Origin of the sequence: Paramicrobacterium agarici, assembly GCF_002563955.1 — a bacterium.
GTDB lineage: Bacteria > Actinomycetota > Actinomycetes > Actinomycetales > Microbacteriaceae > Paramicrobacterium > Paramicrobacterium agarici.
Map to the genome: position 1 here is coordinate 2726292 of NZ_PDJE01000001.1, position 112464 is coordinate 2838755.

The 112464-nt window shown below is 65.4% G+C and carries 112 protein-coding genes, 2 tRNA genes, 1 pseudogene and 1 riboswitch (2 of these 116 running past the window's edge); of the genes and pseudogenes, 40 read left to right on the top strand and 75 right to left on the bottom strand.

Features of this window, described 5'->3' with window-relative positions:
* Nucleotides 1-636, top strand: partial view of a thiamine phosphate synthase gene (gene thiE / locus ATJ78_RS13350; RefSeq protein WP_211288469.1) — the 3' portion only. The gene continues 48 nt to the left of window position 1, outside the view; 636 of the gene's 684 nt are visible here — the last part of the coding sequence; the start codon falls outside the window, past its left edge; the stop codon is at nt 634-636.
* Nucleotides 637-655: 19 nt separating this feature from the next.
* Here thiE and ATJ78_RS13355 read toward each other — a convergent pair whose 3' ends face one another.
* The 4 genes from ATJ78_RS13355 to ATJ78_RS13370 form a co-directional block, all read right to left on the bottom strand.
* Nucleotides 656-1198, bottom strand: coding sequence for an MOSC domain-containing protein (locus ATJ78_RS13355; RefSeq protein WP_434061515.1), 543 nt, complete (start codon nt 1196-1198; stop codon nt 656-658).
* A gap of 80 nt (nt 1199-1278) precedes the next feature.
* The gene (locus tag ATJ78_RS13360; RefSeq protein ID WP_098408697.1) at nt 1279-3144 is read right to left on the bottom strand and encodes a BCCT family transporter; all 1866 of its coding nucleotides are present in this window, start codon (nt 3142-3144) and stop codon (nt 1279-1281) included.
* Nucleotides 3145-3326: 182 nt separating this feature from the next.
* A complete protein-coding gene (locus ATJ78_RS13365) occupies nt 3327-4817 on the bottom strand; it encodes an MFS transporter (protein WP_098408698.1) in 1491 nt (496 codons plus the stop codon).
* A 94-nt stretch (nt 4818-4911) separates the two neighbouring features.
* Nucleotides 4912-5595 carry an SDR family oxidoreductase gene (locus tag ATJ78_RS13370; protein WP_098408699.1) on the bottom strand — a complete coding sequence of 228 codons (684 nt, stop codon included), beginning with the start codon at nt 5593-5595 and terminating at the stop codon, nt 4912-4914.
* 241 nt (nt 5596-5836) lie between these two features.
* On the opposite strand from ATJ78_RS13370, the gene nhaA (ATJ78_RS13375) reads away from it, so the two are divergent.
* Complete coding sequence (nhaA, locus tag ATJ78_RS13375; protein ID WP_098408700.1) at nt 5837-7762, top strand: Na+/H+ antiporter NhaA; 1926 nt, start codon at nt 5837-5839, stop codon at nt 7760-7762.
* A gap of 121 nt (nt 7763-7883) precedes the next feature.
* The gene (locus tag ATJ78_RS13380) at nt 7884-8522 is read left to right on the top strand and encodes a LysE family translocator (protein ID WP_245836325.1); all 639 of its coding nucleotides are present in this window, start codon (nt 7884-7886) and stop codon (nt 8520-8522) included.
* A 16-nt stretch (nt 8523-8538) separates the two neighbouring features.
* On the opposite strand, the gene ATJ78_RS16125 is transcribed toward ATJ78_RS13380, so the two are convergent.
* The 4 genes from ATJ78_RS16125 to ATJ78_RS13400 all read right to left on the bottom strand — a co-directional run bounded on the left by ATJ78_RS16125 (nt 8539) and on the right by ATJ78_RS13400 (nt 11700).
* Nucleotides 8539-9081: a hypothetical protein gene (locus tag ATJ78_RS16125; protein ID WP_098408701.1), complete on the bottom strand. Its 543-nt coding sequence runs from the start codon at nt 9079-9081 to the stop codon at nt 8539-8541.
* Entirely contained in the window at nt 9078-9689 is a 612-nt protein-coding gene (locus ATJ78_RS13390; protein ID WP_098408702.1) for a maleylpyruvate isomerase family mycothiol-dependent enzyme, read from the bottom strand. Before ATJ78_RS13390 ends, ATJ78_RS16125 begins: the two co-directional genes overlap by 4 nt.
* A gap of 61 nt (nt 9690-9750) precedes the next feature.
* Nucleotides 9751-10716: an RNA polymerase subunit sigma-70 gene (locus ATJ78_RS13395; RefSeq protein WP_098408703.1), complete on the bottom strand. Its 966-nt coding sequence runs from the start codon at nt 10714-10716 to the stop codon at nt 9751-9753.
* Between the two features lie 78 nt (nt 10717-10794).
* Nucleotides 10795-11700 carry an SDR family oxidoreductase gene (locus ATJ78_RS13400; RefSeq protein WP_434061499.1) on the bottom strand — a complete coding sequence of 302 codons (906 nt, stop codon included), beginning with the start codon at nt 11698-11700 and terminating at the stop codon, nt 10795-10797.
* Between the two features lie 22 nt (nt 11701-11722).
* Between ATJ78_RS13400 and ATJ78_RS13405 the strand changes: the two genes are divergently transcribed.
* Complete coding sequence (locus tag ATJ78_RS13405; protein ID WP_098408704.1) at nt 11723-12526, top strand: isocitrate lyase/PEP mutase family protein; 804 nt, start codon at nt 11723-11725, stop codon at nt 12524-12526.
* On the opposite strand, the gene ATJ78_RS13410 is transcribed toward ATJ78_RS13405, so the two are convergent.
* Entirely contained in the window at nt 12519-13085 is a 567-nt protein-coding gene (locus ATJ78_RS13410; protein WP_169923460.1) for a putative immunity protein, read from the bottom strand. The genes ATJ78_RS13405 and ATJ78_RS13410 overlap by 8 nt on opposite strands.
* A gap of 87 nt (nt 13086-13172) precedes the next feature.
* On the opposite strand from ATJ78_RS13410, the gene ATJ78_RS13415 reads away from it, so the two are divergent.
* Entirely contained in the window at nt 13173-13781 is a 609-nt protein-coding gene (locus tag ATJ78_RS13415) for an ASCH domain-containing protein (RefSeq protein ID WP_245836326.1), read from the top strand.
* 29 nt (nt 13782-13810) lie between these two features.
* On the opposite strand, the gene ATJ78_RS13420 is transcribed toward ATJ78_RS13415, so the two are convergent.
* Both ATJ78_RS13420 and ATJ78_RS13425 read right to left on the bottom strand, forming a co-directional pair.
* Nucleotides 13811-14359, bottom strand: a complete 549-nt coding sequence (locus tag ATJ78_RS13420; RefSeq protein WP_098408705.1) for an AAA family ATPase — start codon at nt 14357-14359, stop codon at nt 13811-13813.
* Nucleotides 14360-14492: 133 nt separating this feature from the next.
* Complete coding sequence (locus tag ATJ78_RS13425; protein ID WP_098408706.1) at nt 14493-15164, bottom strand: TetR/AcrR family transcriptional regulator; 672 nt, start codon at nt 15162-15164, stop codon at nt 14493-14495.
* Between the two features lie 103 nt (nt 15165-15267).
* Between ATJ78_RS13425 and ATJ78_RS13430 the strand changes: the two genes are divergently transcribed.
* Entirely contained in the window at nt 15268-15816 is a 549-nt protein-coding gene (locus ATJ78_RS13430) for a dihydrofolate reductase family protein (RefSeq protein WP_098408707.1), read from the top strand.
* A gap of 189 nt (nt 15817-16005) precedes the next feature.
* Here the strand turns inward: ATJ78_RS13430 and ATJ78_RS13435 are convergent, their stop codons facing one another.
* The 5 genes from ATJ78_RS13435 to ATJ78_RS13455 form a co-directional block, all read right to left on the bottom strand.
* Complete coding sequence (locus ATJ78_RS13435; RefSeq protein ID WP_098408708.1) at nt 16006-16326, bottom strand: HigA family addiction module antitoxin; 321 nt, start codon at nt 16324-16326, stop codon at nt 16006-16008.
* Nucleotides 16301-16582, bottom strand: coding sequence for a type II toxin-antitoxin system RelE/ParE family toxin (locus ATJ78_RS13440; protein WP_098408709.1), 282 nt, complete (start codon nt 16580-16582; stop codon nt 16301-16303). The genes ATJ78_RS13435 and ATJ78_RS13440 overlap by 26 nt, the downstream gene beginning before the upstream one ends.
* A 152-nt stretch (nt 16583-16734) precedes the next feature.
* The gene (locus ATJ78_RS13445) at nt 16735-17448 is read right to left on the bottom strand and encodes a nucleotidyltransferase domain-containing protein (protein WP_169923461.1); all 714 of its coding nucleotides are present in this window, start codon (nt 17446-17448) and stop codon (nt 16735-16737) included.
* A gap of 57 nt (nt 17449-17505) precedes the next feature.
* Nucleotides 17506-18579, bottom strand: coding sequence for a redox-regulated ATPase YchF (gene ychF, locus ATJ78_RS13450; RefSeq protein ID WP_098408711.1), 1074 nt, complete (start codon nt 18577-18579; stop codon nt 17506-17508).
* 20 nt (nt 18580-18599) lie between these two features.
* Nucleotides 18600-19346: a class I SAM-dependent methyltransferase gene (locus ATJ78_RS13455; protein WP_098408712.1), complete on the bottom strand. Its 747-nt coding sequence runs from the start codon at nt 19344-19346 to the stop codon at nt 18600-18602.
* A 118-nt stretch (nt 19347-19464) separates the two neighbouring features.
* On the opposite strand from ATJ78_RS13455, the gene ATJ78_RS13460 reads away from it, so the two are divergent.
* Nucleotides 19465-20745: a DNA recombination protein RmuC gene (locus tag ATJ78_RS13460; protein WP_098408713.1), complete on the top strand. Its 1281-nt coding sequence runs from the start codon at nt 19465-19467 to the stop codon at nt 20743-20745.
* 3 nt (nt 20746-20748) lie between these two features.
* Here ATJ78_RS13460 and ATJ78_RS13465 read toward each other — a convergent pair whose 3' ends face one another.
* The 3 genes from ATJ78_RS13465 to ATJ78_RS13480 form a co-directional block, all read right to left on the bottom strand.
* Complete coding sequence (locus ATJ78_RS13465) at nt 20749-21561, bottom strand: nitroreductase family protein (protein ID WP_098408714.1); 813 nt, start codon at nt 21559-21561, stop codon at nt 20749-20751.
* A 340-nt stretch (nt 21562-21901) separates the two neighbouring features.
* On the bottom strand, nt 21902-22900 hold the full coding sequence (glpX, locus tag ATJ78_RS13475) for a class II fructose-bisphosphatase (protein WP_098408716.1): 999 nt from the start codon (nt 22898-22900) through the stop codon (nt 21902-21904).
* A 119-nt stretch (nt 22901-23019) separates the two neighbouring features.
* The gene (locus tag ATJ78_RS13480; protein WP_098408717.1) at nt 23020-23961 is read right to left on the bottom strand and encodes a class II fructose-bisphosphatase family protein; all 942 of its coding nucleotides are present in this window, start codon (nt 23959-23961) and stop codon (nt 23020-23022) included.
* 99 nt (nt 23962-24060) lie between these two features.
* Between ATJ78_RS13480 and fbaA the strand changes: the two genes are divergently transcribed.
* Nucleotides 24061-25092, top strand: a complete 1032-nt coding sequence (gene fbaA / locus ATJ78_RS13485) for a class II fructose-bisphosphate aldolase (RefSeq protein ID WP_098408718.1) — start codon at nt 24061-24063, stop codon at nt 25090-25092.
* A 79-nt stretch (nt 25093-25171) separates the two neighbouring features.
* On the opposite strand, the gene ATJ78_RS13490 is transcribed toward fbaA, so the two are convergent.
* Both ATJ78_RS13490 and ATJ78_RS13495 read right to left on the bottom strand, forming a co-directional pair.
* Entirely contained in the window at nt 25172-25828 is a 657-nt protein-coding gene (locus tag ATJ78_RS13490) for a DUF6264 family protein (RefSeq protein WP_098408719.1), read from the bottom strand.
* 6 nt (nt 25829-25834) lie between these two features.
* Nucleotides 25835-26869: a 4-hydroxy-3-methylbut-2-enyl diphosphate reductase gene (locus tag ATJ78_RS13495; protein ID WP_098409389.1), complete on the bottom strand. Its 1035-nt coding sequence runs from the start codon at nt 26867-26869 to the stop codon at nt 25835-25837.
* A gap of 70 nt (nt 26870-26939) precedes the next feature.
* Here ATJ78_RS13495 and xseA point away from each other — a divergent pair, with 70 nt between their 5' ends.
* The 5 genes from xseA to ATJ78_RS13520 are packed head-to-tail and all read left to right on the top strand — an operon-like array spanning nt 26940 to nt 31174.
* On the top strand, nt 26940-28157 hold the full coding sequence (gene xseA, locus ATJ78_RS13500) for an exodeoxyribonuclease VII large subunit (protein ID WP_098408720.1): 1218 nt from the start codon (nt 26940-26942) through the stop codon (nt 28155-28157).
* 31 nt (nt 28158-28188) lie between these two features.
* Nucleotides 28189-28416, top strand: a complete 228-nt coding sequence (locus ATJ78_RS13505; protein ID WP_098408721.1) for an exodeoxyribonuclease VII small subunit — start codon at nt 28189-28191, stop codon at nt 28414-28416.
* Nucleotides 28413-29087 (top strand): DUF4245 domain-containing protein, encoded by a 675-nt coding sequence (locus tag ATJ78_RS13510; protein WP_098408722.1) that lies wholly within the window; start codon nt 28413-28415, stop codon nt 29085-29087. Before ATJ78_RS13505 ends, ATJ78_RS13510 begins: the two co-directional genes overlap by 4 nt.
* Entirely contained in the window at nt 29087-29719 is a 633-nt protein-coding gene (locus ATJ78_RS13515; RefSeq protein ID WP_098408723.1) for a carbonic anhydrase, read from the top strand. The genes ATJ78_RS13510 and ATJ78_RS13515 overlap by 1 nt, the downstream gene beginning before the upstream one ends.
* A 60-nt stretch (nt 29720-29779) precedes the next feature.
* Entirely contained in the window at nt 29780-31174 is a 1395-nt protein-coding gene (locus ATJ78_RS13520; protein ID WP_098408724.1) for a class II fumarate hydratase, read from the top strand.
* A 55-nt stretch (nt 31175-31229) separates the two neighbouring features.
* Here ATJ78_RS13520 and ATJ78_RS13525 read toward each other — a convergent pair whose 3' ends face one another.
* The gene (locus ATJ78_RS13525; RefSeq protein WP_245836327.1) at nt 31230-31943 is read right to left on the bottom strand and encodes an SDR family oxidoreductase; all 714 of its coding nucleotides are present in this window, start codon (nt 31941-31943) and stop codon (nt 31230-31232) included.
* 142 nt (nt 31944-32085) lie between these two features.
* On the opposite strand from ATJ78_RS13525, the gene ATJ78_RS13530 reads away from it, so the two are divergent.
* Complete coding sequence (locus ATJ78_RS13530) at nt 32086-32454, top strand: MerR family transcriptional regulator (protein WP_211288470.1); 369 nt, start codon at nt 32086-32088, stop codon at nt 32452-32454.
* A gap of 6 nt (nt 32455-32460) precedes the next feature.
* Here the strand turns inward: ATJ78_RS13530 and ATJ78_RS13535 are convergent, their stop codons facing one another.
* The 5 genes from ATJ78_RS13535 to ATJ78_RS13555 form a co-directional block, all read right to left on the bottom strand.
* Nucleotides 32461-33444, bottom strand: a complete 984-nt coding sequence (locus tag ATJ78_RS13535) for an aldo/keto reductase (RefSeq protein WP_098408725.1) — start codon at nt 33442-33444, stop codon at nt 32461-32463.
* 16 nt (nt 33445-33460) lie between these two features.
* Nucleotides 33461-34027 carry a prepilin peptidase gene (locus ATJ78_RS13540; RefSeq protein WP_098408726.1) on the bottom strand — a complete coding sequence of 189 codons (567 nt, stop codon included), beginning with the start codon at nt 34025-34027 and terminating at the stop codon, nt 33461-33463.
* Between the two features lie 80 nt (nt 34028-34107).
* On the bottom strand, nt 34108-35460 hold the full coding sequence (gene phoH2, locus ATJ78_RS13545) for an RNA 5'-3' helicase PhoH2 (RefSeq protein WP_098409392.1): 1353 nt from the start codon (nt 35458-35460) through the stop codon (nt 34108-34110).
* Between the two features lie 206 nt (nt 35461-35666).
* Nucleotides 35667-36788, bottom strand: a complete 1122-nt coding sequence (locus ATJ78_RS13550) for an aminotransferase class V-fold PLP-dependent enzyme (RefSeq protein WP_098408727.1) — start codon at nt 36786-36788, stop codon at nt 35667-35669.
* Nucleotide 36789: 1 nt separating this feature from the next.
* Complete coding sequence (locus tag ATJ78_RS13555; RefSeq protein ID WP_098408728.1) at nt 36790-37575, bottom strand: isoprenyl transferase; 786 nt, start codon at nt 37573-37575, stop codon at nt 36790-36792.
* Between the two features lie 60 nt (nt 37576-37635).
* On the opposite strand from ATJ78_RS13555, the gene trhA reads away from it, so the two are divergent.
* Nucleotides 37636-38367, top strand: a complete 732-nt coding sequence (trhA, locus tag ATJ78_RS13560; protein WP_098408729.1) for a PAQR family membrane homeostasis protein TrhA — start codon at nt 37636-37638, stop codon at nt 38365-38367.
* On the opposite strand, the gene ATJ78_RS13565 is transcribed toward trhA, so the two are convergent.
* Nucleotides 38358-38660 carry a hypothetical protein gene (locus ATJ78_RS13565; protein WP_098408730.1) on the bottom strand — a complete coding sequence of 101 codons (303 nt, stop codon included), beginning with the start codon at nt 38658-38660 and terminating at the stop codon, nt 38358-38360. The genes trhA and ATJ78_RS13565 overlap by 10 nt on opposite strands.
* Entirely contained in the window at nt 38657-39532 is an 876-nt protein-coding gene (gene mca, locus ATJ78_RS13570; RefSeq protein WP_098408731.1) for a mycothiol conjugate amidase Mca, read from the bottom strand. The genes ATJ78_RS13565 and mca overlap by 4 nt, the downstream gene beginning before the upstream one ends.
* A 69-nt stretch (nt 39533-39601) precedes the next feature.
* Here mca and ATJ78_RS13575 point away from each other — a divergent pair, with 69 nt between their 5' ends.
* Together ATJ78_RS13575 and greA are read left to right on the top strand one after the other, a co-directional pair.
* Complete coding sequence (locus ATJ78_RS13575) at nt 39602-40075, top strand: DUF4307 domain-containing protein (RefSeq protein WP_098408732.1); 474 nt, start codon at nt 39602-39604, stop codon at nt 40073-40075.
* 82 nt (nt 40076-40157) lie between these two features.
* Entirely contained in the window at nt 40158-40646 is a 489-nt protein-coding gene (gene greA, locus ATJ78_RS13580; protein WP_098408733.1) for a transcription elongation factor GreA, read from the top strand.
* A 3-nt stretch (nt 40647-40649) separates the two neighbouring features.
* Here greA and ilvA read toward each other — a convergent pair whose 3' ends face one another.
* The gene (ilvA, locus tag ATJ78_RS13585) at nt 40650-41882 is read right to left on the bottom strand and encodes a threonine ammonia-lyase (protein ID WP_098408734.1); all 1233 of its coding nucleotides are present in this window, start codon (nt 41880-41882) and stop codon (nt 40650-40652) included.
* Nucleotides 41883-41885: 3 nt separating this feature from the next.
* A complete protein-coding gene (locus ATJ78_RS13590) occupies nt 41886-43133 on the bottom strand; it encodes an AI-2E family transporter (protein ID WP_245836328.1) in 1248 nt (415 codons plus the stop codon).
* Nucleotides 43134-43219: 86 nt separating this feature from the next.
* Between ATJ78_RS13590 and ATJ78_RS13595 the strand changes: the two genes are divergently transcribed.
* Nucleotides 43220-44449 (top strand): winged helix-turn-helix domain-containing protein, encoded by a 1230-nt coding sequence (locus ATJ78_RS13595; RefSeq protein ID WP_098409393.1) that lies wholly within the window; start codon nt 43220-43222, stop codon nt 44447-44449.
* Nucleotides 44450-44549: 100 nt separating this feature from the next.
* Nucleotides 44550-45920 (top strand): zinc ribbon domain-containing protein, encoded by a 1371-nt coding sequence (locus ATJ78_RS13600; protein ID WP_098408736.1) that lies wholly within the window; start codon nt 44550-44552, stop codon nt 45918-45920.
* Nucleotides 45921-45984: 64 nt separating this feature from the next.
* On the opposite strand, the gene ATJ78_RS13605 is transcribed toward ATJ78_RS13600, so the two are convergent.
* The 4 genes from ATJ78_RS13605 to ATJ78_RS13620 form a co-directional block, all read right to left on the bottom strand.
* Nucleotides 45985-46875, bottom strand: coding sequence for a M48 family metalloprotease (locus ATJ78_RS13605; protein ID WP_098408737.1), 891 nt, complete (start codon nt 46873-46875; stop codon nt 45985-45987).
* A 68-nt stretch (nt 46876-46943) separates the two neighbouring features.
* Nucleotides 46944-47510: a LemA family protein gene (locus ATJ78_RS13610; RefSeq protein ID WP_098408738.1), complete on the bottom strand. Its 567-nt coding sequence runs from the start codon at nt 47508-47510 to the stop codon at nt 46944-46946.
* 123 nt (nt 47511-47633) lie between these two features.
* The gene (locus tag ATJ78_RS13615; protein WP_098408739.1) at nt 47634-48947 is read right to left on the bottom strand and encodes a D-arabinono-1,4-lactone oxidase; all 1314 of its coding nucleotides are present in this window, start codon (nt 48945-48947) and stop codon (nt 47634-47636) included.
* A complete protein-coding gene (locus ATJ78_RS13620) occupies nt 48944-50194 on the bottom strand; it encodes an amino acid deaminase/aldolase (RefSeq protein ID WP_098408740.1) in 1251 nt (416 codons plus the stop codon). The genes ATJ78_RS13615 and ATJ78_RS13620 overlap by 4 nt, the downstream gene beginning before the upstream one ends.
* Nucleotides 50195-50457: 263 nt before the next feature.
* On the opposite strand from ATJ78_RS13620, the gene ATJ78_RS13625 reads away from it, so the two are divergent.
* Entirely contained in the window at nt 50458-52548 is a 2091-nt protein-coding gene (locus ATJ78_RS13625; RefSeq protein WP_098408741.1) for an Ig-like domain-containing protein, read from the top strand.
* Between the two features lie 2 nt (nt 52549-52550).
* Here ATJ78_RS13625 and ATJ78_RS13630 read toward each other — a convergent pair whose 3' ends face one another.
* Nucleotides 52551-52859, bottom strand: a complete 309-nt coding sequence (locus ATJ78_RS13630; protein ID WP_098408742.1) for a rhodanese-like domain-containing protein — start codon at nt 52857-52859, stop codon at nt 52551-52553.
* Nucleotides 52860-52912: 53 nt separating this feature from the next.
* Between ATJ78_RS13630 and ATJ78_RS13635 the strand changes: the two genes are divergently transcribed.
* Nucleotides 52913-54571, top strand: a complete 1659-nt coding sequence (locus ATJ78_RS13635) for a bifunctional 3'-5' exonuclease/DNA polymerase (protein WP_245836329.1) — start codon at nt 52913-52915, stop codon at nt 54569-54571.
* Nucleotides 54572-54595: 24 nt separating this feature from the next.
* Nucleotides 54596-54688, top strand: a riboswitch (TPP riboswitch).
* Nucleotides 54680-56245, top strand: coding sequence for a bifunctional hydroxymethylpyrimidine kinase/phosphomethylpyrimidine kinase (gene thiD / locus ATJ78_RS13640; RefSeq protein ID WP_098408743.1), 1566 nt, complete (start codon nt 54680-54682; stop codon nt 56243-56245). Its footprint overlaps the riboswitch before it by 9 nt.
* Nucleotides 56246-56297: 52 nt before the next feature.
* On the opposite strand, the gene ATJ78_RS15905 is transcribed toward thiD, so the two are convergent.
* The 10 genes and pseudogenes from ATJ78_RS15905 to ATJ78_RS13690 form a co-directional block, all read right to left on the bottom strand.
* A complete protein-coding gene (locus ATJ78_RS15905) occupies nt 56298-56945 on the bottom strand; it encodes a nucleotidyltransferase domain-containing protein (RefSeq protein WP_156088595.1) in 648 nt (215 codons plus the stop codon).
* A gap of 27 nt (nt 56946-56972) precedes the next feature.
* Nucleotides 56973-57046: transfer RNA gene (locus tag ATJ78_RS13650), tRNA-Leu, on the bottom strand.
* 111 nt (nt 57047-57157) lie between these two features.
* Nucleotides 57158-58696 (bottom strand): NAD(P)/FAD-dependent oxidoreductase, encoded by a 1539-nt coding sequence (locus ATJ78_RS13655; RefSeq protein ID WP_098408744.1) that lies wholly within the window; start codon nt 58694-58696, stop codon nt 57158-57160.
* Nucleotides 58697-58742: 46 nt separating this feature from the next.
* Complete coding sequence (locus tag ATJ78_RS13660; RefSeq protein WP_245836330.1) at nt 58743-60044, bottom strand: S8 family peptidase; 1302 nt, start codon at nt 60042-60044, stop codon at nt 58743-58745.
* Nucleotides 60045-60046: 2 nt separating this feature from the next.
* Nucleotides 60047-60571, bottom strand: a complete 525-nt coding sequence (locus tag ATJ78_RS13665) for a DUF501 domain-containing protein (protein ID WP_098408745.1) — start codon at nt 60569-60571, stop codon at nt 60047-60049.
* A gap of 4 nt (nt 60572-60575) precedes the next feature.
* Complete coding sequence (locus ATJ78_RS13670; protein WP_098408746.1) at nt 60576-61127, bottom strand: FtsB family cell division protein; 552 nt, start codon at nt 61125-61127, stop codon at nt 60576-60578.
* 73 nt (nt 61128-61200) lie between these two features.
* Nucleotides 61201-62481 carry a phosphopyruvate hydratase gene (gene eno / locus ATJ78_RS13675; RefSeq protein WP_098408747.1) on the bottom strand — a complete coding sequence of 427 codons (1281 nt, stop codon included), beginning with the start codon at nt 62479-62481 and terminating at the stop codon, nt 61201-61203.
* A gap of 93 nt (nt 62482-62574) precedes the next feature.
* On the bottom strand, nt 62575-63888 hold the full coding sequence (gene hisS / locus ATJ78_RS13680) for a histidine--tRNA ligase (RefSeq protein ID WP_098408748.1): 1314 nt from the start codon (nt 63886-63888) through the stop codon (nt 62575-62577).
* Between the two features lie 27 nt (nt 63889-63915).
* Nucleotides 63916-64584 (bottom strand): nucleoside triphosphate pyrophosphohydrolase, encoded by a 669-nt coding sequence (locus tag ATJ78_RS13685; RefSeq protein WP_245836331.1) that lies wholly within the window; start codon nt 64582-64584, stop codon nt 63916-63918.
* Nucleotides 64577-66022, bottom strand: a pseudogene (locus tag ATJ78_RS13690) (aldehyde dehydrogenase family protein); the annotation flags it as partial. The gene ATJ78_RS13685 and the pseudogene ATJ78_RS13690, both read right to left, overlap by 8 nt.
* Before the next feature lie 103 nt (nt 66023-66125).
* Between ATJ78_RS13690 and nhaA (ATJ78_RS13695) the strand changes: the two are divergent.
* Nucleotides 66126-67454: a Na+/H+ antiporter NhaA gene (gene nhaA, locus ATJ78_RS13695; RefSeq protein ID WP_098408750.1), complete on the top strand. Its 1329-nt coding sequence runs from the start codon at nt 66126-66128 to the stop codon at nt 67452-67454.
* Here nhaA (ATJ78_RS13695) and ATJ78_RS13700 read toward each other — a convergent pair.
* Genes ATJ78_RS13700 through ATJ78_RS15985 form a run of 4 tightly spaced genes read right to left on the bottom strand, consistent with a single transcriptional unit; the run spans nt 67436 to nt 72075 of the window.
* Nucleotides 67436-67663, bottom strand: a complete 228-nt coding sequence (locus ATJ78_RS13700) for a hypothetical protein (protein WP_098408751.1) — start codon at nt 67661-67663, stop codon at nt 67436-67438. The two genes, nhaA (ATJ78_RS13695) and ATJ78_RS13700, sit on opposite strands and share 19 nt — an antisense overlap.
* 9 nt (nt 67664-67672) lie before the next feature.
* Nucleotides 67673-71293 (bottom strand): transcription-repair coupling factor, encoded by a 3621-nt coding sequence (mfd, locus tag ATJ78_RS13705; RefSeq protein WP_098408752.1) that lies wholly within the window; start codon nt 71291-71293, stop codon nt 67673-67675.
* A gap of 9 nt (nt 71294-71302) precedes the next feature.
* On the bottom strand, nt 71303-71938 hold the full coding sequence (locus ATJ78_RS15800; RefSeq protein WP_143741424.1) for a histidine phosphatase family protein: 636 nt from the start codon (nt 71936-71938) through the stop codon (nt 71303-71305).
* Complete coding sequence (locus ATJ78_RS15985) at nt 71923-72075, bottom strand: hypothetical protein (protein ID WP_169923462.1); 153 nt, start codon at nt 72073-72075, stop codon at nt 71923-71925. Before ATJ78_RS15985 ends, ATJ78_RS15800 begins: the two co-directional genes overlap by 16 nt.
* Between ATJ78_RS15985 and ATJ78_RS15805 the strand changes: the two genes are divergently transcribed.
* Nucleotides 72074-72877, top strand: a complete 804-nt coding sequence (locus tag ATJ78_RS15805) for a sigma-70 family RNA polymerase sigma factor (protein WP_169923463.1) — start codon at nt 72074-72076, stop codon at nt 72875-72877. The genes ATJ78_RS15985 and ATJ78_RS15805 overlap by 2 nt on opposite strands.
* A gap of 11 nt (nt 72878-72888) precedes the next feature.
* Here ATJ78_RS15805 and ATJ78_RS13715 read toward each other — a convergent pair whose 3' ends face one another.
* Nucleotides 72889-73827, bottom strand: coding sequence for a glycosyltransferase family 9 protein (locus ATJ78_RS13715; RefSeq protein WP_434061500.1), 939 nt, complete (start codon nt 73825-73827; stop codon nt 72889-72891).
* 120 nt (nt 73828-73947) lie between these two features.
* Between ATJ78_RS13715 and ATJ78_RS13720 the strand changes: the two genes are divergently transcribed.
* Genes ATJ78_RS13720 through ATJ78_RS13750 form a run of 7 tightly spaced genes read left to right on the top strand, consistent with a single transcriptional unit; the run spans nt 73948 to nt 80415 of the window.
* Complete coding sequence (locus ATJ78_RS13720; RefSeq protein WP_098409398.1) at nt 73948-74487, top strand: D-glycero-alpha-D-manno-heptose-1,7-bisphosphate 7-phosphatase; 540 nt, start codon at nt 73948-73950, stop codon at nt 74485-74487.
* Nucleotides 74484-75509, top strand: a complete 1026-nt coding sequence (locus ATJ78_RS13725; RefSeq protein ID WP_098409399.1) for a glycosyltransferase family 9 protein — start codon at nt 74484-74486, stop codon at nt 75507-75509. The genes ATJ78_RS13720 and ATJ78_RS13725 overlap by 4 nt, the downstream gene beginning before the upstream one ends.
* The gene (locus ATJ78_RS13730; protein WP_098408755.1) at nt 75506-76519 is read left to right on the top strand and encodes a glycosyltransferase; all 1014 of its coding nucleotides are present in this window, start codon (nt 75506-75508) and stop codon (nt 76517-76519) included. The genes ATJ78_RS13725 and ATJ78_RS13730 overlap by 4 nt, the downstream gene beginning before the upstream one ends.
* Nucleotides 76516-77745 carry a glycosyltransferase gene (locus tag ATJ78_RS13735; RefSeq protein ID WP_098408756.1) on the top strand — a complete coding sequence of 410 codons (1230 nt, stop codon included), beginning with the start codon at nt 76516-76518 and terminating at the stop codon, nt 77743-77745. Before ATJ78_RS13730 ends, ATJ78_RS13735 begins: the two co-directional genes overlap by 4 nt.
* Nucleotides 77742-78347 (top strand): D-sedoheptulose-7-phosphate isomerase, encoded by a 606-nt coding sequence (locus tag ATJ78_RS13740; protein WP_098408757.1) that lies wholly within the window; start codon nt 77742-77744, stop codon nt 78345-78347. Before ATJ78_RS13735 ends, ATJ78_RS13740 begins: the two co-directional genes overlap by 4 nt.
* On the top strand, nt 78344-79693 hold the full coding sequence (locus tag ATJ78_RS13745; protein WP_098408758.1) for a PfkB family carbohydrate kinase: 1350 nt from the start codon (nt 78344-78346) through the stop codon (nt 79691-79693). Before ATJ78_RS13740 ends, ATJ78_RS13745 begins: the two co-directional genes overlap by 4 nt.
* A gap of 20 nt (nt 79694-79713) precedes the next feature.
* A complete protein-coding gene (locus ATJ78_RS13750) occupies nt 79714-80415 on the top strand; it encodes an SDR family oxidoreductase (RefSeq protein ID WP_098408759.1) in 702 nt (233 codons plus the stop codon).
* Here the strand turns inward: ATJ78_RS13750 and ATJ78_RS13755 are convergent.
* Nucleotides 80381-81517, bottom strand: a complete 1137-nt coding sequence (locus tag ATJ78_RS13755; RefSeq protein ID WP_098408760.1) for a glycosyltransferase family 9 protein — start codon at nt 81515-81517, stop codon at nt 80381-80383. The two genes, ATJ78_RS13750 and ATJ78_RS13755, sit on opposite strands and share 35 nt — an antisense overlap.
* Nucleotides 81518-81655: 138 nt before the next feature.
* On the opposite strand from ATJ78_RS13755, the gene ATJ78_RS13760 reads away from it, so the two are divergent.
* Genes ATJ78_RS13760 through ATJ78_RS13775 form a run of 4 tightly spaced genes read left to right on the top strand, consistent with a single transcriptional unit; the run spans nt 81656 to nt 85612 of the window.
* Nucleotides 81656-83059, top strand: a complete 1404-nt coding sequence (locus ATJ78_RS13760; protein ID WP_098408761.1) for an aldehyde dehydrogenase family protein — start codon at nt 81656-81658, stop codon at nt 83057-83059.
* Nucleotides 83056-84540: a D-glycero-beta-D-manno-heptose 1-phosphate adenylyltransferase gene (rfaE2, locus tag ATJ78_RS13765; RefSeq protein WP_098408762.1), complete on the top strand. Its 1485-nt coding sequence runs from the start codon at nt 83056-83058 to the stop codon at nt 84538-84540. The genes ATJ78_RS13760 and rfaE2 overlap by 4 nt, the downstream gene beginning before the upstream one ends.
* Nucleotides 84540-85424, top strand: a complete 885-nt coding sequence (locus ATJ78_RS13770) for a glycosyltransferase family 2 protein (RefSeq protein ID WP_098408763.1) — start codon at nt 84540-84542, stop codon at nt 85422-85424. Before rfaE2 ends, ATJ78_RS13770 begins: the two co-directional genes overlap by 1 nt.
* Nucleotides 85424-85612: a DUF2795 domain-containing protein gene (locus ATJ78_RS13775; protein WP_098408764.1), complete on the top strand. Its 189-nt coding sequence runs from the start codon at nt 85424-85426 to the stop codon at nt 85610-85612. The genes ATJ78_RS13770 and ATJ78_RS13775 overlap by 1 nt, the downstream gene beginning before the upstream one ends.
* Nucleotides 85613-85633: 21 nt before the next feature.
* Here the strand turns inward: ATJ78_RS13775 and pth are convergent, their stop codons facing one another.
* The 3 genes from pth to ATJ78_RS13790 form a co-directional block, all read right to left on the bottom strand.
* On the bottom strand, nt 85634-86218 hold the full coding sequence (gene pth / locus ATJ78_RS13780; RefSeq protein ID WP_098408765.1) for an aminoacyl-tRNA hydrolase: 585 nt from the start codon (nt 86216-86218) through the stop codon (nt 85634-85636).
* 80 nt (nt 86219-86298) lie between these two features.
* Nucleotides 86299-86913, bottom strand: coding sequence for a 50S ribosomal protein L25/general stress protein Ctc (locus tag ATJ78_RS13785; protein ID WP_098408766.1), 615 nt, complete (start codon nt 86911-86913; stop codon nt 86299-86301).
* A gap of 184 nt (nt 86914-87097) precedes the next feature.
* Nucleotides 87098-88048 (bottom strand): hypothetical protein, encoded by a 951-nt coding sequence (locus tag ATJ78_RS13790; protein WP_143741426.1) that lies wholly within the window; start codon nt 88046-88048, stop codon nt 87098-87100.
* 90 nt (nt 88049-88138) lie between these two features.
* Here ATJ78_RS13790 and ATJ78_RS13795 point away from each other — a divergent pair, with 90 nt between their 5' ends.
* Nucleotides 88139-88849 (top strand): FadR/GntR family transcriptional regulator, encoded by a 711-nt coding sequence (locus ATJ78_RS13795; protein WP_098408768.1) that lies wholly within the window; start codon nt 88139-88141, stop codon nt 88847-88849.
* Here the strand turns inward: ATJ78_RS13795 and ATJ78_RS13800 are convergent, their stop codons facing one another.
* The 5 genes from ATJ78_RS13800 to manD all read right to left on the bottom strand — a co-directional run bounded on the left by ATJ78_RS13800 (nt 88850) and on the right by manD (nt 94052).
* On the bottom strand, nt 88850-89896 hold the full coding sequence (locus ATJ78_RS13800; RefSeq protein WP_098408769.1) for an L-idonate 5-dehydrogenase: 1047 nt from the start codon (nt 89894-89896) through the stop codon (nt 88850-88852). It lies immediately after the preceding gene.
* Between the two features lie 17 nt (nt 89897-89913).
* The gene (locus tag ATJ78_RS13805) at nt 89914-90687 is read right to left on the bottom strand and encodes a glucose 1-dehydrogenase (RefSeq protein ID WP_098408770.1); all 774 of its coding nucleotides are present in this window, start codon (nt 90685-90687) and stop codon (nt 89914-89916) included.
* Between the two features lie 12 nt (nt 90688-90699).
* A complete protein-coding gene (locus tag ATJ78_RS13810; RefSeq protein ID WP_098408771.1) occupies nt 90700-92103 on the bottom strand; it encodes a GntP family permease in 1404 nt (467 codons plus the stop codon).
* The gene (locus ATJ78_RS13815) at nt 92103-92645 is read right to left on the bottom strand and encodes a gluconokinase (protein ID WP_245836332.1); all 543 of its coding nucleotides are present in this window, start codon (nt 92643-92645) and stop codon (nt 92103-92105) included. The genes ATJ78_RS13810 and ATJ78_RS13815 overlap by 1 nt, the downstream gene beginning before the upstream one ends.
* 168 nt (nt 92646-92813) lie before the next feature.
* Complete coding sequence (manD, locus tag ATJ78_RS13820; protein ID WP_098408772.1) at nt 92814-94052, bottom strand: D-mannonate dehydratase ManD; 1239 nt, start codon at nt 94050-94052, stop codon at nt 92814-92816.
* A 183-nt stretch (nt 94053-94235) separates the two neighbouring features.
* Between manD and gnd the strand changes: the two genes are divergently transcribed.
* Nucleotides 94236-95687, top strand: coding sequence for an NADP-dependent phosphogluconate dehydrogenase (gene gnd, locus ATJ78_RS13825; protein ID WP_098408773.1), 1452 nt, complete (start codon nt 94236-94238; stop codon nt 95685-95687).
* Nucleotides 95688-95756: 69 nt separating this feature from the next.
* Here the strand turns inward: gnd and ATJ78_RS13830 are convergent, their stop codons facing one another.
* The 6 genes from ATJ78_RS13830 to ATJ78_RS13855 form a co-directional block, all read right to left on the bottom strand.
* Entirely contained in the window at nt 95757-97181 is a 1425-nt protein-coding gene (locus tag ATJ78_RS13830; RefSeq protein WP_098408774.1) for an MFS transporter, read from the bottom strand.
* A 125-nt stretch (nt 97182-97306) separates the two neighbouring features.
* Nucleotides 97307-98101 (bottom strand): IclR family transcriptional regulator, encoded by a 795-nt coding sequence (locus ATJ78_RS13835; protein WP_098408775.1) that lies wholly within the window; start codon nt 98099-98101, stop codon nt 97307-97309.
* Nucleotides 98102-98113: 12 nt separating this feature from the next.
* A complete protein-coding gene (locus tag ATJ78_RS13840; protein WP_245836333.1) occupies nt 98114-99166 on the bottom strand; it encodes a D-2-hydroxyacid dehydrogenase in 1053 nt (350 codons plus the stop codon).
* Nucleotides 99167-99322: 156 nt separating this feature from the next.
* Nucleotides 99323-100300 carry a ribose-phosphate diphosphokinase gene (locus ATJ78_RS13845; protein WP_098409402.1) on the bottom strand — a complete coding sequence of 326 codons (978 nt, stop codon included), beginning with the start codon at nt 100298-100300 and terminating at the stop codon, nt 99323-99325.
* 34 nt (nt 100301-100334) lie between these two features.
* Nucleotides 100335-101765, bottom strand: coding sequence for a bifunctional UDP-N-acetylglucosamine diphosphorylase/glucosamine-1-phosphate N-acetyltransferase GlmU (gene glmU / locus ATJ78_RS13850; protein ID WP_098408776.1), 1431 nt, complete (start codon nt 101763-101765; stop codon nt 100335-100337).
* Between the two features lies 1 nt (nt 101766).
* A tRNA-Gln gene (locus ATJ78_RS13855) sits at nt 101767-101838 on the bottom strand.
* Between the two features lie 83 nt (nt 101839-101921).
* Between ATJ78_RS13855 and ATJ78_RS13860 the strand changes: the two genes are divergently transcribed.
* Complete coding sequence (locus ATJ78_RS13860) at nt 101922-102422, top strand: MarR family winged helix-turn-helix transcriptional regulator (protein WP_098408777.1); 501 nt, start codon at nt 101922-101924, stop codon at nt 102420-102422.
* Here the strand turns inward: ATJ78_RS13860 and ATJ78_RS13865 are convergent, their stop codons facing one another.
* The 3 genes from ATJ78_RS13865 to ATJ78_RS13875 all read right to left on the bottom strand — a co-directional run bounded on the left by ATJ78_RS13865 (nt 102423) and on the right by ATJ78_RS13875 (nt 105092).
* Nucleotides 102423-103082, bottom strand: coding sequence for an ABC transporter permease subunit (locus ATJ78_RS13865; protein ID WP_098408778.1), 660 nt, complete (start codon nt 103080-103082; stop codon nt 102423-102425).
* Nucleotides 103082-104110 carry a methionine ABC transporter ATP-binding protein gene (locus tag ATJ78_RS13870; RefSeq protein ID WP_434061501.1) on the bottom strand — a complete coding sequence of 343 codons (1029 nt, stop codon included), beginning with the start codon at nt 104108-104110 and terminating at the stop codon, nt 103082-103084. Before ATJ78_RS13870 ends, ATJ78_RS13865 begins: the two co-directional genes overlap by 1 nt.
* 82 nt (nt 104111-104192) lie before the next feature.
* Complete coding sequence (locus tag ATJ78_RS13875) at nt 104193-105092, bottom strand: MetQ/NlpA family ABC transporter substrate-binding protein (protein WP_098408780.1); 900 nt, start codon at nt 105090-105092, stop codon at nt 104193-104195.
* A 314-nt stretch (nt 105093-105406) separates the two neighbouring features.
* Between ATJ78_RS13875 and ATJ78_RS13880 the strand changes: the two genes are divergently transcribed.
* Together ATJ78_RS13880 and ATJ78_RS13885 are read left to right on the top strand one after the other, a co-directional pair.
* Complete coding sequence (locus ATJ78_RS13880; RefSeq protein WP_098408781.1) at nt 105407-105613, top strand: cold-shock protein; 207 nt, start codon at nt 105407-105409, stop codon at nt 105611-105613.
* Between the two features lie 175 nt (nt 105614-105788).
* Complete coding sequence (locus ATJ78_RS13885; RefSeq protein WP_098408782.1) at nt 105789-106091, top strand: hypothetical protein; 303 nt, start codon at nt 105789-105791, stop codon at nt 106089-106091.
* A gap of 8 nt (nt 106092-106099) precedes the next feature.
* On the opposite strand, the gene ATJ78_RS13890 is transcribed toward ATJ78_RS13885, so the two are convergent.
* The 6 genes from ATJ78_RS13890 to ATJ78_RS13915 form a co-directional block, all read right to left on the bottom strand.
* The gene (locus ATJ78_RS13890; protein ID WP_098408783.1) at nt 106100-106891 is read right to left on the bottom strand and encodes an ABC transporter ATP-binding protein; all 792 of its coding nucleotides are present in this window, start codon (nt 106889-106891) and stop codon (nt 106100-106102) included.
* A gap of 5 nt (nt 106892-106896) precedes the next feature.
* Complete coding sequence (locus ATJ78_RS13895; RefSeq protein WP_098408784.1) at nt 106897-107907, bottom strand: ABC transporter permease; 1011 nt, start codon at nt 107905-107907, stop codon at nt 106897-106899.
* Between the two features lie 27 nt (nt 107908-107934).
* Nucleotides 107935-108936 carry an ABC transporter substrate-binding protein gene (locus tag ATJ78_RS13900; RefSeq protein ID WP_098408785.1) on the bottom strand — a complete coding sequence of 334 codons (1002 nt, stop codon included), beginning with the start codon at nt 108934-108936 and terminating at the stop codon, nt 107935-107937.
* 368 nt (nt 108937-109304) lie between these two features.
* Nucleotides 109305-111095 (bottom strand): ABC-F family ATP-binding cassette domain-containing protein, encoded by a 1791-nt coding sequence (locus tag ATJ78_RS13905; protein WP_098408786.1) that lies wholly within the window; start codon nt 111093-111095, stop codon nt 109305-109307.
* Nucleotides 111095-112030: a 4-(cytidine 5'-diphospho)-2-C-methyl-D-erythritol kinase gene (locus ATJ78_RS13910; RefSeq protein WP_098408787.1), complete on the bottom strand. Its 936-nt coding sequence runs from the start codon at nt 112028-112030 to the stop codon at nt 111095-111097. Before ATJ78_RS13910 ends, ATJ78_RS13905 begins: the two co-directional genes overlap by 1 nt.
* Before the next feature lie 97 nt (nt 112031-112127).
* Nucleotides 112128-112464 carry the 3' portion of a hypothetical protein gene (locus ATJ78_RS13915; RefSeq protein ID WP_098408788.1) on the bottom strand. The gene runs 212 nt beyond the window's last position, so the window shows 337 of its 549 coding nt (coding positions 213-549); its start codon lies off the right edge, out of view; the stop codon is at nt 112128-112130.

The following is a 112464-nucleotide window of genomic DNA, read 5'->3' on the forward strand; positions in this document are numbered from 1 at the left end:
GCTGCACGGCAGCGTGCTCTCGAGAAGGCGCGGCTGTACGTGTGCACCGACGCTCGTCGCGATCGCGGCGATCTCGCCCGGTTTCTCGACTCCGCCTACGCCAACGGGGTCGACGTCATTCAGCTGCGCGACAAATCACTTGAGGCGCGCGATGAGATCGAAGCACTCGAGGTGCTCTCGGCGGCTGCCAGACGGCATGGAAAGCTCTTCGCCGTCAATGATCGAGCCGACGTTGCAGCTCTCGTCGGCGCCGACGTCTTTCACGTGGGGCAGGGTGATCTCTCGAGCGAGCAAGCCCGTGCGCTACTCGGGCCCGATGTGATTCTCGGCCGTTCAACCCACTCCGTCGGGCAGGCTGAGGCGGCAGACGACGACGCCGACATTGACTACTTCTGCGTCGGCCCGGTCTGGGAAACCCCCACAAAGCCGGGCAGGGATGCTGTCGGCCTCGATCCCGTGCGGCGAGCTGCCGAGTCCGCCCAGAAGCCGTGGTTCGCTATCGGAGGCATCACCGGCGGCGCGCGCCTTGACCGCGTCGTCGGAGCTGGAGCGCAGCGCATTGTCGTCGTTCGCGCCGTCACCGACGCCGACAATGTCGGCCGGGCAGCCCGGGCGCTTCGCGACCGGCTGGAGTAACAGCTCCGCGGTGCCCCGATCAGACCGGCGTGAGCGGATAGTGCGGCTCGGGCGGCAGCGTCACGGTGATCTCGTCGCCGGAACGAACGACTCCTCCGCGAGAGACGATGCCCATGACGCCCGACAACCGCACGGTCTCGCCGTCGTCGTTCGTGAACAGCACTTTCTTGAGCAGCCCCGGCTGAAAGTCATTGATCTGAAAGCACGGATTGCGCAATCCGGTCACGGTGATCACCGCGTCGGCGATCATCAGCCGAGTTCCGACCGGAAGCGCGAGCACGTCGACACCGCTCGTGGTGATGTTCTCGCCGAGGTCACCGGGCACGACGCTGTATCCGTCGCGCGCGAGCTGTTCGAAGAGTTCGCGATGCATCAGATGCACTTGACGCATGTTCGGCGTCGACGCGTTCTTCTTCACTCGCGAAAGGTGCTGCACTGTCGTGCCAGAGTGCGCATCGCCTGCCACGCCGATTCCCTCGACGAGCGTGATCTCGCCGACCGTCGGCTTGCTGAATGAGTGTGTCTCGCTCTGGTGAACTCCGACGACCGATGCCTTCACGATGTCCGCCTCCTACGCTCTTCTATCGCACGCCACGCGGCCTGCGCCGTGGAGCGCCGAGGCGCGTCCACGGGCGCGGGCAGTCATTGCTCTCGCGCGTCGCTGCCAGGCTGTTCGTCGTCGCGCTTCGCGGCCGCGGCATCGTCGTGCCCTCTGCTGTCGTCGATCTTCGCGGCCTCCCGGCGCGCTGCTTCGTCGAGGTCCGCTTCGATCTCCTCGGCCTCTGAGGTCGTGAGCTCGAACGCCCCCTCGTGCTTTTCGACGGCGCTCGAGACGCTCTCGACGAGAACGTGTCGCGCAAGCTGTCCACGCAGCACAAGCGGGTCTTTCGAGAGGTCTCTCCACAGGGCGATGCACAGCAGAAGCATGACGATCACGAACGGCACGGCGGACACGATCGTAATGTTCTTCAGGCCGTTGAGCGCTTCGGCGGGATTATCTCCGCCGGCGAGCAGCATGACGGCCGCGACTGCACCGGTCGCGACGCCCCAGAACAGCGTGAGCTTCTTCGTCGGCTCCTCAGCTCCGTTCTCTGACAGTCCTGCCATGACGATTGAGGCCGAGTCAGCTCCCGTGACGAAGAAGATCGCGACGAGGATGACCGCGATCACCATCAGCACGACAGTGATCCAGTCGGGAACAGGCATCTGGCCGAGGAAGTCGAACAGAACAGTGTCGAAGTCGATGTTCGGCGCGCCGTCGACGATCTGCGCGAGCATCTGAGATTTGTCATTCGCGGCTTCAGCACGTTCCTGCAGCCCGATTGCTCCGCCGCCGAAGATCGCGAACCAGATGATCGAGATCGCCGAAGGCACGAGCAGAACACCCGTGACGAACTGGCGCACGGTGCGACCGCGGGAGATGCGCGCGATGAAGAGCCCCACGAAGGGCGTCCATGACACCCACCAAGCCCAGTAGAAGATCGTCCACGTCGACATCCACTCGGCGACGGCAGGCGCATCGCTGGCCGGCGTCCGCGACGCCATCTGCGGAAGATCGCCGATGAACGCGCCGATCGTGTCGGGAATGACGTTGAGAATGAACAGCGTCGGGCCGCCGATGAAGACGATGACCGCGAGCAGAATCGCGAGCACCATGTTGATGTTCGACAGCCACTGAATGCCGCGCTCGATGCCCGAAACGGCAGAAGCGACGAACAGCGCCGTGAGCACGGCGATGATGATCACGAGCAGGCCCGTGCCCACGTTCTGCATGATGCCGGTCGATTCGAGGCCGCCGCCGATCTGGAGCGCTCCGAGACCGAGGGAGCACGCGGAACCGAAGAGAGTAGCGATGATGGCGAGGATGTTGATGACCCTGCCGCCCCAGCCATTCACGACCTTGTGGCCGAACAACGAGGTGAACATCGACGAGAACAGCTGGCTGCGGCCGAGCCGGTATGTTCCGTAGGCCATGCCGAGGCCGACGATCGCGTACATTCCCCATGGATAGAGCGTCCAGTGGAACATTGTCGTGCCCATGGCGGTGCTGACTGCCTGCGGAATCTGCCCGTCGACGGTTCCGGGAGGCGGCGACATGTAGAAGAATAGCGGTTCGCCCACGCCATAGAAGATGAGCCCGATGCCCATTCCCGTGGCGAACATCATGGCGATCCATGACGAGGTCTTGAATTGCGGCCCCTCGCCGTCTTTACCGAGCGGAATGGCGCCGAAACGGCTCGCGGCCACCACGATCACGAAGACGGTGAACACCGTCGCCGCGATCACGAACAGCCAGCCGAAGTTCTTCATCGTGCCGTTGAGGGCCGCATCGGCCACGGTGCCGAGGCCTGCGGGTGTGACGAAACCCCAGACGACGAAGGCAACCGCGAGAACGGCGGCAACGCTGAATACGATCCAGTCCGTGCCGTGCTTTTTCTCGTGCTTGCGCCGCTTGGCGCTCTTCTTCAGCTGCCGGATCAGGTCTTCGGTGGAATCGAGGGTGCTCATGTTCGTCCGCCGGGCCGGGAACGGACCGCGGCTCCTCGTCCTTCCGTGATGTCACAGTGACTGCTTTGGACAGTTGACCACACTATCGCCACTGGCAGCCGTGCGTGGAATCGGGAGGCGTACTCGGCGAAATCGGTGGCGAGATGCAGGATGCTGGGCTCACGCACCCGAGTCCCGGATGGTCAGAACGTGGCGCCGTGCGACCGAGCACGATAACGCAGGTCGGCAATCGCGACGATGAGCGCGGCGATCACGACAACGCCGATGAGCGCGAAGCCGATGGCCATGGCGACTGGCCATTCCGTAAAGGCAAGTGAGGCGAAGACCGCCGCGGTGATCACCGCGATGCCCACCGAGGTTCCGATCCTCTGACCGGTCTGCATGATGGCCCCGGAGCTTCCGGCATAGTTCAACGGCACGTCGGCGAGTGTCAGCGTTTGGTTAGGGCTGATCACGACGCCTTGAGCCGTTCCGATGAACGACAGCGACAGCAGCATCCACCACTCGCTTGCGGCCCCGATCTGGTTCAAGAGCACCACGGCGACCGTCGATGCCAGGCCGAGCAGGGCGATGAGCAGTCCGACGACAACGATCTTTCGCCCGTAACGAGCGACCCTGCTGCCTGCCCAGTGCGCCGAGAATGCCGAGAGAATGGCCGACGGAATGCCGACGAGCCCCGCTTCGAAAGCTGAGTGACCGAGTCCGTCCTGCATGTAGAGCGCAATCAGCACCCAGACGCTCGTCATGCCGAGAAAGTAGAGAGTGACGATCACGGTGCCGTTGGCGAAGCTGCGGGTTGCAAAGATCTTCAGATCAACCATCGGACTGTGCCCGCGACGTGCGTAGCGACGCTCCCACATGATCCATACTGCGACGAGCAGAACGCCGGCCGGCAACAGCAGCCAGATGAAGCCGGACACGCCCGTCTCGACAAAGGGAAAGAGCAGCGACAGCACGGCGAAACCGAGAAGCAGGGCTCCGACGATGTCCATAGAGCGGCTGCGCCGCGCGGGCACCTCCGCGTCGACCGGTGCAGCCTGGCCGCGGCTGATCAAGGGCCGCGGAAACCAGAGGAGCGCCAGAATGACGGCGACGATGCCGACGGGGACGTTCACGAGGAACGTCAGCCGCCAGCCGATCTCGTGCCCGCCGAGGTTGATAAGCAGACCGCCGAGCACGGGGCCGATGGCGACTGAGACGCCAACGGCGCTGCCGAAATAACCGAACGCCTTACCGCGTTCCGCCCCGCGAAAATAGTGCTGGATCATGCCGACGCCCTGCGGATTCAGCAGCCCGGAGCCGATGCCCTGCACAAACCGGGCGACATTGAGCCACTCGGCGTTCGGGGCAAGGCCGGCAGCGATCGAGGATGCTGTGAAGACGATCACGCCGACAATGAAGATTCCGCCGCGCCCCATGACGTCGCCTGCGCGACCAGCCGCCACCAGAACGATCCCGAACGTCAGCGCGTAGCCCGAGAGCACCCACTGAATGTCGGATTGTGACGCTCCGAGTCCGCTCTGGATCGACGGCAGCGCCACGTTAACGATGCTGACGCTGATGAGCGACATGAAGATCGCGACGAGAAGCACCGCGAGAATTCGCCACCGAGCGGGGTCAGGTGACTCGCCCTTGGCATCGTTCCCCGCGTTGATTGTGCTTCTCGCCGACATAATCCTCCGTGTGCGTCCACCACCTGCCAACACATTGTGCAGCTATTTATTCCGGTTCGCTGGCTCCCCAGCGTGGCCGGCGCGGCAGGTTCCGTCAGGCGAGCGCGTCGGAGATGGCGGTGTCCCCGTCGAAGAAGTTGACGGTCTCGTTGACCGCCGCGTTCTGCGCGATCACGTAGGTGATGACCTCGGCGACGTTCTCGCGCGATGTGACCTTCTCATCGGCAGACAGCGTTTGCTTGATTCCCTCACCGGTTTCATCGGCGAGGACGATCGTGCCCGATGCCGGTTCGAGCGTCAGTCGTCCGGGCCCGAGGATCGTGTAATCGAGGTCCGTGCCGCGCAGGTACTCATCGGCATCGTGCTTCGCTTTGGCGTAGGGATAGAACGAATTGCCGGGTTCGAGGTTGTCAATGTCGACAGCAGCTCGAGCGTACGAGACCATGACGTAGCGATCGACACCGGCCTTGAGCGCGGCGTCCATCGTTCGAGTGGCAGCGTCGAAGTCGACCGCAGCCGTGCGCTGCGGATTACCTCCGCCTGCCCCGGCGGAGAAGACGACGGCGTCGGCGCCAGCGAAGGCCTCGGCGAGTGCATCGACATCGGCGCTCTCAATGTCGAGAACCACAGGTTCGGCTTCGGCACGGTGAACATCGTCGCTCTGCTGAGGGTCACGGATCAACGACTCGACGCGGTACCCCGCAGCGGCCAGCTTTGGTGCAGCGAGCAGGGCGATCTTGCCGTGTCCGCCGACGATGATTACTCGCTTGTCGGTCATGAGTTCCTCCTTCTGCGCCGAGCAGCGCGGTCGTCAGTGCTGCCGGCTGGTGTGCGCCCCCGACAGCATCCGTCTCCAAGGTCAACCTATCGCCGAGGACGTTATTCCGTCAGACTTTCGCCATCTCGGAATAGTGACGCGCCGTTTCGCGCTACGTAGTGTCATGGCGGGCCGCGTCGGTCGTTCTGCATGGCCTCCCCGTCAGATCCAGCGCTAATCGAACGAGCGGAAGGCTCCCGCGATGAATGCTCCCCAACCGCCCACGACCCCCGCTCAGCATCCTGACTTCGGCCTCACCGTCATCACGCGTTCGCCCGACCCGACCCAGAGCGGCGCGACACCGCCGCCACGCCCGCCTCTGACGGAACGCATTCAAGCCATGGGCCAAAGCCGGCTTGGCGCGCTGCTCCTGCTGGTCGCAACGATCATTGCCGTCATCTGGGCGAACGTCTCGTACGCGTCTTACGAGCAGGTCTGGGGAACGCACCTCGTGATCGGACTCGAAGACCTGCAGCTCAACTTCACCCTGCACGCATTCGTCAATGACGCGATCATGGCTGTCTTCTTCTTCACCGTTGGCCTCGAAGTCCGCCGCGAGTTCGCCATTGGGGAGCTCACCACCTGGTCGCGGGCCATGGTGCCCGTCGCAGCCGCGATTGCCGGGCTCGCTGTTCCCGCACTCCTCTACGTCATCATCGCCACTGGAACGGGTGCCGAAGAAGCATGGGGCGTGGTCATCTCAACCGACACGGCGTTCCTCGTCGGCGCACTTGCGCTTGTCGGGCCCCGGGCGCCAGGGCGTTTACGTGTGTTTCTTCTCGCCATGGCCGTCGTCGATGATATCGGCGCGCTCGCGATCATCGCGCTCATCTATACCGACGACCTGCAGATTCTTCCCCTCGCGATCGCGGCCGTCGGGCTCGCGGGAATCTTCTTCACCCGCTACCTGCGCGCTGGGCGCGGGCCGACATACGGCATCCTCTCGGTCATCGTGTGGCTCGCCTTTCTCGCATCTGGCGTGCACCCGACTCTGGCGGGAGTGGCCATTGCGCTTCTCGTGCCGGTCTACCGTCCGAATCGCCGAGACGTCGAGCACGCACTCAGTCTCACACAAACATTCCGCCAGTCCCCCAATTCGCAGTACGCTCGCGCAGCGGCGAACAGCCTGCGCGAGTCCATCTCGATCAACGAACGGCTCCAATCCGCATACGCACCGGTCATCGCATACGCGATCATTCCGCTGTTCGCGCTGGCGAACGCCGGTGTGAGAATCAATGGGGAAATCCTCGCCGATGCGGTGCGCTCCCCGATCATGTGGGCGATCGTCGTCGGCCTCGTCGTCGGAAAGTTCGTCGGCATCTTTGGCATGGTCTGGCTCACCCGGGTCTTTCGCGTCGGCAGTCTCGGACCCGGCCTGACTCTTCGGCGCATCGCGGGAGGCAGCCTGCTTTCGGGAATCGGCTTCACGATTTCACTGTTCATCGTCGGCCTGGCGATCAGCGATACGGAGGTGCAGAACATCGCGCGGGTGGGTGTGCTGACAGCATCCGTCATCGCGTTTGCTGCTTCTGCGCTTTTCTTCCGCATCTCGGAGCGGTCCACTCCCTCGTCGGATATCGGACACACCCTGGTACGCCCCGTCGACCCTGCCCGCGACCACGTCTACGGGCCGGAGGACGCGCCATACACGCTTGTCGAATACGGTGATTTTCAGTGCGAGTTCTGCCTCAAGGCGACTGGTGCCGTGCGAGAGGTGCAGCGTGAGCTCGGCGACAACGTTCGATACGTCTGGAGGCACGCGCCGCTTTCCGCGTACCATCCCAATGCTGTTGCCGCGGCCGAGGCGTCTGAAGCAGCGTTTCGTCAGGGCAAGTTCGGCGAATTCATGCGCAGTCTCTTCGCCGACCAGGAGCACCAGCAACCCGCTGACATGTTGCGCCGTGCCGACGAACTGGGCCTGGACATCGACAGATTCGAATCTGACCTCAACTCGGCTGAGGTTGCGGCTCGGGTTCGCGACGATGCGTTCGACGCTGAGGCGATGGAGATCTCGGCGGTACCGACGTTCTTCGTCAACGGAGTGCGTCACGTCGGCCCGTTCGATGCTGCGTCGCTCATCCGTGCGCTCGAATCGACGCCACCTTCGTCCGCCCATTCCCGGTCATAGCTGCGGGCAAACGCGGCGCGCTGAAGTGATGACTCTCACCGAAAGCGCGCGCTGGATGTTCAGCGACCCCTCACGCCGGGAGTAGCGTTCAAGCGGTTGCACCGTCGAGTCAGGAGGCCACGTGCTCGTCAGCTGGACCGCCATACTGGGCGTAGCGCTCATTGAGCTCGGAATGGTGCTGACGCCGGGACCGAACATGATCTACCTGGTCTCCCGGTCGATCTCCCAGGGAACGCGAGCGGCAATGATCGCGTTGGCCGGAACAGCTGTCGGTTTCTTCGCCTACCTTGCAGCCGCCGCGCTGGGGCTGGCGACCCTGTTCGCCGCTGTTCCAGCGGCGTTCGTCGTTGTCAAGATTGCCGGTGCCATCTACCTCGCCTACCTCGCATGGCACATGCTGAAGCCCGGCGGGCGCTCGGCGTTCGACCCCGTGGCTATCGCTCCCGTCCGTCCGCTGCGCCTCTTTGGAATGGGTCTCATCACGAACCTGCTGAACCCGAAGATCGCGGTGTTGTATGCGGCCCTGCTGCCTCAATTCATTAATCCGGCCCAAACGATCTGGGTTCAATTTCTCATTCTTGGCGGCGTGCAGATCGTCATCGGCGTCGTCGTGAACGGCCTGATCGCCGCGAGTGCGGGACGTCTCTCACGGTTCCTGCGAACGCGACCGGTGGCCATGCGTCTTCAGGGATGGCTTTCGGGGACGCTCCTGGCCGGGTTCGCGGTCAAGCTCGCCTTCGAGAAACAACCCGCACAGTGAGCACATACTCACGCCTCTAACGCGGGTCGTGCCACTCGCGCTCCCCTTCAGCGAGTGCCTCGGTGAGCAATCGCATCGCGCGCGGACCTACTCCATGTAGCTTTGCAACCTCAGACGGTGACGTCTCGGCGACCTCATCGAGAGTCGACAGTCCTGCCGTGAGAAGCGCCCGTGTCGCGGGAGCGCCGAGTGACCGAGGCAGGTCACCGGCATCCGACCCCGTCTGCTGAGCCTCTATCAGGCGCTGTGCCAATCTCTTGGGCGCGCGCCACATCCATGAACGGACTACGAGGTCATTCAGGTCCTTCCCCGTCACCAGGGTGAGGGGAACACGGATGCCGATAGCGCCGCCGTTCTTCTCGATCGCTTCGCTGCCCGAATGTGCTTCGAGTACGTGACCGACCTCGTCGGGCGACAGCCTGACCTGCACGATGTCAGGGGAAGCAACGGAGACGAACCCTCGTCCCCGGACGAAGAACGCCGTCATCCCGAAGTGGGTGCCTTCCGTCACCTCCGGCAAACCCAGCGCAGTCTGACGCAAGTGAGCAATCGTGGTCATGCTGCCTCCCGTACATCGTCCAATCGGCGGCGCCCCGTCACGACGAGAACGAGCAGGTGCACCGGTAGCCGAATCACCGAGCCGTGCCCGACCGTTGCATCAGCATCGTCCGCTTCCAGCCGGACTCCGGTCAGGTCCACTCCAAAATACGTGAAGTTGCGGTCGTCAGCCGCGCGCAGCATGAGGGCGAGCCGTTCCGCGGGTGCATTCGGCAGCCCGAGCGCGACCGTCACATCGAGACCATGGATCAGCTCATGGCTGAGGGCGCCGGCCGGACCACCTCCGGGCGGCTGCCAGCGGCTGTCGGCGTGAGACTGCCACAGCTTCAGAAGCTCTGCGTCTGACAACTCAGAGGTGGCGCCGAGAGCATCCTGTTGTGCAAAGCGATCGAACTTAAAGCCGTGGCGCAGCATCCCGACGAGGTACCCAAGAGGACGTAGACGGTACGGCATCGTGAGGTGGGCGACGACCTCTCGAATCCGCCAGCCGTCGCAGAGTGAGGGCGCAGACCAGTCGTCGTCGCCAAACTGCTCCGCCAACTCGATGAGGCGATGGCGTTCGGCCAGCGTCTCCGTCATCAGCATGTCGGTATCGGGGGTGGTGGTCATGCGCGTCTCCTCACGCCTCTGCGGAACTGTCACCTCCGTATACGGGCGCGGGCGACGAAAATCATCGCACCGCAGAAGAATGCGGGAAAACATCGGGAAGGCCGAAATCGGCGAAACGATCACCCATGCCCAGAAACGTGGTTGTTCGCGCAATCTGCCCGTCCCGCGCTTCGACGGCGATGAGTGCGAACGGTCGCAGCACGTCGTGCTCGTCAGGTCGATATTGACCGAGTCCCGGTGCTCCGTTGACGTCGACGACAATGAATCGGTCGCGGGCGCAGTCGTCGGTCGCTCCCATGAGAGTGGCGATCGCGGAACCGCCCCTGATCCACCAATCGAATGGCGGCATACTCGTTCTGGCGTCAGCACAGAGCAGATTGGTGAGTCCCGCGACGTCGTGCGATTCGAAGGCGTCTACGTAGCGCTCGAGAAGCTCAACCTGGGGAGCCGAGAGTGCGACAGCATCCTCGATCTCACGGGCATCGGCGAGACGCGCCCGGGCACGTTGAAGTGCACTGGTTACCGAGGCCACCGAGGTGTCGAGAATGTCGGCGCACTCGGCCGCCGAGTAGGCGAGCACGTCGCGAAGAACCAGGACCGCGCGCTGTTTCGCCGGGAGATGCTGAAGCAGGGCGACGAACGCGAGTCGCACCGTTTCGCGCTCGACAGCTGTGTCTGCGGGGTCGTCGGTGCCGAAAAGACGAGCGCCGGGCACCGGCTCCACCCAGCGGTGCGGAGGCAAGGGCACTCCGAGATCGTCGCCGTCCATGTGCTCGGGGCCGCCAAACAGCATCCGACGATCTGCACCGCGAAGGCGATCGAGGCAGATGCGCGTCGCGATCCGATACAGCCAGGTGCGCAGGGCTCCACGGCTGGGATCGTACTGATCGCGGCGTTCGTGCGCCCTGATCAGAGTGTCCTGAACGGCATCCTCGGCATCTGCGGCCGAGCCAAGCATGCGGTAGCAGTGGCGGATGAGCGGCTGCCGAAGGGACTCGAGCTTCTCGGCCGACACGATCCCGTCCATGACCCCACACTAATAGGAGGCCGTGTCAGGAGACAGTCGCAACGGATACGGTCAGTTCAGAGCCGATTTTCGCGGCGCTCAATTGGTGAAGCTCGTGGCAGCAAGGCGTTCGGAGAGGTCCCACACCCGCGACGCATTCTCGGCGCTCCGTAGCGGCCGATACAGTGCGTGCTCGGAGGGAGCGCCACCAAGATTCCCCGGTCCGCTAGGCCCGTAGAGGGCGCCCGACCGAGCCTGCGGGTCGGTCGCGGCCATCAGCGCCGGGAATTTAGCCGTCTCGACAGTACCTAAGAGAATCCCGCGTTCAGAAAGCCAGCGGATGAGCCTTGCCCGCGGCGTATCCTTGCTGCGGCCGAGTTCAGGTCGCGCAGTGAGAAGATTCGTCGGCGCGACGCCGGGATGGGACAGGTTGCTACTGATTTTCCAGCCATTCGCGCGGCTGCGCCGGTCGAGCTCCAGCCCGAACAGACCGAGCGCGATCTTCGACTGACTGTACGCGCGTGACGCGTTATACGTGCGTTCCCAGTTAGGGTCCTCCCAGTTGATCGCTCCGCCCCGTGCTGCAACGCTGACCTGGGAGGTCACGCGAGCATGTCCCGCTTTCAGCAGCGGGAGAAGCCATGCCGTCAGCGCGAAATGTCCCAGGTGATTCGTGCCGAACTGGAGCTCATGCCCGTCTTTCGTCGTCTGCCTGCTCGGAGGGGTCATGACGCCCGCGTTGTTGATGAGGATGTGAATTGGCTTGCCCTCTTCTATGAGTGCACCGCCCAGTCTCGCTACCGAATCCAGTGACGACTGGTCAAGCGAGCGTAATGAGACGTTTGCATCGGGAAACCGCTCACGGATGCGCACGACAGCGTCCTCGCCCTTGCGGACGTTGCGAACGGGCATGATCACTTCAGCATCCTCATACGCCCTCGGAAACGCTGTCTGAGATATCGCTTTGGGGACGACAGCACTCGAGCAATCGGCTGGTTGACGCACTGACCGCTGCTACAGTGACGGCATGACGCAGACTTTGGACGGACAGAACGCGTCGCAGGCCGTTCGAGCCCGAACGCTCTCAGCGCTGCACGCCGCGCCCGAGATCTTACGCGTGGTAAACGTGTGGGACGTCGTGTCGGCCAAAGCGATCCTTGCTCTTCCCGAGACCCGAGCCCTTGCCACTGCGGGTCATTCGATTGCGGCGAGCTTCGGCTACGCCGATGGCGCGATTCCGCTCGACGTCACCCTCGATATGGTTGGCCGAATCGTGGATGCTGCGGGTGACGTACCCGTCTCAGCGGACCTTGACGATGGTTACGACGATCCGGCCGAGACTGCTCGCCGCGCGATCGACGTCGGAGTTGTCGGCGCGAATATCGAGGATCGGCTTCGGCCGCTTTCGGAGTCCGTGGCGCGTGTCGAAGCAGTCATCGCAGCGGGTAATGCCGAGGGCGTCCCCTTCGCTTTGAATGCGCGTACCGACGCGTTCCTGCGCGCCAACGGCCGCCCTGAAGAAGAGTCCATTGCCGACGCGATCGAGCGCGGACGCGCATACATTGGCGCAGGCGCCGACATCGTCTTCGTGCCGGGAAAGCTTTCTGCCGACGTCGTCCGTCAACTGGTGGAGGGCATTGGCGAGCGCAAGGTCAGTGTGATCGGAGGTCTCCCTGGTGCACTCACCGGCGCGGAGTACGAAGCGCTCGGCGTCGGCCGCGTCTCGTACGGACCGACGACCCAGCGCGTCGCCCTCACCGCTCTGCAAGACCTCGGAGCGAGTCTCTACGCGAACGGCCTGATCCCGGAATCGACGCGCGACCTCAACTGATGCGGCCAGCAAGTTGCGGTTCCGGCGACCCACCATTCAGGTGAGCTTGGATTTCGCGAATCACCGAGCCCACGATCCCTCGTGTCAGGAGTCCGGGACCGAGCGGGCCTGACGTGTCCGTTCCCAGAAGCGGCAGGCGTCGAAGCACGTCGCGCTCATCGTTTGTGAGATGAGCCAGTTGCCACTGCACTTCTTTCTGCGCTGCGTTGCGCTCACTAGGGTTCGCGAGCGAGACGGCCTTCGCGGCATAGGCTGCAGCGCCCAGCGCATGCGCACCCATGTGAGCGACGGCCGAGGCCTGTGCAGCCGATCTGGCGGCTGCCGCGCCAGCAGGCGATGTCGCGGTGCGTGCTGCTTTGACGGCGAAAAGGCGCTGACGAATCTCTGCGGCAGCGGTGCTCTCACCATTGCTGAATGCGCGTGTGCGGGCGACAGCATCCTGTACCCGATCGTCTGGACTATCGGCTTCGAAGAGGGGAAGCACTCGCTGCGCACAAGCGGCTGCCCAGCGTGCGATCGTTCGCCGATCTGTCTCAGTGAGTGTCTGAATCGAGGTCACGACAGAATCTTGTCACGCCGACTGGTCGATCACGTGAGGGCTCCAACCACAGTTTTTATTTCAGTGTCAAAATCCACCGGCGAGACCATGCGCGTGCTCAACCGGCAAGACGGTCTCATGAGCAACTCCCCTCCGCCTGATGCCTCCGCACCGACCGCGGCCGACTTCTCTCGGGCACGGCAGATCGAACGATTCTGGGAAATGTGCAGGGAGTATGCGGCTGTCGAAGGCTGCGTCTCGAAAGAATCGGCGGCACCGCCCGCGTGGTCATTTGGCGATTCCCCGGAACTCGCCGATCACTTGCTCGAGCTGACGCTAAGAGGAGACAAGACAGCGACGGCGAGCGCCAAGTGGGAGTACGAGGCCGAAAACGAGCCTCTACCCGAACCAGGCGATCTCTCGATCGTGCTGGATAGTTCGGGCGAGCCACGCGCGCTCATTCGAACAACCGAGGTCATAGTCGTCCCGTTCGATGCCGTGTCGGCGGAGCAAGCTTACCTCGAAGGGGAAGGTGACCAGTCGCTGGAGTACTGGCGCGCCGAGCACGAGCGGTGCTGGCGCGGCACGCTCGCGCACACGTCATACGAATTCGACGCCAAGATGCTCGTCGTCTGCGAACGGTTTGAACTGCTCTACCCGAGCAGTGAGCATACGAACAATGACGGAAGGGTTTCTGACTTGGGGTCCAGAGCTTAACGCGGAATTGGTCCGGGTTCCGCAGCCGGTCAATCTCTGCCGCGTTTAGCCGGTTCCCACGACAAAACTTCGGAGAGCAGGTCCTCCTTGGGGAGCGCACTATCTAACCGAAGAATGGGTTGGCGGAGCTGCCCGAGCCACGCCTCGTGGGCCGCGCGACTGCGCCCCTCGAACTCGGGGTCGTCGTAGCCGCGCGCCCATTGCAGGAACGTCGCCCAGGCAGCTTTGTCGAAATCCGCCCCAGCCCTGCGATGCAGCTCACGAGCTTCGAGCCGGCGCAGGCGTTCGACTGGATCCAGAGTCAGGAACACCACGGCGGCGCACTCGCGGACAATGTCCTCGCCCCAGTCAACCACCGACCCGGAAAGCACCCATGCTTCCCGGGGCACGAACACATCCCGCATCAGTGCCCGGCGTTCTTCCGCCGGCCGCTTCTGCTGAAACGGCGGAGACGTGGGCAGCCAGAAGTAGTCGTCGGCATCTGCATGTGGGACTGCCCAGTGGTCCGCTAGAGCCCGACCAAGAGTCGTCGTCCCGGAGCCGCTGGCACCCAGCACGTGCACGCGCGATCGCTTCACAGCTGGCCCCCTGGTTACTTCCTCGACATCTCCTGGTTGATCATGTCTCCCGCCATGTTCCACGATCTCATTGATTCACCACGGCGGCCCGCCGATCGCCGCGGGTGTCACACGTTGCCATCACGTTGCGCAGTCAACCACCATTTCGAGGGCGCAGGTCTCTCGACGATGCTCGGTGGTCCACCGCTTTGCCGTAGCGTTTGGCGATCGTGCGGGCCGCTTCATCGATGACGTAGAGCTGCTCCTCGTCCGTGATCGACCACGTGCCGTGCACCAAACGCGGCCAGAACATCGACGATGCGATCATGCCCAGGAACTGCGCGGATGCGACATCCGAGTCCTCAATGTCGGCTCTTCCCGCCGCGTGTTCCGCCTCCAAATAGCGCCGGAGGGTCGCAAGCACGGGCAACGTCCCGAAATCGAAGGTGCGATCTCGCAGCTCCGGGAACCTTGGCGACTCAGCGATCACAGTCCGCATCAGCGCGACCATGTGCGGACGGTTGAGCAGCTCCGCATACAGACGTCCAAGCACCACCAAGCCACGATGGAAGTCTCCCTTTGGAACTGCGATTGGCGCAGCCTCGGGCGACCCGCCCGCCGCGAGCACGGTCGCCTCAAACAGCTCAGCCTTCGTCGGGAACTGCTTGAACAACGTCGCCTTCGACACGCCCGCTCCTTCGGCGACGCGTGCCAACGATGTGCGGTCGTACCCGGAGTCGAGGAACAAGCGCACAGCTGAGTCGAGGATCTTTTCACGGTTCGTCGCGGCGACTTCACGGTGATACGAGGACAACTGGCGAGGCATGACGTCAGTATGTCATAGAGGTGAGTTACTTGACTTGCATCTAATGGGACCACTAAATTCATGGTGGTGAGTCGATCGGCTCACCATCACAAAGGAGAAGATCATGGGCCAAGTGATCGTGCACGCGACGATGACTGTTGACGGGTTCATCGCGGACATCGGCGGCGAAGTCGATTGGATGTTCGGCCGGCCGTCCGCCCCGGAGGACGATGCAGTGGTCGCCAACGTCATCGAACGGATCGGTGCCGTGGTCGGCGGGGCGAACAAGACGCAGACCATCGACGACGGCGAGATCCCCTATGGCGGCATGCTCAACGTGCCCGTGTACCTCATGACGCACAGCCCTCACGACCCGATCGAACGGGATGGCATCACGTACACCTTCATCGTCGACGACATCGCAGAAGCCGTCGAGTTAGCCAAACTGGCGGCGGGAGAGAAGTGGGTCAGCCTACTCGGCGGCAGCATCTCGCGCCAATGCCTCCAGCTCGATCTCGTCGACGAAATCCATCTCGACGTCGCGCCAGTACTCCTCGGCGAGGGTATCCCGCTGTTCGCAGGCCTGGAAAAGCGCGTAGAGCTGGAACGCCTCGAGACGTCGGCCTTTGCGAGCGAGACCCATCTCCGCTACCGCGTCGTCCACCCAACATGACCGACCACCTTGTCGCTGTGCCGAGCGATGAGGTGGACTCCGTGCGGCGCATACCCATATGGCCTGATCGGGGTCCCACTCACCGAATTCGGCCTGATACTCGGCGCCGAAGAGCCTGCGTAACTCAGCAAGGTCGCTGGAGGACAGTTCACCGTGCGCAATGACATGGATCGCGACTTCCGGCACGCGTCAGGCGACCTTCAGCGGCGTGATCGCAGCGACCTTGTCACGCAGCGCACGGCGCTCGAGCCGCAGCTCGTAATTCGACTGCAGGTTCATCCAGAACTCATCGGACGTCCCGAAGTACCGCGCCAAACGGATCGCCGTGTCGGCTGTGATGCCGCGCTTACCGTGAACAATCTCGTTGATCCGGCGCGGTGGCACACCGATAGACACAGCTAGCTTGTTCTGCGTGATCCCGAAGCCCTCGATGAAATCCTCCATCAGGATCTCTCCCGGGTGGACAGGCTCGATCAGATCAGCCTCAGTGGTAGTCGACGAGTTCGACATCTTCCGCACCTCCATCTCTCCAGACGAAGCAGATACGCCACTGCGCATTCACACGGACACTGTGTTGACCGCGTCGATCACCGACCAGGCGCTCCAACCGGTTCCCGGGCGGGATCCGCAGGTCGTCAACATCCTTTGCCGCATGTATCAACTCGAGCTTGCGCAGCGTCGCCCGCTGCACAGTCCGGTCAACACCCTTGACGTACTGCTCGTGCCAGATTCGCTCGGTGCCCTTGCTCCCGAACGATCTGATCACAAGGCAAGCATATAACGATGATCGTCAATAACGCTAAACGTTAAACCTAAACTCCACGGAGTTCCGGCACTTACCAACCTCTGCGACGAGAACCCTCCACGAGAGCGCCGACGGACAGACCTCGACCAGGTGGTCGTCGTCGCGGGACCATGTCAGTCAAGATCGCGAGGCTTCTCTCCCCGGACATGCCCGGACTGCAGAGAACCGCCCACCTCGTCGAGCAGCGCATTGCAGCTTGTCAGAAGAGCGCCCGTGTCACGTCCACCTCGCTCCGCCCAAGCTGCCAAGCCGAACGGGTCGCCGTGCGCACGCAACTCACGCAGCAGCCACTTCCCCGTCCCCATCCAACATCCCTTCCACAGCAGAGCCAGCTCAGCCGCTTCCTTCCACGCCGCCCACGACGCCACGTTGCGAATGCCCTGATCCCCTGCATCCGCGACATCGTCGACCAATGCCGACAGAGCGTACCGCCGTCGATTCAGCTGTTCATCATCGATAGGTGCAGGACCTGCATCAAACACAGCCCGCGAGCCTGCAGCCATGCCGTCAGCAACTTCGCCCGGAACGAGCGACACTCCGCTCGTGATCAGACGGTCCAGTACCGGACGGCCGTCGTCGCGCCCTTTCTTCAACCACGGCAAGAGCCCGTCCCGCCCGTACACGAATGCCTCCACGAGCTGGCCCTCGAACGTGACCGTCTCTACGAACGACGCAGAGGCCCACGTATCCGGGAGCACGATCAGGATGTCGAGGTCCGAGGAATCGGTTGCATCTCCAGATGCGGCGCTGCCTCCGAGGAATGCCGCGAGTGCCTGCGGATAGTGCGCATCGACAAAGCGTCGCGCACGGGCTACGAAGTCAGTCACGTCAACGATTCTGCCGCACCGTCAAAGTCCTCGACGGACTTTTTCGCCCGGCCCCGACTAGACGTTGAAGCGGAACTCCACCACGTCGCCATCCTTCATGACGTAGTCCTTGCCCTCCATACGAGCCTTCCCGTGCGCACGCGCTTCCTGCACGGACCCGGTCTCCACAAGGTCATCGAACGAAATGACCTCGGCCTTAATGAAGCCCTTCTCAAAGTCCGTGTGAATGACTCCAGCAGCCTGCGGCGCCTTCCAGCCTTTGCCGATTGTCCACGCCCGAGCCTCCTTCGGCCCCGCCGTCAGGTACGTCTGCAACCCGAGCGTGTCAAAGCCCACACGAGCAAGCTGGTCGAGCCCCGACTCATCCTGCCCCGTGGAGGCGAGCAGCTCTGCAGCATCCTCTGGATCAAGATCAATCAACTCAGACTCGATCTTGGCGTCGAGGAACACGGCCTCTGCCGGCGCGACAAGCGCAGCAAGCTCCTGCTTCTTGTCAGCATCCGTCAGTATCTCTTCATCCACGTTGAAAACGTAGATAAACGGCTTGGTCGTCAGAAGGCCAAGTTCTGCAATGGGGTCGAGATCAATGGATGCTGACGACAGCGGCGTTCCGGCCTGCAGAGCCTCCTGCGCTTCTTTCGCAGCGGTCAGCACCTCAGGACCGATCTTCTTTCCGCGGGCCTCCTTCTCGTACCGCGGAATCGCGCGCTCGATAGTCTCGAGGTCAGCGAGAATCAGCTCCGTGTTGATGGTCTCCATGTCGGCCTTCGGGTCGATGGTGCCGTCAACGTGCACGACATCGTCATCGGAGAATCCGCGAACGACCTCGGCGATCGCGTCTGCCTCGCGAATGTTGGCGAGGAACTTATTGCCGAGCCCCTCCCCCTCGCTGGCTCCGCGCACAATGCCCGCGATGTCGACGAACGACACGGTCGCAGGCAGAATGCGCTCACTGCCGAAGAGCTTCGCCAGCACGTCGAGACGCGGATCGGGAAGATTCACGACGCCCACGTTCGGCTCGATCGTCGCGAACGGATAGTTCGCCGCAAGAACCTGGTTCTTGGTGAGAGCGTTGAACAGGGTTGATTTGCCGACGTTGGGAAGTCCGACGATACCGATAGTGAGAGCCACGAGGCTCTATCGTACCGGTCTCAGTCTGTGAGGCGCGCTCGGTGGCACTCTGTGAGGTACGGCAGCTCAAGGGTTCCGTCTGCCGCCACGGCATCGCTCGCGATGGCCTGAACGCGATCGACGATCTCAGCCTGCTCTGGCGGCGATTTGAGCGAGACGTAGCTCAGTGAGCGAAGGTACGTGTCGAGTTCCGGCAGGGTGAGCTTACGCGTCCACGACGTCGTCCATGACTCAACGTGGCCGAAGAGCTCGCCGATCTGAGGGGTCTCGTATTCGACGTTGAATCGCGGGAGCTTTCCGAGCACCTCCTCCATCTCTCGCACCCACGCGATCCGGTCGTCGTGCATGTTCCACACGAGCGAGAGCAGACCGGCGGTCCGAAGAATGCGCGCGATCTCGGGGACTGCAGCGTCAGCATCCACCCAGTGCCACGCCTGAGCCACCGTCACGACGTCCACGCTCGCGTCCTCGACGGGGATCGACTCGGCGGTGCCCTGGCGAGCATCGACCGTCGGCAGGCGTTCTGCCAGCTTCTGCAGCATTTCTACAGACGGTTCAACGGCGATCACGTCCAGACCACGCGCAACGAGCGACTCCGTGAACTTGCCCGTGCCTGCTCCGAGATCGAGCACGCGTCGCGTCCGCTCCGGCACAAGCCAATCGATCGCGGCATCGGGATACGTGGGGCGCGCGGCCTGGTAACTCTCAGCGACGTGCCCGAAAGACAGGGCCCGTTGCTCAGAAAGATCGCTTCTCTCGACGCTCATGAGACCAGCCCAGCACGGAGCGGTCGCGGCCGCAAGAGTCCATCACGGCGCGACTCGTGTTTCAGTGCGCGGCGTGCTGTGAGCACCGATTGTCAGTCGTGCTTGAGACGATGACGTCATGGATGCAGCTCTTCCTCTCGTCATCGGACTGATCATCGGCGCTCTCGTGGGCGCCGCGTGCGCATGGGCAGTGTTTCTCATTCGTTCTAAGAGCAGAGCGGATGCTGCAAACCCGGCGCTCGTCGAAGCACGACACCAACACGAGCTGCAGTCTCTGCGCGCCGAAGAGTCCGCTGCTCGATCGGAGCTGCAGGCAGACCTCGCACGCATGGAGGCGACAGCCGAGCACCTGAACGCGCAAGTCGTGCAGCTCACGCGCGAACGGGAGCAGAGGGCCGAACGCGACAAATCAGAGAACGCTCTTCTGCAGGCGATCGCTCCCGTGCGACAGAGCCTGCAGGACATGCAGCGCACCGTCGCTCAGCTTGAAGAGCAGCGGCAGAAGCAGCACGGCGAACTGTCTCAGCAATTGCGCACGGCCGTCGAGTCCGACGAGCACTTGCGCAAGACCACAGATTCGCTCGCCGCCGCCCTCAGCAACAATTCCGTCCGCGGCGTATGGGGTGAGACCCAACTGCGCAGCGTCGTCGAGGCCGCGGGACTTATCGAGCGCGTCGACTTTGACGTTCAGACCTCGATTTCATCGGATGCCGGTGCCGGACGCCCCGACATGGTCGTACACCTCCCCGGCGGCAAGAGCATCGCCGTCGACTCAAAGGTGCCGATGGGCTCCTACCTCGAAGCCAGCGCAATCCCTCTCACGGCGACGGGTGAAGAAGGGGCGCGTCGCGAAAAGCTCCTGACCGCACACGTGAAGGCCGTGCGCGACCACATTTCGGCGCTCGGGGGCAAGGCGTACTGGGACGGCCTCGACGCCAGCCCAGAGCTCGTCATCGCGTTCATTCCCAGCGAGTCCCTGGTCTCGAGCGCGCTCGAGGCAGACCCTGCGCTCATGGAGTACGCATTTGGAAAGCGCGTTGCTCTCGCCTCCCCCGTCACCCTGTGGTCCGTGCTCAAGACCGTCGCATTCAGCTGGCAGCAAGAGCTCGTCACGGCAGAAGCGAAGCAACTGTTCGATCTCAGCCGTGAACTGTACTCCAGGCTCAGCACGATGGCCGGACACATCGACAAGCTTGGTCGCTCGGTACGCGCAACGGTGAGCGACTACAACCGCTTTGTCGGATCACTGGAGCGCACCGTTCTTCCGTCGGCACGCAAACTCAACAAGGTCGACGAGTCCAAGATCATTCCGCCGATCGACGAGGTCGAGGAGGCGCCTCGCGAACTCGCCGCCTACGAGCTCGTTGCCGAACTCGACACCGAATCCCGCTCTGCCTGAGCGCTACTCCGGAGAAAGCTGCGATGCATCGTCCCAGCCGGTCTGAGGCGTATCGCAGGTCTCTCTGAAGACGAATTGCGACGGCAGCTTTCGCTGCCTGCTTGTCCAGTCGATCGCCGGACGGCGCTGCTCCGGTGGCACGTATCCGAGTCGGTAGACAGCCATGAGCTCGAGGTCGTCTGGCACCCGCAGGAGATTCTCGATCTGAGTCCATCGCCCCGGCACCTCCATGGGGAACGACACGAACTGAATGCCCATGCCCAGTTCGACCGTGGTCAGCCAGATGTTCTCCATGGCCGCGCCCATGCTGAACACCGAGTAGAACGACGACAGCTCCCCCGGCCGATGCTCGCTTCGGTCGAGCATCACACCGAGCAGCAGTGGTGAGCCGGCGACGAGCTTGCGGTTCTCTTCGCCGAGCGTCTGCGGCACGCGCATGGTGTTCATGAGCTTCTGGCCCCGCTTGGTGAACACTTGGCTGGTGAACGGCCGAAGCGCCTTCGGCAGCTTGTCGAACAGCATCCCGTCGCGTCGACGTTCCATCTCGTCGTCGCTGAAGCGGAAGTACGGCTTGTATCGCTCGAAGAACGTGCCGTTCGACATCGCCTCTGTCATGCTCTCACCGCTGATCGCCGCGACGCTCTCGATGGTCTCTCGGTTCTCGATCACGACGAACCGCCAGGGCTGACTGTTCAACTGAGAAGGCGCGCGTCCGGCCACCTCGATGAGCAGTCTCTGGTGCTCCTCGCTGACGCGATCGGGCAGAAATGCGCCGTTGGTTGTCTTGCGTCGTCGGACGACGTCGAGAAAGTCCACGCTCAGCTCCTCAGTGATTCGATGACAGCCGCCGCATAACTCGGTGCGGCGCTCAGGGCGATACGTGAATGATCGGCACTTCCCGCTCTCACACGTCGCGAGGCTAGCGCGATAAGAGCTGCACTGGCCGGCACAAGTGTGAGCGCGATACTCGGTCGCTTCGCCATCGAAGCGCACGCCGCGGCTCCCGTCAGCGTAGACGTGACGATGAAGAACGCGTGGTGGACCCACCGAGAGTTCTCCGTGCGAAAGACGCCGCTCGCGGTGCCTGCGCCCAGAACGCACGTTGCCGCATACGACAGCGCCGCACCGCCCGCGAGCGGTGCGGCGAGCCGGTGAATCACTTCTCGTCGTCTAGCCACTTCTCCGCAAGATGGTCGGCCGATATGCGGCGGATCGTGCCCGACTTCGAGCGGAGCACGACGCTCGACGTGCGAATGATCGGACCCATGCGACGCACGCCATCGACGAGGCCGCCGTCTGTGACGCCAGTCGCGACGAAGAAGGTGTTGTCGCTGTTCACGAGCTCGTCGGCCTCGTACACGTAGTCCATCTTGAGCCCGGCGTCGATGCCCTTCTGCCGCTCGTCATCGTCTTTCGGCGCCATGCGGCCCTGAATGAAACCGCCGAGCCCCTTGAGGGCGCACGCCGTGACAATGCCCTCGGGGCTCCCGCCGATACCGACGCACATGTCGATGCGCGTCCCATAGCGTGCGGCGTTGATTCCGCCGGCGACATCTCCGTCGAGCATGAGCCTGGTGCCGGCGCCAGCGGCGCGAATGTCGTCGATGAGCTTCTCGTGGCGGGGCCGGTCGAGAACGGCGACCGTGAGGTCCTCGACCTTTTTGCCTTTGGCCTTCGCGAGGGCACGCAGGTTCTCGCCGATCGGCTTGCGAATATCGACGACGCCGATGCCCTCGGCTCCCGTGACAAGCTTGTCCATGTAGAACACGCTCGAGGCATCGAGCATCGTGCCGCGGTCAGAGACGGCGATGACCGAGAGCGCGTTCTGGCGGCCCGCGGCTGTCAGGCTCGTTCCGTCGATCGGATCAACCGCCATATCGCAGTGCGGTCCCGACCCGTTTCCGACGGCCTCGCCGTTGTAGAGCATCGGGGCCTCGTCTTTCTCGCCTTCGCCGATAACCACGCGACCATCGAAGTTGACGGTGCCGAGAAACGCCCGCATGGCGTCAACGGCTGCCTTGTCTGCGGCGTTCTTGTCGCCGCGCCCGATGAACGGAACGGCGCGGATCGCCGCGGCTTCGGTGGCGCGCACGAGCTCGAGTGCGAGGTTGCGGTCGGGGTGACGGTAGTGCGATGCGGAGTCTGTCGTGCTCACGATGTCCTTGTCAGGTCGGCGGTGGAACGAAGTGGCCGGACGTTCACGCCGTCTTCAGCCTAGTCCCGCCATCACTGCTCGAACAGCTATTGCCAGACTCTGCACGGGTGTGCATGGGGTCAGACCCGTGGATGCTGCGCGACGATGGTTCGCGCGTCACCGTTCCCGTCGATAACGAGGCTCTCCGTCACGAAGCCGTCGTCGACCCGGCGGGGCGCCGCGAGTCCCGCAGCATCCGTCACCGCCGTGAGCACGAAGATTCCCGGTGCCGCCGCGAGGTCGTGCAGACGCAGCAGCTCGCCGTGCGTCTGCCCTGCAGCATCCGCTCGTTCGCGCTCCCCCGCCGTCTGCGGAGCCAGCCGCGCCTGCATGTGCCCGCCAAGTGCCGCAACCGCGACCGACGTCAGAACGCCCTCGGGGGCTCCGCCGATTCCGATGAGCAGATCGACGCCGTCTCCGCGAGCAGCGCGCAGCGACTCGATCACGTCACCGTCGGCGAACGGAACCACGCTCGCGCCGGCGTCGCGCGCTTCGTCGATGTAGCCCTGATTGCGCGGGCGCGACTGCACGGCCACGCGCAGCGAGCTCAAGGGGCGCTCCAGTGCCGAGGCGAGAATCTGGAGGTTCTCGGTGAGCGAGCGTTCGAGAGACAGCGTCGCCCCTGCGCCTACGCAGATGAGTTTCTCCATGTAGAACACGTGGCCCGGATCGAGAAGCGCTCCGCGCGGCGCCGCAGCAAGCACGGCGACAGAGCCGGGGCGAGCCTCGGCGGCCAGGCGTGTTCCATCAACAGGGTCAACGGCCACGTCGACCTCGGGGCCGCCCGCTCCGAGGCGCTCACCCGCGTACAGCATGGGCGCCTCGTCTTTCTCACCCTCGCCGACCACAATGCTCGCGTCGACGGGCACAGTCTCGAACGCATCACGCATGGCGACCACCGCGGCGTGATCGACACCGACTTTGTCACCCGAACCGACAAAGCGGGATGCTGCGACGGCGGCGCGCCCGGTAACGCGCGCGAGGTGGTCGTGAAGGGCACGGTCGCTCGATTCGAAGATCATGCGCCCATCCTCTCGCACACGGCGACACGTTGTGCGCGCGCAGCATCCGGGTCAGTAAGCTGTGGGGGCAAGCAAAGTCACGCCCCGCTAGGAGAAGTCATGCCCATTGCAACCCCGGAGCAGTACGCTCAGATGCTCGACAACGCCAAGTCGAAGGGCTTCGCGTTTCCGGCGTTCAACGTCTCGAGCTCGCAGACCATTCACGCTGTGCTGCAAGGCCTCACCGAAGCCGGCTCCGACGGCATCATCCAGGTGACGACGGGCGGTGCAGATTACTTCGCCGGGCACACCGTCAAGAACAGGGCGTCCGGCGCTCTCGCCTTCGCCCGCTTCGCGACCGAGGTTGCGAAGAACTACCCGATCACTGTCGCGCTGCACACCGACCACTGCCCCAAGAACGCCCTCGACGACTTCGTCATGCCCCTCATCGCAGCGAGCGAAGAAGAGGTGAAGGCCGGGCGCAACCCGATCTTCCAGTCGCACATGTGGGACGGCTCGGCCGTCCCCCTCGACGAGAACATTCAGATCGCCGAAGACATGCTCAAACGCACGAAGGCCATCAACGCGATTCTCGAGGTCGAGATCGGCGTCGTCGGCGGCGAAGAAGACGGCGTCAAGCACGAGGGCACCAATGACGCGCTCTACACGACTGTCAATGACGTCACGAAGGCCGTCGAAGCGCTGGGACTCGGCGAGAACGGCCGCTACATCGCCGCCCTCACGTTCGGCAACGTGCACGGCGTGTACAAGCCCGGCAATGTCAAGCTGCGCCCGGAGCTGCTCGGTGAGATCCAGGCCGGCATCGCCGAGAAGTTCGGCACAGGTGCTAAGCCGCTCGACCTCGTCTTCCACGGCGGTTCGGGTTCGACCGACGCGGAGATCGCCGAGGCCGTGCGCAACGGTGTCATCAAGATGAACGTCGACACCGACACGCAGTACGCCTTCACGCGCTCGATCGCTGGCTACATGTTCGAGAACTACGAGGGTGTCCTCAAGGTCGACGGCGAGGTCGGAAACAAGAAGAAGTACGACCCGCGCGCCTGGGGCAAGGTCGCCGAAACGGGCATGGCCGCGCGCGTCGCGGAATCGACCCGTCACCTCGGATCAAACGGCAACTCGCTCACCATCTAGAGCGCAGAGCAAAAAAGCGGCGGATGCTGTCGGGCGGTGCCCGGCAGCATCTGCCCTTTTCGGGTCCGTGCGCCGGACCTTACGACAGGTCCGCCACGTACTGCATGAATGCCGGGTCATTCACCATCGCGACGGTGAGCAGAATCAGATACATCACGTTCGCGATGACGCCGACGACGAACGGAACCCACCACGTGGTCTTGCGGGCAGCGAGGCGCCGCAACGAGAGCAGAAGCGCAGCGATCCAGAGCCCGGCATAGACAACGAAGATGATCCAGCCGATCGTCGTGGCGAGCCCGGTGTTCGAGTACTCCCCCATGCCGAACTGCGCGTAGGCCTGCGTGAGCATCTGCGGCAGCTGAAACAGTGATGGCGCTGTGGTGAGCACGCTGAAGAGGCCGACGCCGAGCAGAATGTACGTCGAGAATCGGTCTGTGCGCCGCCGAACCTCCGCGACCGGGTCGTCGTTCGCCGAAGGCGCGTTCGAGGCTCGATGCACACGGTTGGGCTGGTGGTGCGGATGCTGCTCAGATTGCCCGGTGTCCCGCGAGGAACTTGGCTCCTGGTCGCGCTTCTCGATCGGAACAGACTCGTTGTCGTCGCTCGCGGGCACCCGAATGGCCGCACGCTGCTGCTCCGGAGTCGCGTACTCGCCGAACTGCGGCCGCGCCGGCTTCTTGTCTGCATACGCCCCGTACTTCGGCTGCGGGCGTTCGTCGCGTTCGTTATCGCTCATCGCACGTCACCTCCGCGCTCTGCCACCGAGCGCTCGGTCGTCGCGGTCACCGTTTGCCTGCGTACGCAGCTCCTTCGGCAGCGAAAAGACGAGGTCTTCTTCGGCGGTCGTCACCGGCTCGACATCAGCGTAACCGGCTTCGGCGAGCGCAGCGAGCACCTCGTTCACGAGCACATCGGGAACCGACGCTCCGCTCGTCACCCCAACGGTACGCACGCCGTCGAACCACTCCTGCTTGAGCTCGTACGCATAGTCGATGCGGTGTGCTGCACGCGCTCCGTTCTCGAGCGCGACCTCGACGAGGCGCACCGAATTCGACGAGTTGGCCGATCCGACGACGATGACCAGGTCAGCATCCACCGCCACTTTCTTGACGGCCACCTGACGGTTCTGTGTCGCGTAGCAGATGTCATCGCTCGGCGGATCTTGCAGGTTGGGAAACCGGGCGCGCAGGCGGTCGACTGTCTGCATGGTCTCATCGACGGACAGCGTCGTCTGGGACAGCCACACCACCTTGTCGGGGTCGCGGACCTCGACGGTGTCGGCCTCAGCAGGACTGCCGATGAGCGTCACGTGATCGGGCGCCTCGCCCGCCGTGCCCTCGACTTCTTCATGGCCATCGTGGCCGATCAAGAGAATCTCGTAGTCGTTCTTGGCAAAGCGCACAGCTTCTTTGTGCACCTTGGTGACGAGGGGGCACGTCGCGTCGATGGCCTGCAGACCACGAGCGGATGCCGCATCGACGACGGCCGGCGACACTCCATGAGCGCTGAAGACGATGTGAGCGCCCTCGGGAACCTCATCGACCTCGTCGACGAAGATCGCCCCCTTGACCTCGAGCTCCGTCACGACGTGGATGTTGTGCACGATCTGCTTGCGCACGTACACCGGTGCCCCGTACCGCTCGAGCGCCTTCTCGACGGCGATCACGGCGCGGTCGACTCCGGCGCAGTACCCTCGTGGGGCGGCGAGCAGCACGCGCTTGCTCCCGCCCGCCGGGATATCCTTGAGCTTCGACGAAGCACCGGGAATTCTCGGCATCGGAAGGTTGATGGTCACGTCGCTCACGCCCTCGATTCTAGGTGCGAGCGACTGAGGAAGGCTTGGGAACATGGCGAACGCACCCGCGACGATGGAGAACCCCTGGCCCGTCGCGGAGCTCGGCCACAAACTGCACGACTACATCGAGCGGCTCGGCACCGTGTGGATCGAAGGCGAGATCACGCAGTGGGGCGTGTCGGGGCGAAACGTGTACGGCAAGCTGAAAGACGTGTCGGCCGACGCGACCGTGAGCTTCACCATCTGGCAGTCGGTGCGGCAGAAGATTCCCGCCGACCTCAAACAGGGTGACCGCGTCGTCGCGCTCGTCAAGGTGAACTACTGGGTCAAGGGCGGCACACTCACGGTGCAGGTTCTCCAAATGAAGCACGTGGGGCTCGGCGATCTGCTCGAGCGCCTCGAGCGCTTGCGTGCCCAGCTTGCGTCTGAGGGTCTCTTCGACCCGGCGCGCAAGAAGAAGCTTCCGTTCCTTCCGGACTGCATCGGCCTCATTACGGGCAAGGATTCGGATGCTGAGAAGGACGTCTTGCGCAATGCCCAGTTGCGGTGGCCCGCCGTGGAGTTTCGCGTCAGGCATGCCGCCGTGCAGGGCGAACGCACGGTCACCGATGTTGTCGCGGCGATTTCCGCGCTCGACGCCGATCCCGATGTCGATGTCATCATCGTCGCGCGCGGCGGCGGCGATTTTCAGAACCTGCTCGGCTTCTCCGACGAGGCGGTCGTGCGTGCCGCTGCCGCGTGCTCGACTCCCCTCGTGAGCGCAATCGGCCACGAAGCGGATCGGCCGCTCCTCGACGAAGTTGCCGACCTGCGCGCGTCAACACCGACGGATGCTGCAAAGCGCGTCGTGCCGGACGTCGCCGAGCAGCAGCTCATCATTCAACAGGCGAGAGCTCGAATCTCAGGCCGCATGACGACGCTCATCACGCACGAAATCGGCCGCCTTGAGCAGCTTCGCTCTCGACCCGTCTTCGCGTCGCACACCTGGATCGTCGACACCCGAGCCGAAGAGCTCACCCGATACGTCGCGCGAGGAGCCGAGCTGATCGACCGCGTCATTGAACGCGAGCAGAACCGCACGAACGAGCTCGCTGCCTCGGTGCGCGCCCTCTCACCGCAGCGCACGCTCGACCGCGGCTACGCCATCGCGCAGACCCACGACGGGTCGGTCGTGCGTTCGACTCAGGACGCCCCCGACGAGACGCCTCTCATCCTCACGGTCGCCGATGGAGCAGTCGCCGCCGTGTCGCGCGGTCCCGCTGAGCGATAAACCGCTGCACGCGCGCCGCTAGGATGGAAGCATGTCTTCTTCCCCCGACGTGTCGTCACTGAGCTATGAGGAAGCCCGCGACGAGCTTGTGCGCGTGGTCACAGAGCTTGAGCAGGGCGCGTCGACACTCGAGCAGTCGCTGGCCCTGTGGGAGCGCGGCGAAGCCCTTGCCGGGCGATGCGAAGAGTGGCTGCTGGGCGCGAAGAAGCGTCTCGAAGCAGCGCGTGTCGCCCAAGCTGAGGCGACGGACGGCGAATGAGTCCGCAGCAGAAGCCGCCGCGCGTCGTGGCGGAGCTTGGCAGGCCCGAGACGCCCGAGGAGACAGCGGCGCGAAAGGCCGAGGACTCGCGCAAGTACCGGTCGCGCAAGACCGTCAGCAACCTGGTGTACTCCCTGCTGGCGACCCTCGGTCTCGTTCTCGTGATCGTGCTGATCGTTCCTCGCTCTGACACGTCTCTGCTGCCCGACGTCGACTACCACGCCGCCGCAGCTGACGCGCAGGAGGTGCGTGACGAGGTCATCCTCGACCCCGAGCTGCCCGACGACTGGACGAGCAACGGCGCAAAGCTCAGCATCGTCGACGATCCCGCGATCTCTGACTGGTACATCGGCCTGATCACGCCCGATGAGCAGTTCATCGGCATCCGACAGGGCTTCGATGCCAATGCCACGTGGCAGTCGCAGCAGCTCGACGATTCTCTCGCCGACTCCACCATCACGATCGACGGCGTCACCTGGACGGTGTACGACAATCGTGACGGCCAGAGCTCGAGCGACAACGGCAACATCGAATACGCCCTCGCGACAGAAGCGGGAACGAGCACAATACTCATCTTCGGCACCGCCGAGACGTCTGACTTCCGCACCGTCGCAGAAGCCGTCGCCGGTCAGGTCAAAGCCAATGCAGAACAGGTGAAAGGAAACAGCTGATGCCGCAGACGCGACCAGGCAAGGTATGGGCAGAGCTCGAAGATGGCAATCGTCGCTTCGTCGAAGGAACGCCGCTTCACCCTCACCAAGACACGCATCGCCGAGACAGCCTGGCGCACGAACAGCATCCGCAAGCTGTCGTCATCGGCTGCTCTGACTCGCGCGTCGCTCACGAGATCCTCTTCGACCAGGGTCTCGGCGACTTGTTCGTCGTGCGCAATGCGGGCCAGGTCGCGTCGGAATCAGCCGTCGGGTCTCTCGAATACGCTGTCGGCCCGCTCAACGTTCCGCTTCTGATCGTGCTCGGCCATGCAGAGTGCGGCGCTGTCGCCGCCGCCGTCGAATCTCAGAAGCCGGATGCTGCCCCGCTGCCACCCGCGATCGACAGTCTCGTTCAGCAGATCGTCCCGTCCGTGCACGAAGCCGCGACGTCCGCGGGAGTCGCGGCAGGTGACGCAGACCGAGCAGAGGTCGGGCAGCTGCACGTCCGGCGCACGATCTCACGAATTCTGGAGCAGTCCGAGATGATCAGCGACGCTGTTGCGAACAACACGCTGGGCATCGTCGGAGCGACCTACAATGTCGCCGATGGAGCTGTCGCCGTCAACACCATGATCGGCTTCATCGACTGAGGTCATTGACGCCCCGCACATCAACCGCGCAGTGATGCGCAGACCATAGAGGAGGATCCCGTGGCTGACACCGAGTACCGCATCGAGCACGACACGATGGGCGAGGTGCGTGTGCCCATCAACGCTCTCTACAGCGCGCAGACGCAGCGTGCCGTGCAGAACTTCCCCATCTCAGGCTCGGGGCTCGAGTCTGCGCAGATTTCGGCCTTGGCGCGCATCAAGAAATCGGCGGCGCTCGCGAACAAGCAGCTGGGCGTGCTCGACGGTGACATTGCCGATGCCATTGCCTCAGCTGCCGATGAGGTGATCTCCGGCGCGCACGACGACCAGTTCCCCGTTGACACCTACCAGACCGGCTCAGGAACGTCGTCGAACATGAACATGAACGAGGTTCTCGCGACCCTCGCCACGCAGCGCCTCGGCAGTCCCGTTCACCCGAACGACCACGTCAACTGCTCGCAGTCGTCGAACGATGTGTTCCCGACATCAGTGCATATCGCCGTCACCGGAGCCCTCATCGACGATCTCGTTCCCGCGCTTGACCACCTCGCCGTGGCGCTCGAGGCAAAAGCCGAGCTGTGGAAAGATGCCGTGAAGTCCGGGCGCACCCACCTCATGGACGCGACGCCCGTGACGCTCGGTCAGGAGTTCGGCGGATACGCCCGCCAGATTCGTCTGGGCATCGAGCGCGTCCGCGCGTCACTCACGCGTGTGGCCGAGGTTCCTCTCGGCGGCACCGCGACCGGCACGGGAATCAACACGCCGAAGGGCTTTCCGCAGCTCGTCATCTCACTGCTGCAAGACGAGACCGAGCTTCCCATCACCGAGGCAGAGGACCACTTCGAGGCGCAGGCCAACCGCGACGGGCTCGTCGAGGCATCGGGAGCACTGCGCTCCATCGCGGTGAGCCTCACCAAGATCTGCAACGATCTTCGGTGGATGGGATCGGGGCCGAACACCGGTCTCGGCGAGCTGCACATCCCCGACCTGCAGCCGGGATCCTCGATCATGCCCGGCAAAGTGAACCCCGTCATTCCCGAGGCGGTTCTCATGGTGGCGGCGCGTGTTGTCGGCAATGACGCGACGATCGCGTGGGGCGGAGCATCCGGCTCCTTTGAGCTCAACGTGCAGATTCCCGTCATGGGAACCGCACTGCTCGAATCGATCCGCCTGCTGTCGAACGCGTCGCGCGTTCTCGCCGACAAGACGATCGACGACCTCGAGGCGAACGTTGAGCGCGCGGCAGAGCTCGCGGGAATGTCACCGTCGACGGTGACCCCGCTCAACAAGATCATCGGCTACGAAGCCGGATCGAAGATCGCCAAGCACTCGGTCGCCAAGAACATCACGGTGCGCGAAGCCGTGATCGAGCTCGGGTATGTCGAGCGCGGCGAGATCACCGAGGAGCAGCTGGATGCTGCGCTCGATCTGCTCTCCATGACTCACCCGAACTGATCGCGTTTTGCAGCGGGCGGAGGAACCACTGCGGCTCCTCCGCCCGTTGCTGCGTTCACACCGTCTGGAACGCTCCCGCGTAGAACAGCGCCGGATCGTGCGCAAGCGCGTCCTTGACCGTGCGGCTCCAGTCGTCGACGACGACCTCGACCCGGCGGGCCTCGAGGCCGTCTAGCGTTGCTCGGGCCACCTCTGCCGGGTGGATCTTCGGTCCGTCGTACCCGGCCGAGATGTCGGTGTCTGCGGCGCCGAGGTGCACGCCTTGCACGAGAGTGCCGTGCTCGGCCAGCTCAAGCCGAACACCGTTCACCATGTTCCACTCGGCCGCCTTGGCTACCGCGTACGGAGCCGCGCCCGGGAAGGAGAACCACGAGAGAGCCGAAAGAACGGTCGTGATCGCACCGCCTCCGTTCGCCGCGAGCACGGGAGCAAAGCTTCTGATCACGTCGAGCGTCCCGAACAGGTGCGTGTCGAGTTCGCTGCGCAGCTCGGCGAGATCCGACCCGACGAGCGTCCCTCCCGCTTGAACCCCGGCGTTGTTGATCAGCAGCGTCACATCGCTCGCCTCCTCTGCGGCCCGCGCGATGCTGTCGTGATCGAGCAGATCGAGGTGCAGCACCTCGACGCCAGCGATGTCGACGGCGCGTGGATTCCGCGCGGTCGCGTAAACCCGGGCGACTCCCCGCCGTTTCAGCTCACGCACGAACTCGCGGCCGATTCCACGGTTCGCCCCAGTGACGAGTGCAACCTGGTCAGAGATATTCATCATGATCCTTCTGTGTGTGACGTCGCACCGGGCGGCACGACAGCATCACGGTACGAGTTGACACCGGTGTCAGATGCAAGCGAGAGCCTCTGGGCATACTCAGCGGTGACAGAGCGTTGTCACTCGCGACGGCAGCATTCGGAGGGTGCACGACGTGAATATCGGCGAGCTTGCAGCGAGAACCGGCACGAGCGCGCGCTCGCTGCGCTATTACGAGCAGCGCGGCATGCTGGAGGCTGAGCGGACGCTCGGCGGCTGGCGGGACTACCCCGAGAGCGCTGTCGACCGCGTCACACTGATTCGCACGCTCCTCGAGGCCGGTGTGCCGACGCAGACGATCGTTGAGATCATTCCGTGCGAGCACCTGGGGCAGCCGACGACGGAGATGATCGATCTGCTCGAGACTGAGCGCGATCGCCTTGATGCGAACGTCAGCGATCTTGTACGAGCGCGGAACCGTCTGACAGCGATGATTCAGGCAGCGCAATCATCGCGCGGGGAACTCACTGTCTGACCGCGTTCACCAGCGACCATGCACGAGTTCGCGGAAGCGCGCGTCGTAGATCTCCCTCACGAGTCTGCTGTAGCTGTCGGGCAGAGGGCCGGCGTCGCCAGCCGCGGCGTTCGAGCGAGCTTGCGCGACGGAACGCGCTCCGGGAATCACGGTGGTGACCCCGGGCTGCTGAGCGACCCACGCGATCGCCGCCTGCGCTGGAGTCAACGATGCTGGTGCGTGAGCGGCTAAGTCCTGTGCTGCTTCGACTCCCTCGGCGAAGTCGATCCCCGAGAACGTCTCTCCCACGTCGAATGCGTCTCCGGCCCTGTTGAATGAGCGATGGTCATTCGCAGCGAACGTCGTACCCTCGCCGTATCGAGCGGTCAGCAGCCCCGAGGCGAGCGGCACACGCGCGATGACTCCGACCCCCGCCTCAGCGGCGGCGGGCAGCACCTCGTCGAGCGGCTTGAGCCGGAAGGCGTTGAGGATGATCTGCACCGTCGCCGTTCCGGAGCGCGCGATCGCGGCGAGCGCCTGGTCACACTGCTCAACGCTCACTCCGTAGCTGGCGATGGCTCCGTCATCGACGAGCGTGTCGAGAGCATCGAACACCTCGTCGCTGTGGAACACAGCCGTCGGCGGGCAATGCAGCTGCACGAGATCAAGTGTTTCCATACCCAGATTGCGTCGCGAGCGATCCGTCCATGCGCGAAAGTTCTCGAGAACGTAGTTCTCGGGAATCTGGTCGACCCTGCGCCCCATCTTTGTCGCGATGGTCAGCGGCACGTCCGGACGCGCCGCGCGGAATCGCCCGATGATGCTCTCGCTTCTGCCGTCACCGTAGACGTCGGCCGTGTCGAAGAACGTCACACCCGCCTCAACCGAGGCGTCGAGCACAGCGAGGGCGTCATCTTCGGAGACGTCTCCCCAGTCGCCGCCCAGCTGCCAGGTTCCCAGCCCCACCGCCGACACGGAACGGCCCGTTCTCCCCAAGATTCGTTGTTCCATACAACGATCCTATGGCTCAGGCAGCACGGACGATGGATGCGAGCACGCCGAACCAGAAGCCGACGAGCAGGAACGGTCCGAAGGGAATGCGATGGCTTGCGGCCCTCTGCTGCGTCGCCATTGCCCACGCGCCCGCGACGGCGCCGAAGAGAAATGCAGCCGCGACTCCGACGATGACCCCAGTGGCGCCGAGCGCACCGAGAAGAAGGCCAAGGACTCCGACGAGCTTGACGTCGCCCATGCCCATACCGCCGAGAACGTGCATGAGCCCGAACGCCGCAATCGACGCGGCGGCGATGACGATGGCGAAGACAGGTGAGCTCCCGCTGGCCATCGCGTGCGCGAGCACGCTGACCAGAGCGATCGGATAGCACGGAAGCACGAGAGCGTTGGGCAGGCGGTGCTCCGCGATGTCCGCGTCGATGAGTGGCCAGGTGACGACGGCGACCGCGCCCAATCCGAGGAGGAGCCAACTCCAGCCCGCAGCCAGCGACAGAACGAGGCCGGTCGTGACGAGCGTCGCGGCCATCGGCAGCCACCGGCCGACGGATCTCGTCGCCTGCGCCGTGCCGCCCTCGGTCATGCACAGGACTCTAGCGCGATGACAGTCCGCTCGCGCCGGTTATCCACAGGCCGGGGTGCGTCCCCGGCCTGTGGATGCGGTCAAGCGATCTCCGTACCCTCGAGCAGCTCTGTCACGAGTGCGGCGATGGCACTGCGCTCGGAACGCGTGAGGGTCACGTGTCCGAAGAGCGACTGGCCCTTGAGCGTCTCGATCACCGACGCGACACCGTCGTGCCTTCCGACGCGAAGGTTGTCACGTTGGGCCACATCGTGCGTCAGCACCACGCGGGAGTTCTGTCCGATACGCGAGAGCACGGTGAGCAGAACGTTCCGCTCGAGAGACTGAGCCTCGTCGACGATGACGAACGCGTCGTGCAGCGAACGCCCGCGGATGTGCGTAAGCGGAAGCACTTCGATCAGGCCCCGCTCGATCACCTCATCGACGACGTTCTGCGACACGACCGACCCGAGCGTGTCGTACACGGCTTGTCCCCAGGGGTTCATCTTGTCGCCCTGGTCTCCCGGGAGGTACCCGAGTTCCTGGCCGCCGACAGCGTACAGCGGGCGGAAGACCATGATCTTGCGGTGCATCTGACGCTCGAGCACTGCTTCGAGACCGGCGCAGAGAGCCAGCGCGGACTTCCCCGTTCCGGCTCGCCCTCCCAGCGACACGATTCCAACGCTTGGATCGAGAAGCAGATCGATGGCGATGCGCTGCTCGGCCGAGCGCCCTCGAAGACCGAAGACTTCACGGTCTCCGTTCACGAGCTTCGCCGATCCATCTGAGGCGATGCGGCCCAATGCGGAGCCGCGCTCGGAGTGGATGACCAGCCCCGTGTTCACGGGAAGCCCGTCCGCGTGCGTGCCGGGGAGTCGTTCGGTCTCGTAGAGCGCAGACATGTCGTCTGCTCCCACGTGAACCTGCGCAAGGCCCGTCCAGCTTTCATCGACGGCTAGCTCCGCGCGATATTCCTCGGCAGCGAGCCCAATAGACGATGCTTTCACGCGCATCGGCAGATCTTTCGACACGACGGTGACATCGAGCCCGTCGTTTGCGAGGTTCTGCGCAACGGCAAGGATTCGCGAGTCGTTGTCGCCGAGTTGCAGGCCGCTCGGCAGCACCGTCATGTTGCTGTGATTGAGCTCGACGCGCAGGCTTCCGCCCGCGCCGACGGGCACCGCGAAGTCGAGTCTGCCGTTCTTGACGCGCAGGTCGTCAAGCAGGCGCAGGGCTTGTCGGGCGAAGTATCCGATCTCGGGATCGTGACGCTTCTTCTCGAGCTCCCCCACTACGACGACGGGAATCACAACAGCGTGCTCCGCGAACCGGAACAGCGCTCGTGGGTCAGACAGCAGAACAGACGTGTCGAGCACGTACGTGCGCTCCGTCTGGATCACCGAAGAAGTGTCGGCGGATTGAGGATCCGATTGCCTTTCTGTCGACGGTGTCATCTGCGTGGTGTCACTGGCAGTCACGTCCGGCTCCAACCCCGAGCGAATCCGCTCGGCTCTTATGGCGAGTCGACCGGGCGTCTGGTTCGAGTCGATCTTGCCGGCCGGCTCGATCAGGTAATTCACCTGATACGGCTGACGCTACGACTCGGAGACGTCGATGGCGCCGCGCCACGCCGCACCAGGTCGGGCCGGCACGGTGAACATCACGTGTCGTACGAGGAGCGGTACACGAGCAGAGCCTGCTTCAGCATCCGAAGAGTTGGGTCACCTGTGCCCGCGTGGATGCTGAAGCGCACGGCGCCCTGGCGAGACGTCGTGGTCAATCCCGTGTTGTGCAAGGCGGCCCCCAGTGCGGCGAGCCTTCCCTCATCGGGCCTCACGACGACGATTCCCGACTGCTCGGCTCCCGAGCGAGGCGACACGACCGGCAGGTCGACGGAGTCGAGCATCTCAATGACCTCGCCCACGCGATCGAGCACCGCGTCTTCGATCTGGTCGATTCCGACGTCATTCACTTCCTCGATCGCCGCGGCAAGCCGAGCCTCGGCAACGTAGTCGGGCCCCGACGTCGTGAACGCGAGTGCTTCGCCGCTCGCGGGCTGCGGCACATGCCCCCACGGCTCATATTCTGGCGTTCCCGTGTAGCCGGAGATGACCGGGTCAAGGCGTTCGAGCGCGCGATCGCTGAACGAGAGAAACCCGGTTCCCCACCCGGCGCGCAGCCATTTCTGACCGCCGGTCGCGACGACATCTGCCGCCTCATAGGCGGCGTCGACGACCCCTGCGCCCTGAATCGCATCGACAATGAGAATCCGGTCGCCGATCACCTCTCGAATCGCGCCGAGGTCGGCGCGGTGTCCCGTACGCGCGTCGACGAGCGAGACCGCGACGGCGGTGACCTCGTCGTTCAGCGCTCGAGTGAGGATCTCGGGGGCGACGCGCACGTCGTCACCGTCGATCCACGTGATCGAGAGCCGGTCGAGCGCGGTCTGCGCCCGCACGGCGGCAACCGGGAGGCTCGGAAACTCGTTCCGCGACATGACGACGTGTCCGTCCAGCGCGAACATGACGCGCAGAAGCGCGGTGCTCGTGTTGGGCTGAGCGATGATGTTCGCGGCGGGGTGGCCGGTCATCGCGCTGACAGCATCCGCCAATCGATCATCGTGGGTCTGCGTTCGGTCGCCTGCTCCGAACCGCATGCGCGAAAGGGCGTCGTATTCGGCCCTCAGCTCGGCGCGAACGGTCGCGGAAACCGGGCCGATGGAGGCGTAGTTGAGATATCCCGGCTCTTCGAGAAACGTCTCGCGAAACTGCTCAAGCGTCACGTCAGCCTCCGAACCGGCGGCTTCTGCCGACGTAGTCGCGAATCGCTCTGAGAAAGTCGACCTCGCGCAGGTCGGGCCCGAGCGCCTCGACGAAGTAGAACTCGCTGTGCGCGCTCTGCCACAGCATGAAGTCCGAGAGGCGCTGCTCCCCCGAGGTGCGGATCACGAGATCAGGATCAGGCTGACCGCCCGTGTACAGGTGCTCGCCGATCATGTCGGGAGTGAGCATGTCGGCCAGCTCTTCGAGGCTTCGCCCCTCGAGCTCGTGCTCACGCACGATCTCCCGCATGGCGTCGACGATCTCAGTGCGCCCGCCGTAGCCGACGGCGAGGTTGATGTGCAGGCCGTTCTTGCCGTCCGTGCGGCGCTCTGCGGCCTCAAGCACCTGCGTGAGCTGCTCGGGAAGGCACCCCGAGTTTCCGACGTGCTTGATGCGCCAGTCGCGAAACCGAGAGACGTCGTCTGCGAGATCGGCGATGATCTCTATCAGGGCGTCGATCTCGTCGCTCGCACGGTGCGCCAGGTTGTCGCTCGAGAGCAGATACAGCGTCACGACTTCGATGCCGAGGTCGTCGCACCAGGTGAGAAACTCGCGCATCTTCGCGGCGCCGGCTCGATGCCCGTGAGCAGCCGTCTCGTACCCGAGCTGCTTTGCCCAGCGCCTGTTGCCGTCGATGATCATTCCCACGTGATGCGGCATCATTTCGGGCGTCAGGGCGCGACGGAGGCGCTTCTGGTACAGGTTGTAGAGCAGCCCGCGCCCGATCGGTTCCGTGGTGTTCTTCACATGGACACGTTAGTCCACAGTCGCCGTTCGGTTCACAGGCGCCTGCCGTATTCTTGGTCCATGACGCGTCGCACTCCCCCCGAGTCGCCCGACACCGCGGCCTACGACCTGCCCAACATCCCGCTGCTCGAGGATGCCGCGGAGCATCCCGTGGAGCCGAAGCCGCTGTGGCGCGGCTGGATTCACGCGGGCACGTTCCCCGTCGCCCTCGCGGCGGGAATCGTGCTCATCGTTCTGGCCCAGGGTGCCGCGGCGAAGTGGGCGGCGGCCGTCTTCATGACGACGTCGCTTCTGCTCTTCGGCATCTCGGCCCTCTACCACCGCATTCCGTGGCGGCCGAAGACGCGCATGCTCTTTCGCCGTCTCGATCACGCGAACATCTTTCTGCTGATCGCCGGCACGTACACCCCGATCGCCGCTGTCGCCCTTCCGCCGTCAAAGGGGATGCTGCTGCTCGTGATCGTGTGGACTGGCGCACTTCTCGGCATCGGCTTTCGCGTCTTCTGGACGGGCGCGCCACGCTGGCTCTACGTTCCGCTCTACGTCGCGCTGGGCTGGGCCGCGGTGGCGTACATCGTCGACATCGCGAACGCGAACCTCGCGACGATGGTGCTCGTGATCGTCGGCGGCCTTCTCTACACGGCGGGGGCGGTCGTGTACGGCATCAAGCGCCCCAACCCCTGGCCCGGCCGCTTCGGCTTCCACGAGATCTTCCACGTCTGCACGGTGCTCGCGTTCCTCTGCCACTGGACGGGCATTCTGCTGATCTCGCTTGACCCGATCTACCCCTGAGGACCGTCGGGCCGCTGAGGGCCGTCAGGGTGCTGAGGGCCGTCAGGGTGCTGAGGGTCGTCACCGTTCTCGCGCCGTTCACGCTCTTCGGCGTCGAGCTGCTCATTGATCTGCGCCCGATAATTCACACGCCGCACCCGTCGCACCATGTCGAGAATCAGCAGCACGACAATGAGCGCGACGACGACGATCGCGATGAAGCCGATCACGCCGGGAGTCACACTGTTGGGATCGACGCCCGGCGTGGGCGTCGGGCTCGGCGTCTCGCCTCTCAGAAGCAGATTCGCGATCATCGGTCGTCCTCGATTCCCGCGAAGAAGTCGTGTTCGTCTTCGGGCGTGCTCAGTCGCGTCCGAGCCAGCTCGAAGTCTTCGTACGGCCACGCCTTGCGCTGCAGATCGTTCGACCAGAAGAAGAACGGGCTGTCGCCCGGCACCTGTGAAGCGTGGGCGCGCAACGCGGCATCCCGTGTCTCAAAGAAATCTCCGGCGGGAATGTGCGTGGTCGTGCGGTCGTCGGTTCCGTTGCGCTCTTCGCGCCAGCTCAGCATTTCGGCCAGGCGCTCCGTGAGCGGGTCGTCGGGGGTCGTCGCGAGCAGCATGTCGTAGTTCGCCTTGACGCGAGCGAAATTGAAGATGTGGTCGTAGTACAGCTTCGACACAGACCATGGCTCGCCGGCATCCGGGTACCGTGCGGGGTCCGCAGCGGCCTCGAACGCCTCGACCGAGACCTCGTGGCAGCGAATGTGATCGGGATGCGGGTACCCGCCGTTCTCGTCATACGTGATCATCACGTGCGGGCGGAATTCGCGGATCACGCGCACGAGAACACCGGCCGAGATGTGCAGCGGAATCTCGGCGAATGATCGTGCGGGCAGCGAGCCGTCGTCGTTCGCCATTCCGGAGTCGTGGTAGCCGAGCCAGCGGTGCTGCGTGTCGAGAACGTCGCGCGCCTCTGCCATCTCGCGCCGGCGATGCCCGGCCATGTCACGCTCGATCATCGCGACGTCGGCGAGCTCCGGGTTGAGCAGATCCCCGCCTTCGCCGCCTGTGCAGCTGACGACCATGGTCTCGACGCCGCGCGAGCGATAGTAGGCGAGCGTCGCCGATCCTTTTGAAGATTCGTCATCCGGATGCGCGTGGACCGTGAGGAGACGATACGTCACGAGGCCTCTTTCAGGTGGGAACGAATAACCTAGTACAAGACTAATCGTTGAGACGCGTGGGTGGGCTGAATGACGGATCGGCAGGGACCGACTCGGCAGGGGCAGGCGGATGCTGTCGCGACGCCGCACGCGGACGACACGGAGAGCACCGCTCAGCGTCTCGACGCCCGATACGGCAACACGCGCGCCTCGCGCACACGCCTCGCCGTCGTCATGTGGTCGCTGGGAGCGTTCATCGTCGTGGTCTTCGGTGCCTGGGTGCTGTGGGCAGGCCTTCTCGCTCCCGCCGCCAACGTCAACGCCGTCGATATCGCCCACACGGTCGTCGACGAGCACACGGTCGATGTGACGTACCAGCTGACCGTCGACCCGGGCACTGAGGCGATGTGCGCGCTGCAGGCGCAAGACGATCAGCACTCGGTCATCGGCTGGAAGATCGTGGAGATTCCGGCCTCCGACAGCCGTACGCGAACCTTCACCGACAGCGTCACAACGGTTGACGAAGCGGTCACGGGTTTGATTTACCGCTGCTGGCTGCCTTAAGATCTTCTGATACCCACGAGGTGGGATTGTTCAACGCGCCCTGACGGACGTCAGGGCGCCTGTTCATGTTAGGGAGTTCCCAATGACTGATGCATCACAGGTCACGTTCCTCACGCAGGAGGCATACGACCGCCTCCAGGCAGAACTTGAGCACCTGTCGACGGTCGGGCGCGACGAGATCGCCAAACGCATCGAGGCGGCGCGCGAAGAGGGAGACCTCAAGGAGAACGGCGGCTATCACGCCGCGAAAGATGAACAGGGCAAGCAAGAAGCGCGCATTCGCACGCTGACGGAGCTGCTGCGCACCGCCACGGTCAGCGAGGCTCCAGAGGCCGACGGCACCGTGCAGCCGGGGACCGTGATCAGCGCCGTCGTCGCGGGAGGCGAAGAGAAGTTCCTGCTCGGCAGCCGCGAGATCGCCGGCGATTCCGAACTCGACGTGTACAGCGAGCAGAGCCCCCTCGGCGGTGCCATCATCGGGCTCAAGGTCGGCGACAAGACCAGCTACGAGGCGCCCAACGGCAAGTCGATCTCCGTGGAGATCACGGGTGTCGAGGCATACACGCCCTGACGCTCAGCCCTCCACGATCGCGGGGTCGTAGCCGGCCGAGCGCAGCGTCTCGACGACGCTGGACTTGTGGTCGGCGCCCCGCGTCTCGACGCTCAAGTCGATCATCACCTCGCTGATCTGCATGCCGGTGCCGTGCCGCGTGTGCAGCACCTCGACGACGTTCGCGTTCGCGCTCGCCAGAATCTCGGCGATGCGCGCAAGCTGCCCTGGACGGTCGGGAAGCGGAATGCGCAGCGTCATGTAGCGGTCGGCGGCCGACAGACCGTGAGCGACGACGCGCTGCATCAGCAGCGGATCGATGTTGCCCCCGGAGAGGATCGCCACCGTCGGCCCCGTCGCGTTGACCCTGCCTTCGATGATCGCGGCGACGCTCACCGCGCCCGCGGGTTCCACGACGAGCTTCGCGCGCTCGAGAAGCATCAGCAGCGCCTTGGCGATTTCGTCTTCTGTGACGGTGACGACATCGTCGACGAGCTGCTGAATGAGATCGAAGTTGAGCGTGCCTGGGCGGCTGACCGCGATGCCGTCCGCGATGGTCGGCTGGATCTCGATGTCGACGGGGTGTCCTTCGGCGAGCGACGGCGGGTACGCCGCGGCGTTCTGCGACTGCACGCCGACGATGCGAATCTCGCGCCCCTCGTCTCGCGCGCGCTGCTTCGCCGCTGCGGCCACTCCGGCGATGAGACCGCCGCCTCCGATCGGAACGACGATCGTGGCAGCATCCGGAACATCATCGAGAATCTCGAGACCGAGTGTTCCCTGACCTGTCACGACATCGGCGTGGTCGAACGGCGGAATGAGCACCGCCCCCGTCTTCTCGGCGTGCTCCGCCGCAGCCTGCAGCGGCTCCGTCACCGTGTGCCCGCGAAGAACCACGTCTGCGCCGTAGTGGCGCGTCGCCTGCAGCTTGGGCAGAGGCACGCCGACCGGCATGAAGATGGTCGCGGCGATGCCGAGCTCGCGGGCGGCGAACGCGACCCCCTGCGCATGGTTTCCGGCAGAGGCGGCCACGACACCGCGTGCCTTCTCCTCGTCGGTCAGCTGAGCAAGCCGATTGAACGCTCCCCTGATCTTGTACGACCCGGTGCGCTGAAGATTCTCGCACTTGAGGTACACGGGCTGACCGAGAAGATCGGCGAGATAGCGGGAGCTCTCCATCGGCGTGTGCTGGGCGACGCGGGAGACCAGCTGTTGCGCGTGCTCGATGGAGCTGAGCGAGGGGATCGTGTGCGGCATTCGCTATTCCTTGTCTGTGGACGGAGTTTCGCGGCGCAAGCGCCCCTCGGCGGGAACGGTGCGCCAGATGAGATCGGCCTTGAACGTTGCTGCGGGGTCTTTCCACGCGCCAGAGCCGATATAGCCGATCACGACATTCACGACCGCGGCTACCGGCACGGCGAAGAGCGCGCCTGGAATTCCCGCGACGAGCGAACCGCCCGTGACCACCAGGACGACGCCGAGCGGGTGGACCTTGACAGCCGTGCCCATGAGCAGCGGCTGCAGAACGTGCCCTTCGACCTGCTGCACGAGCAGCACGACGCCGAGCATGATGACGGCGATGATCGGCCCGTTGTACACGAGGGCGATGAACACAGCGACAGCGCCGGTCAGAATGGCACCGACAATCGGCACGAAAGCGCCGAGGAAGACGAGTACGCCGATCGGTATCGCAAGGGGCAGTCCGAGAATGAACGCGCCGAGACCGATGCCGACGGCGTCGATCGATGCGACGAGAATCTGCGTTCGCGTGAAGTTCTCGAGAGTGGTCCAGCCTGCCTGACCCGCCCCGTCGACAGCGGCGCGCGCTCGCCTCGGAACGAACAACAAGAGCCACTTCCAGATGTTCTTGCCGTCGATGAGAATGAACAGCAGCGAGAAGAGGGCGAGCAGGACGCCGGCGGCGAGGTGCCCGAACGTCGTGCCGATCGACAGCGCTCCCGAGAGAATCGCGCTCGTGTCCTGCTGGATGCTCGCCCAGACGTCGTCGAAGATCTCACCGAGGCGATTGTCGGTGAGATGCAGCGGCGAGTGCAGCAGAAAGGCCTTGAACGATTCGACGGACTCCAGGGTTCGCGCGCGCACCTCGCCCGCTTGCGCGCCGATCTGCCACACGACGAGCCAGACGAGCGCACTGACCGCCCCCATGGCGACAATCATGGCGACGGCGACGGCGACGCCCCGGTTCCATCGATGCGAGACGAGAAAACTCACGAGCGGCATCACGAGCGCCGAGAGCAGCACCGCGATCAAGACGGGAATGACGATCAACCGCAGCTGAACAATGAGAAAGACCACGATGGCCGTGGCGATCGCGATGACGATGAGGCGCCAGCTCCACGCCGCGGCGATGCGAATGCCCGGAGGTACGGTGTCGACGATCTCGTCTGACGACACGTGACGCTCGGGCTCAGGCTGAGCCGGGGCGTGCTCGGGCACGGGGCGTCCGAACAAGCGCGCCCACCACCGGGGCCTGCGGGATTCCGACACGCGTCTCAGTCTACGATGCCGCCACATGTGGCTCGGCATACGTTGCTGCGGCGCGAATGTCGGTGTCCGCTGATACCGTCATCTCGATGTCACAGACGATTTCCCGCGATGCGGCGAGGCGCATCGCGCTTGCCGCACAGGGGTTCGCCCGGCCACGGCGGGCACGCCCCGGCACGCGTACCTTCACGAGCATGCTCGAGTCTCTCGGCGTTCTTCAGATCGACTCAGTGAACGTCTTCGAGCGCAGCCACTATCTCCCCGTCTTCGCGCGCCTCGGCCCCTACGACAAGTCCGCGCTCGATGCCCTCACGCACCGCAGACCCAAGCGCGTCACCGAGTGGTGGGCGCACGAGGCGACGTTCCTCCGCACAGACGATCTGCCGCTCTGGGCGTGGAAGATGCGGATGCTGCGAGAGCGCGACCTCGCCGATGAGGAGTCGTGGGCGAACGCACACAAGGCAGAGCTTGAGTGGGTGCGCAGCGAACTCGCCGCGCGGGGTCCTTTGTATGTGCGCGACATTGAGACGGATGCTGAACGTCGACGCGGCCCGTGGTGGGACTGGTCTGCCGTGAAACACGCGCTTGAGACACTGTTCCGCTGGGGCGAGGTTGCCGTCGCCGGGCGTTCGACAACGTTCGAGCGCCGTTACGCGCTCGCAGAGCAGGTACTCCCCGATCACGTCTTGGGTGCCGAGGTGCCGCGCGACGACGCGATTCGCGAGCTTGTTCGTCGTGCCGCGCGCGCAACGGGCGTTGCGACAGCATCCGATCTCGCCGATTACTACCGGCTGCCGTCCGCTCTGACCGCGCAGGCGATCCGAGAGCTGCATGAGGCAGGTGAGCTGACGTCCGTTCACGTCGACGGGTGGCGCCGAGGCACTCGAAACCTTGACGCATGGATGCCGGCGGGTCAGGTGCGCCCGCGATCCGTCAGCGCAGACGCTCTGCTCTCGCCGTTCGATCCTGTCGTGTGGTCGAGGCAGCGCGCCGAGAGGCTCTTCGACTTTCACTACCGCATCGAAATCTACACGCCCCGCCACAAACGCGTGCACGGCTACTACGTGTTGCCCGTGCTGATCGGAGACCGCCTCGCCGCACGCGTCGATTTGAAGAGCGACAGGCAGGCACGCGTCTTGAGGGTGCAATCGGCGTGGGCGGAGCCCGATGCCCCTGCTGATACTGTTGAGAGACTCTCACAGGTGTTGCGCGCCGCAGCGCACTGGCAAGAACACGATTCGATCACCGTCGGCACACGAGGAGACTTGTCCGATGCTCTGGCGCGAACACTCACCGCGCCTCGGCATGACTCTGCGTGACGACGCGCGTCGTAATGGGCAGTTCTCCCCAGTGCCGCGCCTCACCTGCGCTGGTAACTTTACTGCTATCACATTCATTCTGAAGGGGAAGTGACACAACATGGCTACGGACGAAAACGCACCGGGCGCTCAGGGGGGCAACCCGGCAGACAACACGGGAGGCGCCCAGCCGCCTCACGGCGACCAGGGTGCGTCGTACTCACCACAGGGTGGCCAGTACTCGCCCCAGGATGGACAGTATTCGCCGCAGGGTGGCCAGTACACCCCGCAAGGCGGTCAGTACACCCCGCAGGGACAGCCTGACGCCAACGCGCAGCAGCCCCAGGGACAGTACCCGCAGGGCCAGTACACTCCCCAGGGCCAGCACGCTCCACAGGGGCAGTACGCTCCGCAGGGGCAGTACGCAAACGCACAGCAGCCTCAGGGGCAGTACGCTCCGCAGGGCGGCGCCTACCCCGCCGGTGCCTACGGTGCCGCAGCGCCCGCCGCGCCGAATCCGAACAAGAAGAAGATCATTCTGATCAGTTCGATCGCTGCCGCCGTTGTCGTTCTGCTCATCGTGGCCACGGTCGTCATCAACGTCATCAACGGTTCGCAGTACGGGCCTCAGGCTGTCGTTGACAAGTACCTCACAACGATCGCCTCGGGCAACGCCAAAGAGGCCAACAAGATGGTCGACACGGGGCTCAAGAAGGAGAAGGCAGCTCTGCTGAGCGACAAGGTGCTCAAAGAGAAGGACTCCCGCATCAGCGACCCGAAGGTCACGAAGACCTCGACGCAGGGCGACAGCGCACGCGTTGCCTTCAGCTACAAGCTGGACGGCACGACCTACGACGGCACCCTGACCCTCAGCAAGCAGGGCAAGCAGGCCGTCTTCTTCGACGACTGGAAGATCGACAAGCCGCTGCTCGTCGACGTCGCCGCGTACATCTCGCAGGGCACCGAGGCCACGGTCAACGGCGTCAACGTCGACTTCGGCGAAGAGGGCATTCTGCAGGCCTACCCCGGCATCTACACGGTGAGCGCTCCGGAGAGCAAGTGGTTCTCGGCTGAGGACCAGACGTTCGTCGCCGGAACCGGCTCGAAGGCCAGCTACAGCTCGATCGAGCTCAACTTGAAGCCGACCGACGCGCTGACCGAAGAGGTTCAGAGCCAGCTCAACGCCATGATCGACGAGTGCGCCAAGGAGACCTCGAAGGAGGTCGACGAGAACTGCGACATGGACGTCACGTACGTGATCGGCATGTCGGAGGTTTCCAAGGTGCAGCGCGAGGTCGTTGAGTACCCGACGGTGACCGTCGACGAGTCCGGACGCAGCTTCGAGACCGAGGGCGGCGAAATCAAGTACACCGTCACGGGCAAGAACTACTCGGGCGAGAGCATCACGGGTGACCTCGAACCGCGCACCTACTGGACCTTCTACGGCGACATCGCCGTCGACGGCGACAAGGTCACGCTCGAGTTCTGGTAAACCGCCAACCGAGCATCAGCGATTCCCAACGGGGGTCGGTCCACTGGACCGGCCCCCGTTCTGCTTAGAAGCTCCCGCCCATGGAGCGCAAGCGCTCGACGCGGTCGGGAATCGGCGGGTGCGAACTCATCAGGCGCTTGGCAACTCCCGGTTTCTTCTGCGGGTCGTTGATCCACAGGTGCGCCATGGAGGTGTTCTGACGCTTCATCGGGCGTGCGTGTGCATCAAGCTTGAGCAGCGCGCTCGCAAGGGCGTCTGGGTGCCTCGTCGTCAGTGCGCCGGTCGCGTCGGCGAGATACTCGCGCTGGCGCGACACGGCGAGCTGCACGAGCATAGCGACGAGTGGAGCGATCAGCATCGCGACGATGCCGAAGATCATAATGATGGGGTTGCCGCCTCCCCCGCGATTGTTGCCGCGCCCTCCGCCGAACCACATCATGCGCAGGAACATGTCCGCGATGAAGCCGATCGCGACGACGAGGCCGAACACGATCATCGACACACGAATGTCGTAATTGCGAACGTGGCCGAGTTCGTGGGCCATGACGCCCTCGAGTTCGGAGTCCGTCATGATCTCGAGAAGCCCCGTCGTCGCAGCGACGGACGCGTGCTCGGGATCCCTGCCCGTCGCGAAGGCGTTTGGTGCAGGGTCGTCGATAACGTACACCTTGGGCATCGGCGTGCCTGTCGCGATGCTGAGGTTCTCGACGATTCGGTAGAGCCGCGGATTATCTGCCTTCTGGATCTGCTTTCCCCCGCTGATGGCGAGAGCTTGCGATGACGCCATGAAGTACTGAAGCAGCGCGTAGCCGCTTGCGACCACGAGAACCACGATCGTGATCGTCCAGCTGTTGTACACGTAGCCGGCGAGGGCGCCGAGCGCGCCGATGAGCACAAGGAATCCGATGATGATCACGACGGTGTTGATCTTGTTCTTTCGGATAGCGCGATACATCGATGCCCTTTCGAAGGCAATGAGCCACGTATGAGGCCGGCGCTTCGAGCGTCAGGCGCTGCGGGGCGTCAAAACTGAATGCGCGGCGGCTCGGCGATGGCTGCGCTGTCGGTCACCTCGAAGAACTCCCGAAGCTCGAATCCGAGGTTCTTCGCGAAGAGGTTGTTCGGGAAGACCTTGATCTTCGTGTTCAGCTCGCGCACTCCCCCGTTGTAGAAGCGACGCGAGGCCTGGATCTTGTCTTCCGTGTCGACAAGCTCGCTCTGCAGCTGCAGAAAGTTGTTGCTCGCCTGCAGCTGCGGATACGCCTCTGCCACGGCGAAGATCGACTTGAGAGCCTGCTGCATGTGATTCTCGGCGGCGGATGCTTCAGCCGGTCCGTGCGCATTCAGCGTTTCAGCGCGCGCCTCGGTGACGTTCTCGAAGACAGACTTCTCGTGAGCCGCGTAGCCCTTCACCGCTTCGATGATGTTGGGAATCAGGTCGGCGCGTCGCTTGAGCTGCACGGTGATGTCGCTCCATGCCTCGTTGACGCGAACACCGAGGGTCACGAGCGAGTTGTACGTCACCCAGAGGTAGATTCCGATGATGACGACGAGCGCCACGACGATGAGAACGGGAATGAGCCATTCCATGCTGTTGCGTACTCCCTTTATGCTGTGTGCGGTTCGAACGAAGCCGCGTGATCACAGTCTACGGCGATCATTCTGAGCTTCACCGGCGAATTCGCCGTGCCCCGCGGTTCGCACTCGCCATTCTCAGGGTCCGAGTACCCGGTCAAGGTACGCGTTGCGAAACAGCCGTGCGGGATCGAGCCGGTCACGCACGGCGGCGAAATCGTCGAATCGCGGATAGCTCTCGCGCAGGCTCTCGGCATCGCGCCAGTGCATCTTTCCCCAGTGCGGGCGGCCACCGAGCCCGCGCATGATCGCCTCCACTGCCCTGAAGTACTCTGCGGGGCTCTCGCGAGCGTAGCGGTGCACCGCGATGTACCCCGTCTCGCGTCCGGTTGCCGTGGACATCCACAGATTGTCGGATGCTGCGAAGCGAACTTCGACGGGAAAGGAGACCGTCCACCCCGACCGGTCGATGAGCTCTTTCACCTCGCGAAGAGCCGCTGCCACGTGCTCGGCGGGCAGGGCATACTCCATTTCGGCAAAGCGCACGGTGCGCTTGGTCGTGAAGACGCGGTGCGAGGCGTCGGTGAACTCCCGGTTGCCCGTGAGCTTGTCGGCCAGCCGGTTGACGGTGGGAGTGACCGCAGGGACAGCCGACCCCAGTCCGCACGTCACGCGAAAGAGCCCGTTGGAGACGACAGTGTCATCGAGCCAGCGCTTCACGGGAGGCAGTGGGCGGCGAGCGGCGCCTGACGGCATCCTGGTATTCGTCTTCGTTAACGCGGTCTCCGTGTGCGGAAACCAGTAGAACTCGAAGTGGTCGGCGCGCGCGACGCGCTCATCGAGAGTGTCGAGAACATCGTCGAGGCGCTCCGGCTTCTCGACGGCGGCGAGGTCGAAGGCCGGAACGCAGCGTACGGTGACGTCGACGAGAATGCCGAGGGCGCCGAGGCTGAGCGCTACGGCGGGCAGAAGCTCGGGGGTGCTGTCGGCATCCACCCGCATGATCTCACCGGTTCCCGTCACCAGGGTGGCACCCGCGACTTGTGCGGCCAGTCCCCGAAACGCCGCCCCTGTTCCGTGTGTTCCCGTCGAGATGGCCCCGGCGATCGACTGGCTGTCGATGTCTCCGAGGTTCTCCATGGCGAGTCCGTGCCGCGCGAGCAGTCGCGGAATATCACGCAGTCGCGTACCGGCCGAGAACGTCGCGAGCCTCTCGCGCTCATCGACGTCGATCAGTCCGGTCAGATCGTCGAGTTCGAGCAGCACACCGGCGGGAGCGGCGATTCCGCTGAAACTGTGGCTCGCGCCGACGGCTTTGATCGGGATGCCGCTTCCCGCTGCCGCGACGACGGCGCGCTGAACAGCGCTCGCTGTTCGCGGCCGCTCGACCCTGATGGGCTTCGCCTTCTCGGTGCGCCCCCAATTGCGCCAGATCTCGCCCGTCGATGTCATAGGAACGCCTTTCCTTCGCCGCGGTAGGTCGGAACGCGGTCGACAATGCCTTCGCTGTCCACGACGAGAAACTCGTTGAGGCGCTCGCTGAGCTCACCGGATTTGTTGTGCCGAAACCACACGCGGTCCCCCAGCGCGAGAGAGGCAGCGGCACCGCCCTCGACAGGAGTCTGCACTTCTCCGGCCATCTCACGCGGCATCATGCGCAGACCCTCGGGCCAGACGGCCTTCGGCAACCGCTCTTCCCCCGGCGGACCAGAGGCGATCCAGCCGCCGCCGAGAATGGTCGCCATGTCGTGACGCGGTTTGCGCACGACGGGAAGGGCGAAGGATGCTGCCGGGGCAGGATCGAACGCCTCGAAGCCGTCGAAGAGGTGCCCGGCGAACAAGCCGCTGCCCGCCGCGATCTCCGTGACGGAGTCATCGTTCGACGTGCTCTCGAGAGAACCCGTGCCGCCGCCGTTCACGAAGCGCAGGTCGGCGACGTCTCGCACGAGAGCGACCGCTTCTCCCCTGCGCTCCATGAGTTCGGCCCGCGAGCGTCGTTTGACCCAGCTCACCACGGTGTTCATCGCGGCCTTTCCCGCTGCTTGGTCTGGCACGCCGGCAATCTGCCCCTCGTATGCCATCATGCCGACGAGTTCGAATCCTGGACGCTCCACAATGTACTCGGCGAGAGAACGTGCGGCTTGCGGCGAGTGGATGGGCGACCGCCATGTTCCGAGCCGGCCGAGCGGCGCCGGGGCGTCCCACGACGCGTCGAGTTCGAGACACACCTGAATGGCCGGTCGTTTTTCCGGCGGAACGACCGCGTCAATGACGTCGAGGTGCTCCGGGCTGTCGACCATGAGAGTCACGCGGGAAGCGAGGGTTTCTGATTCTGCCAGCTGCGCAATGGCACCGCGGTGTGCCGTGGGGTATCCCACGACGACGTCGTCGATCGATTCGGCGAGCCACAGCGCCTCGGGGAGCGTGTAGGCGAGTACGCCGTCAAACCCGGGCAGCGCGAGCGCAGCATCCAGAATCGAGCGAACGCGCACTGACTTGCTGGCGATGCGAATCGGCGTGCCCGAGGCGCGGCGGATCATGTCATGGGCGTTGAATCTCAGTGCGTCAAGCTGGAGCACGCCGAATGGAGGATCTTCGCCCTCCGTGACCCTGTCGAGGTTCGCCCAGTAGAGCTCAGGGGAACGCCAGGGAGCCGGGTTCGCGCCCGTGCGCTCATTCGCGGTCAGGGAAATCGCCATTGAGTGCCTTTCGTCTTCTGACACGATATCGGCGTTCGTCAGCGGCGCGAAGAAGCTGCTGGGGCCGGGAGACGGCCGGATGCTGAAGCAGCGCTGAGAAGCGCGTCATAAAGCGCCGTGGCAGCTTGACTTCACCTATGTGATCGCCGTGAATGGATGGTGAAGTGGGGCGGACTTTCACACACACAGCACATACAATCGCGCCGGGCGTTCCGGCACGATCGCGTGCTCGATGGCGGTTCCTGCTTTTCACACTCATCGCGATGGCAGCGCTGGCACTTCCACTCGCCGCTCCGAGCCCCGCATTCGCCTCTGCACCGTCTGAGTCTCTCGCCGCGCAGCCGGACGACGACGCGTACACGCCCCCGACGGACGACGCGACAGCACCCCCGCCAACGTCGGCGGCACCAACGATCGATCTCACGGTCGATCCCCGTCACACCAGCAGCGACTTGAACATCACCGGGACCATCACGGGGGACCTCGGGGATGGTGACAGAGTGGAAGTCAGGGTCGGAGACGGGAACTGGCTCAAGGCCTCGGTCACCGACACCACATTCTCGCGACCGGTCTCGGTCACCCAGGGACCGCAGAAAATCGAAGCGAGAATCGTCGGTGCAGGTTCCGACCACGCTGATGCCACCGTCAACGTGATTTTCGCCCCGGTCATCGACGCGTCCAACACCCTGATCGGACGACACGGAGGCTTGGGCGGAAGCGGCGCCACGACCGACGCCACGGTGACGGTCACGATCGATGGCCACACCTACACGGGCCAAGCCGGAGTGAACGGGCAATGGTCAATTCCCATTAATCGCGAGTACTCGCACGCTCCGGCTGTCGTGACGCAAACCAACACCTGGAACGGCACAACCGTCACGTCCCCGAGCAGCGCTTCGGTTCCCATCACGGTTGACCTCACGGCTCCGAAGCCACCGACCATCACCTCTCCGTCCGCGGGAGCGGCGATCCCGGTCTCTGGCGCCACGATTTCGGGGCGCGCCGAGCCTGGCTCGACCGTCACCGTGTTCGCCGGTTCGCAGTCGCTGTGCAAAGTCACCGTTCCCTCCTCAGGGACGTGGTCGTGCACGGCTCCCGAGGTGCGAAAATCGGGCACGCAGAACATCGTGGCGATCACGCAGGATGCAGCGGGCAACTCCAGCGGTGACGGCACACCGGTTTCTGTGACGTTCGGCAGCACCTCGTCACCGTCCGATCCGCCCAAGAACTCGCCGTCCGACGAGCCGGGCCGCGACACGAACACTCCAGACGACGAGTCTTCCTCGCCCACCGAAAAAGAGCCGGAGCCCTCCGAAAGCGACGACGAGCACACGAGCGAGGCGGCTCCGCCCGCGGCGCCCCCGAACCGCCCCGGACCCTGGAATCACGCGACCCCATTCACCGAATCGCTGCCACCGGCGATCGGCGTCGATGCGCTGGCGGGCTGGTTCCGCGCGCTCTTGCTTGCGGCCCTCACGATCGCTCTCATTCTGATTCCCGCACGGATGCTGGCTGGCACCCTCGCGCGCAGGCGCGCCGCGGGCTCGGCCGTGGTCTTTGCCGGACGCAACCGGTCTCCGCACGAATTCGACAAGGCACCGCTGCTCGCGGCTCCTGGACGCGTCGCCATGATCGTCATCGGCATCGTCGCCGCAGGCGCTATCACCATCTTCGCCAACCCGGTCGACGGACGTCCCGCCTATCTGAGGCTCCTGATCGCAGCCGTCATCGCCGCGGCGATCATCAACGCTGCAGCGGCGTGGCTTCCCCGCATCCTCTCGCACGCCTGGCAATGCGGGTTCACCGAAGTGCGCATGAACCCGCGGTGGCTGCTCGTTGTCGTCGCGGCGGTGCTCGCGTCGCGCATTCTCGATCTGAACCCAGCGCTCTTGTTCGCATTGGTCACCACGGTTCGTGTTCCGACCGTTCTGTCACGGCCCGTTCTCGCCCGACTCGCCCTCTCACGCATCGGCGCCGTGTTTCTCGTGGGCGTGTTCGCGTGGCTTTTGGCCTCGCTCGTGCCGCAGGGCGGCGGCTTCTTCACACAGCTGCTGATCGAGACGGCGAACATCACAGCGCTCGTCGGCATCGGCTCTGCTGCGATCATGATGGTGCCGTTGGGCAGGCTCAGCGGTCGAGCGATCTTCGCCTGGTCGCGTCCGCTGTGGCTCGGCTCGGTGCTCGCGATCTTGACCGCGCTGTTCGTCATGCTGGGACCGAGCATCGAAAACTGGCGCGCGACCGGCAACATCCTCGCGGCGCTGGCGCTCGTGTTCGCCTTCGCAGCCCTGGGAATCTCAGTGTGGCTGTGGAAGCGCTATGTCCAGCCGATGCTCGCTGGCTCCTCGTCCTAGCGTCAGCCGGTAACGATGGGCAGGCCGGCCTGCTGCCACGCCGCAATGCCACCATCGACATTGACAGCATCGATGCCACGCTGCTCGAGGTATTGCGTGACGCGCGCGCTGCGCCCGCCCGAGTGGCACATGATGTGAAGCTCTTCGGCGTCGGGAAGTTCGCTTTCGCGTTCCATGAACTGCGACATCGGAATATGCACCGCGCCCTCGACGTGTCCGGCCTGCCATTCGTCGGCTTCGCGAACGTCGACGATGGCGGCTGTGCCCTGCTGCGCACGGGCAGCTAGATCTGTGACGGCGATCTCTCTCATCTCTCCATCCTCACACGACACACCGTGTCAGCGGGTGCGAGCAGAATAGACACGTGTACGTCGTGATCGAGCCCTCAGCCGACCGCCGGGGGCTTCACCTGGTCGATGCCGATGAACGAGGGCATCCAACGGGTGAACGCGATGTCTCGTGGGATGCCGCCCTCGAGGTGCTGCGAGACCGCGACGCCACCGGGGTCCGCTGGGTGTTCGCCCACACCGCTGAACTGTACCCACGGCTGATCGACAGCGGCGTGCGTCTCGGTCGCAGCCACGATCTTGCGCTGTGCCGCAGCATCCTTCGCCGGTCGACAGAGACACCGGACGGTGGCCTGTCGTCCCTGCCTGCAGATTCGTGGGATGCTGCCTGGACCTCCTCCGGCGATGACGGCTCGCTGACGGGTTTCGCCGACCTCGCGGAGCCCGGCGAGCGCCCCGACGCCGTCGCCGAGCTTCAGCGTCAGTGCGAAGCGGTCGCAGCATCGCGCGCTCCGAGTCGTCTCCGTCGTTTGCTCGCCGCGGAGTCGTGCGGAGCGATGATCGCGTGCGAGATTCGCCATGACGGACTGCCGTGGCGCCGCGACGTGCACGAGCGCATTCTCAGGGAAGCACTCGGGCCTCGCCCGGTCTTCGGCGGTCGCCCCGTCGTGCTCGAAGAGCTCGCAAACGGCATTCGCGTCGCGCTTGGTGCCCCGTCGCTCAATCCCGACTCGCACACCGAGTTGCTGCGGGCACTGCGCGCCGCCAGCATCCCCGTGGACTCGACGAGCAAATGGGAGCTGCAACGCCACGATCATCCCGCCGTCGAGCCGCTGCTGCGGTACAAGTCGCTCTCGCGGCTCATGACTGCCAACGGCTGGGCGTGGCTCGACGAATGGGTACGCGACGGGCGGTTCCGCCCCGAATACGTCGTCGCCGGTGTCGTCACAGGGCGGTGGGCGACAGACGGAGGCGGCGCCCTTCAGCTGCCCACGCAGATTCGTCCGGCCGTCATCGCCGACGACGGCTGGACATTCGTGATCGCCGACGCCGCACAACTCGAACCACGCATCGTCGCGGCCATGGCCAGTGACACCGCGATGGCCGCTGCCGGTCACGGAAAAGACCTCTATCAGGGGCTCGTCGACGCCGGAACGGTCGACACGAGGGACCACGCGAAGGTCGCCATGCTCGGGGCGCTCTACGGAGCCACGACCGGCGAAAGCGCGCGGCTCATGCCCCGGCTCGTGCGGGCATACCCCCGGGCGACGGGGCTCGTCGAGGCGGCTGCTCGAGCGGGAGAGCGCGGCGAGCAGGTGACGACCTGGCTGGGCCGCAGCTCACCGCTTCCGCCCGACTCCTGGAGCGCCGCTGTACGAGCAGGAGCCCAAGTGTCGGCAACGCCGGCACAAGAGCGTGCTGCGCGCGGCGCAGCTCGCGATTGGGGCCGCTTCACGCGTAACTTCGTCGCGCAGGGCACGGCCGCCGAGTGGGCGCTGTGCTGGATGGCCGAGCTGCGGCATCGCCTCTTCTCTCTCGTCGACGGCGACCAGCATCCGCACCTCGTGTACTTTCTGCACGACGAGCTCGTGATCCACGCACCCGAGCAGTCAGCCGACTTCGTGGCCGACGCGGTGCGCGACGCGGCTGAGGCCGCAGGGCGGGGCCTGTTCGGGGACTTCCCGATCGATTTTCCGCTCGACGTCGCGGTCACGCGATGTTATGCAGACGCGTGACAACCATCAGGTAGAGTGGCCGTCACCAGTGACACGGGGTGCCCGCCATGGGCTGAGAACACACCCGTCGAACCTGATCTAGCTCGTACTAGCGAAGGGATGTCGCGAATGTCGCGCACGCCAGAAACACGTGTATCCACCTCTCCGTCACCGCGCTCCACCGGGGACATTGCACCATCGACCGGCAATCAGCCGCCGGCGATTCCGCGAGTGCTCAGCATTGCCGGAACCGACCCGTCCGGAGGCGCCGGTATTCAGGCCGACCTCAAATCCATCGCCGCGCACGGCGGCTACGGCATGGCCGTCGTCACCGCGCTTGTCGCCCAGAACACGCACGGCGTGCGAGCCGTACACACTCCCCCGCCGGAATTTCTCGCAGAGCAGCTGGATGCTGTCAGCGACGACGTTCAGATTGACGCGGTCAAGATCGGCATGCTCGCGTGCGCCGAGAACGTCGACGTCGTCGATGCCTGGCTTGAGCGCACGCCGGTTCCCGCGGTCGTGGTCGATCCTGTTATGGTCGCCACGAGCGGCGACCGGTTGCTTGACCGTTCGGCCGAGGAGGCGCTTGCCCGGATGCTGCGGCACGCCGACCTCGTTACGCCGAATGTTCCCGAGCTCGCCGTGCTCGCGGGCGAGCCAGTCGTTCGCGCGTGGCCCGAGGTTCTCGCTCAGGCTGCCCGCGTCGCCGAACGATTCGACACCCTCGTGCTCGCGAAAGGCGGCCATGCTGGGGGCGACGCTGTCCGCGATGCTCTGGTGTCGGCGTCGGGTGTCATCGCGGAGTTCACGACCGCCCGCATCCACACGACGAACACACATGGCACAGGCTGTTCGCTCTCGTCCGCGATCGCGACGCTGTTCGCGCAGACCACCGAATGGGCAAGCTCGCTCGAGCGGGCGAAGAGCTGGCTTGCCGACAGCATCCGTCATGGATCGCGCTTGAACGTGGGCTCCGGAAACGGTCCCGTCGACCACTTCGCTGAGCTCTGGCGGCGTGCGGCGGCACCGCTCACCCCACCGCAGATTGCCGAGAAATGGTGGTCGGGAATCGCCGATGTGCGCGGCGCCATCGACGATCTCCGCTTCATCACTGGGCTGACCGATGGCACGCTCGAAGGGGACGCCTTCCGCCATTACCTGGTGCAAGACACCTTGTACCTGCGCGACTACTCTCGCATGCTGGCGGCGGCGAGCACGCTTGCCCCGACGGTCGACGAGCAGCAGTTCTGGGCGTCTGGAGCGCTCAATGCCCTCGCCGGTGAGACTGCCGTCCATGCGCACTTTCTCGGCGATCTGTCTGTCGTCGACACTGCAGCGAAGGCAGCGGCGACCGTCGCGTACACCGATCATCTTGCCGCGACCGCCGCCCGCGATTCATACGCCGTGCTTATCGCTGCTCTGCTGCCCTGCTACTGGATTTACGTCGATGTCGGAACCCGGATGCTGCCCGCCGCTGCCCCAGACACGCCATACCTGCCGTGGCTGCGCACCTATGAAGACCCGGCGTTCGCCGACGCGAGCACACGGGCGATCGAGGTCGTCACGCGCTGCGCCGCTGAAGTCGACGCTGCGACTCGCGAGCGGATGTGGCGAGCGTTCCGCATCTCGGCCGAGCACGAGCTGCGCTTCTTCGCCGAGCCGCTCGAGTTCGTCGCCGCAACCGTGCGCTGAGCGCGCAGCCCACCGCGCGTGGTGCCATTCGGGTCTGTCCGCCGCAGGGCCGCTATCGCTCGTCAAGCAGCTCGAGCCATGGATGCTGCGGGGCAGTGCGAGCGAGCGCGTCGACGAGCCATGACCGCCGTTCATCGCTCAGCCGCGGCATCACCGCGGCAAGATCGTCTCGGTCCTTCGCGCGGTCGCCCTTTGCCTTGTACAGCAGTTGGATCTCGGGGCGCAGATAGTGCACGCCGTCGCGTTCCCAGAGGGCGTCGCTCATCGGCATCCGCACAACAGGGTCGCGCTTGTACACCCAGGTCTGCGCGTCGCCCGGAGACAGCAGAATGTCGAATTCCCAGCGCGACGCCGCATCAGCACGTGTCCAGAGCTGCGCGCATCCTTCGGGGAGCACGTCGTCTGCAGCGGCATCCGGCCTGTCGTCGGGAAGCAGCGGCGTGAGTGTGCCGTACGTCGGCGTCCACGCGTCGAGGCGGCCGCGGAGGTGCCGTCGAAGTTCGGCAAACTCAGCCCTGAGCACGCCGATGTCCATGTCTTCGTGCGGGCGAGGGACCCCGGTGTACGCCTCGATCGACCATCCACCGGCGACCCACCAGGTCCCCGAGTATTCGGCGAAGAAGGCTCCAGCATCTGCGGGGGTGCGAGCCGCCCACTCGCCGTAGAGCCGCGTGAACTCAGCATCGCTCATCTCGGGCATCTGTTCAGTCTAGAACGCGGCGAGGTGTGCCCCCACTGGGATTCGAACCCAGACTGAAGCGATTTTAAGTCGCCTGCCTCTGCCTGTTGGGCTATAGGGGCCGCTCCCCTACATTACGGGAAACTGGCACACCTCATTGCCGTCACCAGGCAGTGGAATTGCGAGAAGGACCTGCCCGTATGGGACAGGTCCTTCATGCGCTGCGCGTTCGACTACGCGACGTTGTCTGCGGAGTCCTTCTCGGCTTCCTTCGACGCCGCCGGCTTCTTCGCGGCCGGCTTCTTGGCAGCGGGCTTCTTCGCAGCTGTGCTCTTCGCGGGCGCCTTCTTGGCCGGAGCCTTATCGGCGCTCTTCGTCACCGGCTTGTCAGCCTTCTTCTCGACGGCTTTCTCGTCCGAACTGTTCTCGGGCTTGTCTTCAGCCGGAGCCGGAGGCTTGGGACGTGCGGCGAACTCCTCGAAGGCCGCACGGGGGTGCTGCAGCGCCGAGAGCGATGCGATGTCGCGGCCGAGGAAGAAGTTGTTCCACCAGCCCCAGAACACGCGGAACTTGCGCTCCCACGTCGGCATCGCCAGCCCGTGGTAGCCCCGGTGCATGACCCATGCGGGGAAGCCCTTGATTGCGATCTTGCCCGACTGGAAGACGCCGGTTCCGAGTCCGAGACCGGCGACGGCACCAAGGTTCTTGTGAATGTAGTCCTTCGGCTGCTCGCCGCGCAGCACGGCGACAAGGTTCTTTGCAAGGAGCTTGCCCTGGCGCACGGCGTGCTGTGCGTTCGGAACGCAGTAGCCGCCGACACCTCCGCCGGTCAGATCGGGAACGCGCGAGACGTCACCCGCTGCCCACGCACCCTCGATGGGCTCGTCATCGGTTCCGACGCGCAGATCTGCGCGCGTGACGACGCGGCCGCGCTCCTCGATCGGAAGGTCGGTGTGACGCACGATCTGCGGTGTCGCCATGACGCCCGCCGTCCAGACGATGACGTCTGACTCGAACTTCTCGCCGGTTGACAGCTCGATGTTTCCGTCGACACACGACGCGAACTGCGTGTCGAGGTGCACAAGAGCGCCGCGCTTGGCGAGGTCCTTGAGCACCCAATGACTCGTCTCGAGCGAGACCTCGGGCATGATGCGACCCATGGCCTCGACGAGGTGGAAGCTGACGTCATCAAACTCGATCTGCGGGTAGAACTTGAGCAGTGCACTCGCGAATGAGCGCATCTCTGCAAACACCTCAATGCCCGCGAAACCACCGCCGACCACGACGAACGTGAGAAGCCTGTCGCGTTCGGGGCCAGGAGGCAAGTGCGATGCCTTCGCAAAGTTGTCGAGCATGCTGTCGCGAATGGCGACAGCCTCTTCGACCGTCTTGAGGCCGATGCCCTGATCCGCAAGTCCCGGAATCGGGAAGGTGCGCGACACAGCGCCACCGGTGACGACGACGTGGTCGTACTCGAAGTCGTACGGCTCGCCGACGTCGGGCGTGATCGTCGCCTTCTTCGCGGCGTGGTCGATGTACGTCACCTTCGCGGTGATGACCTCGGTGCGCTTGAGATGGCGTCGAAGCGGAACGATCGCGTGGCGCGGCTCAATCGAGCCTGCAACGATCTCGGGAAGGAACGGCTGGTACGTCATGTAGGGACGGGGGTCAACAACGGTGACCTCTGCCTCTCCTGCACGCAGGTGCTTCTCGAGCTTCCATGCGGTGTAAAAGCCGGCGTAGCCTCCGCCGACGACGAGAATCTTGGGCACGGTGAAATAATCTCCTACTGAATCGCAGATACAGCAAACGAGCGTACTACTTCTTGCGTGCCACCCGTTTGGCATGCCGGGTAGCGCCTATGGCACCAAGCGTTATCAGTGTACCAGCGCCGAGAAGCAGGGCTGCAGGAACACTCACGTACCGAATCGTGTCAGCCGTGGGAAGGAAGGGATTCACCGACGGGTTCGACTTTTCAATCGGCGGCAGCGCCTTCACCTTCGTGGTATCGACGGGCGGTTCGACGTTCTCGGCCTCCGCTCGCCTGTTGACGGTGATCCACTTCTCGAGACTACCCATCGGGTTCGCATCGACGGTTTCGACGTCTTTGTTGATGGCGTCGCCGACGTTCGCAAGGCCGTATCCGTAGTCAGACGAGGGAACCTCGTCTCCCTGGTACTCCGTCGGATGCGCCGTCTTGATGAGTCGGTTGATGATGTTGTTCGCGTCCATGTCGGGATACGCCGAACGCAGCAGCGCGACCATGCCCGCCACGATCGGTGCCGCTCCACTGGTCCCTGCCCACTGCACGCGTGTACCGTCGGCCGAGACACCGGTCAGTTCCTCACTCGGCGCCGAAACACCGATCGTGATGCCCTCGGTCGATGCACCCTCGCTGACTTTCGTCGATTTATCGACACCGGCAACCGTGAGCACCCCGGGAATCGTCGCCGGAGCACCGACCATCTCGGTGCCGCTGCCACGGTTTCCCGCTGCCGCGACAATGATCACGTCGTTGTCGTGGGCGTATTTGAAGGCTTCGTCCCACGACGGATCCCACTCTTTCGTGTTCGTCGAGAATGACATGTTGATGACGTCCGCGCCGTTGTCCACGGCCCAGTGAATTCCCTCGGAGACCTGGTCGATGAAGGGCACCGTGGCGCCGCTCGACGGAAATCCGATCGAGATCGAGAGCAACGTCGCTTCGGGCGCGACTCCGAGAGGCTCGTTTTCAGAGCCGTCGCCGCGGCCCGCAGCGAGAGAGGCAACCCAGCTGCCGTGGTTGCGCTCTTCTTCGCTTCCCAGAGGCGTCCGCCCATCCGGCGATCCGACCCCGGACACGTCGATTCCGCCCGTGACACCGGCGAAGTCCGCCGGGCCCTTGCCGATTCCCGTGTCCATGACGGCGATGACGGCTCCCTTGCCCTTCGTCGTCTTCCACGCCTCTTGAATGCCGTATCCGCTGTCGAGCCAGTACTGGCTGGTGCGATCCCCGGCGAACGCGGCCGCCGGTGTCGCACTCAGCACGGTCATCGCTCCCGCCGTCGCCACAATTGCGACGGCGCGCTGCAGCAGACGCTTGGCGCGAACCCGGTCGCGAACACGTGGGCGCTGGGTCATTCTCAGCTCTCTTCCGTCACCTCGTCGAACGTGCAGGTGCAGACCTCCGGCGACCATGACGCTCGTTCCAGAGCTCTGTCTCCGATCGGGTTGACGCCGGGGCCGGCCGCTAGCGAATGGGCGACGAGAGCGTGAAGACACTTCACGCGCGTCGGCATTCCGCCAGCGGAAACCCCGTCGATCTCCGGCACGTTCCCCATGCTCTCACGATCGGCAAGGTAAGCGACATGGGCACTTCTATACGCCTCGCGCAGCTGCTCGTCGTCCTCAAGCTGCTGCGTGAACTCGGCCATGACATGGTTCGCCTCGAGTTCACTCACGGCGGCTGTCGCTCCGGGGTGGCACAGATAGTAGAACGTCGGGAAGGGAGTCCCGTCAGACAGCCGGGGGCTCGTCGAGACGACCGTTGGCCCGCCGCACACGCAGCGCGCCGAAATGCCGACGACGTCACGCGCAGGGCGTCCGAGCTGCGCGGACACGATGGCGATGTCGGCGTCAGAAACGGGGTCGAAGGGTGGTGTTGTCACGCTGTCACTTCTTCTCGGTGGGGGTGGGAGTCGGCGTGGAGCTCGGCGTCGGTTCATCATCATCGTCGGCCACAGGAGTGAACGCCGACGTCAGAATCGACGTCAGCATCGATGACGCCCAGTCGACGTCGGTTGTCGTGAGGTCCTCGCTGATGGGATCTGTCGTGTCGGGCAGGAACGTCTCGTCGAGGTCGTTGATCACAATGAAGCTGATCTCGCCCGGGCTCACATAGAAGAACCGTTCCCGCGCCTGCGTCTGCACATAGGTGGGGTCTTCCCACCGCTCGCGCTCCTGCCGCAGGTCTTCAACGTCGTCTTTCTGCTTCGCGACCTGCTGCCGAAGATCTGCGATCTGCTGGCGCTGCTCGACAAGCGCTTTGAGGTTGGGAGCGAGCACGACGACGCCGAGCACGAGCAGAACCATCATCATGAGCGAGAAGCCCGAAAAATGGATGCCGCCAACCCAGCGTCCTCGCTCGGATTGCTCGACGACGACGGTGTCGTCGTGCGAGCGGCGCGACGAGGTGCGACGCGCGTTCCCGGGCCGTCGTGCCATGGAATCCTCCTGCTGAAATGCGAAACGCTCCCGGCGCTGCGCTCAAGCGCGGCACCGGGAGCGTTTTCGGGTACTACGCGCTGAAGCGCGGGAAGGCAGAACGGCCCGCGTAGACGGCGGCCTCGCCCAGCTCCTCCTCGATTCTCAGCAACTGATTGTACTTGGCGACACGCTCGGAGCGCGCAGGCGCTCCGGTCTTGATCTGGCCCGCGTTGGTGGCGACGGCCAGGTCGGCGATCGTGGTGTCCTCGGTCTCGCCCGAGCGGTGCGAGAGGATCGCGGTGTAGCCCGAGTGCTGTGCGAGCGACACGGCATCGAACGTCTCGGTCAGCGTTCCGATCTGGTTCACCTTGACGAGCAGCGAGTTCGCCGCGCCCTTCGAAATTCCCTCTGCAAGACGCGTCGGGTTGGTGACGAAGAGATCGTCGCCGACGATCTGCACCTTGCTGCCGAGGTTGGGCGTGAGGTGCGCGTAGCCCGCCCAGTCGTCCTCGGCGAGGGGGTCCTCAATGGTGACGAGCGGGTAGTTCGCGACGAGATCCTCGTAGTACGACGTCATTTCTTCGCTCGAGCGGTCCTTGCCCTCGAAGCGGTACGCGCCGTTCTCGAAGAACTCCGTCGACGCCACGTCGAGACCGAGCGCGATGTCGGCACCGGGCGTGTAGCCGGCCTTCTGAATGGCTTCGACGATCAAGTCAAGCGCGGCACGGTTGTTCTCGAGATCGGGAGCGAAACCGCCCTCGTCGCCGAGTCCTGTCGCCAGTCCCTTCGACTTCAGCAGGCTCTTGAGCGCGTGGTACGTCTCGGCACCCCAGCGCAGGCCCTCAGAGAACGTCGGTGCGCCGACGGGCAGGATCATGAATTCCTGAATGTCGACGGCCGTGTCGGCGTGGGCACCGCCATTGATGATGTTCATGAGGGGAACCGGAAGCACGTGCGCGTTCGGTCCGCCGAGGTAGCGGAAAAGAGGCAGATCGGCGGATGCTGCGGCAGCATGTGCCGCAGCGAGGCTTACGCCGAGAATGGCGTTCGCGCCGACGCGCTTCTTGTTGTCTGTGCCGTCAACCTCGCGGAGCGCGTTGTCGATGAGGCGCTGCTCCGAGGCCTCGAGGCCTTCGATCGCCGGCCCGAGCTCGTCGAGCACTGCGGTCACAGCCGTGCGGACGCCCTTGCCCTGGTAGCGCTCGGCGTCGCCGTCACGCAGCTCGTAGGCCTCGAAGGCGCCGGTCGATGCACCGGAGGGAACCGCGGCACGGCCCACTTCTCCGTCGTCGAGCATGACCTCAACCTCGACGGTCGGGTTGCCACGGGAATCCAGAATCTCTCGGGCGATTGTCGCCTCGATGAATGCCACGGAATGTCTCCTCTATGCCGAATTGGTAGGTGAGTGGAACGTCGTTGGCCCGCGCCCAAGTCTAGCCACACCGCGAGTAAAGCTCACGGTCGTTCAGGCGAGCGGCTTGAACTCGAGCTCATCGATGCGTCGCGTGTCAGAGCGCACGACGGCAAATGCCGTGAAGCCGGCCTGGGTCACGCGGTCGAGCAGGCCCTTGAGGTTCTTCGCCCGTTTCTCGAGTCGCACGCGCGCTCCCCGTGCGACAAGCTGCGTCTTGAGCGCAACGAGCGTCGCGGGGTCCACGTCGCGGTCGTAGACGAGCACGAGCGCCTCGTCGTGCCTTGCAGCATCCACGTCGATCAGGTCGACGAGGCGGTCGAACCCGAGAGAGGCGCCCGATGCGGGAACCTCCTGCCCGAGAAAGCGGCCCACGACGTTGTCGTAGCGACCTCCCCCGCCGAGCGAGTAGCCCAGCTCGGGGTGGTGGATCTCGAAGATCGGGCCGGTGTAGTAGCCCATGCCGCGCACGAGGAACGGGTCGAACTGCACGAGAGGCGTCTGCCCCTCGGGCACACCGGCGGCGGTGGATGCTGCACGAACGGCGTCGCCGATGCCCGCGAGCTCCGCGATCACCTCGTCATCAACGCCCTCGGGCAGAAGCGACCGAATCTGCTCGACGCCGAACTCTCCCGCCTCGAGCCCGTCGATGCGAGCAAGATACGCCTCGAGAGCGTCAATGGCGGATGCTGTCGCCTCACGCTCGCGCAGCTCGGCGACGACGCCGTCAGCTCCGATCTTGTCGAGCTTGTCGATCGTGATCAGCACGCCGGGGTGTTCCCGCTCGACGAAGCCGAATGCCGTGAGCATGCTCGTGAGGATGCGACGGTCGTTGAGCCGGAAGGTGAAGCCCGAGAGCCCCAGTTCGCGCAGAGCGGCAGCTGTCGCCGAGATGAGCTCGATCTCGGCGAGCGGGCCCGGTTCGCCGAAGATATCGATGTCGCACTGCACGAACTGCCGGTAGCGCCCCTTCTGCGGGCGCTCGGCGCGCCAGACCGGAGCAATCTGAATCGCGCGGAACACGGGAGGCAGCTCGCCGCGGTGCGTCGTGTAGAAGCGAGCGAGCGGAACCGTGAGGTCGAAGCGCAATCCCAGGTCGGCGATCCCCGACACGTCGCCGGACTCTGATGCCGCGCGCAGATCATCGGCTCCGAGTCCGCGCTTGAGCACGTTGAACGTGAGCTTCTCGTTGTCGCCGCCGAGACCGCCATGCAGGCGCTGGTAGTCCTCGACAACCGGCGTCTCGATCTCGTCGAAGCCGTAGCGCGTGTACACGTCGCGAATGCGTCCGAGTGCATACTCGCGTTTTGCCTTGTCTGCGGGGAGGTAATCGCGCATGCCGCGCGGCGGTGTCACAGGGGAAGCCATGCTCACAATTCTGGCACGGCGAGCGCATCACCCCTTTTCGCGCTCGCGCACCTCGTCGCTCAACCGGCGCACGGCGCCACGCAGCGCGCGCTCGGCGTCGAGTCCCCGTGCGCGGGCGGCACGCACGATCTCAAGCAGCTGGTCGCCGAGCTGGGACTCGTCGTCGGCGACAGCATCCGGATTCTCTGGCTGCGACTCCCCCGCGGGCAGCACACCCGAGCGTTCGGCGCGCCCGATCAGCTTGTCGGCGAGCGCGAGGGCGGGCAGATGAGGCGGGATGCCGTCAAGCGCGCTCGTACGCGAGTGCTTCTCGTTCGCCTTCGCCGCACTCCATACGCGAAACACGTCGTCGAGTGTCGGCGCCGATTCATCACCGAAGACATGAGGATGCCGGCGCACGACCTTCTCGTGCGCGACACGCGCCACGTCGTCGAATGTGAACTCCTCGCCCGGCGTTCGTGCCGCGATCTCGGAGTGAAAGACCACTTGCCACAGCACATCGCCGAGTTCTTCGAGCATCGCCTGGGCGTCACCCGATTCGATCGCCTCGACGAGCTCGTAGCTCTCTTCGATGAGGTAGGTGACGAGGGACTCGTGCGTCATCGACTGGCTCCAGACGCAGCGATCGAGCACGTCGGCCATGTCGGCGAGCAATCGTTCGGTGTGGGGCGATTCGACGCCGCCCGCGTCAGTCATCGTCGCCGCCCATGAGCCGCGAGGTGCGCGCGATGAGGCGACGCGCGATCGCCGATTTTCCCGACGTGAACGGCGGGTACACGAGCGACATCGTGTCGGGCACGAGCCCCTTCGACAGCACGGCCTTGGCGTGGCTGAACGTCGTGAACGAGCGCTCACCGTGATAGGCGCCCGTGCCGCTGGCGCCGACTCCCCCGAACGGAAGGTCCGCAACGGTGAGGTGCGCGGCGGGCACGCCGAACGCGATCGCGCCCGATGACGTGTCGCGCACGAAGCGCCGCCTTACGTCACGGTCGTCCGAGAACACGTAGAGCGACAGCGGTTTCTCGCGCGCCGCGATGAAACGCACAGCGTCGCTCGCGTCTGCGACGTGCACGATCGGCAAGATCGGCCCGAAGATCTCCTCGCTCATGAGCGCCGAGTCGGGGTCGACGCCGTTGATCACGGTGGGCTCTGCATAGCGCTCGCTGACGTCGACGCGGCCGCCGATCACCGGAGTCTGGCCGTCGAGAAGCGTGCGCAGCCGCTCGGCATGGCGTGTGCTGACGATGCGCCCGTAGTCGCCGCTGAGCGACGGATCGTCGCCGTAGAATTCGGCGATCGCGGCCCGCAGGTGTGGAACGAGCGCGTCCGCCGTGCGTGGAGATGCCAGCAGGTAGTCGGGCGCGACGCATGTCTGTCCCGCGTTCAGCAGCTTGCCCCACACGAGACGGCGTGCGGCGACTTCCAGATCGACGGTGTCGTCGATGAAGGCCGGCGACTTTCCGCCCAGCTCGAGTGTCACCGGCGTCAGGGTTTCGGATGCTGCTTTTGCGACGATCCGCCCGACCGCTGTGCTTCCTGTGAAGAAGATGTGGTCGAACCGTTGCGCAAGCAGCTGGCTCGCGACCTCGGCGTCGCCCTCGACGACGGCGACCGCGCGATCGTCGAGGTACGCGGGAACGAGCGCTGCGATCGCCTCGCTCGTCGCCGGGGCGAGCTCGCTCGGCTTGAGAACCACGGCGTTGCCCGCCGCGAGCGCCCCGATCAGCGGAGCGAGAATCAGCTGCACCGGGTAGTTCCACGGCCCCATGATCAGCACGGTGCCGAGTGGTTCGTACACGGTTTTTGCCGACGCGGGCGCGAGAACGAGCGGAACACTGACGCGCCGCGGACGCAGCCATCGTCTGAGGCGGCTCAGCGTGTGGTCGAGCTCGGCGAGCACGATCCCGATCTCGGTGGTCTGCGACTCCGTCGGGTGCTTGCCCAGATCGCGTGACAGCGCGCGCTCGAGCAGATCCTGATTGTCGATGAGCAGCGACCGCAGCGCGTGAAGCTGCTCTCGGCGCCACTCATACGGCTTGGTCACCCCGCGTGAGAACGCCTGACGAACGTGCTCAACCGCCTCAGAAGCTGTCGTGTTCTCTGTCGACATGAGCTCCCCTTTCACGCTTCGGCGCTGTGGAGTACAACACTACCCACGTGCCACCGCCCCTATACTGGGGCACGGTGCGCCGGGAAGTCTGGTCGGCAATTCTGTCAGCGAGCCCGGAGACCTGTCCATGACGCGCACCAACAGCACCCGCACCATTCTCGGCCGTGGCAGCTTCGCCGAGGTCAAACGCATCGGTGAGATCCTGCGTGCGGAGACGGTCGGGGGCGCTCTTCTCGTCGCCGCTGCCGTCATCGCGATCATCTGGGCGAACTCCCCGTGGGCGAGCGGCTACTTCACGGTGCGCGACATCACGTTCGGCATCCCCGAGCTTCACCTTGAGCTGACGATCGGCCAGTGGGCGTCAGACGGTCTTCTCGCAATCTTCTTCTTTCTCACGGGCCTCGAACTCAAGAAGGAGTTCGTGATCGGCGACCTGCGCTCCCCCGCGACAGCACTGGTTCCCGTGGCCGCCGCGTTCGGCGGCGTCGCGGTGCCCGCCATCATCTACGTCGTCACCAACCTCGGTACGTCAACGGGTCTGCAGGGCTGGGCGATCCCGACCGCGACGGACATCGCGTTCGCCGTCGCCGTGCTCGCCATCCTCGGTTCGCACCTGCCGAGCGCCCTGCGCATCTTTCTGCTCACTCTCGCCGTCGTCGACGACCTCATCGCGATCGTTATCATCGCGATCTTCTATGCCGAGGGGTTCGCGCTGGCTCCGCTGCTGCTCACGCTCATTCCCCTGGCCGCATACGCTGCTCTCACGCACGCGTTTCCTCGGTTCTTCGGCCGGAATCTCTGGGCGCCGTGGGGCATTCTTCTGCCGATCGGCGTCGTCGCGTGGGCTCTGCTGCATGCCTCCGGCATCCATGCAACCATCGCCGGCGTGGCGCTCGGCTTCGCTGTTCCCGTGCGCCGCATGGCAAAGCACGGCGGCCCGGATGCTGGCCCCGGCCTCGCCGAGGTTCTCGAGCACCGGCTGCGCCCGCTCTCGAGCGGCTTCGCGGTGCCCGTCTTCGCCTTCTTCGCGGCTGGCGTCGCGGTCGGCGGACCAGACGGCTTTGTCTCTGCGCTCACCGATCCGGTGATGATCGGAATTCTCGCCGGCCTCGTGCTCGGCAAACCCATTGGCATCACACTGACCACGTGGCTGCTCACGCGGTTCACGAAGGCGCGGCTCGACGGCTCGCTCGCATGGATCGACGTGATCGGCGTCGGGATGCTGGCGGGCATCGGGTTCACGGTGTCACTGCTCGTCGCCGAGCTGAGTTTCGGGGACGACAGTCCGCACGGCGACCATGCGAAGATCGCGATCTTCACAGCATCCGTTCTCGCTGCTCTTCTCGCCGCGATCGTGCTGCGCGCGCGCAACCGCCGCTACCGGCGCATTGCCGAGCAGGAGGGCGTCGATGCCGATGGGAATGAGATCCCCGATGTCTACGAGGATCGCAGCTGACGCACGCGCACGAACCGGTCAGCGCGATGTTTCCAGCGCGACGAGCGCGTCGACAACCGGGGCGTGCTGCTGCTCGAGTTCGGCGGCCGAAGAACGATGTCGCCGGCACGCCAGGTGAGACCGCGGCCTCCGCTCAATCGCGCGGGAACATGTGCTTCGACGCCGAAAGCAGCGAAGACATCGGATGCTGGCATCGCGAGTGACGTCACGTGCAGAGTCTACGAGGCGGGAGTCTGCTCGGGCTCGGCCCGCTTCACCGGAAGGATCGCGTCGAGCAGCTGCTGCACCCACGTGATCAGGTCGGCGTCGGCCATCGCCTCACCGTTCGGCTGCGGAATCGGCACGATGAGGGCGTTCGCCTGCGACAACATCCTGGCCTTCGGATACATGCGCTTGAGGCGCACCTGAATCGAGTCGGGCAGGTCGACGGGAGCGAGCCGCAGATTCGTGCCCATCGTAATGAGCTCAGACAGGTTGGAGCGCTGCGCTCGCTGCCGCAGTCGGGTGACCGAAACGAGCGTCTTCACACGCTCGGGCAGCGGACCATAGCGGTCGGAGAGTTCGTCGATCACGAGGTCGATCTGATCGTCGGCGGCCGAGGGAGCAGCCGCTGCCGAGAGCTTCTGATATGCCTCGAGGCGCAGGCGCTCGCTATCGATGTAGTCCTCGGGAATGTTCGCGTCGACGGGAATCTCGAGCCGCAGCTCCGTCTGCCCCTCGGCGACGTCTCCGCGGAACGTCGATACGGCCTCGCCGATCATGCGCAGATAGAGGTCGAAGCCGACACCCGCGATGTGTCCCGCCTGCTCGCCTCCGAGCAGGTTGCCCGCTCCGCGAATCTCGAGGTCTTTCAGCGCGACCTGCATGCCGCTGCCGAGTTCGTTGTTCGCGGCGATCGTCTCGAGGCGATCCTGCGCGGTCTCGGAGAGCGGTTTGTCGCTGTCGTACAGAAAATAGGCGTAGGCGCGCTCGCGACCGCGGCCAACGCGGCCACGCAGCTGGTGCAGCTGGCTCAGACCGTACTTATCGGCCCGATCGATGATGATGGTGTTCGCGTTCTGAATGTCGAGCCCAGTCTCGATGATCGTCGTGCACACGAGCACATCGAACTTGCGCTCCCAGAAGTCGACGACGACCTGCTCGAGCGTCGACTCCGAGAGCTTTCCGTGCGCCACGGCGATTCGTGCCTCGGGAACGAGCTCGGCAAGCTGATTCGCGACGCGGTTGATGCTCGCGACACGATTGTGCACGAAGAACACCTGCCCCTCGCGCAGAAGCTCGCGGCGGATCGCGGCGGCCACCTGCTTGTCGTTGTGGGGCCCGACGAAGCTCAGAATCGGGTGGCGCTCTTCTGGCGGCGTCGCGAGCGTCGACATTTCACGGATGCCGGTGACGGCCATCTCGAGCGTTCGGGGAATCGGCGTCGCGCTCATCGCGAGAACGTCCACGTTGGTCTTGAGCTTCTTGAGAGCGTCTTTGTGCTCGACGCCGAAGCGCTGCTCTTCGTCGACGATCACGAGCCCGAGATCTTTGAACTCGACCTTCTCGGTGAGCAGCCGGTGGGTGCCGATCACGACGTCGACCGTGCCCTGCGCGAGACCGTCGAGCGTCTCGCGCGCCTCTTTATCGGTCTGGAATCGGCTGAGCGAACGCAAGTGCACGGGGAACCCGGCGAATCGCTCCTGGAACGTCTCGCCGTGCTGTTTGACGAGCAGCGTCGTCGGAACGAGCACCGCGACCTGCTTGCCGTCTTGCACGGCTTTGAACGCCGCACGGACGGCGACCTCGGTCTTTCCGAATCCGACATCGCCCGACAGCAGGCGGTCCATGGGGATCGGCCGCTCCATGTCGCGCTTGACCTCGTCGATCGTCGTGAGCTGGTCGGGGGTCTCGGCGAACGGAAAGGCGTCTTCAAGCTCACGCTGCCACGGCGTGTCCTGTGCGAACGCGTGCCCTTTCGCGGCCATGCGCGCGGCGTACAGCTTGACGAGTTCGACGGCGATGTCGCGCACGGCCTTGCGGGCACGGCTTTTCGCCTGCGACCAGTCGCTTCCCCCCATCTTCGACAGCTGCGGCGACTCTCCGCCGACATAGCGCGTCAGCAGGTCGAGCTGGTCGGTGGGGACGAGGAGCTTGTCACCCGGGTATCCGCGTTTCGACGGCGCGTACTCGAGAACGAGGTACTCGCGCATGGTCTTCACCGCGTTGCGCCCGCCCGTCGACACTTCGCGTCGGGTCATCTCGACGAAGCGGCCGATGCCGTGCGTCTGGTGCACGACGTGGTCGCCAGCCTTGAGCTGCAGCGGATCGACGACGTTCTTGCGTCGAGTGGCGAGCTTCTTGACCGCTCGCGAGTCGTAGCCGGCGGAGCGTCCGTAGAACTCCGATTCCCCGATGAGAGCGAACGAGATGCCAGTGAGTTCGAAACCGTGCTCGATGACCGCCTTGACGAGATACACGATTCCTGCTTCGGCAGCATCCGGAATCTCTTCGACGATGCGCGCGGGAATACCGCGCTCTGACAGCACGTCGAGTGCTCGCTCGACGAGGCCCTGGCCCTGCGCGGCGACGACGACCGCCCAGCCCGCGCGCCTCCGGTCGTCGACGTGGGCGATGGCTCCGTCGACGTTGCCCTGGAAGCTCGGAACCGAGTCCGCCGCAACGCGGACCTCGAGAATGTCGTCGATCTCGAGTTCTTCGGGAAGCAGGTCGTCTGGCCGTTGCTGAAAGGGACTGAACGTCCACCACGGGCTCTCGGCCGCGTGCTCCCCCGGGCGTGTGACCGTGACGTCTGCACGCAGCGTGTTGAGCGAGATGAACTCTCCCGCACCAAGGTCGATGGGTGCCTCAGCGCCAGCGGTCGCGGCGCTCCAGGCTGCCTCGAGGAACTCCCGGTTGGTCTCGGCAAGGCTGATGGAGCGCGCGACGACGCGCTCAGGCGAGAGCACGGCGACCCCCGTGCCCTCGGGCAGGTAGTGCGCGATCGAGACAAGCCGGTCGAGAAGGGCCGGTGCCAGCGACTCCATGCCTTCGACGGGGATCCCGGCCGCGATCTTCTCGAGCATCGTCGACAGACTCGGAAACTCGGGGAGCATCTCGGAGGCACGCTGCCGCACGTTTGCGGTCAGCAGCAGCTCGCGGCTCGGAAGCAGTGCGACGTCGTCATATTCTTCGCTGCTCGAGCGCTGGTCTGACACCGAGAACGGCTTGATCTGGTCGACCTCGTCGCCGAAGAACTCGACGCGAACGGGATGATCGGCGGTCGTGGGAAAGACATCGAGGATGCCGCCGCGCACGGCGAATTCTCCGCGACGCGACACCAGGTCGACGCGCGAGTACGCCAGCTCGACAAGGCGCGTGACGATGTCGCCCAGCTCGTGGCCGCGGCTGCCTGTGCGCAGCCGGATGGGCTCAACGTCGGTGAGGTCGTGCGCGATCGGCTGCAGCGCGGCACGCACGGAGGCGACGACCACGAGCGGACGCTCGCCCGTCCATTCCGCCATGCGCCAAAGAGCGTCGATGCGGCGCCCGACGATCTCAGAACTCGGGCTCAGCCGTTCGTGCGGCAGGGTCTCCCAGGCGGGGAACGCCACGATCTCAGCATCGGGAACGAAGCTGGGCAGTGCCTGCTGCACACTCTCGGACTCACGCCCCGTCGCCGTTACCACGAGCACGGCCGGAGGCTTTCCCGCCTCGCGACGGCGCTCGATCAGCCCTCCGAGCAGCGGAAGACGCATGCCGTCCGTGACGGAGAAGTCGGCGTTCTGCCCCGAGTAGGTCAGTGCGGTGGCGAAGCTGGAGTCGTGGGCGAGAATGTGGCTGAGGCCCTGGAGTTTCACTCGAGCATTCTATGTGTCGACGCTGACAGCGAGGGCAGAACGATGCCACGGCCCTTCGGCGTCGGCCGTGAGAAAAACGGGAACTCCATTCGGCAGATGCGTCTCGCGCACATCGCCTGGATCGGCTCCGGCCGTGTGGCTGGCGAGCAGGATCTTCAGCAGGTAACCGTGCGAGACGAGGAGGGTCCGGCCACCGAGCTCGCGCGCTCGTCGCAGCACCCGCTCAGCTCGCTGGGCTGCGTGCGCGTACCGTTCTCCCCCCGGCGCCGCGGCGAAGTCGTGCTCGGGGCGGAGCCACCGGTCGAATGCCGCCGAGAGATCGCTGGCGGCGAGCTCCGCGCGCGTGAGTCCCTCGAACGCTCCGAAGTCAAGCTCCCTCAAATCCGCGTCGATTTCACACGGCACGCCGGCGAGCGCAGCCGTGTGCTCAAGCTCGGCTACCGTCTGCCGGGCACGCAGTGCGGGCGACACCAGCACGCGGTCCGGCGCCCATCGCGCGAGGTCCGCGACAGCATCCGTGATCTCGTGTCGTGCCGCGTCGTCGATGCCGATATCGCCCCGGCCGAGAAAGCGCCCTTCGCGGTTCCACGGGGTCGCGGCATGCCGAAGCAGGCACACGGATGCCGGTTTCAGAACGCGATCCATGTACTCCTTCTACTCGGCTTCTGCACTTCTCGCAAGGGGTTGAGGAGCGGCATCAGCGGTGGTTCCGTGAGGGCTAGAACGTCATCGATCTCGAGCGCGAGATCGAGCAGAACTTTCGAGAGAACGGAGCGAGTCATGACTGCAGCCGCTGCAGAACGCACGGTGCCCTCACCAGCCTCGCCCCGGTCCGGCGACGCTGGGCTCGACCGGTCGAACGCACGTGTCGTCTCGCACCTCGACGTCGCCGAAGCGATCGCCCGGCGCTTCACGGCAGGCTACCGCGACCCCGACGATCTGCGGCAGGTCGCGTATGTGGGACTCGTCAAGGCCTCGCGCCGCTACGACCCCAGCAGGGGCAGCGATTTCGTGTCGTTCGCCGTGCCGACGATCACGGGCGAGCTCAAACGGCACCTGCGCGACCAGAGCTGGGTCGTTCGTCCGCCGCGCCGGGTGCAGGAGCTGCGGCTGCGAATCGCGAAGTCGCGCGACGGCCTCACACAAGAGCTGCAGCGCACGCCATCAACGAGCGACTTCGCCGCACGGTTCAATGCGACGCGGTCAGACGTCCGTGAGGCGCTCGACGCGGGCAACAGCATGCGTCCGCTGTCCCTCGACGCCCCCGTGCGTGAGGGAGGCGACGAACTGGGCGCGTTCATCGCGGATTCCGACTCCGACCTTGAGCGCGCCGAGGCGCTCGCGCTGCTTGCGCCGGCGCTCAAACGGCTCGCGCCGCGTGAGAAGCACATCATCTATCTGCGGTACTACCGCGGCCTGACGCAGCAGAAGATCTCGCAGACCGTTGGTGTGACGCAGATGCACGTCTCTCGCCTGCTCACTCGAACGCTCGAGGAGCTGCGGGAGGCGTTGACCGGCACTCGTTCTGTCGTGCGCATCGCGCCGGACGCGCACGATGAGGGCGGCGAGCGGCGCACCGCGTGATGGCCGTCCCGTCACGACGCGCGATGCGGGAGGTCGGCGATCGCCGCGAGCACATCGGGTACCGAGACCGCGAGCAGCGCGGGATCGGGCTCGTCGGAGAAGGTCTCGCCGCGTCGCTGCGACGCGTCCGTGAGCACGATGTGCGGGCCGGGAGGCGGCCCCCATTCATCGGGCGGCGCCGGCCCGAAGAGAATGACCGAGGGGATGCCGTATGCCGACGCCAGGTGCGCGGCACCCGTGTCGGCCGAGACGACGAGCTCGGCGTCCGCGATCTGCGCGGCAAACTGCTCGAGGCTCATGCGACCGGCGAGAACGCACTCGTCGGGCAGCCCGGCGCGCTGCGCGACGGCGAGCGCCCGCGATCGCTCGGGCTCGCTGCCCGTGAAGACGACGCGGCGACCGTCGGCCGCGAGCGCTTCGGCAACCCGGGCGAATCGGTCGACCGGCCAGCGTCGGGAGCCGTAGAACGCGCCGACGTGCACGACGGCGGCACGAGCCACGGGCGGCACAACGAGCGGGCGCAGGATCGCGACGTCGTCGGGGTCGCCCGGCATTCCGAACGCTTCGACGAGACGCACCCAGCGGTAGCGCTCGAGCGCGCCGTCGATCCACGCGGGACCGTCTTCGCCATGCGCGACGACCGACCGCGCGCGGAGCCCGTCGATGAAGCGTCGGCTCTCGGCGCCGTTTCCGTGCATGTTTATCGCGATGTCGATTCGGCCCGGCTCGATTCCGCTCGCGTCGTCAAGCCCTGGGGTGGCATGCAGAGCGTCCACTCCCCCGACGAGATCCACGATCGGCCGAAGCCACGACGGCATCGCGAGCACGAGCCGGTGCTCGGGTTTCGCGCGTCGCACCGCGTGGATCGCGGGAACGGCGACGAGCAGATCTCCGAGCTTCAGGGCACGCAGCACGAGCAGTTCGGGAACATCGGGATCACGTCGATTCACATCACTCACTCTCACAGAGGCTCAGCCCTCGCGCCAGCCGAACCAGAGAAGTACCTGAGAAGAAGTGCCGCACACGGTGAAGCGGGTTTGTCTTCTGCTCGAGTCGGGAAAGAAGCAGTCATGACGTCAACCACTCACCCGCACGCCGTGCTGTTCGACCGCGACGACACACTCATCGAGAATGTGCCGTACAACGGCGACCCGGCTGCCGTCGTGCCCATGCCGCACGCGCGCGCCGCCCTCGACCGGCTCCGTGAGGCTGGCGTCAAGGTCGGCATCGTGACCAATCAGTCCGGCGTCGCGCGCGGCATCATCACCGCGGACCAGATGACCGCGGTGAATCGTCGTGTCGAGGATCTCCTCGGCCCGTTCGATGTCGTGCTCGCGTGCGTGCACGGCCCCGATGACGCTTGCTCGTGCCGCAAACCGCTTCCCGGTCTGATCACCTCGGCGGCGGCTCAGCTGAACGTCGCACCCGAGCAGGTCGCCGTCATCGGCGATATCGGAAGCGATATGGATGCCGCGGCAGCGGCCGCCGCTCGGGGCATTCTCGTGCCGACCGACGTGACTCTTCCGGGCGAGATCGAGGCGGCACCCGAGGTCGCCGCCGATCTCGTCGACGCGGTAGCGCGGCTCCTACCCGAGAGGGAGGTCAGCTGATGCGCACTCTCGTTGCCCGTCTCGACAGCGTCGGCGATGTTCTGCTGTCTGGCGCTGCCGTGCGCGCGATCGCGGCCGGCTCAGACGAGGTCTGGATGCTGTGCGGCCCTCAGGGCGCGCCGGCGGCCGAGATGCTTCCCGGCGTGGATCACGTCGTCACCTGGTCTGCACCGTGGATCGTCGCCCCCGCTCCCGATTTCACGCGGGAGAGCGCGCGCGAGCTGCTGAGCATCGTCGAGCGCATCTCTCCGGATGCTGCGGTGATCCTCACGTCGTTTCACCAGTCACCGCTGCCGCTTGCCGCGCTTCTGCGGCTCGCCGGGGTGCCACGCATCACGGGGACATCGATCGACTATGCGGGCTCCCTTCTCGACGTGCGGCTGAAGCCGGGCGAGGACTTTCCCGAAGACCAGCCCGAGGCGCACCGCGCTCTGCGCATCGCGGAGGCCGCCGGGTTTGCTCCCGTCGACAGCGACCACCTTGCCGTCACCGGGGTTCCCGACGTGAGCGGCATGGTTCCCGAAGGGCGCTATACCGTCGTGCATCCCGGGGCGACCGTCCCCGCGCGAGAATGGCCCGCGTCGCACCACGAGAGCCTCGTCGCGGAGCTGACGGCCCGCGGGCGCACGGTCGTCGTCACCGGCACGCCGTCAGAGACGGCGTTGACGGCGCGTGTCGCGGGTTCGGCAATCGATCTCGGGGGCCGCACGAGCCTGCGCGAACTCGCGGGTGTCCTCGCGGGCGCCGATGCGGTTGTCGTGGGAAACACGGGTCCGGCCCACCTTGCCGCCGCTGTCGGAACGCCGGTCGTGAGCCTGTTCTCACCCGTGGTCTCGGCCGAGCGCTGGGCGCCGTGGGGCGTTCCGACCGTCATTCTCGGAGATCAGGATGCCGCGTGCCGTGGCAGCCGCGCCAGGGAATGCCCGATCGCGGGCCATCCGTGCCTTTCGGTCGTGCAGCCTTCCGAGGTCGCCGACGCCTGCGAGCGGTTGATTGTCGAAACGGAAGGAGCGCTGCTGTGAACATCCTCTTCTGGCACGCACACGGAGGCTGGGCCGACGCGTTCGTGCGCGGCGAGCACACGTACCTGCTGCCGACGACGCCCGACCGCGGGCCGTTTGGATTGGGCCGCGCGGGCCGCGATTGGCCGACGAACGCTGTCGAGGTCTCTCCCGATGCTCTTGCCACGGCCGACGTCGACGTCGTCGTGCTGCAGCGTCTTGAAGAGCTGGAGTTCGCCGAGCAATGGCTCGGCCGCAAGCTGGGGCGCGATGTGCCCGCCGTCTTCGTCGAGCACAATACGCCGAAGGGCGATGTTCCGCACTCGGTGCACCCGCTGTCCGACCGTTCCGATGTGGCGATCGTGCACGTCACGCATTTCAACTCCCTCATGTGGGACACCGGGCACACGCCGACGACCGTCGTGGAACACGGCATCCCCGACCCCGGCCTGCTCTACACCGGTGACGTCGAGCGCTTTGGCGCCGTCATCAACGAGCCGGTGCGACGCGCACGCGTCAGCGGCTCCGACCTGCTGCCGCGCTTCGCGCGCGTGGCACCTGTCGACGTCTTCGGCATCGGGGCCGAGCGCATTCCCGAGCTGTACCCCGACAGCGACGGCGGAGTGTCGGGTGCCGGCGACCTGCCGACGCAGTCGCTCCACGAATCGCTCGCGAAACGGCGGGCGTATCTGCACACGACGCGGTGGACATCACTCGGACTCTCCCTTCTCGAAGCCATGCATCTGGGAATGCCGGTGCTCACGCTGGGCACCACCGAAGCATTCCGGGCTGTGCCTCCCGAGGCGGGGGCGATCTCGTCGGACGTCGATGATCTGGTGCGCGCCGCGCGGCAGCTTCTCGACGACCCCGACGAGGCGAGGCGCCGCGGTGCACGGGCGCGTGAATACGCGCTCGAGCACTACGGCCTCCCTGCCTTTCTCGACCGGTGGAATCAGGTTCTCGACGACACCGTGTCGACAGCTCGGCGGCGGTCGTCGTCGAGAGCGCCGATAGAAAGGACCGTCCGATGAGAATTGCGATGATTTCAGAACACGCGAGTCCGCTCGCCGCGCTCGGCGGCGTCGACGCCGGCGGGCAGAACGTTCATGTCGCGGCGCTGTCTCTCGCGCTCGGCCGGCTCGGCCACGACGTCACCGTGTACACGAGACGTGACGACATCGCGCTTCCCGACCGCGTTCCGATGGCGCCGAACGTCGAGGTCGTGCACGTCACGGCGGGCCCCGTCGAGCCGATTCCGAAAGACGACCTGCTTCCGTACATGAGCGAACTCGCCGACGGGGTCGTGGCGGATTGGCGCAGCCGCAAGCCCGACGTCGTGCACAGCCACTTCTGGATGTCGGGCGTTGCCGCGCTCGACGCTTCACACCGCACGGGAGTGCCCATGGTGCACACCTTCCACGCGCTCGGCGTCGTGAAGCGCAGGCACCAGGGCGCAGACGACACGAGCCCCCGCGAGCGCCGCTGGCTCGAGCCGCGCGTGGGGCGCGAAGCCGACGGCATCGTCGCAACGTGCTCCGACGAGGCTTTCGAGCTCAAGGCACTCGGCGTGCCCTTCGAACGCATCACCGTCGCGCCATGCGGCGTCGATCTCGAGACGTTCACGGCAGAGGGCCCCGTCGCGACGCGCGGCCGCCCCCACCGCATCCTCGCGGTCGGCCGCCTCGTGAAGCGCAAGGGGATCGACACGGTCATCGACGCCCTGACCCGGCTGCACGCCGACACGGAGCTCGTGATCGTCGGCGGGCCAGGCACCGTCGACGAGACAATGACGGATGCCGAGGCACGCCGATTGCGTGACATCGCCATCGAGCGCGGGGTGGACGACCGCGTGGTGTTCGCGGGGCAGCTGTCGCGCGAAGACATGCCGACCATGCTGCGCTCCGCCGACGCCGTCGTGTGCACGCCCTGGTACGAGCCGTTCGGCATCGTTCCCCTCGAAGCGATGGCGTGCGGTGTCCCGGTGGTCGCCGCAGCGGTCGGCGGACTGACCGACACGGTCGTCGACGGCGTCACCGGACGCCTGGTTCCTCCGAAGGATCCCGAGGCCCTCGCTGAGACGCTCGACGAACTCGTCGTCGATGCCGACACGATCCGGGACTACGGACTCGCGGGACGCGAGCGAGTGGAATCCCGCTACGCCTGGAGCCGCATTGCCGCAGACACGGCGGAGACGTATCGCACGGTCGCGGCCCAGCGCGAGCAGCGGGTTCCGAACCTGGCGGGAGTGCGACCATGAGCATCCACCAATCGATCAGCGCCTCGCCGGTCGAACGGCACCTGGTCTCGCTGCGCCCCGTTCTCGACGCGCTCGACGCAGAATCGGGTCGGCTCGATCGCTGGGGGCGCACCCTCGCCGCCCGGCTCATGCGCGGCAATCGCATGCTCGCAGCCGGAAACGGCGGGTCTGCGGCCGAGGCGCAGCATTTCACGGCGGAGCTCGTCGGCAGATTCGACGGCGAACGTCGCCCGTTCTCGGCGATCGCGCTGCACGCTGACACATCGGCGGTCACCGCGATCGGCAACGACTACGGCTATGACGAGGTGTTCGCACGTCAGGTCTCGGGGCACGCGCGGCACGGCGACGTCGTCGTGCTGCTGTCGACGAGCGGGGCCAGCCGCAACCTGCTGCTCGCGGCAAAGGCGGCGTCGGCGAGCGGAGCGACGACGTGGGCCCTTACGGGCGCCGGGCCGAACCCGCTGTCGAGCGTTGTCGACGAGTGCCTGTGCCTTCCCGGACCAGCGGCCAACGTGCAAGAGGCGCAGCTCGTCGCCGTGCACGCCATCTGCCGCGCATTCGACGCCGCCGTCGCCGAGGCGGAGAAACGGAGTGGATCATGAGCATCGTCGTCGTGGGAGATGTCCTTCTCGATCGCGATATCTCGGGAACGTCCGAGCGGCTGAGTCCCGATGCGCCCGTTCCCGTCGTCGATGTGCGACACGCGACGCGACGGGCGGGCGGCGCCGGTCTGGTCGCCACTCTGCTCGCGCACGAAGCAGACGTGCGACTTGTGACGGTTCTGTCAGACGATGCGAACTCGCGCGACCTGCGGTCTGCGCTCAACGGCGTCTCTGTTGTGGCGGGCCCCTCGGGAGCTCCGACTCCCGTCAAGACGCGCGTGAGCTCCTCGGGGCACGCTCTCACGCGGCTCGACGAAGGATGCGACCCCGCTCCGGTGCCAGACGTCACAGACGCCATGCTCGACGAGATCGCGTCGGCCGACGTTCTTCTCGTCGCCGACTACGGGCGCGGCCTGACGTCGAACGAGCGTCTGCGCGACGCGCTGCGCGAGCGCGGACGCACCGTGCCCGTCGTGTGGGATCCGCACCCCAAGGGCACATGGCCGGTCTCGACGAGTGCCGTCGTGACGCCGAACCTCGCCGAAGCCGCTGCCGCTGCTGAGCTCCCGGCAAGCCTCGACGCGGCGTTCGAGGCGGGCAAGCTTCTTCGCGAGCGATGGGACTGCGCAGCCGTCGCCGTCACCGTGGGAGACCGCGGGGTCGTCGTGACGACAGAGAGCGGGCTTCCTGCTCACGTGCCGGCCCCGTCGCTCGGCGCGGTCGACACGTGCGGCGCGGGCGATCGCTTCGCAGCATCCGTCGCTCTCGGCCTCGCGGGCGGCGATGATCTCGCAGCGGCGGTCGGACGCGCTGTCACCGAGACCGCGCAGTTTCTGCGCCGCGGCGGAGTCGCGTCGCTCGACGCCACGACGATTCCGCTGCGCAGCCGCGTGCAAGATGCTTTTCTCGTCGCACGTGACACGCGTGCGTCGGGAGGAACAGTTGTCGCAACGGGCGGCTGCTTCGACCTGCTGCACGCCGGTCATGCCCGAACTCTCTCGGCCGCTCGCGAACTCGGAGACTGCCTCATCGTGTGCCTCAACTCCGACGACTCGGTGCGGCGGCTCAAGGGGCCGGAACGGCCGATCATGACGCAGGCCGATCGTGTCGACCTGCTCATGTCGCTCGCGTGCGTCGACGCGGTGCTCGTCTTCGACGAAGACACGCCAGAGGCGGCACTGCGCCGCCTGCAGCCCGACCTGTGGGTCAAGGGCGGCGACTACAGCGCGAGCTCGCTGCCCGAATCGGCTGCCCTCGACGAATGGGGCGGGCGCGCCGTGACAGTCCCGTACCACCCCGGTCGATCCACAACCAAGCTTGCGAGCGCCATCGCTCGCGTCAGCTGAACGAGAGAAAAGGAGACTCCATGGCAGACCCGACGATTCTGACCGGCCGCATCCTCATCACGGGCGGCGGCTCCGGGCTCGGCGCAGCCGTCGCCGACGCCGTCGAGGCCGCGGGCGGCACGCCGATCATTCTCGATCGCGACATCAGCGGGGTCGGCGACCGCACAGCGTACGAGGCAGACGTCTCAGACGGGCGCGCCGTCGAAGACCGCGTTCGAGCTGTCGTCGACGAGCAGGGCGGTCTCGAGGCCGTCGTGACCGCGGCAGGCATCGACCGCTGCGGTCGGCTCGAGGAGGTGCCCGCTGAGGAGTGGGAGCGCGTCATCTCGGTGAACCTGCTCGGCACCGCGGCGGTCGTTCGGGCCGCTCTTCCCGCGCTCACGGCCTCACGCGGGCGCGTCGTCACCGTCGCGTCGAGCCTTGCGCTGCGCGCGGTCTCAGACGCGACAGCCTACTGCGCGTCGAAGTTCGGCGTCCTCGGGTTCTCCCGAGCCCTCGCCGCCGAGACGCGCGGACAGATCGGCGTCACGACGCTCGTGCCCTCGGGCATGCGCACGCACTTCTTCGACGACCGCGATGACAAGTACAAGCCGGGCGACGACGCGAGTCTCAACGACCCGAACGCCGTCGCCAACGCCGTCATGTTCGCGCTGAATCAGCCCGAGGGCTGCGAGGTGCGCGAGCTTGTCATCTGCCACGAGAACGAGGAGTCATGGCCGTAAGAGCCGCGACATCGTCCCACACGGAATCTGCGAGCACGTCGTCCACGAATGTGACGTCGTGCTCGCAGCGTTCCGCCGTCCACCCCACTTGCGTCGCGTCACGGCCGCACACCGGGCACTGAGTCGTCCACGACAGCTGCACGCGGTGGTGCCCGCGCTCGAGAGGGCCGGCGTTGATGAAATTTCCAAACCAGTAGACGGACGCTGTCGGCGTGCCGACTGCCTGAGCGAGGTGGCGCGGGCCGCTGTCGTTTCCCACGAACACGTCTGATGTCGCGAGAGCTCCGACGAGCTGCGCCATGCTGAGGCTGCCCGCTCGACTCGAAATGCGCGTGCCCTCCGGCCCGGCCAGGAGTCTCGACCGCTCAGCGATCTCGTCGACGGCCTCGACCTCGGCGTCGCCGCCGAGCACGAGGACGCTCCCGCCGTTTCGCGCGAAGCGCGCGGCGATCTCGGCGAAGCGCTCTCTCGGCCACCGTCTGCGCGGGTCTGTCGCACCTGGGTGCAGAGCCAAGACGGGTGCGTCGAGCGCCGCGGTGAGAGCGGTGCCAGCCTGCAGGTCGTCATCTGTCGTCAACAAACGCGGCTCCAGCATGACCGGCGACGCTCCGGCGAGCGCGGCGACCTCGAGCGCGCGCAGCACCTCGTGCTGGTAGTAGATGTAGGGAACCGTGCGCTCGAGAGCGAGTGCGTCCGGCGTCTGAGTGCCGACGGTGTGAACGGCGGCGAGCCGCGCGAGAAACGGATTCGAGTTGCGGCCGCCTCCATGCACTTGCACGGCGAGGTCGAAGCGTTCGTGCAGACGAGCGAAAAACGCGTCGACGGCGCGCGAGTCCTCCTCGCCATCGCGAACCCCTGGCGCCACGGGAAGCTCCTCGATGCGGCTGACGGCGGCACTCCTGCCGGGCAGCAGCTCCTCGGCGATGGGAGTGCCGAGAACCGTGATCTCGGCGTCGGGGTATGCAGCGTGCAGCGCCTCGATTGCCGGAACCGCGAACAGCAGGTCGCCCAGTCCTCCGCCCCTCAGCACAGCGATCGAGCGTACGTGCTCGAAGCGGTCACCGGGAGTGGCGAAAGCGATGGGCGGGCTGGCTGTGCTCATGTGGGTGCACCTTTCTCGTCTGCGTCTCTCGTGAACAGTTCCCCGTTTCGCAGTTGGGCAAACACTCAGCCGCGAGCACGTGTAGAACGCGGCCGAGTTGGGTACTTCTTCAGGCACGCACATCGACAGGGAGGCTTCATGACCGAGACCTTGGCTCGCGCCCCGCACGCAGCAGACGACACCCGCATCACGATCTGCGATCCACGTTCGGGTGAGCTCGTCGGCACGCTGACGCCGGCCGACGCGGACACCATCGACGACGCGTGTGAGCGTGCGCGCAGTGCGTTCGGGTCATGGTCTCGCACGGCCCCGGCGGCGCGCGGAGAAGCGCTTGCGGCGGCAGCATCCGTTCTCGAAGATCATGCAGACGAGCTTGCGACACTGACGCAGCGCGAAACGGGAAAGCCGTTCGACGATGCTCGAGGCGGCGTTCTCGCGGGCGTCGGAACCCTCCGCCAGTACGCAGAGCTCGGCCCCCTTCATCAGGGCTCCCGCCTCGCGGGCGACCCGAGCGCTGTCGACTATTCCATCCCCGAGCCGCGCGGAGTCGTCGCCGTCATCACTCCGTGGAACGACCCCGTCGCGATCGCCTGCGGGCTCATCGGCGCCGCCGTCGTCACAGGAAATGCCGTCGTGCACAAGCCGAGTGAGCGGTGCCCCCACGTGGGAGAGCGACTGGGCGAGCTGCTCTCCCCCGCCTTTCCTCCCGACGTTCTTCGTACGCTCACCGGTGGGGGCGAAACGGGAGCGGCTCTCGTGTCACGGCCCCAGGTCGCCATGATCGCGCACGTGGGGTCGACGGCGACGGGCGAGCGCATTGCTCGAGCGGCAGCGCTCACGGGCGCGTACGTCATCAGAGAGAACGGCGGCAACGACCCGCTCATCGTCGACGCCGGCGTGGACCCGACGTGGGCGGCGCAGCAGGCCGCGCTCGGGAGCTTTGCCAACAGCGGCCAGATCTGCACGTCGGTCGAGCGCATCTACGTTCACGATGACGTCGCCGACGCGTTCGTCGACGCGCTGTGCGCCGAGGCGCGCGAGTGGACCTCGAACGGCGCGCTTGGCCCTCTCGTCGACGAGCGAATGCGCGACGAGGTGCATCGGCAGCTCACAGAGTCCGTGAACCTCGGTGCCCGCGTGCTCGTGGGAGGCACCATACCCGAGGGGCCCGGTTCCGCGTACCCTGCGACAGTCGTCGTCGACTGCACGGCGGTCATGCCGGTGTTCAGCGAAGAGACGTTCGGGCCTATCGCCTCCGTGCAGCGCGTGACCTCCTTCGATGACGCCATCGCCGCAGCATCCAACGACCGATATGGACTCGCGGCGACCGTGCTGACCCCGTCTCTCGAGCACGCGAGCAGGTCGGCGGCGGAGCTGCCCGTCGGCACCGTCAAGGTCAACGCCGTGTTCGGCGGCGCGCCGGGAGGCTCGGCGGAGCCGCGAGGGGCGAGCGGAAGCGGTTTCGGCTTCGGCCCCAAGCTGCTCGACGAGATGACACGGCTGAAGGTCGTGCACATGGGTACCGCGGAGGTGGCATCGTGACCGCGGCACTCACCGTCGACCTTGTGACGGAGCTCGCGGCCACGTCGCCGCGCGTTGTCGTGATCGGCGATCTGATTCTCGACGGCTGGTGGGACGGCCAGGCAGAACGCATGAGCCGCGAGGCACCCGTGCCCGTCGTCGAGATCGCGCACCGTCGCTTTGCCGCGGGCGGAGCCGCGAATACGGCTGTCAACCTGGCGGCGATGGGCGCGCAGGTCCGTGTCGTCGGCGCGATCGGCAACGACGACGCGGGTCGCCGGCTGCGCGTGATCCTCGAGGAAGCGGGCGTTGATACGCGCGACATCATCGAGACGGATGCCACCGACACGATCGCGAAGAACCGCATTGTGAGCGAGGATCAGGTGATCGTGCGGCTCGACGACGTCAGCTCGGCCGGATACCCGGCGTCCGTTCTCGCGGATGTTGCCGACGCGGCGGCCCGTGCGGCGGCGTGGGCAGACGCCGAGGTCATCTGCGACTACGGCTGCGGCTTGCTGAGCGCGGAGGTGCTCGAGAAGCTCGCATCCCGTGAGCAGCGACCGCGAACGTGCATCGTCGATGCGCATGATCTGAGCCGCACTGCCGCCCTGCACCCCGACGTCGTGACGCCGAACGCCGACGAATGCTCCGGGCTGTGCGACGGGCTCGATCTCGACGATCGACCGGGCAGCGTCGCGCGCTGCCGCGAGGCGATCATCGAGGCGAGTGGCGCGCGCTCGGCCGTCGTCACGCTCGACCGCGAGGGAAGCGTCGTTCTCGGCGAAGACGGGAGCACGCACCGAACCTACGCGCATCCGGCTCACGAGCAGCAGGCCTCCGGAGCCGGAGACACGTTCACGGCGGCACTCAGTCTTGCGCTGTCATGCGACGTTCCGCTCGCCCTGGCCGCCGACCTCGCACAGCTTGCCGCAGACATCGTCGTGCGGATGCACGGCACTTCGGTGTGCTCCAGCGCCGACCTGCGCAGCGAACTGTCGCCGAGCGATGACCAGGCGAGCGACGTCGACGAGCTGAGCGCCGCCGTCGCGGAGCATCGCGCGAGCGGGCGCCGCATCGTCTTTACGAACGGCTGCTTCGACGTTCTGCACCGTGGCCACACAGCATCCCTGAGGCAGGCAAAGCACCTGGGCGATGTGCTCGTCGTCGCGATCAACGACGACGCATCCGTGCGACGTCTCAAGGGCCCGGACCGCCCGGTCAACTCGGCCGCCGATCGCGCGGCAGTGCTCGCCGCCCTCGAGTGCGTCGACTACGTCACCGTGTTCTCGACGGACACGCCGATTCCGCTGCTCGAGCAGCTCAAGCCCGACGTCTATGCGAAAGGCGGAGACTACACGCCGCAGATGCTCGAAGAGACCGCCGTCGTGCGCGGATACGGTGGCACGGTGCACGTGCTCGACTACGTGGAATCGCATTCGACGAGCGGCGTCGTCGAGCAGATTCGCGACCGCCGACCCACCCGCGCCACGGAGCCAGGCTGATGTCGAGCCGCCGCTGGTCAGGTGCCTGGGCTCGCCCGCATGAGCGCGGCCCGGAGCCGCGCGTCGACGTGCTTATTCCCACGATCGGGCGCGAGGCCGAATTCGCCGTGACCCTCGCGGGGCTCGCCGCGCAAGACGATCCCCCGTTCGGCGTCATCGTGAGCGATCAGTCTGACGACGGCATTGCCGACAGGCCCGCGATCGCCGCGATGCTGAGACTGCTCGAGGCGCAGGGCCGCCCCGTGACCGTGCTCCGGCACCTGCCTCGCCGAGGACTCGCCGAGCAGCGTCAGTTTCTGCTCGATCGCGCATGCGCGGAGTTCGTGCTCTATCTCGACGACGACATCTGGCTCGAGCCCGGCATGCTGACGCGCCTCGTCGACGCCATCGAGACGCTCGGCTGCGGGCTCGTCGGCTCGGCCGTGCAAGGACTGTCGTTTCTCGACGACGTGCGCCCAGACGAGCAGCGGCCACTCGAGTGGTGGGACCGCGCCGTGCGTCCCGAGAGCATCGACCGCGACTCCCCCGAGTTCGCGCGATGGGCGTTGCACAACGCGGCGAATCTCGCGCACGTCGCCGCCGAGACAGACATTGACGAGGGCGCATGGCGCGCTTACCGCATCGCGTGGGTGGGCGGCTGCTGCCTCTTCAGGCGAAGCGCGCTCATCGCGTGCGGCGGCTTCGACTTCTGGTCTGAGCTTCCCTCGCAGCACGTCGGCGAAGATGTCGTGGCGCAATGGCGCGTCATGAAACGGTTTGGCGGTGCAGGGCTGCTGCCGAGTGGCGCCGTGCACCTGGAAGCGCCCACGACGATCATCGATCGCAACGTGGAGGCGACAGAGGTGGTCGTTCCCGACCGCCCGCACACAGAGAGGAGCACGTAATGGCAGAGACACCGAGCCCCATCGACGTTCAGAAGTACCTTGGAGGCGTCGACTACCCGGCGTCGCGAGACGAGATTCTCGATCGCGCACAGGAGTCAGGGGCGGGCGACGATGTGCTGCACGCTCTGCGGAACATCCCCGATCAGACGTACGAGAAGCCGACGGACGTCAGCGCAGAGCTCGGCTGAGCGCCGAGATCGGTGCGCGCCTCACGCTTTCGGGGCGTGCACCTTCTGCTGCGCCGCGACAAGACCGTCGTCGACGATGAGCATGACCGCGGCGGCAGCATCCGCGATCACAGACGGCAGAACCTCGCGCTCGGCCGTCGTGAACGGTCGCAGAACGTAATCCGCGGCATCCTGCCGCCCGGGGGGACGACCGATGCCCACACGCACTCGGGTGAAATCAGCGGATGCCGCTTTGCCGATGTCGCGCAGGCCGTTGTGCCCGCCGTGGCCGCCGCCCGTCTTGAGCTTGAGCGTGTCGAAGGGGATGTCGAGTTCGTCGTGCACGACGATGAGCCTGTCGACGTCGAGCGAGTAGTACGACAGCAGCGCCGCGACCGGGCCGCCGGACGTGTTCATGTACGACATGCTCTTGGCCACGACGATCTTCGGCCCGCCGGGAACCATGCGCCCCTCGGCGACGAGGGCGTGGGCCTTGTGCCGTGAGAACCGTGCGCCGAGCCGCCGCGCGAGTTCGTCGGCAACCATCTGCCCGACGTTGTGCCGTGTGCTGGCGTATCCCGCTCCCGGGTTGCCCAGACCGACGACGAGCCAGGTGTCGGCTGCCATTCGTGCTCTCCTTCGCAAACGGATCGGGCCCGCCGCAGCGCTTCGTTCAAACGCGAGCAGCGGGCCCGAAAGCGTGTCGATTACTCCTCGGAAGCGCCCTCGGCTGCCTCTTCGGCGGCGGCAGCCTCAGCGGCCTCTTCCTCAGCCTCTGACGGCGCGCTCGGCACGGTGACGTGCGCGAGAAGCAGGTCCGCCTCTTCGGCGAGCTCTGCGCCCTCGGGCAGAGTGATGTCGCCAGCGAGCACCTGGGTGCCCTCGACAGCTCCCTCGATCGAGTGCGAGAGACTCTCGGGAATGTTCGTGGCGGCGACGTTCAGGCGAACGGTCGTGACCTCGACCATGACGATGGTGCCGCTGAACGACTCGCCCTCGAGGTGCACGGGAACCTCGACGTCGACGCGCTCGCCCTTCTTGATGACGATGAGGTCGACGTGCTCGATGATCTGCGACACCGGGTCACGCTGAACGTCCTTGACCAGGGTCAGGTGCTTCTTGCCGTCGACGTCGATCTCGATGAGCGCGTTGCTGCGGCGCAGCAGAAGCATGGTCTCGTGACCGGGAAGCGTGAGGTGCAGGGGCGCCGCGCCGTGGCCGTAGACCACTGCGGGGATCTTTCCCGCTGCGCGGAGCTTGCGTGCCGCGCCCTTGCCAAAGGACTCGCGCGTCTCAGCGCTGAGCTTGAGCTGTTCAGCCATGGTTTCTCTCCTTGCCGGCCGCGCCGGCTGGTCGGTCGGGCACGTGGCCCAGGTAACGATTGTGTTGTCGACTCGAACGCATGTCAGCGTGAGGACAAGCCTGTGCCCATCCACCGCGTCGATAACGGACACGCGTGTGTCCCTCGCCGAAGTTCAATCGAAAAGTCTACAGCATTCGCGCGTTTCACGATTCGGCGTCGACCGGAGGCGCGACGCGACGCGTTGAGAGCGCGACAAACCGCATGACGCCGCCGGACACGAGCAGGAACAGAGCGACAGACGCGCTCAGTCCACTCACACCCCAGATCACCGCCGTCGTCGTCGCCCAGGCAGGAATGATCGACACGGTCTCAGGCGTCGCACCCGAGAGGAACGCTCCGAACGCCACCCACATGGTCACCCAGAACAATCCGAACGCGTAGAGCGCTGCGGCAGAGAGCCGCCCCGCTGCGGCGATGGCCGCGCACAGGAGCGCGCCCGCGATGATCATGATCACGGGGCCGACGGCGACGTCGGGCGACACGAAGACGCGATAGGCGACGACCTGGTGGTACCCGCCCGCCCACACGAGAACAGCGCCGGGAATGCTCAGCACGACGGCGCCGCCCATGGCGACGATACGGCGGAGCGGAGAGACGCGAGAGCCGGAGCGACGCCGCCCGCGATGACCGAGGGCTGCGGCAAGCGAGACGGCACCGAGAACGAGAAGAAAACCGGATGCTGTTGCGAAGCCCGCGAGCTCGGCGCCGTCGGGGAAGACCACCGCGTACACGGCCCGCGGCCAGTTCACCGGGTGCACGTCGCGACTGCCGAGCGAGAACGGAATGACGAGTCCGAGCAGAGAGACGACGATCTCGGTGCAGGCCACGATGATGACCCCGCACGTGGAGACGATCATCGATGCGGCCGAGATGCCGATCAGCACGAGGCCAGCGGCGACGCTCACCCAGTCTGCGGTGCCGACGGTCGCGTCGCCCGTTCCCGCCGTGAGCGTCGAGGCTCCTCCGGAGAACACGAGACCGAGGCCGAGAAACCGCGTGACGATCGTGACGACGGCGCTCGCGACACGGCGCTGCCACGGCGGCGCGGGCGCCGAGGCGCGATCGCTCGTCGCAGCATCCGGAATCTCGCTCATGCCCCTGAGTGTAGGGGCTGGCGGGTGCAACGTGTGCAGCCCCGACGCGCCTCGCTGAACTCCGCGTGCGCTGACGATAGCCTGGTCTGCATGCCGGGCAGCCTTCACGATCGCGTTCTCGACGCGCTGGGCGAGAGCATCGTCTCGGGTGAGCTCGCTCCGGGCACCGTGATGCGCGCAGAGCAGATCGAACACGAGCACGGCGTCTCGCGGTCTGTCGTGCGCGAAGCCGTTCGCGTGCTGCAGTCGCTCGGTCTGCTGACGATCGTCAAACGCGTCGGCATCACCGTGCTGGCCTCCGAGAACTGGCGCGTCTTCGACCCCTTCGTGATTCGCTGGCGGCTCGCGGGTGAGCGCGGAGCCCAGTTGCGATCACTCACGGAGCTGCGCTGCGCCGTCGAGCCGTCCGCGGCAGAGCTGGCCGCGCGGCACGCCCCGGACGCCTTCGCCGAACCTCTCGTGTCGCTCGCCGCACGCATGCGCAGCGTCGGTCGTTCGGGTGATCTCGACGCGTTTCTCGAGCTCGACATCGAATTCCACTCCCGGGTGCTCGCTGCGAGCGGCAATGAGATGTTCGCCGCTCTCGACAGCGTCATCGCCGAGGTGCTGCGAGGTCGCACCGAACTCGGTCTCATGCCGGAGAAGCCGCACGAAGAGGCGCTCGCGCTGCACCTCGACGTCGCTGACGCCGTCCACGGGCGACGTCCGGCCGAGGCGCACGAGGCCATGGATCAGATCATGCGACGCACCGTGGCCGAGGTCGAGGGCGTCTGGCAGGCCGTCGACCGCGTCTTTCGGTGATCAGTCGAAGCGCAGCAGCACCTTTCCGCTCTGCGATGCGTCGCGCGCGACGGCGAACGCCTCGAGAGCATCGGATGCCGCGAACTCGTGCGTTGCGATCGGGTCGACGACGAGCGAGCCGTCTGCAAGAGCGGCGATGACGTCGTCGATCTCAGCATCGAAGCGGAACGAGCCGAGAAGATCGAGTTCGCGCGTGATTGCTGTCGACACGAGCGCTGGCTGAGGCCCGGACGGCAGGAGCCCGACCATGACGACGCGTCCGCCGCGCGCTGCGCCGCGAACGGCCGAGGCGAACCCGTTGTGGTTGCCCGACGTCTCGAAGACGGCATCCGCTTCCACGGCAGCGATCGCGTCAGCATCCCTCGCGTCGATCGTCGACGTGGCACCGACGGCTCGAGCGATCTCGAGAGGCTTGTCGTGAAGGTCGACGGCGACGATCTCGCTCGCACCCGCCCTGTGGGCGACGGCGACGACGAGGGATCCGATGGGACCGGCCCCGATGACGAGCACGCGCTTGCCGCTCAGGTCGCCCGCGCGCGCGACGGCGTGCCATGCGACGCTTGCCGGTTCCGTCAGCGCAGCGTCTCGAAGACTGAGACCGGCGGGCAGTTCGCGCAGCATGCGTGAGGGCAGGACGGCGAACTCGCTGAACGCGCCCTCGGTGTGTGGCACGTGCGCGGCGCTTCCGAGGTAAGTGCTTCCAGGGGCAAGATTCGGCCGCTCAGGCGGGTATCGCCCGGGCGCGGTTCCCGGCGTTCCGGGATGCACCGCGACGCGAGCTCCCTCCCGCGGCCCGCTGCCGTCTGCTGCCGCTCGCGCGACCGTGCCGACGACCTCGTGCCCGAGAACCATGGGAGCGCGCAGCACCGATTCGCCGGCGGCGCCAGCGAGCCAGTAGTGCAGGTCGGAGCCGCAGATGCCGCCGTAGGCGATGCGCACGAGGGTCTCGTTCTGCTGCGCTTTCGGAAGCGGAATCTGCTCGACGCGCAGATCGTCTTTCGCGTGCGCGACGACAGCAAGCGTTGTTTCTGGATTCTCCACTGTCACGTCTCTCCTGAAGGGTGTCACACGACGACGGTCATGCCGCCGTCGATGAAGATGACCTGGCCGTTGACGTAGTCCGAACCGTCTGAGGCGAGCCACACGGCGGGGCCCGCGAGGTCGGCGGGTGTCCCCCACCGCTGTGCGGGCGTGCGACCCAGGATCCAGGAGTTGAAGGCTTCGTCGTCGACGAGGTTCTGCGTCATCTCGGTGTGGATGTACCCGGGTGCGATTCCGTTGATCTGCAGACCGGATGCCGCCCACTCCGCGGTCATGGCGCGTGTCAGGTTGCGCAGCGCACCCTTCGACGCGGTGTACGGCGCGATCGTGGGCCGGGCGAGGTCGGTCTGGACCGAGCACACATTGACGATCTTGCCCGCTCCGCGCGGGATCATCCTCCGCGCCGCTTCGCGGCCGACGAGGAACGCACTCGTGAGGTTGACGTCGAGAACGCGCTTCCAGTCGGCAAGGTCGAGGTCGAGCATCGGCACCCGGTGCTGAATTCCCGCATTGTTGACGAGAATGCGCAGCGGGCCGATGTTCTGCTCGACGCGTTCGATCGCCGAAGCGACGTCGTCCGGGTCGGTGACGTCGAACGCGACGGCATCCACTCTGTCGGCGCCGTAGCGCTCCGCGAACTCGGCCCGGGTGTGCTCGAGCCGATCGCCGTTCATACCGTTCAGCACGATATGTGCTCCCGCCTCGGCGAGGGCAGCGGCGATCTCGCGGCCGATTCCCCGGCTCGATCCGGTGACCAGCGCGACGCGGTCAGAGAGGTCGAAGAGCGAATGCGTCATGTTCTGCCCCTTCTAGAAGGCGCTCGCGACGGCGTAGATCACGAGTGCGAAGACGAACCCGATGACACCGACGAGAGCCTGTCCTGCGGTCCACGTCTTCAGCGTTGTCTTGGTGTCCATGCCGAAGAAGCGGCTGACGAGCCAGAATCCGGAGTCGTTCACATGGCCGGCGAACACCGAGCCCGCGGCGAGGCTGAGCACGATCGACACGACCTGCACGGTGTTGAAGCCTCCGCCATCGAGAACGACGGGCTGCACGAGTGCCGCCGCCGTCGTGAGCGCGACGGTTGCCGATCCCTGTGCGAGGCGTACGACAGCGGCGATGATGAATCCGGCGACGATAACGGGGAGTCCGACGGCGTCGAGCGATGAGGCGATGGCGTCGCCGATGCCACTCGCCTGGAGGACGCCACCGAACATTCCGCCCGCGCCCGTGATGAGGATGATGGAACATACCGGGCCGAGCGCACTGTCGACGACGGTTTCGACGAGGGACCGCTTCTTCTTCTGCTTCCAGCCGAGCAGCCACATGGCGAGCACAACGGTGATGAGCAGCGCGACGGGCGTCTCTCCGACGGCTCGCAGAGCCTGAACCCAGCCGTCTTCGAGGGAGACCCAGCCGGCCGTCGCGGCGAAGTTGAGACCAGTGTTGAGGAAGATTAGAACAAGCGGAAGCACGAGCAGGAACACGATCGTGCCGAGCTTCGGCTGCGAGCGGAAGGCCTCTTCGTCGCTGTCTTTCTTGGCGTCGAGGATGGTCGGCACGGGAATGTCGATGCGCCGGCCGAGGAAGGTGCCGAAAAGATAGCCGGCGAGATACCACGTCGGCACGGCGACAATGAGACCGAACAGCATCACAAGGCCGACGTTCGCGCCGAGAAGGCCACTCGCGGCGACGGGGCCGGGATGCGGCGGAACGAAGATGTGCATGACCGAGAATGCCGTCGCGGCGGGGAACGCGTAGAGCAGGAGCGATCCGCCGAGTCGCCGTGCGATCGTGAAGATGATCGGCAGCATCACGACAAGACCCGCGTCGAAGAAGATGGGGAAGCCCATCATGAGTGAGGCGATCGACAGGGCGAGTGACGCGTGCTTCTCGCCGAATCTGCGAATCAGAGCGTCGGTGAGCACTTGCGCGCCACCCGACAGCTCGAGCATGCGCCCCAGCATGGCGCCGAGACCGACGAGGAGCGCGACGCTCGCGAGCGTTCCCCCGAAGCCGTCGGCGAGGGTCGGCACAAGCTCGTTGGCCGGAACGCCCGAGGCAACTGCCGTGAGAATGCTCACGATGATGAGCGCGAGGAACGCGTGCACGCGGAACTTCATGATCAGAAGCAGCAGGAGCGCGATCGCGAGCACGGCCATGCCGAGCAGCGCGGGGACCGGAAGAGTCCAGTTGAGATCGATGTCTGTCATCAGACTTCCTTGTCGGTGTTTCGGGTCAGTCGGTTGATTGCTGAGATGATGACGTGCACCATCTCGTCGGGTTCGAGCGAGATCGGCACGAGAATCTTGCGTTCATCGCGTTCGAGAGGTTCGAGCGTCGCGAACTGCGAGTCGAGAAGACTCGTCGGCATGTATTCGTGGTGCCGCGCCTTCATCCGTTTTTCGATGAGTGCGCGCGAGCCGGTGAGATGCACGAAGATCAGGTCGGGCGCGTGCTCCCGGAGGATGTCGCGGTAGCTGCGCTTGAGAGCCGAGCACGCGACGATCGTTGCGTGCCCTTCGACGCGACCGGCGTCGATGAGCTGACCGATGCGGTGCAGCCAGGGAAAACGGTCGGCGTCGTTGAGCGCGATCCCCGACCGCATCTTCTCTTTGTTCTCATCGGGATGAAGATCGTCACCGTCGATGAAGGGAACGCCGAGACGCTCTGACATCAATGCCCCGATAGTGGACTTCCCGCTGCTCGAGACGCCCATGACGATCAAAGACGGCAGTTCGCCGTTGGCTTTCATTCCGACTCCCTCAGACGCGACGCTACATCTGATTACATCAGGCCTCGGCGCGTTTAAATCAGATTTATGGAGAACCTAGCGATTCTCGCGGTCCTGTGTCAAACCGATGCGAGTCAGGCTATGCGCCAGCGGGTGCCGGAATCAATCGGTTGACGGTTCAGCGCCCCGTCACCAGTCGTGGACGGTGCCGTCGGCGAGCCGGTTGTAGGGAAGATAGGCCGTCGTGTAGGGGTACTTGCCCGCCTCGTCGACATCGAATTCCACGCCCAGTCCTGGTTTGTCACCCGGATGCAGGTATCCGTCGTCAAAGATCATCGACTGGTCAAAGACGGCGTTCGTCTTATCGCCGTGCTGCATGTACTCCTGAATGCCGTAGTTGTGAATGGCAAGCCCGACGTGCAACTGCGCGGCGAACCCGATGGGCGAAATATCCGTCGGTCCGTGAAAGCCGGACTTCACCTGGTACATCGCGGCGAAGTCCATGACCTTCTTCAGGGGCGAGATCCCGCCGAAGTGCGTTGACGCAGCGCGCACGTAATCGATGAGCTGCTCGGAGATGAGCGTCTGGAAGTCCCAGGCCGTGTTGAACACCTCGCCGATCGCGAGCGGTGTCGTCGTGTGTTGTCGAACGAGACGCAGAGCTTCCTGGTTCTCGGCCGGCGTGCAGTCTTCGAGCCAGAACAGGTCGTAGGGCTCGAGCGACTTGCCGAGTTGCGCAGCTTGCAGCGGTGTCATGCGGTGGTGCCCGTCGTGCAGCAGGGGAAGCTCAGGACCGAACTCGTTGCGCACCGCCTCGAAGACGGTCGGAACGTGCCGCAGGTACGACCGCGTGTCCCAATCCTCCTGCGCGGGCAGGGCGCCGCGCTGCGCCGGCTCGTGATCGTAGCGGACCCCTTCGTTGCCCGGGAGACCCTTATTCGACGCGATGCCGTAGATCGACTCGAGGCCGGGCACGCCCGTCTGCACGCGAATCGAACGGTAACCGAGAGCTTGGTGCTCTCGGATCGAGTCGAACAGCTCGGGAAGCTCCTTGCCTGAGGCATGCCCGTACGCCATCATGCCGTTTCGGCTTGCGCCGCCGAGCAGCTGATAGACCGGCATTCCGGCGGCCTTGCCCTTGATGTCCCACAACGCCATGTCGACGGCGGCGATCGCCGCCATCGTGACCGGTCCGCGGCGCCAGTAGCCGCTGCGGTACAGGAACTGCCACGTGTCTTCGATGCGCGTCGCATCGCGGTCGGCGAGCAGCGGAACGATGTGCTCGCCGAGATACGTCGCCACGGCACGCTCTCGGCCGTTCAGAGTGGCGTCGCCCAGCCCCGTCAGCCCGTCATCCGTCGTCAGCTTGAGGGTGACGAAGTTGCGGTCGGGGCTGGTGACGATAACCTCTGCCTTGTCGATCTTCACGGTGCTGCTCCTTTGCTCGTTCCGCTTGAAAGGTACACCTCAATCGTCATGCGGCGTCGCTCACGCAACCCGTTTGCTAGCGTTGACCGAAGGATTCTCCAGCGTCGACAGCATCCAACGACCTGCCACACCCGCGTGCGCTCACGACTTTCCCTTTCGCCCATAGACAAACGAGGAGATCTCATGGCGGATACCGCACAGGCCAACATCGGCGTCATCGGAATGGCGGTGATGGGCTCGAACCTGGCCCGCAACTTGGCCAGCCGCGAGGGCAACACGGTCGCGATCTACAACCGCTCCCCCGAGAAGACGCGCGCCGTCGTCGAGGAGTTCCCGGACGCCGGGTTCATCGCGTCCGAGTCGATCGAAGACTTCGTCGCCTCACTGTCGACGCCGCGCACGGCCATCATCATGGTCAAGGCGGGCAAGGGCACGGATGCTGTCATCGACCAGCTCGTCGAGCACTTTGAGCCGGGCGACATCATCGTCGATGGCGGCAATGCACTGTTCACCGACACCATTCGTCGTGAGAAGGCCGTGCGCGAGACGGGGATCAACTTCGTCGGTGCCGGCATCTCCGGTGGCGAAGAGGGCGCGTTGCGTGGGCCGAGCATCATGCCTGGCGGCTCCGCTGAGGCATGGGAAACGCTCGGGCCGATCCTCAAGTCGATTGCCGCCGTCGCCGAGGGCGAGCCCTGCGTGACGCACGTCGGCACCGATGGCGCCGGGCACTTCGTGAAGATGGTGCACAACGGCATCGAGTACGCCGACATGCAGCTCATCGCCGAGGCGTACGACCTCATTCGCCGCGGAACGGGGAAGACGCCGGCCGAGATCGCCGATATCTTCGCCGAGTGGAACACGGGCGAGCTCGAGTCGTACCTCATCGAGATCACCGCCGAGGTGCTGCGCCAGGTGGACGCCGAGACGGGCAAGCCGCTCATCGACGTCATCCTCGACCAGGCGGGCGCCAAAGGAACCGGTGCATGGACCGTCCAGACGGCGCTCGACCTCGGCATCCCCGTCTCGGGCATTGCCGAGGCGGTGTTCGCACGCTCGCTGTCGTCGAAGCCGGCGCAGCGCGACGCAGCATCCGACCTGCCCGGCCCTTCGGCCTCGTGGGAGGTCAAAGACGTGGATGCCTTCATCGAAGACGTGCGTCAGGCGCTCTACGCGTCGAAGATCATCGCCTATTCGCAGGGCTTTGACGAGATCGTCGCCGGTGCCGAGCAGTACGGCTGGGACATCAAGAAGGGCGACATCGCCAAGATCTGGCGTGGCGGCTGCATCATTCGTGCGCGATTCCTCAACCGCATCACAGAGGCGTACGAAGAGAACCCGGACCTCGTCGCTCTCGTGACGGCACCGTTCTTCACCACCATCGTGTCGGATGCTCAGGACTCGTGGCGTCGGATCGTTGCGGGAGCCGCCCAGTCAGGGATTCCCGCGCCAGCTTTCTCATCGTCGCTGTCGTACTACGACGGGCTGCGGGCCGACCGTCTGCCCGCTGCTCTCGTGCAGGGTCAGCGCGACTTCTTCGGAGCGCACACGTACAAGCGCGTCGACAAGGACGGCACGTTCCATACGCTGTGGTCGGGCGACCGCAGTGAGGTCAGCGCGGAAGACACGCACTGACGCTGACGCTTCACGATGGGGGCCCCGCGGATGATCATCCGCGGGGCCCCGTGCTGTCGGCCGTCGGTGTCAGCCGCGGCCGCCATTGCGCTTGAACTCACGCCGCGACACCGTCGGCAGAGGTCGGCTGCTGACGTCCTCGTTGCTGTCGTCGATGGCATCGCTCGCGAGATCGAGATCGCGTGCGCGCGTCTCGGGCGTCACGATCGTCGCCCACAGCGTCAGCGCCGACAACAGAACGACATAGCCCGCGAGCGGAACCCATGAATCACTGAACGCGGCAAGCAGGCCGGCACCGATAAGCGGAGCGATTCCCCCGGCGATCACAGCGCTGAACTCACGTGTGATCGCGACACCGATGTAGCGGTGCCGGTTTCCGAAGAGCTCCGGCAACGCGGCGCACTGGGCACCGAGCATGACGTTGACGCCCAGGCCGTACGTGATCGCGAGAACCGGGATGATGAGCCACACGGATCCCGTCGACATGAGCCACCAGGCGGGGAAGGCCAGCACAAGCTGAATCACCGACCCGATGCGGTACACCCGCATACGACCGAAGCGGTCACTCAACGCGCCGGCGACGGGAATGACGAAGATTCCGATGATCGCGCCGATCGCGATGGCGAGCGGCCCTTGCCATTCGTCGACAGCGACAACCTGGGTGATGTAGCTCACCGCGAGGGTCTGATAGATCGCCGAGCCGCCGTTCTCGGCCATGCGCAGACCGATTCCTCTCAGGAGCGTGCGCCACGAGTGCGCGAACGCCTCCCTCAGCGGATTGTGCGCGATCTGCTCGCTCTTCTCGAGGTTGATGAACGCCGGGCTCTCGCGCAGCCGCAGACGAATGAAGATGGCGACGGCAATGAGCAGAATCGATGCGAGGAACGGCACACGCCACAGCCAGTCATGCACGATCTGCGTGTCGACAAGCCCCAGCAAGAAGAACACGACAGACGCGATGATCGTGCCGATCATGATCCCGACGAACGGCAGCGCCGAGAAGTAACCGCGCCGGCGCACGGGAGCGTACTCGGCCATGAGGACCGTGGCTCCCGCCTGCTCGGCTCCCGCCCCGAGTCCCTGCAGCACGCGGAGCACGACGAGCAGAATGGGGGCCCAGATGCCGATCTGGTCACCGGTCGGCAGCACACCGATGAGGGTCGTCGAGACGCCCATCAGGCCGATCGTCGCGATCAGAACGCCTTTTCGCCCAAGCTTGTCGCCGAGGGTGCCGAACAGAAGCCCGCCGAAAGGACGCGCTAAGAAGCCGACCGCGAATGTGGCAAAGCCTGCGGCCAGCCCCGCGTTGGTTCCGAGCGCGGGAAAGAACAGCTCGCCGAAGATCAGCGCAGAGGCGAGACCGTAGAGCGCGAAATCGTAATACTCGAGGGCACTTCCGACGCTGGACGCGAGCGTCGCGCGCCGCAGGTTCGCGGCGTACTCTGGGTCAGCGGACCCGCGAGGGCTAGAGGGTGTCGATGCACCGGTACTCATGGAAAACCTCCAGAGGACCGCCAGCGACGAGTGTCGTCGCCGTTGACGGAAGATCGTGGTCCGGGGCGATTGCCCCACGCACGACGATAACACTATGCTGAACCGGGTTCAACATGATGAACGAATTATTGAGCGAGCGCTTCCGGGGCAAGATTCATGGGATTCGACATGCGACGGCCCACCTCGATCAGCGCGTCGAGAGCCGTCTGCATCGCCGGGTCCGTGAATTCGGACTCGAGCATCGATGCACCGAGGGCGAGCGGAACCTCACCGCTCGATTGAGGCGGAACGACGATGGCGAAACCCGCGAGTCCTGGGTACACCTCACCCCGGTCGAGACTGTGACCTCGTTGACGTGTATCTGCGAGTTTCTGCTTGAGCCCAGCAAGGCTCGTCGTCGAATCCGGTGTGAAGGCGGGACGCGTCGCGTCGTCGGCGAAGCGCCGATCGATCTCATCGTCGGCAAGTTCTGCGAGAAGCGCGTTTCCGACAGCGGTGATGGATGCTGGATAGCGCGACCCGATTCCCGCGGACAGGCGGAACGGCGCACGACCGACGTGCGTTGCCAAGTACAGCACGTTCGTGCCTTCGAGCACGGCAAGCTGGCAACGCTCGTGGCGCAGAACCTCCGATTCCGCGCACGCGCGGTAGAACTCGAGCACTGGATCGAACGAGTGCAGATACGCGCCGCCGAGCTCGATGACGCGTCTTCCCAGAACGTAGCCGGCATCCGTGCGCCGGAGCAGGCCGCCGTCTTCGAGTGCGGCGCACACGTTGAGCGTCGATGATTTCGCCGCGCCCAGAGCCTTGGAGATCGACGTCAGCGACTGCGGCTCGCCCTGCGACTCAGCAAGAAGGTCGAGCACGCGCACCGCCCGAGCGACGGCCGGTGCCCGATCCGCTGACGATTCCGATGCCATTGGCGCCTCCGATCAGTAGAAGTCCACGGTATCCACGAGATTACGCAGCGGCCGGCCATCGAGGAGCCGTGTCGCATTGTCGGCGAACAGTTCGGCGATACGCCGCTCTTCAGCAGCGTTCAGCGCAGCCGTGTGAGGGCTGAGCAGCACATTCGGATGGTCCCAGAGCGGGCTGTCCGTGGACAGCGGCTCGGACGCCACCACGTCGAGCGCGGCGAAGCCCACCGTCCCATCATCGAGCGCGCGAACGAGAGCGTCTTCATCGATCACGGTTCCACGCCCCACGTTGACGACGGTGAGACCGCGCTGTGCCGCTGCGAAGAAACGCTCGCCGACGAGCTTCTCCGTCGCCGACGTGCCCGGAAGCGCCACGACGGCAGCGTCGACTCGGTGGGCGACGTCGGCAATGCTGTCGGGGTGCACGAACTCGTCGACGCCCTCGACCTCGCGCTCGTGCCGTGCCGTGCCGATGACGGTCGCACCGAATGCCGACAGCAGTCGAGCGATCTCAGTCCCGATTCCGCCGAGACCGAGCACCAGAACCGTCTGCTCAGAGAGCTGCGCCATCTCCCACCGGCCGCTCCAGACATGTGCGCTCTGCTGTCGCTGCAGTCGGGGAAGCGACTTGGCTCCGGCGAGCAGCCCGAAGAGCGCGAACTCGGCGAGCGGACCTCCATGCACTCCGGCCGACGTCGTAAACGACACCCGTTCAAGCTGCTGCGGCTCGAGGCCGGCCGCTTTCACCTGTCCCCCGCCGCCCGCGGCCATCACCTGAACCCAGCGCAGCCGCGAGTTCGCGTCGACCGCGCGCTTGAGAGCCTTCGGGTCAACATCGGGGATGCCGTAGAGAGCATCAGCGCCGTCGATGATCTCCTCGAAACGCCTTTGCTCGTCGCCGGTGCGTGAGAAGTCGGGATCGCCCGCGAAATCAGCGGGATGGCGCATGGGAGGCAGAAGCTCCGGGTCGCGCACCATTTGCACTCGGGGCTCGCGTTCCTGAATCATGGCGCAGAGTTCGTCGCTCAGCGGCGTCGCTACAGCGACGCGCAGTCGGTCTTCTGCCACAGGTGCCTCCTCCACTGTCGTCGTTCTCCCGAGTGTAACGGAGATTCATTACCCTGAACGCCGTTCTCTCTGCTGATTCGTCGCCAGCAAGGGCATCCAGAAACGACAAACGACCGTGGTCGGCAGATCACGGTCGTCCGTCAGGATGCTGCCGGGCTACGCCGCGCCGTCGAAGAGGCTCGTCACGGAACCGTCCTCGAACACCTCGCGTATCGCGCGTGCCAGCAGAGGTGCGATCGTCAGCACCTCGAGCTTCTCGAACTGCTGCTCGGGCGTGAGGGGAAGCGTGTCAGTCACGACGACCTTGTCGATCGACGACGACTGCAGAATCTCGGGGGCCGGGTCACTGAACACCGCGTGCGTTGACGCGACGACGACACCGGTCGCGCCGTTCTCTTTGAGGGCCTCCGCAGCCTTGACGATCGTGCGGCCCGTGTCGATCAGGTCGTCGACGAGAAGACACACTCGCCCCTTCACGTCACCCACGATCTCGTGCACGGAGACCTGGTTCGGAACGAGCGGGTCGCGCCGCTTGTGGATGATCGCGAGCGGTGCGCCGAGCTTGTCGCTCCAGTTGTCTGCGACACGCACGCGGCCCATGTCCGGAGAGACAACGGTGAGCGTCTGCGGGTCGAGTCGCTTCTGAAAGTACTCGAGCAGCACGGGCATCGCGAAGAGGTGGTCGACCGGGCCGTCGAAGAATCCCTGAATCTGAGCCGCGTGCAGGTCGACGGACATGATGCGATCGGCACCGGCTGTCTTGAACAGGTCGGCGACGAGGCGTGCCGAGATGGGCTCGCGGCCGCGGCCCTTCTTGTCTTGGCGCGCGTAGGGGTAGAAGGGCGCGACCACGGTGATGCGCTTTGCCGATGCGCGCTTCAGCGCGTCGACCATGATGAGCTGCTCCATGAGCCACTCGTTGATGGGCGTGGGGTGCGACTGGATGACGAACGCGTCGCAACCGCGAACGCTCTCATCGAAGCGCGCATAGATCTCACCGTTCGCGAACGTGCGGGCGTCGGTCGGGACCAGTTCGGAGCCGAGCTCTGCGGCGATCTTCTCGGCGAGTTCCGGATGCGCTCTTCCCGAGACGAGAACGAGCCGCTTCTGTCCCGAAACTTTGATTCCTGACACAACCCCTGCTTTCTGTCGCTTGTCGACGTGCGGATTATTCTTCGGGCTCCGCAGCGGCCGCAGCATCTGCGGCTGCCGTCCCGGGACGATTGGCCTGAGTCCAGCCGTCCATATTCCTTTGGGGTGCCACGGTAATGGCGAGAGCCCCGGCCGGAACATCCTTGCGCACCACGGTTCCAGCGCCGGTATAGGCACCGTCTCCGATGGTAATCGGCGCGACGAACACGTTGTGAGATCCGGTGCGCACGTGCGAGCCGATCGTCGAGGAGTGCTTGTTCACGCCGTCGTAGTTGGCGAAGATCGTGCCGGCCCCGATGTTGGCGCCTTCGCCGACGCTCGCGTCGCCCACGTACGACAGGTGCGGAACCTTGCTGTCTCTGCCGATGTGCGAGTTCTTCGTCTCGACGAACGTTCCGATCTTGCCGTTGGCGTCGAGCACGGTGTTGGGCCGCAGGTACGAGAACGGTCCGACGGACGCGCCGGGCCCGATGACAGCGAGTGTCGCGTCGGTTCGCTTCACGACAGCATCCTCACCGATCTCGCAATCGACGAGAGTCGTGTCTGGTCCGATCTCGGCACCCGCGGCGACGACTGTCGATCCGAGCACCTGCGTGCCCGGCTTGATCACGACGTCGGGCGCGAGCTGCGCCTTGATGTCGATCCACGTCGACGAGGGATCCTGCACCGTGACGCCATCGCGCTGCCATCCCCGAATGATCAGGTTGTTCAGACGAGCTGCCGCGACGCTGAGCTGGATGCGGTCGTTCACGCCCTCGACGATCCACGGCTCAGAGACGGGAACGGCAGAGATGGCGTCCCCCGACCGCCGCAGATGGCCGACGACGTCGGTGATGTACTTCTCGCCCTGCGCGTTTTCGGTCGTGAGCTTCGGCATCTCGCGCCGGAGCGGCCCCGCGCGGAACACGTAGACGCCGGCGTTGATCTCGGTCACAGACAGCTCTGCGGCCGTCGCGTCTTTCTGCTCGACAATGCGGTCGAGCGAGCCGTCTTTCGCGCGGATGATGCGCCCGTAGCCGGTGGCGTCGTCGATCAGCGCCGACAGCAGCGTCGCCGAGGCGAGCGCCCTGCGGTGCTTTGCGATCAGTTGCGTGAGCGTCGCGGAGTCGAGAAGCGGAACATCGCCGTTCACGACGAGCACGTCACCATCGAAGTCATCGGGAAGAACGGCGACAGCCTGCTCGACAGCGCGGCCGGTGCCTGGAATCTCGTCTTGATCGACGACGAGGCTCGACGGGAGCTCGTTCTGCACGACCTCGACGATGCGGTCACGCTCGTGCCGCACGACGGTGACGACGTGCTCTGCCTCAAGGGCGCGTGCGGTGGCGAGCACGTGGCCGAGCATCGGTGCTCCGGCGATGGGGTGAAGCAGCTTCGGCAATCGGGATTTCATCCGCGTGCCCTGGCCAGCGGCGAGAATGACGATGGCCAGCTTGTTATCGCTCATGCTCCGCCTCCAGGACTCGAACCTAGACTTCACAGCTCCAAAGGCTGTCGTGCTGCCATTACACCAAGGCGGACCACACATTCGAGAATGCGCACGTCCCAGTTTGCCAGATGTCACGGCATGGTCGCGTCAGAGAAGTCACGGGATAATGGACGGATGGCAGAATCACACGACGAGGTCGACCGCATCGTCACGGCATGGCAGCGCGAGCGTCCGGACCTCACCTTCTCGCCACTTCAGGTGCTCTCGCGCGTCGGGCGCCTGTCGCGCCATCTCGATCGGGCCAGGCGCGACGCGTTCTCGCGCTCCAAACTCGAGTCCTGGGAATTCGATGTGCTTTCTGCCCTGCGACGAGCCGGTGATCCGTTCATGCTGAGCCCGAAGCAGCTGCTCACGCAGACCCTCGTCTCGAGCGGCACCATGACGAATCGCATCGACCGACTCGTGTCGCGCGGCCTCGTCGAGCGCCGCACCGATCCCAATGACGGACGCGGGATTCTCGTGGTCATGACGTCGACGGGCCTGGCCCAGGTGGATGCCGCTATCACGCGGCTCGTCGATGCCGAAGCTGAGCTGCTGAGCTCGCTCAGCGACGATGACCAGCACGACCTCGCCGCTTTGCTGCGACGGCTGCTTCTCGGCTTCGACGAGGTGTGATCAGCGTCGCAGCACCTTGCGCGCGAGCGTGTTGCCCAGAAACTGGACGATCTGCACGACGATCACGATGACGATGACGGCCGCCCACGTGACGATCGGCTCGAACTGACGGAAGCCCCACTGGATCGCGAACGATCCGAGCCCGCCGCCGCCCAGATATCCGGCGAGCGCAGACATCTCGACGATCGCCACGAAGACGAATGTGTACCCGAGAATGAGCGGACCGAGAGCCTCGGGCAGCACGACCGACCAGATCGTGCGCAGGCGGCTGGCGCCTGAGGCTCGGGATGCTTCGAGCACACCGTGCGGAACCGTGACCAGGTTCTGCTCCACGATGCGGCTCACGCCGAAGGTCGCAGCGATCGAGATCGCCATGATCATGGCGTCGTTGCCGATTCCGGTTCCGAGGAGGGCGCGCACGAGCGGCTGAATCGCGGGGATGAAGATGATGAACGGTATCGGGCGGAAGAAGTTCACGATGACATTCAGCACAGTGAACACTGCTTTGTTCGCGTAGATCCCGCCCTGGCGCGTCACATACAGTGCGAGTCCGAGAATGAGCCCGCCGATGCCGCCGAAGACCATACTGACGGCGACGAGGTAGAGCGTGACGCCGGTCTCTTCGAAGAGCTTGGGCAGAAGTTCGATGACCTGGTCCATCAGTCTGCCTCCACCACGTCGATTGTCGATCCGATTGTCGCGAGCGCGGCATCGATGTCAGCGTCGCTCCCCCGCAGCGCGAGCGTGAGGTGGCCGAACGCCCTGCCGCGGATGTCGTTGATCCCGCCGTACACGAGCTCGAAGCCCACGTTCGACGAGGCGAGTTCGACGAAGACGTCGGCCTGTGAACGGTCGCCGTCTCGGAACGAGAACGTCACGATGCGTCCGTCGTGCCGTGCGCGCAGCGCGGCGACCTCGGCAGCATCCGGAATTCCTTTCACGACGGTCGAGACGAAACGGCGCGAAGCGGGATGCTGTGGGTCAGAGAAAACATCGAACACGTCGCCCTGCTCGATGATGCGCCCGTTCTCCATGACCGCGACTCGTGTGGCGATCGACTGGATGACGTCCATCTCGTGCGTGATCACGACGATCGTGATGCCGAGCTCTTGATTCACGCGGTCGAGAAGGCCGAGCACTTCGTGCGTCGTCTCGGGGTCGAGCGCGCTCGTCGCCTCGTCGGCGAGAAGGATGCGCGGGTTCGACGCGAGCGCGCGGGCGATGCCGACCCGCTGCTTCTGGCCCCCCGAGAGCTGATCCGGGTAGCTTCGACCCTTGTCCGACAGCCCCACGAAGTCGAGAAGCTCGGCCACGCGGCGCTTGCGCTCTGCGCGCGGGACGCCCGCGACGACGAGCGGGTAGGCGATGTTCTTGGCGACGGTCTTCGACGAGAACAGGTTGAACTGCTGAAAGATCATGCCGATCTCGAGCCGCATCTCCCGCAGTTGACGTTCTCCGAGCCGCGTGATGTCCGTGCCATCGACGACGACGGTTCCGCTCGTCACGGGCTCAAGCGCGTTGATCAGCCGCACGAGCGTGGACTTGCCCGCACCCGAGTAGCCGATGATGCCGAAGACCTCACCCTGTTCGATGTCGAGACTGACGTTGTCGATCGCGTTGACGCTGACGCCGGAGCGGTCTGACGCGGGGTAGGACTTCGTCACGTCCGTGAGGCTGACGATCGGCACGATTACCGTCCTTGTCTGGTCACAGCGATCCGGCGGACGCTTCGAGTCCGCCGGATCGCCTGGGTGTGAGTTGAGCGGAGCGTCAGCCCTTGGCCTTGATGTCGGCGACGACCTCGTCGAGCGAAGCCTGAAGCTCCTTCGCCGGGGTGTCGACAAACTGCGCGGTTCCGCCGGCTGTCTCCTGCACGCCATCCAGGACGTCCTGGCTGTTGTGGTAGATCTCGACGAGCTTGTTGTACACCTCGTTGTCGGCGTCTTCTGCCTTCGTCACGAAGATGTTGATGTACGGAACCGCGTTGGGGTCTGCCGGGTCGTCTTGAGCGATGGCGTCTGAGGCTTTCAGCCCGGCATCCTCGACGAAGTCGTTGTTGATGATCGCGGCGGCGAGGTCAGGAAGCGAGGTCGGCGTCAGGCTCGCTTCGAGGGCCGTCACTTTCACGCGGGATGCTGACTCGTCCACGTCTGCGACGGTGGAGAACACGCTTCCGCCGTCCTTGAGCTCGATCAGGCCGGCTGACTGCAGAACGAGAAGACCGCGCGCCTGGTTCGACTCATCGTTGGGCACAGCAACCTCTGCGCCGTCGGGAATGTCGTCGACCGAGTCGTACTGGGTCGAGTAGAGCCCGAGCGGGTAGATCGCCGTCGCGCCGATCGGCGTCAAGTCGTCACCGGAGGCCTCGTTGTACTGCGCGAGGTAGATGACGTGCTGAAACTGGTTGATGTCGATGTCCCCCTCAGACAGAGCGGGGTTCGGCTGCGTGTACTCGCCGAAGTCGACGATCTCGACGGTGATTCCCTCATCGGCCGCGGCCTCGGTGTATGTCTGCCAGTACGGATCGCTCGCACCGACGACACCGATCTTTACAGGGTTCTCTGCCGTTCCCTTTTCCGCCGACTCGTCTGCCGCGCTGCCAGAGCATGCGGCGAGTGTTGCGACCAACGGCAGGGCGGCGAGCGCGGCCCAGAGCTTCTTTTTCGACACGGGAATTCCTTTAACTTGAGGGAGGATGCACCAACAGTAAGCGGGCGCGCAGCACCGCGAGAAGTCGCGTCGTAACAGTGTGAAATCTCAGCGTCAGAGAACGGGTCCGCGAAATTCACGTGTCGGTTTGGTCACAGACCTCGTTTTACCAGCTTGCCTGCACTAGGTTGAGACTCGCAGTAGTTGTGTACGCAGTGATTTTTTGCGCACCGGTTGTCGAAGGGTGACCACCAGTGCACTTGAGGGAGCGGACAGAAACGCGGCAATTCGCGCGTCCCGACAGTCGGGACCCGCAAACTCAAGGAGTAACACCAATGGCAACCGGCACCGTCAAGTGGTTCAACGCCGAAAAGGGCTTTGGATTCATCACACCCGCCGACGGCTCGTCTGACGTTTTCGCACACTACTCGGCCATCCAGTCGAGCGGCTACCGCACGCTCAACGAGAACCAGCAGGTCGAGTACGACGTGGCTCAGGGCCCCAAGGGTCTGCAGGCAGAGAACATCCGCCCGCTCGACTGAGCGTCGCACACAGAGCGAGAGCCTCACGGACACGGTCCGTGAGGCTCTCGCCGTTTCTGCCTGACTCGTCGTCCACAGCGCGTCCACCCGGGCGCGCTCTCCACACCCGGAGGTATCGCGCGTATCCGGGCGGCGGATGCTGGCATTCTGAAGATTGCTGATCGACAATGGAGGTGTGATCGAGATGACCGAACCGCAGGTGTGGACGCTGATCGGCGTCTTCGCAGCAGCGCTGTTCGGCATGCTCACCCTCATGTCGACCACGTTCATCAGGGTCGTGCGCACGGAGATATCCAGTCTGCGTCACGAGTTGAAAGCCGACATGGCGACAGGATTTGCCGCCGTGCGCGCAGACATTACGCGTCTCGACGGGCGAATGGACCGTCTCGACGGGCGAATGGACCGCCTCGAAGAGCGCGTTGACTCCATCGACAATGACGTCCAGGCGCTGACCAAGCGCAGCTACGGCATCGAGTAGGCCAATCGTCAGTTCAGCAGCGCCCGGTCGTCGAACGTTGCACCCTTGATCTTCGCGAACTCGTCGAGCAGCAAGGGCACTGTCAGCTTCGCCTTCTCGTCTGCCGACGCTTCGAAGACGATGCGCCCCTCGTGCATCATGACGAGGCGGTTCCCGAGCTTCAGGGCCTGCTCCATATTGTGGGTCACCATGAGGGTCGTGAGCTTTCCCTGAGCGACGATCGTCTCCGTGAGGTTCGCGACAAGGGCCGCACGCTGCGGGTCGAGCGCTGCCGTGTGCTCGTCGAGCAGAAGAATGCGGGGGTTCGTGAACCCTGCCATCAGCAGCGACAGGGCCTGGCGCTGACCGCCGGACAGCAGTCCGACTTTCGCCGAGAGCCGGTCCTCGAGCCCCAGCTCGAGCGATCGCAGCTCCGACCGGAAGTGCTCGCGCTGCCGGGAGCCGAGCGCGAGTCCCAGGCCGCGCGGCTTGCCTCGCCGCACGGCGAGGGCGAGGTTCTGCTCGATCGTGAGATTCGGCGCTGTGCCCGCCATGGGGTCCTGGAACACGCGGCCGATGTAGCGAGCGCGCTGGTGCTCCTTGAGCCGGTTCACCTTCTTCTCGTCGATCTCGATCGTTCCTGCGTCGACCGTGTACCGACCCGAAACAGCGTTGAGCAGCGTCGACTTGCCTGCGCCGTTCGAGCCGATGACGGTCACGAAGTCTCCCTCGTCGAGGCGAAGGCTCACGTCGACGAGCGCGCGACGCTCATTGACGCTGCCGGGAAAGAACGTCTTAGACAGAGAGTCGATGACGAGCATTGTGCCTACCTTCCCTCGCTCTTGGCGACCACGGTCGCAGCATCCGGCGGTCCACCCGGGTCATCGGCAGACGGAGCCGGACCGTCAACAGGCGCCACGTCTCGCGGCGGCACTCGCCCACCTCTGCCGCGCAGAGAGGGGATGCGCTTGAGAAAACCCCACCTCGGCAGCAGCAGTGCCGCGACGACGAGCATGGCCGTCACGAGCTTCATGTCGTTGGGGTCGAGCCCCACCCGCATCGCGTAGAAGATGATGAGGCGGTACAGCACCGCCCCGAACACGACGGCGAACGTCGAAACCCAGATGAAGCGTTGACCCAGAACGGCCTGACCCAGAATGACCGATGCGAGTCCGACGAGAATGAGCCCGATGCCCATGCTGATGTCGGCGAAGCCCTGATACTGGGCGACTAGCGCCCCGCACATCGCGACGAGACCGTTCGACAGAGCGAGCGTCAGAATCGTCGTTCTGTCGGTCGAGACACCGAAGCTGCGAATCATCGGACCGTTGTCGCCCGTGGCCTGAATCGCGAGCCCGAGATTCGTCGACAAGAACCAGTCGACGATGAGCTTCATGACCATGACGGCCACGAAGAGAATCGCGACGCCGAGCCACGTCCGCAGCATCCCTGCGTCTCTCAGTGGCGTGAACATCGTGTCTGCGCGAAGCATCGGCAGGTTCGCGGCGACGGTCGCGCCCTCTTTCGCGGTCCCCATGATCCGCAGGTTGACGGACCAGAGCGCGATCATCGTGAGAATTCCGGCGAGCAGTCCGTCGATTCTTCCCTTGGTGTGCAGCACGCCCGTGATGGCGCCGGCGACCAGCCCCGCCCCGCCACCGGCGAGGGTGGCGAGAACGGGATGCTGCCCGTTCGTGATCATTGCAGCGGCCACCGCCGCTCCGGTCGTGAAGCTTCCGTCGACCGTCAGGTCGGGAAAGTTGAGCACGCGGAACGTGAGATAGACGCCCAGCGCCATCACGCCATAGATGATCCCGAGTTCGAGTGCGCCGATCATGCTGCCAACCTTACGTGCGGACGGGGATTACTCGACGGACTCTGCCTTGTCGAGAATCTCCTCGGGGATCGTGACGCCCATGCGCTCGGCAGCGCCCGGGTTGACGACGTACGTGAACTCCTTGGACACCTCAACGGGCATCGTTGCCGGGTCAGCATCCTCTGTCAGAATCTTCAGCGCCATCTCGCCTGTCTGCATGCCCAGCGCGGTGTAGTCGATACCCAGCGTCGCGATCGCGCCGCCCTCGACCGTGCCCGACTCGGCGCCGATCACGGGAATCTGCTTCTTCTCGGCCACCTGAATGAGCGAGGCGATGCCGGAGACGACAGTGTTGTCCGTGGGCACGTAGATCGCGTCGACGTCGCCGAGCGCCTCGGCTGCCTGCGCGATGTCGTTCGCTGTCGTCACGGTTTGCGTCGTGATCGACATGTCGCGTTCACTCGCGGCTTCTTCAGCTGCCTTCACCTGAACTTCGGAGTTCACTTCGCCCGAGCTGTAGACGATTCCGATGGTCGAGGCGTCGGGAACGATCTGCTTGAGCAGGTCGAGCTGGTCGCCGATGGGCGCGGCATCACTTGTACCGGTGATGTTGCCGCCCGGCTCCTCGTTCGAATCCACGAGCTCTGCTGACTCGGCGTCGGTCACGGCCGTGAAGAGCACGGGAATGTCGAGGATCGCCTGGGCTGCCGCCTGAGCCGCGGGAGTCGCCACCGCGAGCACCATGTCAAGATCCTGCGATGCGAAGTTCTGTGCGATCGTGACGGCGGTCGACTGCTCGCCGTTCGCGTTCTGCACGTCGAACTCGACGGTCTCGCCTTCGACGTAGCCCGCGTCGATGAACGCCTGCTTGAAACCGTCAGTCGCCGCGTCGAGGGCGGGATGCTGCACGAGCTGGCTGATTCCGATCGTCAGCTTCTCTTTACCGCCGTCGTTGCCACCGCCCTCTGACTGGTCGCCGCTGCATCCGGCAAGTGCGAGCGCGCCGGCAGCCGCGATCGCGAGGCCCATCGTGGCCCGTGACTTCTTCATTCTGAGGTTCTCCTTTGATGCCCGTGGGAAAGCACGTCTCTAGAGGTTACCGGGAGAATGCCGCCCGCACGCACGAGAGTTGCATGCGGCGGTGGTTTTCGCACCGGTCGTTGTCAACCCGTGATGTCGCAGCACCATCGATACCGCGGCGCTTCTCCCCCGCACGGGGGTTATCGGAGTCAGCATCGGTCTTGCTACCGTGAAGACCAGCTGCTGATGAAGAATGCGCACAACGCGTTCGAATGCCGACCTAGCACGAGATCCCGGCGGCCGTTGCTACCCGGTCAGGTGGTCCAAGACTCCTGAGCAACGAGCCGCCGCGTCTCTCGGCACGCCGAGTCAGCCGGCGTTTCGCCGTGCAGTCCTGGTCATTCGAGAAGCTCTGACAGCTCCAGCCAGCGCGTCTCGAGGTCGCTCAGCTCGGTCTCGACGCCCTGAAGCCTCGCCGTCAACTCTCCGAGCCCCTCGTAATCGCTCTGATCGTGGTCGGCGAGCTCCTGGTGCAGGGTCCCGATCTTCTTCTGCAGCTTCGCGATCTTGCGGTCGACGGCAGACAGCTCCTTCTCGGCGGCACGCCGCTCCGCACCACCGAGTCCCGGTTGGGCGGGGGCGGATGCTGCAAGGGGCGGAACCGTTGCCTCGTCAGCATCCGCCTTCTGCCGCCCCCTGAGCCGAAGGAACTCCTCAACCCCGCCGGGGAGGTGCCGGAGGTGCCCTTCGATCACGGCGTACTGCTGGTCTGTGACGCGCTCAATGAGATAGCGGTCGTGCGACACGACGATGAGCGTGCCCGGCCAGGAGTCGAGAAGGTCCTCGATCGCGGCCAGCATGTCGGTGTCGAGGTCGTTCGTCGGCTCGTCGAGAATGAGCACGTTGGGTTCGTCGAGCAGGATCAGGAGCAGCTGCAGTCGTCGCTTCTGGCCGCCCGAGAGGTCAGCGATCGGCGTCGACAGCTGCGCGCTTGAGAACCCGAGACGCTCGAGCAGCTGCCCGGGAGTGAGCTCCTTGCCTCCCGCAACGTAGCCCGACTTGAGCCGCCCGATAACGGTGCGCACGCGTTCATGCGCAATCTCATCGAGCTCGTCGAGCTGCTGAGTGAGGCTCGCGATGCGCACGGTCTTGCCGCGCTTCACACGCCCCGTCGTCGGTTCGACGTCGCCCGTGATCAGGCCGAGCAGCGTCGATTTGCCCGCGCCGTTGATGCCGAGAATGCCCGTGCGCTCCCCCGGTGCGATGCGCCACTCCACCTGGTTGAGCACCGTTCGGTCGCCATACGCTACGCCGACGTCGATGAGGTCGACGACGTCTTTGCCGAGACGCGACGTTGCGAGCTGCGTCAGCTCGACGGCGTTGCGCGCAGGCGGCTCGTTGGCAATCAGCTCGTTCGCGGCGTCGATGCGGAACTTCGGCTTCGACGTACGCGCGGGCGGCCCGCGGCGCAGCCATGCGAGCTCTTTGCGCATGAGGTTCTGCCGCTTCTCTTCTGCGACGGCGGCGAGCCTGTCGCGTTCGACGCGCTGCAGAATGTACGCGGCATAGCCGCCTTCGAACGGCTCGACGATGCGATCGTGTACCTCCCATGTTGCCGTGCACACCTCGTCGAGAAACCACCGGTCGTGCGTGACGACGACGAGCCCACCGCTCGACGCTCCCCACCGCCGCTTCAGGTGCTCGGCAAGCCAGGCGATTCCCTCGACGTCGAGGTGGTTCGTCGGCTCGTCGAGAAACAGCACGTCCCATTCGCCCGCGAGCAGTGACGCGAGCGCGACGCGCCGACGCTGTCCGCCCGAGAGCGAGCCGACGGGCGCCTGCCAGGGAATGTCGCGGGCGAGGCCCGTGATGATGTCGCGAATGCGCGCATCGCCGGCCCATTCGTGCTCGGCCATGGTGCCGACGATGGTTTCAGCGACCGTCGCGCGATCGTCGAGCACGTCTCTCTGGTCGAGAACGCCGATCGTCGTTCCCCGGCGCATCGTGACGCGACCATCATCCGGCTCGAGTCGCCCCGCCATCAGAGCGAGCAGCGTCGACTTGCCATCGCCGTTTCGCCCCACGATGCCGACCCTGTCGCCCTCGTTGAGGCCGACCGTGACCGAATCGAAGACGACCTTGGTCGGAAATTCGAGGTGCAGATTCTCACCTCCGAGCAGGTGAGCCATCAGGTCTCCATCACTCGAGCGCCCGCGACGGGCCCGGTCACATGCTTGGCGGTGACTCCGGATGCTGCCAGGCTCACTTGCACGTCGATCGCCGCCTCGGCGCTCGCGGCGAGCAGAGCGATGGTCGGCCCCGATCCCGAGACGATGCCGGCGAGTGCTCCGCTGTCGTCGCCGACCTCGAGAGTGCGCGTGAGCTCCGGCCGAAGGTGCAGTGCCGCCACTTGAAGGTCGTTGTGCAGCACGTCAGCGAGCAGATGCGCATCGCCCGCGCGAATCGCCTGAAGAACGCCGGTGTCCACCGCCGGAGCATCGTCGATCGGAGCGATGTCGGCCGCGTGCTTCTCGCGATGGCTGTCGAGCTCGCCGTACACCTCGGGCGTCGACATGCCCTCGTCGGCGAGCGCGAGCACCCAGTGGAACGTCCCCTTGGCGAGTGCGGGGCTGAGCCGGTCGCCGCGACCCGTGCCGATGGCGGTCCCGCCGACGAGCGAGAACGGCACGTCGGCGCCGAGCCTTGCAGCGAGCTTGAGCAGGTCGTCGCGCCCGACGTCGGTCTGCCAGAGAGCATCGCACGCGAGCAGCGCCGCGGCAGCATCCGCCGAGCCGCCGCCCATGCCGCCCGCAATGGGAACGTGCTTCTCGATCTGCAGGTGAACGCCGCCGGCGAAGCCCGCCTTCTTCGCCAGCATCCGTGCTGCTTTGATGGCGAGATTCGAGCGGTCAGTCGGAAGTCCGCGGGTGTTGATGGGGCCGCTGAAAGCGACAGAGAACGTGTCGGACGGAAAGGCCCGAACGTCTTCGAAGAGCGACACAGCCTGGTAAGCGGTTGCGACGTCGTGGTAGCCGTCATCCGTGCGACGACCGACGTTCATGTAGACGTTGATCTTGCCCGGGGCGCGAACGTGGACGTGCGGGACGTCGTTCAGATCGCTCATGCTTCCAACCTAGTGGAGGCAGCGTGACGCGCATATTTCACGTGACGTCGCGCGTCCACGCGTACAGGCGCAGCCGTGCGCCTGACGACGTCCCTCGTCACCCCGAGACATCGGGCTGGGCGGGGAGCCAGCTCTTCAGGAGCGCTTTCGCTTCGGCAACCTCGTCGGCCGAGCCCAGCTTCGGCATGGTGAGCGAGGCGCGTGTCTTCTCTCCCGAGGGGTAGATTCCTGCGACCACCGTGCCGCCGTTCGGGAGCTTCCACCGAGCGCTGGCGTTTTTCGCGGTGGTGTTGACGGATGCCGGTTCGCAGCCGGCTGCAGCGGTCACGGCGGCGACGAGGGCCGTGACGACGGCATCGCGCGACGCTGTGTACGTGCGGCTCACGCTCGCCTCGAATGTGCCATCGGCGCGCTGCCCTGGCTGGCGGCGACCG

Excerpts from the sequence above, each read along its gene's own strand:
- ATJ78_RS13360 (WP_098408697.1), bottom strand. The coding sequence starts at position 3,144 with ATGAGCACCCTCGATTCCACCGAAGACCTGATCCGGCAGCTGAAGAAG.
- ATJ78_RS13365 (WP_098408698.1), bottom strand. The coding sequence starts at position 4,817 with ATGTCGGCGAGAAGCACAATCAACGCGGGGAACGATGCCAAGGGCGAG.
- ATJ78_RS13370 (WP_098408699.1), bottom strand. The coding sequence starts at position 5,595 with ATGACCGACAAGCGAGTAATCATCGTCGGCGGACACGGCAAGATCGCC.
- nhaA (WP_098408700.1), top strand. The coding sequence starts at position 5,837 with ATGAATGCTCCCCAACCGCCCACGACCCCCGCTCAGCATCCTGACTTC.
- ATJ78_RS16125 (WP_098408701.1), bottom strand. The coding sequence starts at position 9,081 with ATGACCACGATTGCTCACTTGCGTCAGACTGCGCTGGGTTTGCCGGAG.
- ATJ78_RS13390 (WP_098408702.1), bottom strand. The coding sequence starts at position 9,689 with ATGACCACCACCCCCGATACCGACATGCTGATGACGGAGACGCTGGCC.
- ATJ78_RS13395 (WP_098408703.1), bottom strand. The coding sequence starts at position 10,716 with ATGGACGGGATCGTGTCGGCCGAGAAGCTCGAGTCCCTTCGGCAGCCG.
- ATJ78_RS13405 (WP_098408704.1), top strand. The coding sequence starts at position 11,723 with ATGACGCAGACTTTGGACGGACAGAACGCGTCGCAGGCCGTTCGAGCC.
- ATJ78_RS13415 (WP_245836326.1), top strand. The coding sequence starts at position 13,173 with ATGCGCGTGCTCAACCGGCAAGACGGTCTCATGAGCAACTCCCCTCCG.
- ATJ78_RS13425 (WP_098408706.1), bottom strand. The coding sequence starts at position 15,164 with ATGCCTCGCCAGTTGTCCTCGTATCACCGTGAAGTCGCCGCGACGAAC.
- ATJ78_RS13430 (WP_098408707.1), top strand. The coding sequence starts at position 15,268 with ATGGGCCAAGTGATCGTGCACGCGACGATGACTGTTGACGGGTTCATC.
- ATJ78_RS13435 (WP_098408708.1), bottom strand. The coding sequence starts at position 16,326 with ATGTCGAACTCGTCGACTACCACTGAGGCTGATCTGATCGAGCCTGTC.
- ATJ78_RS13455 (WP_098408712.1), bottom strand. The coding sequence starts at position 19,346 with ATGAGCGTCGAGAGAAGCGATCTTTCTGAGCAACGGGCCCTGTCTTTC.
- ATJ78_RS13460 (WP_098408713.1), top strand. The coding sequence starts at position 19,465 with ATGGATGCAGCTCTTCCTCTCGTCATCGGACTGATCATCGGCGCTCTC.
- ATJ78_RS13480 (WP_098408717.1), bottom strand. The coding sequence starts at position 23,961 with ATGATCTTCGAATCGAGCGACCGTGCCCTTCACGACCACCTCGCGCGC.
- fbaA (WP_098408718.1), top strand. The coding sequence starts at position 24,061 with ATGCCCATTGCAACCCCGGAGCAGTACGCTCAGATGCTCGACAACGCC.
- ATJ78_RS13490 (WP_098408719.1), bottom strand. The coding sequence starts at position 25,828 with ATGAGCGATAACGAACGCGACGAACGCCCGCAGCCGAAGTACGGGGCG.
- ATJ78_RS13495 (WP_098409389.1), bottom strand. The coding sequence starts at position 26,869 with ATGCCGAGAATTCCCGGTGCTTCGTCGAAGCTCAAGGATATCCCGGCG.
- xseA (WP_098408720.1), top strand. The coding sequence starts at position 26,940 with ATGGCGAACGCACCCGCGACGATGGAGAACCCCTGGCCCGTCGCGGAG.
- ATJ78_RS13505 (WP_098408721.1), top strand. The coding sequence starts at position 28,189 with ATGTCTTCTTCCCCCGACGTGTCGTCACTGAGCTATGAGGAAGCCCGC.
- ATJ78_RS13510 (WP_098408722.1), top strand. The coding sequence starts at position 28,413 with ATGAGTCCGCAGCAGAAGCCGCCGCGCGTCGTGGCGGAGCTTGGCAGG.
- ATJ78_RS13515 (WP_098408723.1), top strand. The coding sequence starts at position 29,087 with ATGCCGCAGACGCGACCAGGCAAGGTATGGGCAGAGCTCGAAGATGGC.
- ATJ78_RS13525 (WP_245836327.1), bottom strand. The coding sequence starts at position 31,943 with ATGATGAATATCTCTGACCAGGTTGCACTCGTCACTGGGGCGAACCGT.
- ATJ78_RS13535 (WP_098408725.1), bottom strand. The coding sequence starts at position 33,444 with ATGGAACAACGAATCTTGGGGAGAACGGGCCGTTCCGTGTCGGCGGTG.
- ATJ78_RS13540 (WP_098408726.1), bottom strand. The coding sequence starts at position 34,027 with ATGACCGAGGGCGGCACGGCGCAGGCGACGAGATCCGTCGGCCGGTGG.
- phoH2 (WP_098409392.1), bottom strand. The coding sequence starts at position 35,460 with ATGACACCGTCGACAGAAAGGCAATCGGATCCTCAATCCGCCGACACT.
- trhA (WP_098408729.1), top strand. The coding sequence starts at position 37,636 with ATGACGCGTCGCACTCCCCCCGAGTCGCCCGACACCGCGGCCTACGAC.
- ATJ78_RS13565 (WP_098408730.1), bottom strand. The coding sequence starts at position 38,660 with ATGATCGCGAATCTGCTTCTGAGAGGCGAGACGCCGAGCCCGACGCCC.
- ATJ78_RS13575 (WP_098408732.1), top strand. The coding sequence starts at position 39,602 with ATGACGGATCGGCAGGGACCGACTCGGCAGGGGCAGGCGGATGCTGTC.
- greA (WP_098408733.1), top strand. The coding sequence starts at position 40,158 with ATGACTGATGCATCACAGGTCACGTTCCTCACGCAGGAGGCATACGAC.
- ilvA (WP_098408734.1), bottom strand. The coding sequence starts at position 41,882 with ATGCCGCACACGATCCCCTCGCTCAGCTCCATCGAGCACGCGCAACAG.
- ATJ78_RS13595 (WP_098409393.1), top strand. The coding sequence starts at position 43,220 with ATGTCACAGACGATTTCCCGCGATGCGGCGAGGCGCATCGCGCTTGCC.
- ATJ78_RS13600 (WP_098408736.1), top strand. The coding sequence starts at position 44,550 with ATGGCTACGGACGAAAACGCACCGGGCGCTCAGGGGGGCAACCCGGCA.
- ATJ78_RS13605 (WP_098408737.1), bottom strand. The coding sequence starts at position 46,875 with ATGTATCGCGCTATCCGAAAGAACAAGATCAACACCGTCGTGATCATC.
- ATJ78_RS13610 (WP_098408738.1), bottom strand. The coding sequence starts at position 47,510 with ATGGAATGGCTCATTCCCGTTCTCATCGTCGTGGCGCTCGTCGTCATC.
- ATJ78_RS13615 (WP_098408739.1), bottom strand. The coding sequence starts at position 48,947 with ATGACATCGACGGGCGAGATCTGGCGCAATTGGGGGCGCACCGAGAAG.
- ATJ78_RS13620 (WP_098408740.1), bottom strand. The coding sequence starts at position 50,194 with ATGGCGATTTCCCTGACCGCGAATGAGCGCACGGGCGCGAACCCGGCT.
- ATJ78_RS13625 (WP_098408741.1), top strand. The coding sequence starts at position 50,458 with ATGGCAGCGCTGGCACTTCCACTCGCCGCTCCGAGCCCCGCATTCGCC.
- ATJ78_RS13630 (WP_098408742.1), bottom strand. The coding sequence starts at position 52,859 with ATGAGAGAGATCGCCGTCACAGATCTAGCTGCCCGTGCGCAGCAGGGC.
- thiD (WP_098408743.1), top strand. The coding sequence starts at position 54,680 with ATGTCGCGCACGCCAGAAACACGTGTATCCACCTCTCCGTCACCGCGC.
- ATJ78_RS15905 (WP_156088595.1), bottom strand. The coding sequence starts at position 56,945 with ATGCCCGAGATGAGCGATGCTGAGTTCACGCGGCTCTACGGCGAGTGG.
- ATJ78_RS13660 (WP_245836330.1), bottom strand. The coding sequence starts at position 60,044 with ATGACCCAGCGCCCACGTGTTCGCGACCGGGTTCGCGCCAAGCGTCTG.
- ATJ78_RS13670 (WP_098408746.1), bottom strand. The coding sequence starts at position 61,127 with ATGGCACGACGGCCCGGGAACGCGCGTCGCACCTCGTCGCGCCGCTCG.
- hisS (WP_098408748.1), bottom strand. The coding sequence starts at position 63,888 with ATGGCTTCCCCTGTGACACCGCCGCGCGGCATGCGCGATTACCTCCCC.
- ATJ78_RS13685 (WP_245836331.1), bottom strand. The coding sequence starts at position 64,584 with ATGACTGACGCGGGCGGCGTCGAATCGCCCCACACCGAACGATTGCTC.
- nhaA (WP_098408750.1), top strand. The coding sequence starts at position 66,126 with ATGACGCGCACCAACAGCACCCGCACCATTCTCGGCCGTGGCAGCTTC.
- ATJ78_RS15800 (WP_143741424.1), bottom strand. The coding sequence starts at position 71,938 with ATGGATCGCGTTCTGAAACCGGCATCCGTGTGCCTGCTTCGGCATGCC.
- ATJ78_RS15805 (WP_169923463.1), top strand. The coding sequence starts at position 72,074 with ATGACTGCAGCCGCTGCAGAACGCACGGTGCCCTCACCAGCCTCGCCC.
- ATJ78_RS15985 (WP_169923462.1), bottom strand. The coding sequence starts at position 72,075 with ATGACTCGCTCCGTTCTCTCGAAAGTTCTGCTCGATCTCGCGCTCGAG.
- ATJ78_RS13720 (WP_098409398.1), top strand. The coding sequence starts at position 73,948 with ATGACGTCAACCACTCACCCGCACGCCGTGCTGTTCGACCGCGACGAC.
- ATJ78_RS13735 (WP_098408756.1), top strand. The coding sequence starts at position 76,516 with ATGAGAATTGCGATGATTTCAGAACACGCGAGTCCGCTCGCCGCGCTC.
- ATJ78_RS13740 (WP_098408757.1), top strand. The coding sequence starts at position 77,742 with ATGAGCATCCACCAATCGATCAGCGCCTCGCCGGTCGAACGGCACCTG.
- ATJ78_RS13745 (WP_098408758.1), top strand. The coding sequence starts at position 78,344 with ATGAGCATCGTCGTCGTGGGAGATGTCCTTCTCGATCGCGATATCTCG.
- ATJ78_RS13750 (WP_098408759.1), top strand. The coding sequence starts at position 79,714 with ATGGCAGACCCGACGATTCTGACCGGCCGCATCCTCATCACGGGCGGC.
- ATJ78_RS13755 (WP_098408760.1), bottom strand. The coding sequence starts at position 81,517 with ATGAGCACAGCCAGCCCGCCCATCGCTTTCGCCACTCCCGGTGACCGC.
- ATJ78_RS13760 (WP_098408761.1), top strand. The coding sequence starts at position 81,656 with ATGACCGAGACCTTGGCTCGCGCCCCGCACGCAGCAGACGACACCCGC.
- ATJ78_RS13770 (WP_098408763.1), top strand. The coding sequence starts at position 84,540 with ATGTCGAGCCGCCGCTGGTCAGGTGCCTGGGCTCGCCCGCATGAGCGC.
- ATJ78_RS13775 (WP_098408764.1), top strand. The coding sequence starts at position 85,424 with ATGGCAGAGACACCGAGCCCCATCGACGTTCAGAAGTACCTTGGAGGC.
- pth (WP_098408765.1), bottom strand. The coding sequence starts at position 86,218 with ATGGCAGCCGACACCTGGCTCGTCGTCGGTCTGGGCAACCCGGGAGCG.
- ATJ78_RS13785 (WP_098408766.1), bottom strand. The coding sequence starts at position 86,913 with ATGGCTGAACAGCTCAAGCTCAGCGCTGAGACGCGCGAGTCCTTTGGC.
- ATJ78_RS13790 (WP_143741426.1), bottom strand. The coding sequence starts at position 88,048 with ATGAGCGAGATTCCGGATGCTGCGACGAGCGATCGCGCCTCGGCGCCC.
- ATJ78_RS13795 (WP_098408768.1), top strand. The coding sequence starts at position 88,139 with ATGCCGGGCAGCCTTCACGATCGCGTTCTCGACGCGCTGGGCGAGAGC.
- ATJ78_RS13805 (WP_098408770.1), bottom strand. The coding sequence starts at position 90,687 with ATGACGCATTCGCTCTTCGACCTCTCTGACCGCGTCGCGCTGGTCACC.
- ATJ78_RS13810 (WP_098408771.1), bottom strand. The coding sequence starts at position 92,103 with ATGACAGACATCGATCTCAACTGGACTCTTCCGGTCCCCGCGCTGCTC.
- ATJ78_RS13815 (WP_245836332.1), bottom strand. The coding sequence starts at position 92,645 with ATGAAAGCCAACGGCGAACTGCCGTCTTTGATCGTCATGGGCGTCTCG.
- gnd (WP_098408773.1), top strand. The coding sequence starts at position 94,236 with ATGGCGGATACCGCACAGGCCAACATCGGCGTCATCGGAATGGCGGTG.
- ATJ78_RS13830 (WP_098408774.1), bottom strand. The coding sequence starts at position 97,181 with ATGAGTACCGGTGCATCGACACCCTCTAGCCCTCGCGGGTCCGCTGAC.
- ATJ78_RS13835 (WP_098408775.1), bottom strand. The coding sequence starts at position 98,101 with ATGGCATCGGAATCGTCAGCGGATCGGGCACCGGCCGTCGCTCGGGCG.
- glmU (WP_098408776.1), bottom strand. The coding sequence starts at position 101,765 with ATGAGCGATAACAAGCTGGCCATCGTCATTCTCGCCGCTGGCCAGGGC.
- ATJ78_RS13860 (WP_098408777.1), top strand. The coding sequence starts at position 101,922 with ATGGCAGAATCACACGACGAGGTCGACCGCATCGTCACGGCATGGCAG.
- ATJ78_RS13865 (WP_098408778.1), bottom strand. The coding sequence starts at position 103,082 with ATGGACCAGGTCATCGAACTTCTGCCCAAGCTCTTCGAAGAGACCGGC.
- ATJ78_RS13880 (WP_098408781.1), top strand. The coding sequence starts at position 105,407 with ATGGCAACCGGCACCGTCAAGTGGTTCAACGCCGAAAAGGGCTTTGGA.
- ATJ78_RS13890 (WP_098408783.1), bottom strand. The coding sequence starts at position 106,891 with ATGCTCGTCATCGACTCTCTGTCTAAGACGTTCTTTCCCGGCAGCGTC.
- ATJ78_RS13895 (WP_098408784.1), bottom strand. The coding sequence starts at position 107,907 with ATGATCGGCGCACTCGAACTCGGGATCATCTATGGCGTGATGGCGCTG.
- ATJ78_RS13900 (WP_098408785.1), bottom strand. The coding sequence starts at position 108,936 with ATGAAGAAGTCACGGGCCACGATGGGCCTCGCGATCGCGGCTGCCGGC.
- ATJ78_RS13905 (WP_098408786.1), bottom strand. The coding sequence starts at position 111,095 with ATGGCTCACCTGCTCGGAGGTGAGAATCTGCACCTCGAATTTCCGACC.
- ATJ78_RS13910 (WP_098408787.1), bottom strand. The coding sequence starts at position 112,030 with ATGAGCGATCTGAACGACGTCCCGCACGTCCACGTTCGCGCCCCGGGC.